Raw genomic sequence first — 115,343 nt, forward strand, 5'->3', positions numbered from 1 at the left:
ACGAAAGCTACAAATACGGCCTGCCGCTGAACTTGGCCATTGGCGATCGGATGTACTGGCTCTCTACTGGTGCCTACACCACCAGCTACAGCGCTATCGAATTCAACGGCTTCCCGCCTCTGGAAGCGTTCTACATCTGACGCGTTGCTTAGCGGCAAGCTTCAAGCTGCAAGCGACGAGCTGCTTGTGCAAAAGCCTGGCCCTGATATCAGGGCCGGGCTTTTTTATTGTCTGGCGAAAGTGGCACTTTGTTGGGCCTTAGTCTTACTTCACCAGAGATGCTTCCTGAGACCCCGCTGGTCAAGATGGAACTCGACATTCCCAATAAGCACCAACCCTGGGAACGTTCGAGTTTCACCTCACACCGGCCCCCGCCTCTGGGAACGTTCGAGTTCCACCTCGAACAAAGCCGGCCCCGCCGGCCAGAAACCAAAAAGCCCGTACTGCGAAACAGTACGGGCTCTTGATCCACCTAACCACAATCAGCTTAAAGCTTGCCGCTTGTAGCTTGAGGCTTTTATGGTCAGCTGAACTTCTGAATATTAGCCATCAGCTCACGCAGCGCCTCGATGTTGTCCTTCGGATGCACAGCGCCTTCGAAGTCGCACAGCTTCTCGAAGTTGGCAGCCACGTCTTCGGGCGTGAAGCCTTCATCGGGGTTGAAGCCAATACCCAGCGAACGCTCCCAGCGAACCTTACCCATCCAGCCGCCACCGACTTCAAACAAGCTGCCGGTCTCTTTGCTGTCTTCCGAGCAGAGGTATGCAACCAGCGGGCTGACCAGCTCAGGCTTGAGCTTGTCGAAAGCACCTTCCGGGAACAGACCTTCAGTCATGCGCGTGCCGCCAGTCGGCGCAATCGCGTTGACGAAGATGTTGTTCTTGCGGCCTTCGATCGCCAGGGTGCGGGTCAGACCGTACAGACCCAGCTTGGCCATGCCGTAGTTGGCCTGGCCAAAGTTACCGTAGATACCGGAAGTGGAAGCGGTAAATATGATGCGACCGAAATTGCTGTCCTTCATGTAGGGCCAGGCAGCGTGGGTTACCTTGTAGGCACCTTCGACGTGAACCTTGTAGACCAGATCCCAATCAGCGTCGGTCATCTTGGCAAAACTCTTGTCTCGCAGGATGCCCGCGTTGTTGACCACAACGTCCACACGACCGAAGTTATCCATCGCGCACTGCACGATTTTTTCACCGTCGATTACGTTGTCCGGGTTGGCAACGGCAGTACCGCCTGCAGCCTTGATTTCTTCAACAACCTTGAGGGCTGCTTCGCTGTTTGCGCCTTCGCCCTGGGTGCTGCCACCCAGATCGTTGACGACAACTTTGGCGCCGTGCTTGGCGAACAACAGCGCGTGGGCACGGCCAATGCCGCCGCCGGCACCGGTTACGATGACGACCTTGTCGTCAAAACGAATATCGCTCATGAAATGCTCCTGTCTATATGGGCGGTGAAAAAAGGTTTATCAGTGTTAAACACTTGTTTAAATTCAGCAAGGGGTACGGGCAAGGTGAATAGCCAAGCATAAGCCGCTGAGACACGCTTTGCGAAACAACGCTTGGTAACCAATTGCAAAGTGCAGACCGCGAAAAAGGGGTAGATCCCTCCCGAACCGTTCAACCCGCCGCGCAGGCGTGCATAAAACACAAGGGTCTTGTTGTGATTAAAAAGTGTTTATTAACGTTTTTGCTTGTATCAGTCGTGGCTGCTTGTGCTGACTCTGAAAAAGCGGCGCGAACGCTGTTGAATCAGGCGATTCAGCAGTGGGATCGCGGGGAGCTTGAGCTGGCATTGGGCACCTTTGATCGTATTGGTACGCAGTACCTGGATACTGTGGCGGCCACCGAGGCCATCAAGGAGCGCGCGGTGCGGCTCGATACTTATCGCGCTGCATCGAGCACCGAACGCAACCGGGCAATCAACAGCGGCGTAGTGTCACGTCATATATATCAACAGGTGGAGTCCTACTTTGATAGAACCGGGCATTATCCAGAGTTGCTGCACGGTGATGAGACGGTTTATCAGGGGCAGTTCGACGCATTTGTCAGTTACTGTACCTATCAGAAATCGATCCTTGAGTACGGTTACCAGCTTGACTGCACTCGGGCAGACAGCGTCTATGTCGAGGCCCGCAAGCAGCGTTTACGCGAGGCCGTGCAGAAACCACACAGTGTTAAATCAACGGCTTCTGTTGAGGACCGCAATGCCTCAGCGATAAAAACAGCAGCCGATCTGAGTCCTGCCCAATCCAGTTGGGGGGAGCACGCAAATCCCTCTGGCGCGCTGCCAGAGGATGGTTTTCAGGCGTTCTACATTAATACCAACCAGCCTCGCCAGGTGATTGCAACCGAGTCCGTCGGGGGCATAGCTATCAACTATATACGTGATGATTTTCACGGAATTGAATCGGGTGATTTTGGCGGTTACTGGGTGGGGATGCTCGAATTCAAGCAGCAGGAGGTCATGAGCTTTACTGTCAGCCAGAGCTGGTCGAAAACACGAATACTGATCAATGGCCGAGTGTTGTTCGAAGGTGGATCGGACCAGTCGATCCTGTACCGGTTTGAGCCCGGTGAGCACAAGATCGAGGTGGAATACGTCAATAATTGGCACACGACCGAGTTCAGCGTGGGCATACACTCCAGCGTCACTTATCTGGATATGGATCAGATCAAGATGCGCCTGCAGGCGAATCTGCTTGATGACTTTCAGGTGCTGTATGCGGGTCTGTACGAAAGTTCCGCCCGGGACATGACGACCATCGTCAATCTGGAGAAGACGGCTGACCCTGTGGTGTTGGTGCTCAGCTCCTATAGTCCCGTGAAATGGTATGTGTCCAATCCCTTCGGCGTCGAGATACGCGCCATTGTTTACGGCGCCTACAAGCCCGGGTCCACACTGGCCGGGGATATTCCCGGGTCGATACTCAGGCTGCCCGCCAAAACGCGAATCGGTTCCTATCATGTGAGCCCGGACTGTCGCTGTGTGGCCGGCAGTTTTCATTGCGAGGGCAAGGGCAAGATGCCGACCGTGACTGCGCTACAGACGCTGACCAACAAGACGTTATCGGGGTTTACTGGGCACTATTCTGCCGAGTCACTGACGGTGCCGGAGGTACGGGTAGATGCCTGTTTTCTTGAGGAGCTGACAGCCCGGATGAGCAGGATCGAGATGGACCGGGCCGCCTGCAAAGCAGAGAACAATCCTGATTTTGAGAGGATGTTCGAGGGCTAACCCTAGAGCACCAATGAGGTCGCCAGGAACAGCATCAAGCCCATACCGATAATGTCGGTGAAAGTGGTCAGGAAAATGCTGCTGGCCGTTGCCGGGTCTGCGCCGAAGCGTTTGAGCAGCAAGGGGACGGCAACCCCAAATATGCCGCTGGCCATGCAGGCGCCAATCATCGCGATAAAAATAACGAAGCCGAGCATGGCCGGATTGGCAGAATCGGTAAAAAGCGCATAGGCAAACATTGCAGTGCCGGCAATAACCCCGACCGCTGCGCCATTGAGGGCGCCTAGTAGTATCTCTTTGCGCAGCAACTGCCTGAGCGGGTAGTCCTGTATCTTGCCCAACGTTATGCCGCGCAGGGTAATTGCCAGTGCCTGGCAGCCGGTGTTGCCGCTCTGGCCGGCAAGCACCGGCAGAAAGGCGGCGAGGGCGACAATCTGTGAGATGGTGCCCTCGAACATCCCCACCACAAAAGCCGCTGCAAAGGCGGTAATCAGGTTGACCTGTAGCCACGGATGGCGCATCCGGAAGGCGGCCAGTACGGGCGTATTGATCTGCTCCTCCTTTGCCACACCGTATTGGGAGCCGGCCTGGGTGCTGAGCTCGGAGACAATGCGCTCATAGAGTTTCCAGCCGCGCACTTCGCCCACCACACATTGCTGGTCATCCACCACTGGATAGATGCGGTAGTGCCGGTAGAGCACTTCGCTGACTGCGCTCTTGATGGGTGTGCTCTGATGAAACGCGAATGGCTCAAGCACCATGATGCTGGACAGCGCTTCGGATGGCTTGGAGAGAATCAGATCGCGCATGCCCACGAGCCCGACCAGGCGGTTTTCCTCGACTACGAATATGTAGCTGATTTCGGCCACGTTTGCACTTTTCACCATGAACGCCAAGGCTTCGGCAACCGTATAGCTGGAGGGGAGCGTCGCTGTGGCGGGGGTCATCAGCTCGCCAATGGTTTCTTCGATTCCGGACAACACCACGCGCGTGGCGGTGTCCCCTGGAGCGGCGATTTCGCCCAAGTGGGAGGCCACCTGCATAGCCTGATCGGTTGGCAGGCGCGCGAGAATGAACTGGATATCGTCCGCCGGCAGCCCGACCAGCTCCTCGGCGGCATCCCGCGGGGGCAGTTTGCGGATATGTTCGATTCGCTCGGTCAATCCCATTGTCTGTGACATGTCTCGGCCTGCTGTCGCTGTTTGATTCAGACTATAGCAGGCGCTCCATCGGTTTTATTGAGCATCAATAACTTGTAGTTCCAGGCTCAGGGTCCATGCTGAGAGCTAACGCTTTTTCAGGAGCTCGCTTATGCGTGTTTTTTCCAATCCGGTTGGCGCCGGCTCTCTGTGGTTCGACAATCTTGCCACGGCGGAGGGTATGCCAGTCGCGTACGACCCGCAGGCGCGCGCATTTCTGCCCACACCACCTTTTTGTGCCAATCGCGACATCATCGGTTGTAACTGGATAGCACCTGCCGAAGGCGAATTTTGCCGGTCCTGCAGCATGACAGAGCTGGCTCCGGATACGTCGATTGCCAATGCTCTTCCCAACTGGGCACAAACCGAGGCTGCCAAGCGCTGGGCTCTGGATAATCTGGGGCGCTGGCACTGGTTCAGACCAGAGGATCCAGGAGCTCGCCCGGTGTTTCATTTGCTGGCTGAAGGTACAACACCCGTTCCCATGGGGCACGCTGGTGGTGTAGTGACGATCAGTGTGGCGGAGGTGGACCCTGTGCTGGTAACTACTCGCCGTGAGGCACTGGAAGAGCCCTACCGCACCATGATTGGCCATATGCGGCATGAGATTGCTCACATGCTCTGGTGGCGTTTGAGCCTGCGCGAGGACTTTCTGGAGGCCTTTCAGGGCATGTTCGGTGATGTGATGATCGACTACCCTGGCGCGCTGCAATATCACTATGCGAACGGCCCTCCTGAGAACTGGAAGGAGCATTACCTGACCAGCTACGCGTCGGCCCATCCCCACGAAGATTGGGCCGAGACGGCGGCGCATCTGCTCCACCTGACAGATATAGCAGACAGCTTTGTCGCCACCGGCCTTTCCTCGCCGCAGATTCCTGATGCTGGCTGGGACCCTTATTCGGAGCCGGATGCCGATCGACTTATTCACATTGCTGCGACACTGACCGTGGGCGTAAACCACGTCAATCGTGCCATGGGTCTGTCAGATATTTATCCCTTTGTGCTGTCTGACCACGCGCGTCAGAAGCTCGCCTTTGTGCACGACTGGTTGCGCCGAGGTGCCTTGGGTCTTTGACCTGCAGCAATATCCCCTGCACCAGCCTCCGGTAACATCGTTGCTGAAATTCCACGGGTCCGCTTCGGATCTCAGTGACGAGGTTGCCTGGTGACGCTCAAAGCCGTGTTCCAATCCATGCGGTTACCCTTTCTGGTGCTGACGCCAGGCTGTGTGTTCCTGGGCGTTGCAACAGCCTTTGCAGGAACTGAGCCGGTGCTCTGGGCCAACCTGTGGCTGGCAATGATCGGCGCGCTGGCTGCGCATATTGCAGTTAACACACTCAACGAGTATCAGGACTTCCGCAGCGGGCTGGATGCGCTTACTTCGCGCACGCCCTTTAGTGGTGGCAGTGGCGCGTTGATAAGGTGGCCGGATGCGGCAATGGCGGTGCGCTGGACTGCCGGCGGATGCCTGGCGGCAGTTGTTTTGATTGGTTTGTATTTTCTGGCGCAGTTTGGAGCAGCCATACTCCCGATTGGTATCCTGGGGCTGGTCATTATTGTGTTCTATACCCGGTGGGTGAACAGGCTTCCCTGGCTGTGTCTTGTAACTCCGGGTATCGCTTTTGGTCCGCTAGTGGTGATGGGTACCCATTTCGTGCTCACTGGGCAGTACAGCGGGAGTGCGGCTGTTGTGTCACTGGTGCCTTTTTTTCTGGCGAATAACCTGTTGTTGCTCAACCAGTTTCCAGATCTGGAGGCTGACCGCCAGGTCGGACGGCGGCATTTGCCGATTGCCTACGGTGTAGAGTTTGCAACCGGTGTATACGGTTTCATGGCGGCGGCGGCCATGCTTGTTATTGTGCTGAGTGTCGACTCAGGAATCCTGTCATCGCTAACCCTGCTGGCCTTGGTGCCTGCGGCGGCCGGGCTTGTAGCTTGGGAAGGTGCCCGCCGATACGCAGATGAGCTCGAGCGATTAAGCCCCTATCTGGGTTTGAATGTGCTCGCGGCTGTTGTTACACCCCTGGTTCTGTCCAGTACGCTAGTTCTTGGTCGTTAGCTCTGGAACATCTCCAGACTCAGAATCAGCTGCACCAGCGTGGCATTGGCGATGTCGATGAAAAAGGCGCCTAGCAGTGGTATGACCAGATAGGCCTTGGGACTGGGCCCGAATCGGTTGGTCAGTGCGTTCATGTTGGCGATACCGATTGGCGTCGCGCCCAGGCCCATGCCGATAAAGCCGGCGCTGATGCAGGCTGCGTCATAGTCGCGGCCCAGCAGCGGGAAGACTACAAAAATGGTCAGCAGAGTGATGACAGCGGCCTGCATCACCATGACCACGCTGATCATGCCAAGCGCGCCCTGCAGAGATAGCAGCGGCAGGCTGATCAGACTCATACCGAGAAATAGCTGCAGACTCAAGTCGCCCGCGAGCTGTATGGGTCTGTGATCGATGGTGACCTTGAACAACTCCAGGCCGTTGGTAAGTGCTATACCCAGGAACATGGCGGTAAGGAATGCCGGCAAGCGAACCCCAACACCCGATAGCCAGCCGTACATTGTCGCGCCCAGGGCGAAACACAGGGCGATCAACAACACAGCGGTGAGCACGCTGTTCAATTCGATGATGTAGGTAACCTTGTTGCCGGACTCGATATGCTGGATCTCGGCGTGCGCGGCGTCTGAATGCAGATTGTTGCGTCGAATAAGCCAGGCTCCCACCGGACCGCCAATCAACCCGCCCATGATCAGGCCGGCGGTGGCGAAGGTCATGCCCATGGAGCTGGCGTTGGTCAGACCAAAATGCTCTTCGAATAACTGACCCCAGGTGATGGCTGTACCGTGCCCGCCGGCAAGGGAAACGCTCCCGCCAATCAGGCCGAGGAGGGGGCTTTCGCCAGCCACAAGTGCCAAAAGGGTGCCGGTCAGGTTCTGGAATATCAGCAGAACGATTGCCAGCCCGAGCATGATTGCCAACGCCTTGCCGCCCTCCAGCATCTGCCGTAGATGCGCGGAAAGTCCAATGGTGGCGAAGAAGGTGATCAGCAGCAGATCTCGTAACTGAAGATCAAAACGTATGTCCCGGCTGGTAGTGGCTTCGATCACTGCGACCAGCGCACTGATCAGCAAGCCGCCGGTAACGGCGGGAGGGATATTGTAGGTATGCAGCAAGGCCACTCGCCGATTGATATGAAATCCAATCCATAGCGCTATGATCGCGATCGCCACGGTAACGGGCGTGTTTATTTCCATGGATCTGTCCTGGCTGGGCCTGGCGGTAAGACTAGCAGAGCCGCCGTGAAGATAAGTTGACGGGGGTCATCAAGCAGTACACCGCCCGTCTGCATCGGTACCTTTTTGACTGACAAAGCGCTAGAATGCCGGCCGCACGCAGCCAGAGTGGTTGTGGCAATGGGTTCCCTAACCCCATTACATCCCAAAAAGGACATCCCATGTCGTTGCTAGCATCTACGATCAGCCGCTCCGTTCTGGCCGGTCTTATCGCGTTTCACATCCTCATTATCATCGTCAGCAACTACCTGGTGCAGTTGCCGGTCACCCTGTTCGGCTGGCACACCACCTGGGGAGCGTTCAGTTTCCCGTTCATTTTTCTGGCGACTGATCTGACTGTCCGGCTTATGGGCAAGGGTGCCGCACGGCGGGTTATTGCCCGGGTGATGTTGCCCGCATTGGTAGCTTCATACGTGGTGTCGGTACTGTTCCAGGAGGCGCGTTTTGGTGAACTGGCGGCGCTGGGAGAATTCAATCTCTTTGTATTCCGCATCGCCGTTGCGAGCTTTCTTGCCTATGCGCTGGGCCAGTTGCTGGATGTGCAGGTATTCGATCGCCTGCGTCAGTTGCGCCAGTGGTGGATCGCCCCGGCAGCATCGACCGTGATCGGTAATCTGCTGGATACCTACCTGTTCTTCTCGGTGGCGTTCTGGCATAGCGACGATCCGTTCATGGCCGCCAACTGGGTCGAGATTGCCACGGTCGACTATGCGATCAAGCTGATTATCAGCCTGGTATTGTTCGTGCCGCTGTACGGGATGCTGCTGAGCTGGATTGTGCGGATGCTGCCGGCAAAGGCGCTCGGGCCAGGGCCTGTTCTCGGCAAGAATGGCTGAGGTGCCAGGCAAGGTCGCCCACGGGTGATCTGCGCGGGTCAGTGAAGCAGATCTATTCCTTCTTGCATCAGTGCCTCGGCAATATGCCGATACCCCTTCAGGCCGGGGTGATAACCGTCCGAGGCAAGCAGATCGGGGTCGGTTACCAGTGGGTAGCGCAGATGAATAAAGTCACCCGTTCTCTCGTGGGCCAACCGGGCGTATACGTCATCCAGCTGTCGGGCACGCCAGCCCATGACCTGGCGTAACGGTGAAGGCAGGGCGGTAAACGAATGCATGGGTGGCACGCCGAGTAGCACCAGGGGCGCCGAGTAGCGCGCTGCCAGCATCTGACGCAGGGCAATCAGCTGTTGGCGGAAACGATTTCGGGATGTGAATCCCGTAGCATCGTTGACCCCCATGCTCAGGAGCACGAGATCTGCGGGCGGAAGCTCCGCCTTTACCAGCGCGCCGTTGAGTGCTTGCAGGCGAATGCCATTTACCCCGAAGGTGTGCCAGGCGGTCGTGCTCGCTGAGTGCTGGTGGATCAGCCGAGCCAGCTGACTGGCCAGGCCCTGGTCATGAGTGGCGACACCGACGCTGGCCGCCGTGGACTCGCCCAGTACGAGTATGCGCCGCTCAGGCGTGCCCTCGCCGTACTGCCCGCCTGGAGTTCCGCTGCCGTCAGGTAAACGCGGGGTTATGCGCCGCGTCCGCCTGCCCTGGTAGAGCAGAACAGGCGCGAGCACTGCAGTGACCAACCAGAAGGGCAAATGCATCGGGTTTGGTCAGGCCAGCTCGACCGCTACTGCTGTTGCCTCACCACCACCAATGCACAGCGCTGCAACACCACGCTTGCCGCCGGTTTTCTGCAGGGCGTTGATCAGCGTGACGATGATCCGCGAGCCGGTGGAGCCAACCGGATGGCCCTGGGCGCAGGCGCCCCCAAAGATATTCACCTTGGCGTGGTCCAGATCGTGCTCGCGCATAGCCAACATGGTGACCATGGCGAAGGCTTCGTTGATCTCGAACAGATCCACTTCGTCTTTTTTCCAGCCGGTCTTGTCGAACAGGTTGCGCAGCGCGCCGACCGGGGCAGTGGTGAACTCGCTCGGGTCCTGGCTCTGGGTCGCATGGCCAACGATGCGGGCCAGTGGCTGCAAGCCACGCTTTTCAGCTTCGGCTGCAGTCATCAATACCAGGGCGCTGGCGCCGTCGGAAATCGAGCTGGCGTTGGCGGCGGTGATGGTGCCGTCCTTGCCGAAGGCGGCGCGCAGGCCGGGGATCTTGTCGATATTGGCGTTATGCGGCTGCTCGTCGTCCTTTACCACGGTTTCGCCTTTGCGGCTGGTGACCGTGACGGGTACGATTTCGCTATCCAGCGAGCCGTTGTCGATTGCCTTTTTTGCGCGGGTCAGTGACTCGATGGCGTAGGCGTCCATTTCCTCACGGGTAATGCCGTTCTTGTCTGCGGTTTCCTGCGCAAAAGAACCCATCAAGCGGCCGGTGCGGGCGTCTTCCAGGCCATCCATGAACATGTGATCCTTGATTTCGCCGTGGCCCATGCGCATGCCGCCGCGAGCCTTTTCAAGCAGGTAGGGGGCATTGGACATGCTTTCCATTCCGCCGGCGACCATGATCTTGTTGGTGCCTGCCTTGAGCAGATCGTGGGCCAGCATCACGGCTTTCATGCCCGAACCACACAGCTTGTTGATGGTAGTGCAGCCGGTCGCGGCGGGCAGGCCGGCATTCAGGCTTGCCTGACGGGCGGGGCCCTGCTTGAGGCCTGCGGGCAACACGCAGCCCATGATCACCTCTTCCACATCAGTGGGCTGGATGCCGGCGCGGCTGACGGCTTCACGAATCGCCAATGCACCCAGATCCACGGCAGCTACGCTGGCCAGGCTGCCCTGAAAGCCACCCATTGGGGTGCGCGCGCCACTGACGATGACAATGTGATTATCGGACATGCTGTGCTCCTGAAAAATAATGACTGACTTTGATGGCAGGGTCATCTATCGACCTGATTGCAACATTATACCTGCTAAGTATACTCGCTGGATAAGTGTGGCCAGGTTCATACTTAGGAGGGATAGGTAGCCGGGGACAAACTTGGCTATAGTAAAGGCATGCTTGGCCCAAGGCCGCATCCAGACCAGACAAGCCCAACAATACAGGTCATTACAATGCTCAATACCCGTGTCATCAAACCGACGGACGAGGCGCATGCTACGCCGTTGCTGATCAAGAATATTCTGCTATCCGGTCAGCGCTATGAGCGCACCCAGGAAATCGTCTACCGCGACATCAGCCGGTATGACTACGCCACTCTCAATCAGCGGGTCTGCAGGCTCGCCAATGCTCTGACCAATGCGGGCGTCAAGGCGGGCGACACCGTCGCAGTGATGGATTGGGACAGCAACCGTTACCTGGAATGCATGTTCGCTATCCCGATGATCGGCGCTGTATTGCACACCATCAATATCCGGTTGTCGCCCGATCAGATTCTGTACACCATGAATCATGCCGAAGACATTTTCGTGCTGGTCAATAGTGAATTTGTGCCTATTTATAAGGCCATTGAAGGTGATCTGACCACTGTCAAGAAAACCATTCTCTTGACCGATGGACAGGAAAAGACTGCCGAGCTCCCTGATCTGGTGGGCGAGTACGAAGAGTTGCTGGCTGCGGCCGAACCGACGTACGATTTCCCTGAATTCGACGAGAATTCTGTCGCAACGACCTTCTACACCACTGGCACTACAGGCAATCCGAAGGGCGTGTATTTCACCCACCGCCAACTGGTTTTGCACACCCTGACTCAGGCGTCGACCATGGGTGGACTGGATAGCGTGCGCCTGTTTGGCAACCGCGATGTGTACATGCCGATTACACCCATGTTCCACGTGCATGCATGGGGTATTCCTTACACTGCGACGCTGCTGGGCACCAAGCAGGTCTATCCGGGCCGTTATGAGCCGGAAATGCTCTGCAAGCTGATCCGCGAAGAAAAGGTGACCTTCTCCCATTGCGTACCGACCATTTTGCAGATGGTGCTTAACGCTGATGGTGCCAAGGATATGGATTTTGGCGGTATGCGCGTGATTATTGGTGGCAGCGCGCTGAACCGCAGCCTGTATGAGGCGGCCAAGAAGAAGGGCATGGTGTTGTCAGCAGCCTACGGCATGTCCGAGACCTGTCCCCTGATCTCCAGTGGCTACATCAACCTGGAGCTGGAGCAGGGTACTGAAGACGATCGCGCGGCCTACCGCATCAAGGCCGGTATCCCGGTACCCTTTGTTGAAGCGCGTTTGATGGACCCGCAGGGCGGTTTCCTGCCCCACGATGGCAAGACCCAGGGCGAGCTGGTTTTGCGCGCACCCTGGCTGACCCAAGGCTATTTCCGCGAGCCGGAAAAGAGCCAGGAACTGTGGTCCCATGGTTGGATGCATACCGGTGACGTGGCAGCCATTGATGCGATGGGCGCTATCGAGATTCGTGACCGTATCAAGGATGTGATCAAGACAGGTGGCGAGTGGATTTCCTCCCTTGAGCTGGAAGATCTGATTAGCCAGAGCCCTGCGGTGAAGGAAGTGGCCGTGGTGGGCGTGCCTGACCCCCAATGGGATGAGCGTCCCTTTGCGCTGATCGTGGCCCATGACGGTAAAGAGATGGACGCACGCATTTTGCGTGATCACCTCAAGCCCTATGCCGAGGAGGGCCGCATCAACAAGTGGGCCATTCCTAACCAGATTGCGTGTGTTACCGAAATACCCAAAACCAGTGTTGGCAAGCTCGACAAGAAACTGATTCGCGGCGAGATTGTCAAATGGCAAGAGGCTGAAGCCCCCTTCCTGTCTACGCTGTAAGCGTTTTCAGGGTTGCGGCTGGCCGGTAACATCGGTCTGGTCGTGGCGTCTTTGTCGGTCGGGGAGGCAGTCTTCAAGACTGCTTCTTCGGCATGAAGGGTGGGTTTCATGCCTATAAGCGGTGAGGTTCTGCGGTATGTCTGCCTGGCAGATTCATACTTTGGACGGTCTCACCACGGCACGCGCTCGGGTAGAGTGCGCGGCTGCATACGCTGTGCTTCACGGCGATGGCACCCTTCAACCGGTCGGGGTTAGATTCCTGGCCACAGGCAAGGCAGAACAACTATGAAACCTAATTTCAGACAATCCGCATTGGCGGTCTCCCTGCTGGCTTTCAGTTCAGCCGGTATGGCAGCCGCGACGCCCGAGCAGGTTGCATCGCTGGGCAATACACTGACGCCGGTTGGTGCAGAGAAAGCAGGAAACGCTGCAGGCACTATCCCGGAGTGGACTGGTGGCCTGGCAACTGATGCAGCTCCTGTAGGGGCCGACGGTTTTGCATCCAACCCCTTCACCGATGACCAGCCGCTGTTTGTCATTACTGCAGAGAACTATGAGCAGTATGCCGACAATCTTGCCCCTGGCCAGGTAGCGATGTTCAAGCGTTATCCCGAAACTTTCCGTATGCCGGTTTTTGAAAGCCGCCGCAGTGTTTCCATGCCTGATTCGGTCTACAGTGCAGCACGCGACAACGCTGCCAACACCAAGTTGGTTGCCGGTGGTGACGGCTTGGAAAATTACCGTCTGGCCATCGCTTTCCCGATTCCGACCAATGGTCTGGAAGCTGTTTGGAACCACATTACCCGTTTCCGTGGCGAGTCACTGCAGCGCATCATCGTGCAGGCGACCCCACAGACAAACGGCAGCTACACCATAGTACGTTTTAACGAAGACTATGTTATTCCGCAGGGCCTGAGTGATTTCACTCCGGGCACCATGGATAACATCCTTTATTACTTCAAACAGCAGGTGACCGACCCGAGCCGTCTCGCCGGTAACGTGCTGCTGGTCCACGAGACCATCAATCAGGTGGATACGCCCCGCACTGCGTGGATCTACAACGCCGGTCAGCGCCGTGTACGCCGCGCTCCTCAGGTTTCCTATGATGGCCCGGGTACTGCTGCCGATGGCATGCGTACCTCTGACAACCTGGACATGTATAACGGTGCACCTGACCGCTATAACTGGGAGCTCAAGGGCAAGAAGGAAATGTACATTGCCTATAACAGCTACAACCTGGGTTCGCCGGAGCATGAGTACAGCGACATCATCCAGGCCGGTCACCTGAACCCCGATCTGACCCGCTATGAGCTTCACCGCGTGTGGGAAGTCGAGGCAACGGTCAAGCCGGATCAACGCCACATCTATGCCAAGCGTCACATGTTTATTGACGAGGACTCCTGGCAGGCTGCGCATATCGACCATTATGACGGACGTGACACCATGTGGCGCGTAGCCGAAGCCCATGCTCTGCATCGCTACAAGGATCAGGTGCCGGGTTTTGCTGCCGAAACGCTGTATGACGTACTGGCTGGTCGCTATCTGGTCATGGGCCTGAATAACGAAGAAGCTCAGGATTATAATTATCAGCACAGCGCAAGCTCGTCAGACTTCACGCCGGCTGCTCTGCGTCAGGCTGGCGTTCGCTAGTAACCGCCCCGGGCTGTAGCCAAACGCTATGGCCCGGTTCGTTACAAATCGACAATATATCTCCAGGCACATCCCGCTAGACTTGGTGGCATGCACGTTGCCATTTCCTCCCCAGGCAAGATGTTCCGGCCCCCGTTGCCGGCTGACCATCTGCCCAGACCTGAACTTGTCCGCCTGATCCAGGACGCGGCCCAATGTCGTGTGGTGCTGATCTGCGCACCTGCCGGTGCCGGCAAGAGTACGCTCGCCGCTGAAGTGGCCGAACAACTCCCTGATCTCTGGTTATCTGCTTGGCTTGCGCTGGAGCGCCGTGATGCTGCGCCCGCACAAATGCTGCGCAGCCTGATAGAGGCCTTGCAGGCCCTGTTTCCCGGGGTGGGTGCGGCCGAGCTTGCGCTGCTGGCGCAGCAGCAGACGCATCAACCGCTGGCAATCGAGCCGCTGATAGCCTGCCTGGTAAGCGAACTGGAACGGCATAATCTGTCTCAACAGTCCGTGCTGTTGATTCTCGACGATTATCATCTTGCCCGCAACGCGGCCACCGACAGCCTGTGCGCGCTCCTTTTCGAGCGCCTGCCGGCCTCTTTCCAGGTCCTGATTACCAGCCGAGGTCGCCCTACTTGGCCTCTCGGGCGCATGCGCCTGGCCAATCAGGTCCTGGAGCTGGACGAGCGACAACTGCGGCTGCCGCCGGAGTGTGCCCGGATCTTTCTCGAGCGGGCAGGAGTCGACGTTGCCGATCGGCAGTGGCTCCGCCAGCGTATCGAACGTAATGAGGGTTGGTTTGCGGGGCTGCGGCTACTTGCGCTTACGGCCGGATCTGGAGAACCGCAGGCGACGGTGAGTGAAGAGCAGCTGGTACAGGAGTATCTGCTGGAGGAGGTGATCGGGGGGCAGCCCGTTCACGTGCAGGAGTTTCTGTCACAGATTATCTGGCTCGACCACTTCACTCCCGAGCTGTGCGATCAGGTGCGTAATGCCAGTGACAGCCGGGTAATCATTGACTGGCTGTTGGAACATCAGGTTTTTCTGGTGCCCCTGGACCGTCAGAGCACCTGGTATCGCTTTCATCATCTGTTCTGTGATGTGCTTCGACAGCGGGGTGCCGCGCAGGGGCTTCCTGCCCGTCAGGGGGTGCATTTGCGAGCTTGTGACTGGTTCCGCGAACATGGCCGTATTGCTGATGCGGTCGAGCAGGCGCTGGCCGCAGAACGTCCGGATGAGGCTGCGGCGCTGGCGCAGCACCTGCCTCTCGATCAACTGCTTGCCGAGCAGCATGTGAGTACGCTGCTGCGCTGGAAGGCAATCCTGCCGCGCGTCTTGCAAGGCAGTTCTGCCCGTCTGGTGCTGGTGCATGGCTGGACGCTGGCGCTGGCCTGTCAGTTGGAGGATGCTCGCGTCATGCTTGCCCGCCTGGCCTTTTTTCTGCCGCAACCCGACGCTGCAAGCCAGCGCAGGCTGCTGGGGCAGGCGCTGGCCCTGCAAAGTTATGTCGCCAGAGCTGCCGGGGATCTGGGCGAGGCATCCCAGTGTGCCCAGCACAGTCTGCAGTGTCTGAATAGCGAGGATGTCGGTAGTCAACTTATGTCGATGTTGACCCTCGCTGATATTGCGTTGTGCGAAGAAAATATCGACGCGTCCCGGGGCTGGGCCAGAACCGCGCTGGAGCTCGCTCAGCGTAGCGCGAATGTGTTGTTCGAGGCGCAGGTGGTACTGGTACGTGCGCGGTTGCTGCAAGCCCGTGGGCAAGTGGCCCGCGCTTGCCGGATGCTCGGTCAACAGCTTGAAGTGCTTAATAAGCTGGATTACCCCCAGGGCCTGGCGATTCGGGCACGGCTGACGATCCTGCATGGTTATTATGTCGGTCAGCTTGGCGACTCTGAAGCCGCTCGGCGTGAGGTTCGGCAGGGTATTGATGAGGCTAGGAGCTGTCGAGATATCCATGTTTTGCCAGGCTATTGTCTGTTGGCAGGCATTGAGGCGCGTCGGCGTGATGGTTTCAACCAGGCCTTCGAGCTGCTGGCTGAGGCTGAGCGTTTGATGCACCAGTGGGATGTTCCGCCGGTTTTCTATCTCGGCTGGGGCACGGCGCTGAAGAGCGATCTGTGGATCAGCGCCGGGCGGCAGGAGCTGGCCGAGCAGTGGCTGCCGCGGCTGCGCCAGACTTACTGTCTTGAAGAGCCGGCTGCACCGCCGAGCTTTTTCCATGTGCTGCCTGTGGTGATCGAGCGGGTATACGCTCGACTGTTGTGGGGCAGGGGTGAGCAGCGGCAGGCCGAGGCCCTGCTGTGGCAAGTCCTGGAGCGCCTGCAACTGCAGGGTGAGCGCTTGCAGGCGTTGTCTGTCATGACGCAGTTGGTGCAGATGCTGGGTCGTAGCCAGCGACGCGCCCAGGCTCAACAACTGTTGCTCAGGGCCATCGTCTGGGCTGCCGACGATACAATCGTGGGCCCATTCCTGCCCCTGATCTCGCACATGCCTGTGCTGGTCCAGCGCACCCTCCAGAACGCGCCCCCTTCCCGGTTGAAGTTACGGCTGCAGGAGAAACTGCCGATGGCCAGCCAGGCCCCGGAGTCTGGACTGGTCGAGCCTCTGAGCAGTCGGGAGCTCGCGGTGTTGGAGTGTATAGCGCGCGGGCACTCTAATCAGCAGATCAGTGAAGCCCTGTTTATTTCACTGCATACGGTAAAAAGTCATGCGCGGCGCATCAATCACAAACTCGGCGTGGCGCGTCGTACGCAGGCGGTAGCTCAGGGCAAGTTGCTGGGTCTGCTTGGGTAGGCCGACCCCGGATCAGGTAATTGTCTTGCAGTGCGCATCAGAGTGCGGTCTTATGGCTCAGCAATTGATACTCGTCACTACGGTGATACCCAGGTCACGTTTCTCCCACAGAGTTTGATTGGCAGCACAAAGCTTGCCGCGCACGCCAGTGTGTCTTTGAAGGCGTGTGCTAATCTGTCACCACGTGTTTTGAAGAAAAAGGAATCTATACATGAAGAAGCAAATGATGGTTGTTGCGGGTCTGAGCACGCTGCTGCTGGCGGGTTGTACTACCAATCCCTACACGGGTGAGCGTGAAAGCGGCAAATCTGCAATCTACGGCCTGGGTGGTGCGGCAGCCGGCGCTGCTATTGGTGCTGCGACTTCCGGTAGCGATGACCGCGCCAAGGGTGCCTTGATCGGTGCGACTGTTGGTGGCGCCGCGGGTGCTGGTTATGGCTACTACGTGGACCAGCAGGAAGCCCGTTTGCGTCAGGAATTGCGCGGTACCGGTGTGCAGGTTGTGCGCAATGGCGAGAACCTGCAGCTGGTCATGCCAGGCAACATCACCTTTGCCAGCGGTTCGTCTGACATTTCCAGCAGCTTCTATCCCACCCTTAATTCGCTGGTCAAGGTATTCCAGGAATTCGACAAGAATGGTGTCGAGATCGTTGGTCACACTGACAGCACCGGTAGCAATGACCTGAATATGCGTCTGTCCCGTGAACGCGCGCAGAGCGTTGCATCCTATCTCGCTAACAACGGTGTTGCCGGTGCGCGTATCAGTGCAACGGGCGTTGGCCCTAGCCAGCCGATCGCGAGCAACGACACTACTGATGGTCGTGCGCAGAACCGCCGTGTGGAAATCAACCTGCGGCCCCTGCAGCGGTAATTGACTTATGGCCTTATCTGTCTGCGCAAGCAGGTTGATAGAAGACCATGAAAAAAACGCAGCCATCTGGCTGCGTTTTTTTTGTGTGAATTCCCGGGCTACTGGTCAGCTGGATACTGGTCGTGCAGCCTCTCGAGCTGCTGGTCTTTCTCAGCCCACAGCTCGTTGACCCAGGCCTGGAAGGCTTCGCGGAAAGCACTATCGTTCTGATAGTCGCGACCCAGAAATTCCGGGGGTATGGGTTTCAGGTCGCAGCGCATCACGACCTTTCTGACTCGGCCGCTGAGCAGGTCCCAGAACGTCGGACTGCCATCGGGATAGTGGATGGTGACATCCACCAATGAGCGCAACTGCGAACCCATGGCATCAAGCACAAAGGCGATACCCCCCGACTTGGGGCGCAGCAGATAACGGAAAGGCGAGTTCTGTTCGGCGTGTTTGGCGGGGGTCAGACGGGTGCCTTCAAGAAAATTGAAGATAGCGACCGGAGTGGTTTTGAACTTCTCGCAGGCGCGGCGGGTGGTCGCCACATCCTGCCCGGCTTTTTCCGGGTGCCGGGCCAGATAGGCCTTGCTGTAGCGTTTCATGAAGGGAAAGTCGAGCGCCCACCAGCAGATACCGATTACCGGGACCCAGATCAGTTCCTGCTTGAGGAAGAACTTGAGCATAGGCATCTGGCGATTGAGATTGTGCTGCAGTACCAGGATGTCGACCCAGCTCTGGTGATTGCTGGTCACCAGATACCAGCCGTCATAGTCCAGCTGGGAGACGCCCTGTACGTCCCAATCAGTGTTGCCACTAAGCCGCATCCAGCCACTGTTGCACAGCATCCAGAATTCGGCGATCCGGATCAACGCCCGGGTGCAGAGCGCCTGCAGGGCAGGGAAGGGCAGCAGTTTCACCATGGCAATGGGAAACAGTACGCTGAAGCATAGCAGCGTGTTGATTATCAGCAACAGGGTTGCCAGGGCGCCGCGGAGGGCGTGAGGCAGAAAGCTCAGCATCAATGGGTGCTCATTCAGGGACCGCCGGCCAGATGAACCGGCGATCGAGTCATTTTTACTTGTCTGCCTGTATGGCCGTCAAGGCAATGGTATAGACAATGTCGTCCACCAGGGCGCCGCGGGACAGATCGTTTACCGGTTTGCGCAAGCCCTGCAGCATTGGGCCAACGCTGACCACGTTGGCACTGCGCTGCACCGCCTTGTATGTCGTGTTACCGGTATTCAGGTCTGGAAACACGAACACGGTTGCCTTGCCGGCCACCGGACTATCTGGTGCTTTCTGCAGGCCGACGCTGGCAATCGCGGCAGCATCATACTGGAGCGGACCGTCGATCAGAAGCCCGGGCTCGCGCTCGGACGCGATGCGGGTTGCCTCACGGACCTTTTCCACATCTTCCCCGGTACCGGATTTGCCCGTCGAATAGCTGATCATCGCCACCCGTGCTGGAATGCCGAAGGACTCGGCGGACCGGGCGCTCTGAATCGCGATTTCTGCCAGTTCTTCAGCGTTCGGATCCGGATTGACCGCGCAGTCTCCGTAAACCAGCACCTGCTCGGGCAGCAGCATGAAAAAGATCGAAGACACCAGATTGTACCCGGGGGCCGTCTTGATCAGCTGAAATGCCGGTCTGATGGTGTTGGCGGTGGTGTGAATGGCACCGGACACCAGTCCGTCGACCTCATCGAGTGCCAGCATCATGGTACCCAGCACCACGTTGTCTTCGAGCTGTTGCAGCGCCATGGGCGCGTTGAGACCCTTGCCGGCACGGAACTCGACCATCTTGTCGACATACCGCTCACGGACTTCCTCCGGATCGATGATCTCAAGGTCATCCGGCAGGGTGATGTGCTGAGCCCGGGCCACAGCTTCAACCGATTCGCGCTTGGCCAGCAAGACACAACGGGCAATGCCCCTGCGTTGACAAATGGCTGCAGCCTGCACGGTACGAGGCTCGTCGCCCTCCGGCAAAACAATGCGCTTGGCTGCTTTCTGGGCCCGGGTCATCAGTTGGTAACGGAATGCTGGCGGTGACATGCGGGCTTCCCGTGGCGCGTCGCAGCGCCGCTCCAGCCAGGCGTGGTCGATGTGGGAGGCGGCAAACTCGGTTACCTGTTCCGCGCGCTCGTGATCATCTACCGGAATTTCACGATTCATGCGGTCGAGCCGGGTCGCAGTCTCGAAGGTGTTGGTGGTTGTGGACAGTACCGGCAAACCTCCGGTCAGTGCGGGTTGGCACAGCTGCATGACCCGCTCATCGGGGGCGAAGCCACTGGTCAGCATCAGGCCTGCCAGGGGTGTGCCCGCCAGGGACGCCAGACTTGCGGCAATGATGATGTCATCGCGGTCGCCGGGCGTGACGATCAGCGTACCGGGTTTAAGGCGCTCGACGATATTGGGTACCGTCCGTGCACACAGGGCAATCTCCATGACGCGGCGGCTGTTGATCTGGCCTTCGTGCAATACGGTTGCATGCAGCAGTTCGGCCACGTCAGACGTGCGCGGCGCGTTCAGGGTCTCTTCCCAGGGAATGCAGCCGATCAGGCGGAAGTCCTCGGTATCCAGTACCTGGGACTCCTGTTTGAGGGCAATGGCGAACTCTTTCAGGGTACGTTTGAGTTCGCTGCGGTCGCTTGGCAGCCTGTCCGCCAGCTCGAGTCCGCGTACCTTGTTGACGATCACGCCGAGTACCTTGGGATGGCTCGGGCCGCCGAAACCCTGAGCGTGAATTTCGATACGGTCAGCCAGACTCGACATGTCGTCGTCATCCGGCGCGGTGACCAGGATTACATCCGCATCCAGGCTGCGAGCCAGGTGATGGTTGATGCGCGCGGCATAACTGGCCTGACGGGTTGGCACCATGCCTTCGACAATCACCACGTCGGCGTCTATCGCGGCGAGCTGATAACTGCTGACAATGTCTTCCAGAACCTCATCGAGCTGGCCGTTTGCCAGCCGGTGCTCCACATCGGCCAGTGCCAACGGCTTGGGCGGCTTGAGATCGAGCGTGCGGCTGATCAGTTCGGTCGAGCGCTCAGGACCCAGGTCGCCGGGGTGGGGTTGGGCGATGGGTTTGAGAAAATGCACGCGCAAGCCTGCGCGTTGCAGTGAGCGAATCAGGCCGAGGCTGATCGAGGTCAAGCCAACCCCGAAGCCGGTTGGAGCTATGAAAAAAGTGTGCATGCAGTCATACCGCCTGTGATGTAGGTGTCAGTGATCGAGCAGGGCCAGGCTTTCATCCGCTATCTGGCGCTCCTCGTCGGTGGGGATGACCCAGATGGTCGGGGAGCCTTTGGCATGTATAGCAACGGCTTCACCACGGGCATGGCCGTTGTTGGCTGCCTCATCGAGTTTGAGGCCCATTGCACCCATGTGTTCCACCGTGCGTGCGCGAATCTTCGCCGAATTTTCGCCAATACCGCCGGTAAACAGCAGCCCGTCCAGGCGCGGCAGTGCTGCGCACAGGCCGAGTAGAGATCTGGCTAGTCGGTAGCAGAACACCTCAATGGCCAGTTTCGCTCCTTCGTGGTCGTCGTCGGCGGCGGCCTCCAACTGACGCATGTCGTTGGTCAGCCCGGAAAGGCCCAGCAGTCCGCTTTCGCGGTTGAGAAGTTGTTCGATTCTTGGCAAGTCCCAGCCCAGCGTGCGGCCCAGATGAGCATGCAGGTTAGGGTCTACGTCGCCACTGCGGGTGCCCATTACCAGGCCCTCGAGGGGCGTCAACCCCATGCTGGTATCCAGGCTGCGTCCGTCCAGCACCGCACAGCTTGAACATCCGTTGCCCAGGTGGGCACTGAGCCAGGCGCCCCTGCCAGGCGCGTGGCCACTGAGCAGGCTCGCCCGATGGGTAACGTATTGATGGCTGGTTCCGTGAAAGCCATAACGGCGAATGGCGTGCTCCCGGTAAAGGGCTTCCGGTATTGCGTAGCGATAGGCGTACGCGGGCATGCTCTGGTGGAAAGCAGTATCGAATATAGCCACGTGGGGTATGTCGGGAAAAACGGCCATTGCGGCCTGAATACCGGTCAGGTTGGCGGGGTTGTGCAGGGGTGCCAGGTCGGCATTGGCACTGATGGCAGCTATTACTTTGTTGTCTATCAGCTGGGCTTGGGTGAAGTGTTCGCCGCCATGTACCACCCGGTGACCTACCGCGCTCAAGGGTTGGCCGGCGTGCTGTTCGATCAGGGGGAGCAGGGCGGCCATGGCTGATCCATGTTCGCCATCCTCAAGCAAGGTTTCTTCCAGCGCGCTGGCAGTCTTCCATTGGAGTGTGGCCTGATCGCTACCCAGCCGTTCCGCAAGGCCGCTCAGCAGTGCTGCACTGTCGCCCTCGCGGCGCAGTGCGAATTTGATGGAGGAGCTGCCGCAATTGATTACCAGAACCAGTCGCTGGGTCATCGTTACCTCGTCAGTGGTCGGCCAGATGGCGGTCGGAAATCTTTCCGGGTCATAGTCTATACCAGCCTTGCGTCGGTCAACCCGTGCGTTCAGCGGTCAAACGGCGTAAACTGCTCCGTTTTAAGCGAAAAGACAGGTGACGAATTATGCAGATTGCTGCGAACAAAGCCGTATCGATTGAATACACACTCACCGATGATGCCGGCGAAGTACTTGATTCGTCCGCTGGTGGTGGTCCGCTGGTGTATCTGCAAGGTGCGGGTAACATCATCCCCGGTCTTGAGCAGGAGCTGGAAGGCAAGCAGCCTGGCGACGAGCTGAAAGTGACCGTTGAGCCAGAGCATGCCTACGGCGAATTCAGCGCCGAACTGGTAGCCGTGCTGGGCCGCAACATGTTCGAAGGTGTCGATGAGCTTGAGCCGGGCATGCAGTTCCACGCCTCCGGTCCTGATGGCAGCATGCAGATTGTCACCATCACCGCAGTCGAGGGTGACGAAGTGACCGTTGACGGCAACCATCCGTTGGCTGGCCAACGCCTGACTTTTGAAGTCAAGGTGGTTGAAGTGCGTGATGCGACCGAAGACGAAATCGCCCATGGTCACATCCATGGTGAAGGTGGCGTTGAGCACTAAGGCTGGTTGAGGGTCCCGGCTGACGGCCGGGCCAAAGCCATGCAGTGAAAAAGGCTTCCCAAGGGGAGCCTTTTTTGTGAGCGCTGTTTGGCTATTCAGTGTTATCAGTAGAATCCATTATCCTGGGGTGCGCTATTAATAATAGGTGACCGGTCGTATATTAGTCGTCATGAACGCTATTCAAGATAAACGCGCACGCATTCTGGCCGCCGGCACTGAAGTGATGCTGCTCAAGGGTTATAACGGAACGGGTGTGCAGGAAATCACCCAGAGCGCCGGTGTGCCCAAGGGCTCCTTTTACCATTACTTCGAAAGCAAGGAAGACTTTGCCATTCAGGCCCTGCATTACTATTACTTGCCGAGGCTAGAGCGCTTTGGCAGTGCACTGCAGGCCGACGATGCAAGCCCCCGGGAGCGAATTCTGCGTTTTTATCGGGATCTGGTCGGGTATTTTGCCAATCAGCATGAGCCAACTCACCAGTGCTTCATTGGTAGCCTTTGCCATGAGAAGGCAGGCGACAGCCAACCTATAGGTTATGCCGCAAGTGCCATTCTCAATCGCTCTAGTGAGTTGCTGGCTAATTGTCTGGTTGAAGCCCGTGAGGCTGGCGAGTTGCCCTCTGATCAAGACCCCCATGCGTTGGGCGCCTTTATTGGCGCTGCATGGGAAGGTGCCTTGCTGCGCATGAAGGTAGACCGGCAAATAGGCCCGTTACGCGTTTTTATCAGCCAGCTGGAGCGCCTGCTGCGGCCCTGACGGAGCTGTCGGCCGGCTGATGCTATTACACTGACCCTATAACAAGACGACCGGTCCACTCGATAACCGATGAACCGCGGTTGCCAACCAACATTCAACTCACTACAGGAGTTCTATCCATGTCCGCTGACACCAGTTCACTGTTTTCCTCCTTCCAGTACGGTCCCCTCACGCTGAGCAATCGCATCGTGATGGCACCCATGACCCGTAACTTTTCACCCAATGGTGTGCCGACTGACCAGGTTGTCGAGTATTACCGTCGTCGCTCTGAATCCGGTGTGGGCCTGATCATCACCGAAGGCACCACTGTCAATCACGCGGCAGCCAGTGGCTACCCTGACGTACCCGCTTTCCATGGTGAAGAGTCTCTGGCCGGTTGGAAGAAAGTTGTCGACGCGGTCCATTCGGTTGGCGGCAAGATTGCACCCCAGCTGTGGCACGTGGGGAACACCCGTCGTCTGGGCGCGGAGCCGAACGCCGATGTGCCCGGTTACGGTCCCATGGAAAAGCTCAAGGACGGCAGAAAAATCGTCCATGGCATGACCCGTGACGACATCCGTGAAGTAGTTGAAGCCTTTGCCCAGGCTGCCCGCGATGCGAAGGAAATCGGTTGTGATGCGATCGAGCTGCACGGCGCCCATGGTTACCTGATCGACCAGTTCTTCTGGGAGGGTACCAACACCCGCGATGACGAGTACGGCGGCAGCATGGAAAATCGTGGACGCTTCGCGGTGGAAATCATCAGTGCCGTGCGTGCTGCTGTGGGCCCCGAGTATCCGATCATTTTCCGCTTCTCCCAGTGGAAGCAGCAGGACTACACCGCGCGCCTGGCGCCGACGCCTGAGCTGCTGGAAGCTTTCCTGGCACCGCTGGTTGAGGCCGGCGTGGATATCTTCCACTGCTCGCAGCGCCGCTTCTGGGAGCCTGAGTTTGAAGGCTCCGATCTGAACCTGGCTGGCTGGACCCGCAAGATCACTGGCAAGCCCTGCATCACTGTAGGCAGTGTGGGACTGGACGGCGAGTTCCTGGAATTCATGGTCAAGACCGACAAGGTGGCTCAGACTGCCAACATCGACGACCTGTTGGTGCGCCTGGCGGCCAATGAGTTTGACCTGGTGGCGGTAGGCCGTGCGCTGATCGTTGACCCCGAGTGGGCAGACAAGGTCCGCGAAGGTCGTTTCAGTGAAATCCTGCCCTTCAGCCGCGAGGCTCTGAAGACCCTGGCTTGAGCCTCGGGTCTCTGGCGTGGGTGGCGCGTGTCATCTTCGCCGGACCTGATGCAGCTCTGCTCAGGTAACCTTCGAACCGATCAATCACCGGGCCCCAGCCAAGCTGACAGGCCCGGTGTCTAGCATGTATCCGCACGCTTCGCCTTCCCTCAACGTCATCGATCAGCCATAGGAGGTTGCAGGTGAACTGCTTGGCATCTCCCACGGGGGCAAGGCAGCCACTGAAGCGGTCACGTATGTGCTGGTGCGCGGCAGCGGAGTCGAACGCATTGATTGCAAGGCCCGACGCCATTGCCTCGGTCACCACATTGCCAAAGGTTTCGACAATACTTGGAAATACGAATATATCGGCACTGGCGTAAGCGCTGGCCAGTTCTGCTCCGTTCAACCAGCCGGTAAAGAGGGCGTCGGGTAACTGCTTTTGCAATTCTGCCCGCATTGGGCCGTCACCTACTACGACCAGCCGTAATCGCTCCGGATGATCAGTTGTTTCAAGCGCTTCTTTCCAGGCTTGTATCAGAAGTAAAAGATTCTTTTCCGGGGCTAGTCTGCCCACGTGTAGTAGCACGATGTCATTTTCTCCCGCCTGCCATTGCTGGCGCAGGTTCGTGCTGCGATGGCTCGGGTGAAAGCGCTCACAATCCACTCCCCTACCAAGCAGAACAAGATTCTCCAGCCCTGCACGCATCAGCTCCTTCTGCTGAGTAGGGCAGGCGGTCAGGGTCAGCTGCGTACGATTATGAAACCAGCGCAGGTAACTCATGATCGGCTGCTGCAGCAGGCCTACGCCATAGTGGTCGGCATACTGCTGGAAGTGCGTGTGAAAGCCGCTGATGACTGGAATGCCCATTTTCCGCGCAACGCGCAGTGCAGACCAGCCAAGAGGGCCTTCAGTCGCAAGGTAGATGGCGTCTGGCCGCTGCCGTTTCCACATCGCACGCAGGCGGTTGCCGGCTGGCAGGCCCAGTTGCAATTCGGGGTAACGTGGAATGGCCATGCCGTTGACCCGTCGTTCCAGCAGTTCCGGGCCGTTGCTGATGCCTGGATGCTCGCCTGATTGGGCCGGTCGAATCAGTTGTATCTGATGACCGCGGTTCAGGAGCCCTCGGCACAAATGGCCGAGGGTATTGGCAACGCCGTTCACCTGGGGTGCATAGGTTTCGGTGACCAGGGCAAAGCACTTTTGCGGAACGGGATCTGTTTTCATGATCCCAGTATGGAGCGCCGCGATGATGCAAGTGTGACGTTTTGATAACGGTTTTATGTCTGCGCTGACCCCCGTTCGCGCACCCACAGTAATGTTGAACCCGCCACGGCGGAGGGCATCACCAACAGGTTGATCAGCGGAATCAGCATACCCACGTAGACCGGCAGGCCGAACCCCATCGAGAGCAGCCGTCTGCCCCGCATCCAGCGCAGCAGATCGATAAAGCTGACCTGATCGTTGTCGGCCTGCAAATCAATATACTGCACAGCCATCATCCAAACACCAAAGACAATCAACAGTGGTGAGCTGATCAGATTGACCACCGGTACGAAGCTGAGCAGTAACAATATGACCAGCCGTGGCAGGAAGTAAGCTATTTTGCGCAACTCCCGCCCCAGGGCGCGTGGCACCACCAGCATGACGTCCCGCAGGCCGGTAGGCGGGCTGACCTGCCCGCGTTCCTGCTCAGCTATCTTCTCCGCAAGAAAGCCATAAAAGGGCGAAGCAATAAGGTTGGCCAGGATGCTGAAACCGAAGAACAGGACCAGGAGGACCAGCAGCGCAAAGAGTGGCCAGAGCAGCCATTCTATGAAGCTCAGCCACTGCGGTATCGTTGCCATCAACTGTGCCATCCAGATATTGAACTGGCGTATACCCCAGCCGATCAGGGCGGCAAACACCGCCAGATTCAGCAGCAGCGGGATCACCACAAAGCGGCGCAACCCGGGCTGGCGCACGCGTTGCCAGCCTTGACGCAGGTAGTCGGGGCCGCTCAATGGGGCAGAAGTTTGCTTCATGAAACAGATCCTTGCTGAAAGAGGATAAAAGAGCGCTGTGATAGGGTTAAACTATCCGGCTTATACAGTGATTGGAATACCCAGTACCAGCATGCATGGCCTAACATGCAACGCTGCTCTGGTCCGCCGGGGATCCCCGGCCAAAATCGACCGTCCGCATATTAACCCCACCGCGATCGCGGTGCTCTGGAGGCAGCATGACCGATGTACGTCACACCCGTCTGATTATTCTCGGATCCGGCCCGGCAGGTTACAGCGCCGCCGTTTATGCCGCGCGAGCAAACCTCAAGCCCGTGTTGATCACAGGCATGCAGATGGGCGGCCAGCTGACCACTACCACTGACGTCGACAACTGGCCAGGCGACGTGGAAGGCTTGCAGGGACCTGCTTTGATGGAGCGGATGCGCGAGCATGCCGAGCGCTTTGAAACCGAGATTCTCTTCGACCACATCAACAAGGTCGATCTGACCAAGCGCCCCTTCACTCTTTGGGGTGATCAGGGTGAATATCAGTGTGACGCCCTCATCATCGCAACGGGCGCCTCCGCCCGTTACCTGGGCCTGCCTTCGGAAGAGGCCTTCATGGGCAAGGGCGTTTCTGCCTGCGCTACCTGTGATGGTTTTTTCTATCGTAACCAGGACGTGGCTGTGATCGGTGGCGGCAATACGGCAGTCGAGGAAGCCCTGTACCTGGCCAATATCGCTCGCAAGGTCACCGTTGTACACCGCCGCGAAATATTCCGCGCCGAGAAGATCCTGGTGGACAAGCTGTTGGCACGCGTCGCTGAAGGCAAGATCGAGCTCAAGCTCAATGCCACCCTTGATGAAGTGCTGGGTGATCAGACTGGTGTGACCGGTATGCGCATCGCCAAGACCACCGGTGAATCCGAAGATATCCAGCTCAGCGGCGTTTTCATTGCCATTGGCCACACCCCCAATACCAGCCTGTTTGAAGGCCAACTGGATATGAAGGACGGTTACCTGAAGATTCAGAGCGGCACGGAAGGGAACGCGACTGCGACCAATATACCGGGCGTATTTGCCGCCGGCGACGTCGCCGACCATGTCTATCGCCAGGCGATTACTTCCGCTGGTGCTGGGTGCATGGCGGCGCTAGACGCCGAACGGTATCTGGACGAGCTGTAAAGCCCTGCGTCATTGGCAGTCTGTAATCGTATTGGAAATGGCCTCCTTAACAGGAGGCTTTTTCGTTTCTACCAGTACCACCCTAGCGCAAGAGTCAGTTCGTCACCTCGATTGCGCTCGTACATTAGCCGCAGGTCCTGGCTGCTCCCCATGCTTCTTCTCGCTTCCAAGCGCAAGGCGTTGTAGGCGGACACCTTTGCGGCGACTGGGAGCCGATGCTCCACCTGCAATTGCGCCTCCCACAACGATCCGGTTGCGAGATTCAGCCGCGCCCCAATTCGGGCAAAACCATAACCTTCCTGAAGTCGACTTTCCTGTACTGCTGCACCTATATAAGTGGTGCTAAACAGGCTTTCATCAAAACGGTAGCCGTAACCTCTGTCCGCCTGTATGCGTGGTACCAGGCAGTGCTCGCAGTCGAGGCGCAAGGGTTCTACGCCAACCTTGAGGTTCCAAGCCGTGCCTGTGTCTCCCGGGAGCCCGGTTAGAGCAGGGCTAACGCTTGCTATGGAGATAAGGTCCAATTGGCGTAGCTTTATCCCCTGATCGGAAATATGCAGGCGTAGATCGCCCATGCTCAGTGCAGCTCTTTTTACATGGGCATGATCTGCATCCAGAGCGTCGTAATAGGCGGGTCTCAAACGCACCGACAGGGCATGGGAAGTGTCGGAATTGTGGGTAATGCCTAACTGAAACCAGCTTGGAGCCCTGCCCGTATGGGGGGATTCGGGCTTTTTGTTGGCAAATGACGGTAAGCCAGGTGGCAGTTGGTAACGCATTGCCAGCGCCTCGCGGTGCGCCAGGTTGGCAGGGTCCTCCGCGCCAGCTGCTCGATCGCGTATGAACTGATAGTAATCCAGCAGGGTGTCCAGGATGCGCTGGCGAGAAGGCAGGTCCGCGCCAGTGAATGAGGCATCCTCAAAATGGATATCTTCGAGGGCCAGTTGTTTGAACAGTTGCTGTTCGAACGAGCTGAGTGCTTGATATTTCGTGTATAGCCGAGACTGACGAGAGGGGTGGTAGCGCACCTCGGACAAAAGCGGTCTGCTCTGGTAACTGGCGTCGCCCAGGCTCTGGATCAGGCTTTGTGGGATGGTCCAGGGCCGACTATCGGGCACGATTTTCAGGCCCTCAACGATTTCGAGTATTTCGGCCATGCGGTATGCGCAGTTGCGCCGGAAAAAATAGTAGGTGTAACGCTTGCCGAGTACTTCCCAGGCGTGTGCGGTAACCAACTCGACGGCATCGGGGGGCAGATCTAGCTGGTATTCCCACATATCGCGTAGTTCATTTTCGCCATAGTTGTGATTGTGGAAATAGAAATTGATATGGCTGAAACCGCCGTCGTAACCCCCGAAGATACCTTTGAAGATATAGGTTACGGGATCGTCATCGTTTTCCACAATGGCGCCATAATTGAGGCTTGCGTCCATCAGCCCCCCCTCGCTGCCATCGCCTGTAAAATTGAATTTCAGCAAGGTATGGCCGTAATACGAGGCGGGATTGCCTAGATAGCCGGTGGCGAAGACCACGCTGACCGACGAAACGGTATTGTCCCGCGTCCATTTGTCGAGGTCAGTGCAGTTAATATTCTTGTGCAGTTCCAGATCAGTGCCGAGTTGGCTCTGCAGCCAGAGCGCCCGGGCCGGAAACCGGCAGACGGCATGGGATCCAGCCGCATCGTCCGTGGCGACACTCTGTTGCAGTGCTGCAAGGGTAGCCTGTAGTTCAGCGAGCGGGTTCTGATGGCCATCGGCAGCAAGAAAGAATTCAGGGCTCGAAATCGCGCTTTGCAAGCGAGGCTGAAGCAATCCGGCTTTTTCGTAGTGGAGCAGATTCAGCCAGACAGGGTGGCTGGACAACTCCTGAAGAGCGTCCGGTTGTTCGTCGCAGAATGCGTTCTGACTGCTGATCAATAACAGGCAGCCGAACAGGCGGAGCAAATGTCGCACTAGGGAATGGTGCACTTGGAAGTCTTATTGTTCTGGGATACCGCGGGAAGAGGGTCGCCAGTGCATGGCACCGACGACCCGGCGACTCAAGCCTGACAGCTCAGGCTTACAGCCTGATCCATGGCATCGTAAAGGCCAGCGGCTTTTTCGATGTGGCTCATGTTTTCAAAACCATCCGCGCCGACCTGGCCGGACAGAGTGGTACGGGCGCTGGTGATGGCTGCAGGCTGGCGTGCTGCATCGCACTCGAGAATATTCAGCAGGGTAGTCAGGTGCTCGCCTTCACCTTTGGCAGTCTCTTCAGCCAGACTTTCATAGGTGTCATTGATGAAAAGTGCTGCGGCCAGATTTTTGCCCGAGCAGGTTTCAGGGCTCATCGTTGCAGATGTTACCGCGGTGGTGCCGATATCCCAGATCACGTTGGAGGTAACTGCAGCCCAACCGGTGTTGGGGAAGAGAGCTGCGCCGATACCGCAATCCACGAATGGATTCGGGCCGGAGCCGGGAGCTTTGGATTGTGCGAAGGACGGTGCACTGACAGAGACACAAGCAACAATAGCGGCGGCAGCCAAGATTCTAATTTTCATGTTTTTCATTCTTCCTGAATTATTTTTTATTACCTCGGGTCATAAAAAACCGAGGAAACGCAATATATTTCAAGGTCCGAAAAACGGCAATAGCCTTTTGCTAGTATTGAAGACGCTTTGCAAGCGGTACTTGAAGAGAATGCTTTGGTGCGAAATCACCGGGATGGGTCTGTAATTTAATGACCATTTGCTGTGCAAATGGTGCCTCGAGGGAGAATCGAACTCCCACTCTGTCACCAGAAACGGATTTTGAATCCGCCGCGTCTACCAATTCCGCCATCGAGGCCTGTGCTTTAGTACAGACGGCGCGGAGTATACGAATCCCGCGGGTTGATGGTCAATGCCGAAAGCTGTAATAAATGCGCTTTCTTTGGCCCGGGGTTCGGGTTTCGGCTATTATGTGCGGCCATTTTCCTACGTCCGGAAGCGATCTCTGCATGCGTCTCAGTGACTTTCATTTCGATCTGCCAGACAGCCTGATTGCACACCACCCGCTAACGGAGCGGCGTAGTAGCCGTCTTTTGTGCCTGGACGGTCCAAGCGGCAAGGTGACCCACCGGCATTTCGTTGATCTGCTGGAATATCTGCAGCCTGGCGATCTGATGGTATTCAATAATACCCGAGTGATACCTGCGCGGCTCTTTGGTCGCAAGGAAACTGGAGGTCAGCTCGAGATACTTGTCGAGCGTGTGCTCGACGCGCGGCGTGTGCTGGCGCACGTGCGGGCCAGCAAGTCGCCCAAGGCAGGTGGGCGCATTATCGTCGACGGCGGTGCAGTCGCGGTCATGGTTGTGCGTCACGATGCGCTATTCGAGCTTGCCTTCGATGAAGATGTACTGCCATTGCTTGAGCGCGTCGGCCATATGCCTCTACCGCCCTACATCGACCGCGCCGACGAGCCGGCGGACCGTGAGCGCTATCAGACGGTATATGCACAGAAGGCTGGAGCGGTGGCGGCGCCGACCGCGGGCCTGCATTTTGACAATGAAATGCTCCAGGCGATTGCCGACAAGGGCGTGCAGCGCGCTGAGGTAACCCTGCATGTTGGGGCTGGCACCTTCCAGCCCGTGCGGGTCGAGCGTATCGAAGATCACCAGATGCATAGCGAATGGCTGGAAGTCGGCGCGGACGTGGTCAACGCGGTCAAGGCCTGCAAGGCAAGCGGGGGCAGGGTGATCGCAGTGGGCACCACCAGCGTGCGATCCCTTGAAACCGCGGCCCGAGATGGCGAGCTGAAGCCCTTTAGTGGCGATACCGATATATTTATCTACCCGGGGCGACCCTTCCATGTGGTTGACGCCCTGGTGACCAATTTCCATCTGCCGGAATCGACGCTCCTGATGCTGGTGTCGGCGTTTGCCGGTTATACGCAAACCATGGCGGCCTATCAGGCAGCAGTCGCGGAGCATTACCGCTTTTTCAGTTACGGTGATGCCATGTTCATCACCCGCAATCCGGCCGCGGCCGGACCCGAGGACCTAGCATGAGTCACATGAACTTCGAGTTGCTGGCCACCGACGGCAAGGCGCGTCGCGGCAGGCTGACTTTCCCCCGCGGTGCGGTGGAAACCCCCGCGTTCATGCCGGTGGGTACCTACGGCACGGTCAAGGGCATGTTGCCCCGCGATGTGGAAGCGATTGGCGCCCAAATCATTCTTGGCAATACCTTTCACCTGTGGCTGCGCCCTGGCACAGAGGTGATCAAGGCGCACGGGGATCTGCATGACTTCATGCAATGGCAAGGTCCGATTCTGACCGATTCCGGCGGTTTTCAGGTGTTCAGTCTTGGCGCCATGCGCAAAATCAAGGAGGAGGGCGTGTATTTCTCCTCCCCGGTTGATGGCGCCAAGGTATTCATGGGGCCGGAGGAGTCGATGCAGGTTCAACGGGACCTGGGCTCGGATATCGTAATGATCTTCGATGAGTGCACCCCCTATCCCGCGGACGTTGATACTGCTCGCCGCTCGATGGAGTTGTCCCTGCGCTGGGCGAAACGCTCCAAGGACGCTCACGGCGATAATCCCTCTGCGCTGTTCGGGATTGTGCAGGGCGGCATGCATGAAGAGCTACGTTTGCGTTCGCTGGAAGGCTTGAACGAAATCGGCTTCGACGGTCTGGCGATTGGCGGGCTGTCTGTCGGCGAGCCAAAGGAAGAGATGATCAAGGTCCTGGACTTCTTGCCCCAGCACATGCCGGCCGACAAGCCGCGCTATCTGATGGGTGTCGGCAAGCCCCAGGATCTGGTTGAAGGGGTACGCCGCGGGGTGGATATGTTCGATTGTGTGATGCCCACACGCAACGCGCGCAATGGCTACCTCTTTGTTGATGCGGGCGTGATCAAGATCCGCAACGCGGTGCACAAGCACGACTCTTCGACGCTGGATCCGACGTGCGACTGCTACACCTGCCAGAATTTTTCCCGCGGATATCTGCACCATCTGGACAAGTGCGATGAAATGCTCGGCAGTATGCTTAACACCATCCACAATCTGCGCTACTACCAGCGCCTGATGAGCGGTTTGCGCGGTGCCATCCAAACAGGTACATTGAGCGCCTTTGTGGACGACTTCTACGCTCGGATTGGCTTGCCGGTACCTCCCCTGGAGGCCTGAAAAGCGCTCTGGAAGCGCCCTTGATCTTTCTTTCGAGTAAATACTACAGGAGTGTCACATGAGCTTTTTCATACCTGCCGCCATGGCCCAGGAAGCTGGGGCTGCAGCCCCTATGGGTGGTGGTTTCGAGTGGATTTTTCTGGTCGGTTTTCTGGTTATCTTTTATCTGATGATCTGGCGTCCCCAGGCCAAGCGCGCCAAGGAACACAAGAATCTGATTGGCGGTCTGGGCGTAGGTGATGAGGTTGTCACCGGCGGCGGTATTCTTGGCAAGGTCAAGAAAGTTACCGACGAGTTCATCGTGCTGGAAGTGAGCGAAGGCCAGGAGCTGAAGTTCCAGAAGGGCGCTGTTGTAGCGGCGCTGCCCAAGGGCACATTGAAAGCCATCTGATCCGCACCAACCACCTTTCTTCGGGCGCCCTTTGGCGCCCGGATTGTTATCGGGCTCCGATATGCTCAACCGTTATCCCCTCTGGAAATACCTGCTGATCGTCGCCGTACTCGTGCTCGGCGTGATCTACGCATTGCCTAACCTTTATCCGGACGACCCGGCTATTCAGATTTCCGGCGCACAGACTGGTCAGACTATCGAGCAGCGTGAGTTGGATCGTATCGAGTCCGCGTTGCAGTCGGCCGGTATAGAGACCAAGGGCACTGATCTGGGCGATCTTGATCGCTCCGGGCTGGTGCGTCTGGTCAACCGGGCAGACCAGCTGGCAGCGCAGGATGTGGTGCGCCGCACCCTTGGCCAGGAATTCATCGTTGCCCAGAATCTGGCTCCAACCACGCCGCAGTGGCTGATGAACATTGGCGCCGGTCCCATGAAGCTGGGTCTCGATCTGTCTGGCGGTGTGCACTTCCTGCTGGAAGTGGACATGGACAAGGCCATTGAAGCGCGGGTCAATGTGTACGAAAGCGAAATCCGGAATCTGTTGCGCGGGGAGCGTGTGCGCTATCGCAGCATGCCCAATCAGGGCAATGTGCTGCAGTTCGGGTTTACTGATGAGGCGCAGTTGTCGGAAGCACAGCGTCTGATCGGTGCCGACTACAACCAGTTCCAGATGACTACCGTCAGCCGTGAAGAACTGGAAGTGCTGCGTCTGACCCTGACTGAAGCCGAAATGGCAGAAATTCGTGATTATTCGGTGCGTCAGAACCTGACTACGGTGCGTAATCGGGTGAACGAGCTGGGTGTTGCAGAGCCGCTGGTTCAGCGTCAGGGTGCCAATCGCATCGTGGTGGAGCTGCCAGGTGTGCAGGACACGGCCGAAGCCAAGCGTATTCTGGGCAAAACGGCGAACCTCGAGTTTCGCCTTGGTGCGGAGCCGGATGCGCCACGCGCCACTGTTGAGACCTTTGACTTTCGCGGTGACAAGCGGCCACCAGCTGACGTAGAGCGCAGCATCATTCTCACCGGTGACCAGGTCACCGATGCACAGTCCAACTATGACGAGAACGGTCAGCCCCAGGTCAATATTCGTCTGGATGGCCCTGGCGGCGACATGATGACCCGCGCCACGCGCAACAACGTGGGCCGCGGTATGGCGGTGATCTTCATCGAGCAACGGCAGATTTCCCGCAAGGTTCAGCAGGAAGTCGACGGTGAGATGGTCGAAGTGGATGTGCCGGCCTTTATCGAGGAAAAGAGCATCATCAGCCTGGCGACTATTCAGAGTACGCTGGGCAACCAGTTCCGGATTACCGGGCTGGATTCGCCTGCAGAATCTTCTGAACTGGCCTTGTTGCTTCGTGCCGGTGGTCTGGCAGCGCCGATGTACTTCGTTGAAGAGCGTACCGTAGGTCCGAGCCTGGGTGCGGAGAACATCGCCAAAGGCATATCGGCCACGCAAGCCGGTTTCGTGCTTGTGCTGATCTTCATGCTGATTCTGTACAAGGTTTTTGGGGTGTTCGCGGGGATTGCGTTGAGCTTCAACCTGGTGCTGCTACTGGCTCTGATGTCTCTGCTGGGCGCCACGCTGACGTTGCCGGGTATTGCGGGTATCGTGTTGACGCTGGGTATGGCGGTGGACGCCAACGTGCTGATCTTTTCCCGTATCAAGGAGGAAATTGCCGGTGGAGTATCAGCGCAACGGGCTATCCACGAAGGTTACGACAAGGCATTTTCTGCGATCATCGACGGCAGCCTTACAACCCTGCTGGTGGGTGTGATCCTGTTTGCCATGGGCTCCGGTCCGATCAAGGGCTTTGCGGTAACGCTCTCGCTGGGCATTCTTACATCGATGTTCAGTGCCATCATGGTCACCCGGGCGATGGTCAACCTGACCATTGGTGGGCGTGACATCAAGAAGCTGTGGCTGTGAGGAGCGCGTCATGATTACCAGTAAAAGCATCAACTTCATGGGGCTGCGCAAGTTCTTCTTCGCAGTCGCCGTTGTTCTCATGATCGGCTCCATCGCCAGCCTTGCGGTCAAGCAGCTCAATCTGGGCCTCGACTTCACAGGTGGCGCGCTGGTCGAGCTGCAATACGAGTCAGCAGCGGATCTGTCCGAGGTTAGAACCATCCTGCGCGCGGCGGGTTACGACGATGCGGTGGTACAGAACTTTGGTGCATCCACCGACGTGCTGATCCGGCTGGCCAGTGAAGATCCAGATCTGGGTAGCCGGATCGCGGAAATCGTCCAGAGTGAAGAAGGCGGTGAAGTCACCATCAAGCGTATCGAGTTCATCGGGCCGCAGGTAGGTGAAGAGCTGCGTGATCAGGGCGGCCTGGGCATGCTGCTGGCGATGGGCGGAATCCTGCTCTACGTCTCGCTGCGTTTTCAGATGAAGTTCGCCGTGGCCTCCATCGTGGCGCTGGTTCACGACGTGATTTTCACGCTGGGTATCTTCTCGTTCTTCGGCTTGTCCTTCGATCTGACGGTGCTGGCGGCATTGCTGGCGGTGATCGGTTATTCGCTGAACGATACTATCGTGGTGTTTGACCGGGTCCGGGAAAACCTGCGAGTGATGCGCAATGCCGATCTGGAAGAAGTGATCAACGTATCCACTACTCAGACGCTGGCGCGAACCTTGGCAACATCGGCATCGACCTTGCTGGTACTTTTCGCGCTGTACTTTTTCGGTGGCGAGAATATCCAGGGTTTTGCGCTGGCGCTGATCATCGGTGTGGGTATCGGTACCTATTCGTCTATCTATGTGGCCAACGGCCTGTTGATGACGATGAACCTGACCCGCGAAGATCTGATTCCGCCGCAGATTGAAGAAGAAGTGGACGACCGCCCCTAACGGCAGCACGCCGCCGAGCGGCAAGTTTCAAGCGGCAAGCGGCAAGCTAAAAGCTAGAAGCCTCAAGCCTCAAGCGACAAGCGGTAAGCTTCAAGCTGGCCGTGCAGACGTAAAAAAAGGTTCTTGGCTAAAGTCCGTTGCGATACGGACCAAAGCGAAGAACCTTTTTTGCTTCCAGCTTCGAGCCACTCCGGCCTGCTTGAAGCTTGCCGCTTGCCGCTGGAAGCTTGAAGCTTGCAGCTGGCTGAAGCGCCTTAGCGCTTCATGCCTGGCGCCAGGTGCGGCTGAATGGCAGTCAGTACCGCCTTGAAGCACTTGGGGTTGCCGGCCACGATATGGCCTTTCTCCAGGAAGTGGTGGTCACCGGTGAAGTCGCTGACCAGGCCGCCTGCTTCCTGAATCAGCAGTGTGCCAGCTGCCATGTCCCACTCGGCCAGGCCGGCCTCCCAGAAGGCGTCATAGCGGCCAGCTGCCACATAGGCCAAATCCAGGCTGGCTGCGCCGCAGCGGCGGATGCCGGCGGTCTGGCCAACCAGGCTGCGGAACATGCCCAGGTAGTTGTCCAGTGATTCCATCTGGTTCTGGCGGAACGGGAAGCCCGTGCCCAGGAGCGCACCGTCCAGTGTCTTGCGTGAGGTTACCCGCAAGCGCTTGCCGTTGAGGGACGCTCCGCGGCCGCGGCTGGCGGTGAATTCTTCCTGGCGAACCGGGTCCAGCACAACTGCGTGTTCAATTCTGCCCTTGATGCGGCAGGCGATGCTGACTGCATAGTGAGGAATACCGCGGATAAAGTTGGTAGTGCCGTCCAGCGGATCGATGATCCAGACAATGTCGGCGCCGTCACCCTGGCCAGGCTGAAAGCCGGATTCCTCGGCATGAATGCCGTGATTCGGGTAGGCCTTGCGCAGATGGGCGATGATGGTCTGTTCGGCAGCCCGGTCAACTTCGGTAACGTAATCGTTGGCCTCTTTCTCGTTGACGGTCAGAACGTCAAGCCGCTCTACGGAGCGATAGATCAGTTCTCCTGCGCTGCGTGCGGCGCGCAGGGCGATGTTCAACATGGGCTGCATACGGGTGTCTCTGATTAGGGGGTTTCGAAGAGCCAGAAATTGTAGCAGATAAGCCAGCCAACATGAATGCATCATGGCCTTTGTGTGCTGGCTTTTGTAAGATGTGCGGTTCCTCGCCAACCGGCGCAACCGTCGTGGAGTGCTTACGTGCTGGACAACGTTCGAGTGGTTCTGGTCAATACCAGTCATCCCGGCAATATCGGTGGCGCGGCCCGCGCAATGAAAAATATGGGGCTCACCCGCTTGGTACTGGTCGATCCGCAGCGTTTTCCGGATCCCAATGCCGCTGCACGCGGGGCCGGAGCCGACGATGTGCTCGAAGGCGCCTTGATTGTCCCCACCCTTGAGGAAGCTATCGCCGACTGCGTGCTGGTGATGGGTACAAGTGCGCGGGACAGGCGCATCCCCTGGCCGGTAGTAGACCCTCGCGAAGCGGCGGAAAAGGTGCTCGATCAGATAGCCGAGCTGCCGGGTGCACAGGTGGCGCTGGTATTCGGACGGGAAGATTCCGGCCTGACTAGCGAAGAGCTGCAGCGTTGCCAGTTCCATGTGCATATACCTTCGAATCCGGACTTCAGCTCTTTGAATCTGGCGGCCGCGGTACAGGTTCTGGCCTATGAACTGCGTATGCTGGTGCTCAAGCGTCAGGACCAGCCTACCCACATGCAAAAGATCGAAACCACGGCAACCCAGAACGAAATTCCCACTACTGCCGAGGAGATGGAGCAATATTTTGGCCATCTGCAGCAGGTGCTGGTTGAAATCGGCTTCCTCGACCCGCAGAAACCCAGACAATTGATGCCACGACTGCGCCGCCTGTATGGCCGGATCCGGATAAATCGGATGGAAATGAACATTCTGCGTGGCATCCTTACCGAAACACAGAAAGCCATCGGCGTGAAAGCGACCGGTGAGCGGAGACGTTAACCATGTTCAAGCGTATGAAGGAAGATATTGCCAGTGTGTTCCACCGGGATCCGGCAGCACGCAGCACCGTGGAGGTGCTGTTCTGCTATCCCGGGCTGCACGCCATCTGGTTGCATCGACTGGCCCATGCGCTGTGGGTGCGTAACGCCAGACTGGTAGCGCGCATGGTGTCGAACTTCGCCCGCTGGGCGACCGGTATCGAGATTCATCCCGGCGCGAAACTGGGTCGCCGTTTCTTTATTGACCACGGCATGGGGGTGGTCATCGGCGAGACGGCCGAGATCGGTAATGATGTAACGCTGTATCAGGGGGTCACTCTGGGTGGCACCAGTTGGGATAAGGGCAAGCGCCATCCAACCCTGGAAGACGGTGTGGTTGTGGGTGCCGGGGCCAAGGTGCTGGGGCCTTTCACGGTGGGTGCCGGTGCCAAGATCGGATCCAATGCGGTAGTCACCAAGGCTGTGCCTGCTGGTGCAACTGCGGTGGGTATACCTGGTCGTGTCATTCTCAAGGAGTCGGATAAGCGTGCCGACGAGCAATGCGCCAAGCGTCAGGCCATGGCCGAAAAGCTCGGTTTCGATGCCTATGGGGTCACCCGTGATACGCCTGACCCGGTAGCTCGGGCAATCGGTCAGATGCTTGACCATATGCAGGCGGTGGACAGTCGCCTGGAAGGTATGTGCCACGCCCTGGGCGAGCTTGGCAGTGATTACTGTGCCAAGGAGCTGCCAGTGCTGGGCGGCGAGGATTTCGATCTGCTCAAGGCTGAAGTCGATAGCGTTGAAGCCAAATCCGATGATGCCAGCGATGCTGGGCGTTTATAGGACACGATGCCGATGTTGCCGATCTATCTCGATTACGCCGCCACTACCCCGGTTGACCCTGCGGTTGCCGAAAAGATGATGGGTTGTCTGACGATGGACGGCAATTTTGCTAACCCGGCTTCACGCTCACACATCTACGGCTGGAAGGCCGAGGAGGCGGTAGAGCTTGCGCGGCGCCAGGTAGCTGACCTGGTGGGTGCCGACCCGCGGGAAATAGTCTGGACCTCTGGCGCGACCGAGTCCGATAATCTGGCGATCAAGGGTGCGGCGCGCTGTCGTGCCGAGCGTGGACGGCATATCATCACGTCGCAGATCGAGCACAAGGCGGTGCTCGATAGTTGTCATCAACTGGAGCGTGAGGGTTTCGAAGTGACCTGGCTCAAACCGGAAGCTTCGGGGATCATCGAGCCGCAGCAACTACAGCAGGCGATGCGCGAGGACACCATTCTTGTATCGCTTATGCACGTAAACAACGAGATTGGCACCATCAACGATATTGCGGCTCTGGGTCATATTGCCCGCTCAGGGGGGGCGTTGATGCATGTGGACGCGGCGCAGTCCACTGGAAAGCTGCCGATCGATCTGCATCAGTTACCGGTTGATCTCATGTCCTTCTGTGCCCACAAGACCTACGGGCCCAAGGGTGTTGGAGCGCTCTACGTGCGCCGTGATCCCTCCCTGCGGCTTGAGGCGCAGATTCACGGGGGTGGTCACGAGCGTGGCATGCGTTCAGGTACCCTGCCCACCCATCAGATTGTCGGTATGGGAGCCTGTTTTGCTCTGGCCGGGGAATTGATGGACCAGGAACATCAGCGCATTAGCGACCTGCGCGACCTGTTGCTGGCCGGTCTGGCCGAGTTGCCCGAGGTGTTTCTCAATGGTAGCCGTGAGCGTCGCATACCGCACAACCTCAATCTTGCCTTTGCCGGAGTGGACGGGGAGCTACTGCTTCTTGCCTTGAAAGATCTGGCTCTATCTTCGGGTTCGGCCTGTACTTCTGCCTCGGTTGAGCCATCCTATGTGCTGCGTGCACTGGGTATGTCCAATGCGCTTGCCCAGGGGTCGCTGCGTCTCTCGTTGGGTCGCTTTACCTCGGCCGACGAAGTGAAACGTGCTGCGCAGATACTCTGCACTGTGGTTCCCAGGTTGCGCCAGGGCGGCTGAACCGGTTGCCCCCTCGCGCTAGGCTGGTGAATCTGCTGGCCGGTATGTATTTCCCTCTAACCTGCGTATAATCCGCGGGTTAACAATTTCGTAAAATTTCTCACCTCACAATTATTTTCTGGAGAGTTTTCCATGGCCGTAGAACGTACCCTGTCCATCATCAAGCCCGACGCCGTTGCCAAGAATGTTGTTGGTCAGATCATCAGCCGTTTCGAGAAGGCGGGTCTGAGCGTTGTGGCTGCCAAGATGGTTCAGCTGTCCCAGTCCGATGCTGAAGGCTTCTATGCCGAGCACAGTGCACGTCCCTTCTTCAAGGATCTGGTTGGCTTCATGACCTCCGGTCCGGTTGTTGTGCAGGTGCTGGAAGGCGAAGGCGCCGTGCTGAAGAACCGTGAACTGATGGGCGCCACCAACCCCAAGGAAGCCGACGCAGGCACCATTCGCGCTGATTTCGCTGAATCCATCGATGCCAACGCTGTACATGGTTCGGATTCCACTACCTCAGCGGCTCGCGAAATCGGTTATTTTTTCGCAGAAACTGATCTTTGCCCGCGCGGCTGAGACGACTTTCAACACCAGGGTGATGATGTGACTGCTACAACCAATGCCAACGGCAAAGTTAATCTGCTGGGTCTGACCCAGCCGAAAATGGAAGCCTTCTTCGAGAGCCTCGGGGAAAAGCGCTTCCGTGCCGGACAGCTTATGAAGTGGATTCATCACCAGGGTGTCGGTAATTTCGACGAAATGACGAATGTCAGCAAGGCGCTGCGTGAAAAGCTCGCAGCCTGCGCCGAGATTCGTCCGCCGGAAGTGGTCAGCGAAGATATCTCCACCGACGGCACACGCAAGTGGGTCGTACGCGTTGCCTCTGGCAGCTGTGTGGAGACTGTCTACATCCCTCAGAATGGGCGGGGCACCTTGTGTGTGTCTTCCCAAGCGGGATGTGCGCTGGACTGCAGTTTCTGCTCTACCGGCAAGCAGGGTTTCAATAGTGATCTGAGCGTGGCTGAAATCATCGGCCAGGTCTGGATCGCCAACAAGTCGTTCGGCAGTATCCCGGCCAAGACGGACCGCGCCATTACCAACGTGGTGATGATGGGCATGGGTGAGCCACTACTGAACTTCGACAATGTGCTCGATGCCATGTTGTTGATGATGGATGATCTGGGTTATGGGATATCCAAGCGCAAGGTTACGCTGTCGACCTCCGGTGTCGTGCCGATGATCGAGAAGCTGGGCGAGGTGACTGACGTAGCATTGGCCTTGTCGCTGCATGCACCCAACAACGCCCTGCGTAACCAGCTGGTCCCGCTGAACAAGAAGTATCCGCTGGAAGTTCTACTGCCCGCCTGCAATCGATATATGGCCAGACTGGGCGAGAAGCGGGTGTTGACCATCGAGTACACCATGCTCAAGGACATCAATGATCAGCCGGAACATGCCGAAGAGATGATTGAGCTGCTCCGCGAAACGCCGTGCAAGATCAATCTCATCCCATTCAATCCCTTTCCCCATTCGGGTTACGAGCGGCCAAGTAACAACAGTATTCGCCGCTTTCAGGATATGCTGCACAAGGCGGGTTACAACGTTACCGTTCGGACCACCCGGGGTGAAGATATCGATGCCGCCTGTGGCCAACTGGTCGGGCAGGTCATGGATCGTACCCGACGCAGCGAACGCTACATCGCTCTAAGAGAATTACCGGTCGACGGGCAGCCTGTGGAGCAGCCCTCCAGCGCGGACCGGTAAGCCATCCAACCGAGGATCGATTGTGATGAACAGAATGATGATCGCGGTAACATTGTTAACGGCCATCGCCCTCAGCGGGTGTGTAACAACCAGCGACCAGCCGCAAAAAAACAAGCCTGATCCGGACGCCGGGCGTGATGCGTATATTCAGCTGGGCCTTGGCTATCTTCGCGAAGGCGAAACAGAAAGTGCCAAGGCGCCACTCAGCGAAGCACTGAAACTGGATCCTCGCTCGGCTGCTGCACACCTGGCGCTGGCGATGGTGTTTCAGCAGGAAGGTGAAACCGGTTCGGCTGACAAGCATTATCGGGATGCTCTGGCCAGTGAGCCGGCCAATCCGAGAATATTGAACAATTATGGGGTTTTCCTGCTCAGTGAAGAGCGCTATCAGGATGCTCTGGGTTACTTCGAGCAGGCAGCGCAGGACACTTTGTATGGTGAGCGCTCCAGGGTATTTGAGAATATCGGTCTGACTTATCAGCGCATGGACCAGCCGGAGGAAGCCAAGGCGAGCTTCGAGCGTGCCCTGCGATTGAATAGCCGGCAACCTCTGGCACTGCTGGAGATGGCAAAGATCGAGTTCTCTCAGCAGAATTATGTCCCGGCATGGGACTACTATCGCAATTTCACCCAGTTTTCCGGGCAGAATGCCGCCAGCCTCTGGCTAGGCATTCAGCTGGCACGGCGGTTTGAAGATCACAATCGCGCTGCAAGCTACGCGCTGCAGTTGCGTCGCCTGTATCCAACAAGCCCGGAAGCGCAAGCATTGAAGGCAGCAGATCAATCATGAGTACAGAGCAGCGAGATGCGATGCCGCCAAATGGTGAATTTCGGCCTGACGACGGACGGATGGCCCATCCCGGCGCCACCTTGCAGGCAGCGCGTGAAGCCAAGGGGCTGAGCACTGCCGAGGCGGCGACCAGTTTGCGGCTTCCGGAGAAAATACTGGTTCATCTTGAAGCCGGACGCTTCGATCAGTTACCTGGGGACACCTTCGCCCGTGGCTATGTGCGCAGCTATGCTCGCTTGTTGGGCCTGGACGCCAACCGGTTGGTGCTGGAATACGACCGGTCACGGGGTATTGAAGTGCGTGAGCGTCAGGTCAGCGGCATCGACAAGATGACCAAGCCGGGCAAGGCGGGCGGTATGCTGGTGACCTGGACAACGGTGATCGTCGCTCTGGCCATCCTGGCCTCCATTCTCCTTTGGTGGTACGACAGCCAGCCGACGCGTTCTGTCGAGGATGTGTCCAGTATCGCTGGTCAGGCCCTTGATGAGGTTGAGGTAGATGCGCTGGCGTTGCCCGAGAATTTTGCCTCGGAGCCCTCGCCGCCCGGTGAAGCTGCTATGTCGGTTCCCGATCCGGTGACTTCGGTGACAGACGCTGAGGGCCCGGCAGACGCCACTGGTAACCTCGCAGTGCCAGACGACGGAACAATGTCTGATGGTGCGGCCGAGATTCCTGTTGAGGAGCCACAGGCTGCGCTGGATCAGGTTGAACAGCCGCAGCCTACGGCGGTTGTCGAGCAAGAGCCTGTTGTGGAAAGTCAAGAGCAGCCGGCAGTGGCGGGTAGCGGGTTGCAGATGCAGTTCACCGGTGACTGTTGGGTGCAGGTCAGGACCCCAGGTGGCGACTCCTTGCACAGCGGCCTTATGCAGGCAGGTCAGTCGCTGTCAATCGATCATCAGGGGCCAATAGAGGTGGTAATCGGCGCGGTTGAGGCCGTTTCAACAATTGCCTTCAATGGCGAGCCGGTGGACACGCAAAGCGTCCGCGAATCGGGCGTTGTTCGCCTGCGCCTGGGCTGAAGGAGCTACGCGATGCATCACGAGTCACCCATCAAGCGCAGAGTGTCACGGCAGATCCGGGTTGGGTCGGTCCTGGTCGGCGGCGATGCGCCCATCTCCGTGCAGAGCATGACCAATACAGAAACCTGTGATGTGGCCGCCACAGTTGCCCAGATCAGGCAGCTGGAGGCTGTAGGTGCAGACATCGTCAGGGTTTCGGTGCCCAGCATGGAAGCTGCAGAAGCATTCGGCGAGATCCGCAAGCAGACTGCCATGCCGCTGGTTGCGGATATTCATTTTGACTACAAGATCGCGCTTCGAGTCGCCGAGTTGGGCGTTGATTGTTTGCGCATCAATCCGGGTAATATCGGGCGTGAAGACAGGGTTCGCGCGGTTGTTGACGCTGCGCGTCACAATGGTATCCCTATTCGCATAGGTGTGAACGCAGGCTCCCTGGAAAAAGACCTGCAGAAAAAATACGGAGAGCCGACGCCAGAGGCCCTGGTGGAGTCTGCGTTGCGTCACGTCGAGTATCTCGACAAGCTGGATTTTCAGGACTTCAAGGTTAGCGTTAAGGCATCAGACGTGTTCATGGCCGTGGGTGCCTACCGGTTGCTGGCTGCGCAGATCGATCAGCCATTGCATCTGGGTATTACCGAGGCGGGTGCGCTGCGTTCGGGCACGGTCAAATCTGCCGTGGGTCTGGGCATGCTGCTTGCCGAGGGGATCGGAGACACCATCCGAATTTCTCTGGCTGCCGATCCGGTGGAAGAGATCAAGGTAGGCTACGACCTGCTCAAGTCACTGCGCCTGCGCTCGCGGGGCATCAATTTTATCGCTTGTCCAAGCTGCTCGCGTCAGAACTTCGACGTGATCAAGACCATGAATGAGCTCGAGGCACGACTCGAGGATGTCGTGGTACCTCTGGATGTGGCAGTGATTGGTTGCGTGGTGAACGGGCCCGGCGAAGCCAAAGAGGCTGATATCGGTCTGACAGGTGGCTCTCCGAACAACCTGATTTACGTCGGCGGCACGCCGGACCAGAAAGTCGATAATGTTCACCTGGTCGACACGCTGGAAAAACTCATTCGAGACAAGATTGCTGCCAAACAGGCGCTGGAAGCCAATACCATCGCCCGTGGCTGATTAAGGAAAGATGCATTGAAGACCCTGCAAGCCGTGCGCGGCATGAACGACGTACTGCCCGCCGACAGCGCTTTATGGCAGTACTTTGAAAGAACAGTAGCTGATCTATTGACTGGTTACGGGTACCAGCAGGTGCGCATGCCGATCGTCGAGCCTACTGAGCTGTTCAAGCGCTCGATTGGTGAAGTAACTGATATCGTCGAGAAAGAGATGTACACCTTTGCTGATCGCAATGGCGACTCGCTGACATTGCGCCCGGAGGGCACCGCCGGTTGTGTGCGCGCCATGCTCGAGCACGGCCTGCTGGGTGGCGGCATAAGCCAGAAGGTCTGGTACGCCGGCCCGATGTTTCGTCACGAGCGCCCGCAGAAGGGTCGCTATCGTCAGTTCAATCAGATTGGCGTGGAAACCTTCAACATCAGCGGGCCGGATATTGATGCAGAACTGATTCTGTTGAGCTGGCGGCTCTGGAAGCAACTGGGCCTGCAGGACGCGGTCACTCTGGAGCTTAACAGCCTTGGCAGCAGCGACGATCGCGCCCGCTATCGTGATGAGCTGGTGGCTTATCTACGTGAACGTTTTGATCAGCTTGACGAGGACAGCCAGCGCCGTCTTGAGAGTAATCCGCTGCGCGTGCTCGACAGCAAGAACCCTACCACTCAGGCGCTGCTGGCTGATGCGCCGCGGCTGGCCGATTTTCTGAATCAAGACGCACGGCTGCACTTCGAAGGGTTGCTAGCGTTGCTTGATGCCGCAGGTGTGCCTTACGTGATCAATCCGCGCCTGGTACGCGGGCTGGACTATTACGGGCTGACAGTGTTCGAATGGGTCACCGACAAGCTGGGCGCTCAGGGAACGGTGTGTGCAGGTGGTCGCTACGATGGTCTGGTCGAGCAATTGGGCGGCAAGCCAGCCACAGCCGTTGGTTTTGCCATGGGCATTGAACGTTTGCTGCTGCTGATTCAGACATTGGATCGGGTGCCGGCCGAGCTGGCGCGACAGGTGGATGTCTACTTTGTCACTTTGGGAGACGCAGCGGCGGTTGCGAGTTTCAGGCTTGCAGAACAGCTACGTGACGCTTTGCCGGGCGTTCGTCTGGTCGTGCATTGTGGCGGCGGCAGCTTCAAGAGCCAATTCAAGAAGGCCGACAAGTCCGGTGCTCTCTTTGCACTGATTCTGGGCGAAGATGAAGCGGCGGCAGAACAGATCGGGATCAAACCGCTGCGCAGTGATGCGCAGCAGGAAAATATTGCCTGGCACGAGCTGCCGGCACGTCTTCAACAATTATTTTAAGCGCAAGCAGCCGCTTCGTTCAGGCAAGGAGTCTGGGGTGACGTACGAGACAGAAGAAGAACAGGTAGAAAAGATCAAGGAATTGTGGAACAAGCACGGCGTGCCTCTGCTGACCGGTGTTGTTATTGCCCTGGCTGGCGTATTTGGCTGGCAGGGCTGGAACAACTATCAGGATAACCAGGCTGCCAACGCCTCGGCGCTCTATCAGACAATGCTGGAGTCGGTGTTGGCAGATGGTGGTACCGAGGATCGAGCTCGCGGCGCAGAACTGGCCGAGCAGATACGTGACGAGTACAGCGGTACTCGTTATGCCCAGTTTGCTGCATTGATGCAGGCCAGACTGGCCGTGGAAGCAGAGGATCTGCCTGCAGCTGAAGAATTGCTGAATGAAATTGTTGGCGATGCGGGGGATCCGGTACTGGAAGAGGTCGCCCGCCAACGTCTTGCGCGCGTTCTTGCCGCCCAGGATCGCGCCGAAGAAGCACTTGAGGTGCTCATCGGTGACGTCACCGGTGCCTTGCTGGCCAGTCGTGAGGAAATACGCGGCGACCTGTTGCTTGATCTCGGTCGCGAAAACGATGCCCGTACTGCCTACCAGGCTGCCCTGGCGGCACTCGAAGATCCCCAGGCACGCCCGCAATTACAGTTGAAGCTTGATGATCTGGCGGAGGAAGCCTAGTGAAACTGAAGTTCCCGTATTTGGCCATAACCATGGCGGCTCTGCTGGTTGCAGGCTGCAGTGGTTCCGGCAAGAAAGAACTCGCCCCGGCAGAGCTGCAGGATTTCACCGCTGAAGTAGAGTTGGAGCGCAACTGGAAACGCAACATTGGTGCTGGCCAGGGCAAATTGTACAACCAGTTGATGCCATCGCTGGACGGTTTGACTCTCTATGCAGCCGACGCGAAGGGGCGTGTAGTTGCAATGGACCGCGATACCGGCGAGGTAATGTGGCAGGTCAAGCTTGATGAGCGTGTCTCGGGTGCTGTGGGCACCGGTGGCGGTCGTATCATGGTTGGTACGCTGGACGGCGAAGTGATCGTTCTGGATGAAGCGGATGGCTCGGAAATGTGGCGTACACGGGTCTCGAGCGAGGTCCTCGCCCCACCGCAGACCAACGGTGATGTCGTTGTGGTGCAGACCCTGGATGACAAGATCACTGCGCTGGATATTAGTGACGGCAGCCAGCGCTGGATCTATGAATCCAGTGTGCCGGTACTGACCCTTCGTGGACACAGCACTCCGTTGATTTCCCGCGGGCGAGTGTTTGCGGGCCTTTCCAGTGGTCGAGTGGTGGGTCTGGCGGCCGATACCGGCTTGCCGATCATGGAGGCACGAGTCGCGCAACCGCAGGGTCGTACCGAGCTCGAGCGGATGGTCGACGTTGATGGACAAATGCTGCTGATTGACGAGACCCTGTATGTGACCAGTTACCAGGGTGCTCTTGCCGCCGTTGACGTGGCGTCGGGCACTGTTCGCTGGCAGAAAGAAGCTTCGAGTCTGGTTGGACCCGGCGAAGGTTTCGGCAGTGTCTATGTCAGCCATGCGGACGGGCGGGTTGAAGCTCTGGACCGGTCTCGCGGCGAGTCTCTCTGGGTCAACGACAGCCTCATGCGTCGTAACCTCACTGCACCGGTAGCGTTCAGCAGCTACATCGCCGTAGCCGACTTTGACGGTTATGTGCATCTGCTTGCTCAGACCGATGGCCGTATGGTTGGCCGCGTGCGGGTGGATGGTGATGGCGTTCGGGCACCCGCTATAGTGCTCGGCGACACCCTGTATGTGTACGGCAATAGTGGTGATCTGGTGGCGTTGACGCTCCCTTAGATCCAAATAAAGCTATACTTTCCCGGCCGCTGCCCCCTGAAATGGCGCAGCGGCCGTTTTCGTTTATTGCACGGTAGTCCGTGCGCGGAGTAATCATGGTTCCTGTAATCGCCCTCGTGGGGCGGCCCAATGTCGGCAAGTCCACGTTATTCAATCGTCTGACCAAGAGTCGTGACGCAATTGTTGCCGATGTAGCCGGCCTTACCCGTGATCGCCAGTACGGCGAGGCGAGCTGGCAGGGCCAGCGGTATATCCTGGTCGATACCGGGGGCATCAGCGGTGATGAGCAGGGTCTCGACATGATTATGGCCGGGCAGTCCCTGCAGGCTATAGAAGAGGCCGATGCGGTCCTCTTTCTGGTCGATTCGCGCGCAGGTAGAACGGCGGCGGACGAGTTGATTGCCCAGCATCTGCGCAAGCGCAACAAGCATACCTACCTTATTGCCAACAAGATTGACGGTGCCGATCAGGATTCGATCCAGGGTGAATTTTCCAAGCTCGGCCTCGGCTCGCCAATCGGTATTGCCGCAGCCCATGGTCGCAACATCAATCCGATGCTCGAGATGGTGTTTGGTGAAAATGGTATTGGCAGTCTTGCCCAGGAGCCTTTGGCCGAAGGCGAGGAGGGTAAAGCGCCGCGTATCGTTGAGGCGATTGGTACAAAGATTGCGGTAATCGGCAGGCCCAATGTGGGCAAGTCGACCCTGGTCAACCGCATGCTCGGCGAAGACCGGGTGGTGGTATTCGACCAGGCCGGCACCACTCGCGACACCATCTATATTCCCTATGAGCGCTTTGAAAAGCCCTACACATTGATTGACACTGCGGGGGTGCGCAAGCGCGGCAGGGTATCGGAGGCGGTCGAAAAGTTCTCGGTGATCAAGACCCTGCAGGCGATCGAGGATTCCAACGTGGTCATCTTCGTCATTGATGCCCGCGAAGGCGTTGTGGAGCAGGATTTGCACCTGCTGGGCTTTGTGCTGGATGCCGGGCGCGCGCTGGTGATTGCTGTCAACAAATGGGACGGCATGGATGAGCGCGAGAAAGACTACGTGAAGATCGAGCTGCAACGCCGTCTGATTTTCGCCCAGTTCGCCGACCTGCACTTTATTTCGGCACTGCATGGCAGTGGCGTGGGGCTCCTCTACAAGTCAGTCGACAAGGCCTTTGCCAGCGCCATGACCAAGGTGCCGACCAATCGCATGACGCAGATCCTTGAAGATGCCGTAGCCAACCACCAGCCGCCGGTCGTCAACAGTCGCCGTATCAAGCTGCGCTATGCGCACCTGGGTGGTTCCAATCCGCCGATCATCATCATTCACGGCAATCAGGTGGAGAACGTTCCGCAGTCTTACACCAAGTATCTGGAAAATACCTTTCGCAAGGTGCTGGGCATGGCGGGTACGCCGATTCGGGTTGAGTACAAGGGCGGCGAGAATCCCTTTGCCGATCGCAAGACAGGGTTGACCGATCGCCAGGTGAACAAGAAGCGGCGCCTGATGAGCCATCACAAGAAAGAAGAAAAGAAGCGCAAGGACAAGAAGCGATAAGCCATTGGCTGTGCTGATTGAATCTGTGCAATAAAAAACCCGGCTCTCTGGCCGGGTTTTTTATTGGGCGCGACTCAGGATGCGGTCTGAACCATCGTCGGGTAATCGGTATAACCCACCTCGGCCCCACCATACAGAGTGGCCGGGTTGATCTCGTTCCAGGGCGCACGAGCCTTGATGCGCTGAACGAGGTCAGGATTGGCGATGTAGGGGCGTCCAAAGGCGATCACATCCGCCAGGCCGTCTTCCACTGCCTGTGCGCCGGACTCTGCGGTCATGCCACCAGCCAGAATCAGGCGGCCGTCATACAGCTCACGCAGGGTTTCAAGTAACGCGTCAAAACCTTCGTAGACACCGCCGACCCAATCAGGGCGATTGACATGCAAATAGGCCAGATTGCGTGTATTGAGTTCGCGCAGAAGATAACTGAACGTTTCCCTGGGGTTTGCATCGTCCACGCCGTTGAAGGTACCCATGGGGGAAATGCGAATGCCGACCCGGCCACTGTCCCCCGTGGCCTCAATTACCGCATCGACTACCTCCAGCACCAGACGCACGCGGTTCTCGAGGCTGCCGCCGTAACCGTCGGTCCGCTGATTGCTGTTGGAGCACAGAAACTGATCAAGCAAGTAGCCGTTCGCTGCGTGCACTTCCACACCATCGAAATCTGCATCCAGTGCGTTGCGAGTCGCTTTGGCATAGTCGGCAACTATCCGGGGAAGCTCCTCGGTTTCAAGCGCGCGAGGCATGGCGGTCGGTGCCTTGTGATGACTGCCGTCAGCCTCCTGAACGTAGCACTCGGCTTTGGCCTGAATGGCCGAGGGAGCGACAGGATCAGCGCCGTCGGGCTGCAGTAGCGGGTGGGAGATGCGGCCCACGTGCCACAGCTGCAGGAAAATACGACCATCGGCTTCATGTACGGCCTGGGTAATCTGTTTCCAGCCAGCAACCTGCTCGGCGCTGTGAATGCCTGGCGTCCAGGCGTAGCCCTGGCCTTCAGGGCTGATCTGTACAGCTTCGCTGATGATCAGGCCTGCGTTGGCGCGCTGGGCGTAATAGGTGGCGTTCAACTCATAGGGTATGTTGCCAGGCTGCTTGCTTCGCTGACGAGTTAGGGGTGCCATGATCACGCGGTTTGGCAGATCAAGGCTGCCCAGGCGAATGGGCGTGAGAAGCGGGGATCGAGACATCTGGTACGACTCCTTGTTGCCTGCATCAGTGGGTGCAGAATGTGGAGTGTATTATGGGGGCGACATTTCTTTTGACAAGCGCAGGGGATTTAACTGGATATGTCGGGGCGGCTGCAGCGAGCGAACCCGATATGACGCGCCGAGCTTTTATCCCGGCGCGTTGGTGTTGGGCACCGATCAGGCAGCTTGCGCTTCGGCCTGGCGCAGGGCGCGGTTGAGGGCGCTGAACAGCGCGCGGAAGCTGGCCGTGGTCAGGTTTTCGTCGATTCCAATGCCGTGTAAGGGGCGGCCGCTGTTAAGACGAATTTCCACATAGGCCGCTGCCTTGGCATTGGTGCCGGAGCCAATGGAATGCTCGTGGTAATCCATTATCTCGACCGATACGGGTAACCCTGCAACGAGTGCTTCGAGAGGCCCCTTGCCCAGCCCACGCCAGTGCAAGGTTTCGCCCTGGTTCAGGACCTCGACGTCGACGGCACTGGTGCCGTTTTCTTCCTGCAGTCTGTGTCGGATCAGCGCGTAGGGACTGGTTGCCTGCACGTATTCCCGATCCAGCAGCTCATGGATCTGCGCGCCACTCATCTCCAGGCCGAGCCGGTCAGTTTCGCCTTGCACAACCTGGCTGAATTCGATCTGCATACGGCGTGGCAGGCTGATGCCATAGCCTTGCTCGAGCAGGTAGCTGATACCACCCTTGCCTGACTGACTATTGACTCGAATGACCGCGTCATAGCTGCGGCCGATATCTTCGGGGTCGATCGGCAGGTAGGGCACTTCCCACAGGGAGTCGGGTTTGCGTTGGGCAAAGCCCTTGCGAATGGCGTCCTGGTGCGAACCCGAGAACGCGGTGTGCACCAGATCACCGACATAGGGATGTCTTGGGTGCACGGACAGCTGGTTGCACTCTTCGACTACCTTGCGCACGGCATCGATATCGGAAAAGTCCAGCTGCGGATGAATGCCCTGGGTATAGAAGTTCAGCGCCAGGGTAACCAGGTCGACGTTGCCTGTGCGCTCGCCATTACCGAACAGGCAGCCCTCGACCCTGTCAGCTCCCGCAAGAAGGCCGAGTTCTGTGGCGGCGACGCCGGTGCCGCGGTCGTTATGGGTATGCAAGCTGATCAGCACACTGTCACGGCGGCTGATGTGCCGGCCGAACCATTCGATCTGATCGGCATAATGATTGGGTGTGGCAATTTCGACCGTGGCGGGCAGATTGAGGATGACCTTGTTGTCGGGCGTCGGCTGCCATACGTCGAGTACGGCGTCACAGACCTCTACGGCAAACTCCAGTTCGGTGGAGGTGAAGATCTCCGGCGAGTACTGGAAGGTCCATTGGGTATCGGACTGTTCTGCGGCCAGCTGTTTGATCAGGGTGGCGGCGTTGATGGCGATGTCCACGACGCCTTTCTTGTCCTGGTTGAACACGATGCGGCGAAAGCTCGGCGCGGTGGCGTTGTACACGTGGATGATGGCTTTCTTGGCGCCACGCACGGATTCGAAGGTGCGTCTGATCAGATCTTCGCGCGCTTGGGTGAGCACCTGGATGGTTACGTCATCGGGGATGTGACCATCGTCGATCAGGCTGCGCACAAAGTCGAAGTCGGCCTTGGAGGCTGATGGAAAGGCTACTTCGATCTGCTTGACGCCAACCTTGACCAGGGTCTGGAAGAATTTCAGCTTGCGCGCAGGGTCCATGGGCTCGATCAGTGACTGATTGCCGTCGCGCAGGTCGGAGCTGCACCAGATCGGTACTTCGGTAAGCGTGCGCGATGGCCACTGGCGATCGGGAATATCTACCGGCTCGAATGCGCGATATTTGCTGGATGGGTCTTTGAGCATGCTCATGGTCTGCTTCCTTTTCGGCCCTTTACCTTGTGGGTCGGGCGGGTGCTGAATAGGGTGTTGTTGCAGTAAAAGTTAATAGGTGCTGGTTTTTATTGCAATGCGAGTTTTAAATTTGGCAGCAATCGCCAATAAAGAGCGTTTGGTGAGCTTTTTGGTATCTTTGGTGCGGTGTTTTGGAGGATTTTTGCGCGATCCTTGAATCGGTATGTGGTGTCGCTGCTGGGTGACCACCGCTCCCAGCCTGGCAGGATTCCGAAAGCCGCCGTGAATCCGTCCCTGGAGGCTTGGCGGCAGTCCCGACCGCCAGGGATGGCGGAAGTGTCGATTATGCAGGAGCAATCATCGACCTGTTTCAGACACTTTCTGCACCCCGCCAGGCCGTGCGCTCGCCAGGCAAAGGAGTGAGGTTGAGTTTGCTGTCCAAAAGTCAAAAGCAAAACTCCTAGTGTCTCACCCCACCTTCGTCATTCTCGCGAACGCGGGAATCCATTTTGACCTTCGCACAACCCCAGCGAATCATTGGATTTTTCAGGGCATGAATGCGCCAATAAAGATGGAGGGGTCTACGCGTGTATTGTTGAGGCTGACGTTCCAGTGCAGGTGTGGGCCTGTCGCTCTGCCGGTGGCGCCGACTTTGCCGACGTGTGCCCCGCGGCCGACTTCATCTCCTACCTGCACATCGATCGCCGACAGGTGACAGAACATGCTGATGAGCCCCTGGCCGTGGTCAACGAAGACGGTTTTTCCGTTGAAGAAATAATCACCCGTAAGAATCACCTGGCCGGCTGCGGGCGCTTTGATCGAAGTGCCTGTGGAGGCGGCGAAATCCAGGCCGGAGTGGGGGTTGCGCTCTTCGCCGTTGAAGAAGCGGCGCAGGCCGAAGGCACTGGATAGGCGGCCATCTACCGGACGGTCGAATAGCAGGTTGCTGGGCTGGCGGGCACTGAAAGTCTTGTAGGCGTTGATCTGTTCGTCCAGCTCGCGGTTGATGCGTTTGAGATGCTCGGGGTCGGGCGTTACGTGCTGCTGGTTTTTCAGCTTGATATGCTGCTCGGGATATTTGCGGTCGGAGACCTTGAACGCAATTTTTTGCCCGCCCTCTGTCTCGATATGCTCGGTACCGGGTTTCACCGCCAGCGGGATGCCGGCGATGGCGATCCAGCGTTGACCGTCTTCGCGTATTACCAGCAGTGGCTGGTTCTGATACTGCGCGCGGGGCGCTTCGGATTGCTCTGGGAGGGTAACGACGGCTACGCCGCCAGGGACCGGCTTGTTCAACAGCCGGGTAATAAAGCCTTCCGCCTGGGCTGGAAGCGCCGATACGGCCAGGCAGAACAGAATGATCAGGCGCTTGAGTGGCATGGTTAATCCAGTAAGGGGAGGGTGTGAGGGGCGTCGAGATTGTCCTCCACGCGCAGGGCCAATCGGCCGTCGCTGAGCTGCGCCTCGACGCGCTGGCCTGGTTTGGCGTCGGCCTGGCTGCGTAGCGGTTTGCCCTGTTGGTCGAACAGAATGCTGTAGCCGCGGCCGAGGGTGGCCAGAGGGCTGACCACATTCAGAGTTTGGGCGAGACCGTCCAGACGTTGGCGCCGGTGCTGCAGATTTTGTGTCATGGCGCGGGGCAGACGCTGGTCGAGTTGGTCGAGGCGTTGGCGCAACAGTGCCAGGTGCCTGCCGGGATGCTGAGCCTGCAGGCGCGCTTGCAAACGTTCGCTGCGCTGGCCTACCTGGTTCAGATGCTGGCGCATGCCGCGCTTGAGGCGCAACTCAAGTTCGTCCAGGCGCTGGGCTTGCTGGGCCAGGCGTTCGCCGGGATGACGCAGGCGGCGACGCAGGTTTTCCAGGCGCAGATGTTCCCGGGCCAAACGGTCACGCAGGCATTGGCGTAATTGCCGGTGGGCGCGCTCGACCTGTTGCAGCATGGCCTGTTGATCAGGGCTGAGCAGTTCTGCCGCCGCCGACGGGGTAGGGGCGCGCACGTCGGCGATGAAATCGCAGATTGAGACGTCGGTTTCGTGGCCAACCGCACTGACCGTGGGGGTTTGGCAGGCCGCCAGTGCGCGGGCGACCATCTCTTCATTGAATGGCCATAGATCCTCCAGCGAGCCACCGCCGCGGGCGACGATCAAGGCGTCGAAGCCTGACCGGTCGGCCAGTTGGAGTGCGCGGACAATCTGCGGTGCTGCGTCACGACCCTGGACTGGCGTGGGCACTACCACCAGTTCGATAAAGGGTGCGCGGCGACCAAAAACGCTGATGATATCTCTTACTGCGGCCCCGCTCGGTGAGGTAATAACGCCGATGCGTTTGGGATGCGTGGGGAGGGGGCGTTTGCGTTCAACGGCAAACAGGCCCTCTTCCTGCAATTTGGCCTTGAGTGCATCAAAAGCCATGCGCAGTGCCCCGTCACCGGCCGATTCCATGCTGTCGACTATCAGTTGATAATCGCCGCGGCCTTCATACAGACTGACACGTCCACGCACCCTTACCTGCAGGCCGTCACTCAGCGCCATGCGCACGCGGCTGGCGTGCTGACGGAAGAAGGCGCAGCGGATCTGCGCCTTGCTGTCCTTCAGGCTGAAATACAAGTGACCGGAGGAGGGGCGGGCGAGGTTGGACAGCTCACCCTCGACCCATATCTGCGGGAATACATCCTCGAGCAGGCTGCGCGCGCGGGCATTGAGCTGGCTGACGCTGAGCACGTCGCGTTCTTTGGTCAGGCGTTGGAACAGGGCATCATCATTCATGCGCCCATCTTAGCCTGCTGGCGCGCTGCAGAGAATAATCGAGTTGCAATGCGATACTCATTGAGCGTATTGGGCGTGGCGGGTATAATGCCCTGCTTCCATTTTCCCGCTCGGGAGCCCTGCTATGCTACGTGTAAGCCAAGAAGCCCTAACCTTTGACGATGTTCTGCTTGTGCCCGGTTATTCCGAGGTCATGCCGAAAGACGTCAGCCTCAAGTCCCGGCTCACCCGGCGCATCGAACTCAATATCCCTCTGCTGTCTGCTGCCATGGACACCGTCACCGAAGCCCGTCTGGCTATCGCCATGGCTCAGGAAGGCGGCATGGGTATTATCCACAAGAACATGACTGTTGATCAGCAGGCTGCCGAAGTACGCAAGGTGAAGAAATTCGAATCCGGCGTAGTGAAGGATCCGATCACCATCGATGCAGACGCTACGGTTGGCGAGCTGGTCGAGCTGACTCGCGTAAACAATATTTCCGGCGTTCCCGTGCTGTCCAACGGGGAACTGGTGGGGATTGTCACCGCCCGCGATGTGCGTTTTGAAATTCGCATGGAAGCCCTGGTCCGAGAAGTAATGACCGGCAAAGACAAGCTAGTTACCGTGAAGGAAGGTGTCAGCGCCGGCGCGGTGCGTGAGTTGCTGCACCGTCATCGGATCGAGAAGGTCCTGATAGTTGATGATGAATTCCGCCTCAAGGGCATGATGACCGTCAAGGACATCGAAAAAGCCCGCGCCTACCCCAACGCTACCAAGGACGACCAGGGTCGTTTGCTGGTCGGCGCGGCTGTGGGTACCGGTGCCGATACCCCTGATCGCGTTGCGGCGTTGGCAGCTGCCGGTGTTGACGTGGTGGTAGTTGATACGGCCCATGGACACTCCCGCGGCGTCCTTGATCGCGTACGTTGGGTCAAGGAAAACTACCCGGACATCCAGGTGGTTGGCGGTAACATCGCGACCGCCGAGGCCGCGCTGGCCCTGGTTGAGGCGGGCGCCGATGCGGTCAAGGTAGGCATCGGCCCGGGTTCGATCTGCACAACACGTATTGTCGCCGGTGTCGGCGTTCCCCAGATTTCTGCCATCGCTGATGTCGCCACCGCGCTCAAGGATCACGACGTTCCGGTTATCGCTGACGGCGGTATCCGTTTCTCCGGTGATCTGTCCAAGGCGATCGCCGCTGGTGCGTCGGTCGTCATGATGGGTTCGATGTTTGCTGGTACTGAAGAAGCGCCTGGCGAGGTCGAACTTTTCCAGGGCCGCTCCTACAAGGCTTACCGCGGCATGGGTTCCATGGGTGCAATGTCAGGCAGCCAGGGTTCTTCGGATCGCTATTTCCAGGACTCCAGTGCCGGCGCCGAGAAGCTGGTGCCAGAGGGTATCGAGGGCCGCGTGCCTTACAAGGGTTCGTTGGCTGCGATCATTCACCAGCTGATGGGTGGTTTGCGTGCATCAATGGGTTACACCGGCAGTCGCAATATGCTGGAGATGCGTACCAAGCCCCAGTTTGTACGTATCACCAACGCCGGTATGAGTGAGTCCCACGTTCACGATGTGCAGATCACCAAGGAAGCACCCAACTACCGAGTTAGTTGAGTAATCATTGTCTGTGCTGCTGGTGTGACAGCTGATCGAGCATGTCATGCCAGCCGGTATTTACGCCTCCGGCACTGCACAAGTACTGCTATCCTAATTTTTGCGTAACGTCCTTCAGAGAGCCTGCCCTATGGTCCATCAAGATATTCATGCCCACCGCATCCTGATTCTGGACTTCGGTTCTCAGTACACCCAGTTGATTGCTCGTCGCGTACGGGAGATAGGCGTGTATTGTGAGATTCGCGCCTGGGATATGGACGAGAACGAGATTCGTGATTTTGCCCCCAAGGGCATCATTCTGGCCGGTGGGCCGGAATCTGTTCCGCTGCCAGGTTCACCGCGAGCTCCTGAGATCGTGTTCACGCTCGGCGTGCCGGTGCTCGGCATCTGCTACGGCATGCAGACCATGGCCGAGCAACTGGGTGGCAAGGTTCAGGGTTCGGACAAGCACGAATTCGGTTACGCGCGGGTGGATATCGTCGGCAAGAGTGACTTCCTGGCCGGTATCGAGGATCACGTGGATGGTGATGGCCTGCTCAGTCTGGACGTCTGGATGAGTCATGGTGACAAGGTCATCGAGCTACCGACTGATTTCCATATCCTTGCCAGCACCCCGAGCTGCCCGATTGCCGCGATGGGCGACGAAAAGCGCCATTTCTACGGTCTGCAGTTCCATCCTGAGGTGACACACACCCGTCAGGGTCTGCGCATGCTGTCGCGCTTCATTCTCGAGCTGTGTGCATGTGAAGCCCTCTGGACCCCGTCCAATATCGTCGAAGACGCCATCAGCAACGTGCAGGCCCAGGTGGGCAAGGATAACGTGCTGCTGGGTCTGTCCGGTGGTGTGGACTCGTCTGTGGTTGCGGCCCTGCTGCACCAGGCGATTGGCGATCAATTGACCTGTGTGTTCGTGGATAACGGCCTGCTTCGCCTGCAAGAGGGTGAACAGGTAATGGCGATGTTTGCCGAGAACATGGGTGTGAAGGTGATCCGCGTCAACGCCGAGGAGAAGTTCCTCTCGCGTCTGCTGGGTGTGACCGACCCGGAGGAAAAGCGCAAGATCATCGGCCGCACCTTTATCGAAGTGTTCGATGATGAAGCGACCAAGCTTCAGGGCGTGAAGTACCTGGCCCAGGGCACTATCTATCCTGACGTGATCGAATCAGCCGGCTCGAAGAACGGTAAGGCCCATGTGATCAAGTCCCATCACAACGTCGGCGGGCTGCCCGACGATATGGCATTCGAGCTGGTCGAGCCACTGCGCGAGCTGTTCAAGGACGAGGTGCGCAAGATTGGTCTGGAATTGGGTCTGCCCTTCGACATGGTCTACCGTCATCCCTTCCCGGGCCCGGGCCTGGGAGTGCGGATCCTTGCTGAAGTGCGCAAGGAATACGCTGACATCTTGCGTCGTGCAGACCATATCTTTATCGAGGAGCTGCGTCGGGCCGACCTGTACCACAAGACCAGCCAGGCATTCGCTGTCTTCCTGCCCGTGCGCTCTGTCGGTGTTGTGGGCGATGCCCGCCGCTATGAGTGGGTAATTGCGCTGCGCGCTGTGGAAACCATCGACTTCATGACTGCGCGCTGGGCGCACCTGCCCTACGAGTTTCTGGAGACGGTCTCCAACCGTATCATCAACGAAATTACCGGCGTATCCCGGGTGACCTACGATATCTCCAGCAAGCCGCCTGCAACGATCGAGTGGGAATGATCGCGCTGCGGGACCTTGTGCGGCAAAACCGGGTCTCACCTGAACAATTGAGGGAGACTGGATATGCGTGACCAAGGCAATGAGAAAACCCGGAAGAAGCTCGAGCGCCTGGCGTGGTTTCTCGACAGCTCGATCAAGGTGCCAGGCTTCAATGCGCGATTTGGTCTGGATGGTCTGATTGGCCTGATTCCAGGCGTTGGCGACGTTATCTCGGCCCTGATTTCCAGCGTGGTCATCTCGGAGGCTGCGCGCATGGGTGCGCCCAAGACCCTGTTGCTGAAAATGGCTTTCAACGTGCTGGTTGATACTGTCGTAGGGGCAGTGCCCCTGGTTGGCGATCTGTTCGATTTTGCCTGGAAAGCCAATAATCGGAATGTAAGCCTGCTTAATCGCTATCTGGATAGCCCGCGGGAGACAGAGGTTACCAGTCGGGTTTTTGTCTGGGGCCTGAGTGCTGCGCTTCTGGGGTTGGTGGTTCTGGTTGGCTATCTGTTAGTGCTGTTACTTCAAGCCCTGTTCAATGCAGTGGGTGCCTGAGCCAGAGGGCGGTTCGTCCGGCTCAGGCGACTCGCTGTCCGTTTACTCCCCTGAGCTCATGAGCTGGCTGGAGAGCTTTTGTCCCGTCCATTCGATCAGCTGGACGGCAAGGGCATCCGAAGCTTGTTTGAAAGCATCTACCACCCCGGTAATAGCCTCAGAGGCCAATGGCTGTTGAGCGATGAATGTCCTGCTGGCGAGAATGTTTCTGCTGGAGGGGTCAATCAGTCGGGCGTTCAGCTCGATGACGACAAAAGGTCCGGCGTCTGCGTATATAACCTGGAAGCGGCGTAGGTCACTACTCATGTGAATATCGGCACTGAACGAGTTTTCGTCAGTGCTCACTGCCATGAGCGCGCCGCTTTGCTCGAAGGCCTGGGCCAGATGGTCGCGCAATAGCGCGGGTGCCGGGTCGGACCAGCGGGCGCCCTTGTAGTTCTGCAGTTCGTTACCCCGTGGGTTGACCACTATGCGTGGGCTGCTGAGTACGGAGCCAGCCCGAGGTGTGCCGATGCGAAGCGAAAGCGGTAGAACGGTGTTGGCCGAGGCGCTCATGCCCGGTGCCGGCAACTGGTAGACCTTCAGGGATTCTGCTTCCGGGAAGACGGTGCACGCGGTAAGCCAAAAGGTGCTCGACAAAACGGCGCCGGTAAGTAGTTTGCGGTGGCTCTGTTTCAAGGTTCGAACTCCTCCATGCTGTCGCGACCCAATATGAAGCGCGTGGGATTGTCTTCCAGGCGGCGCGTTATGGTGCGCAGGGAGCCAAGGGTAGCGCGCAGCTCGTTGATGGCCGGTTCCAGCTGAGAAAGCCCCTGCATGCCGGAGGTGAAAGCCTCGCTGTTGTCGTTCAGCAAGCTCTCCAGAGTGCCACTGGTACTGGCGATCGAGGTGAGTGCCTCCTCGGCCTGGTTCAGCGTGCGTGCGCCTTGCTGATTGAGAAGCTTGTCGGCACTTGCGACCAGCTCACTGCTACGTTGCAGCGTTTCATTAACCTGTTCGCTGGCTCTGGTCAGTTCATCGAGCAGTAGTGTGAGGCTCTCGCTCTGGGCTGCAATGCCACCTGTTGCGCGTTCGACGTTTGTCAGGGTGCGGCCAATACTGTCGGCATTCTCATCTGACAGAATGCTTCGGGCATTGGACATCAGTTGGTTGACGTTGGTCATCAGGTCTTCCCCGTCGGCCAGTAATGAAGATATAGGTGAGGGCGCGGCAACGATGACTGGAGGCCCTTTCTTGCTGGTCAGCAGCGGGCTGCCAGGGGTGCCATGGCTCAGCTCGATGACCGAGTTTCCGGTAATGCCGGTGAAGGACAGGCGCGCCCGCGTGTTTTCCTTGATAGGCACGTCCGTGCCTACCCGGATTCGCGCCAGAACGCGGCGCGGGTCTTCGGGGTCGAGTTGCAGCGAGTGGATGTCGCCGACCTTGATGCCGCTGTACTGCACAGCGCTGCCGCGTGACAGACCCGTAACAGCCTCGTTGAAGACGACAATATATTCCTTGTATTCGCGGCTGGTGGCCGCACTGCCAAGCCATAGCGCAAATATTATTGCCGCGCCGGCAGCGAGCAGCGTAAAGAGTCCAATCAGCACGTGGTGAGCGCGGGTTTCCATCAGCGGTCATGCTCCGGCTGGTGTCTGTTACGTTCGGTCGCATCGGCCGCGGCGCGGCCTCTGGGGCCATGGAAGTAATCCTGTATCCACGGATCGTCTACGGCAGCCACTCGTTCGAGGGTGTCGGCTACCAGTACTTTCTTCTGGGATAACACGGCAATCCTGTCGCAGATTGCGTAGAGCGTATCAAGGTCATGCGTCACCAGGAATACACTCAGACCCAGCGCATCGCGCAGAGTTCGAATAAGCTCATCAAACGCCGCTGCGCCAATGGGGTCCAGGCCGGCTGTGGGCTCATCCAGGAATAGTATATCCGGGTCCAGGGCAAGTGCGCGCGCCAGTGCTGCACGCTTGATCATGCCGCCTGATAATTCCGACGGATATTTGCCCGCAGCGGTTGCGGGTAGCCCGGTGAGGGCAATCTTCATTTGCGCCAGGTGTTCGGCATCAGCGCGACTCAGGCCGCCATGCTCAATCAGGGGGAGGGCAATATTCTCAGCCACGGTCATTGAAGAAAACAGCGCGCCTTGCTGAAACAGCACACCGAAGCGCCGCTCATGCTGAGATCGAGCCTCGTCATCAAGGGTCTGCAGGTCCTCGCCGAAGACCTCGACCCGGCCTCCGGTGGGGCGCCTCAGGCCCAGAATCGAGCGCAGTAGTACCGATTTGCCGCTGCCGGAGCCGCCAACAACGCCAAGAATTTCCCCGCGGTAAATGTCGAGGTCGAGATTCTCATGAATGGTCTGCGTGCCAAACTGATTGAGCAATCCGCGCACGCGGATCAGCGGTTCATTCCCAGTAATATCGCTCACCAGCCCATCTCCATGAAGAAGAGCGCGGCCAGGGCGTCTACCAGAATCACCACAAAAATGGATTGCACAACGCTGGACGTGGTGTGTTCGCCCACAGACTGTGCACTGCCCGTAACCTTGAAGCCTTCAAGACATCCGATGAGTGCTATCAAAAAGGCAAAAATCGGAGCCTTCACCATGCCTACATAAAAATGCTGAACATCCATGTTCTGCTGTAGCGTGCCCAGAAACATTGTGGGGGAGATGTCCAGGGAGAGCATGCATACCAGGGCGCCTCCGAGGAGTCCGGAAAACATCGCAACCAGGGTAAGAATGGGTAACGAAATCAGCATCGCCAGTACGCGGGGTAGTACCAACAGATCGATTGGGTTGAGGCCCAGGGCGCGAATGGCGTCAACTTCCTCATTGGCTTTCATCGAACCAATCTGGGCGGTAAAGGCGCTCGCTGTTCTGCCGGCCAGCAGAATTGCCGTGAGCAACACACCAAACTCACGCATAAACGAGAAGGCGACCAGATCCACGGTGTAGATGGTCGCGCCAAAGCTTTCCAGGATTGTGGCGCCCAGGAAAGCAACGACAGCACCGACCATGAAGGTGAGCAGCGCTACAATTGGTAGAGCGTTTAGTCCGGTGACTTCAATTTGCGCGACCAGCGAGGTTATTCGCCAGTTACTCGGACGCAGAATATTGCGGCTGAGGCTGGCCAGCACCAGGCCGGTAAATCCCAGCAAATCAACCAAGTGGTGCCAGAACGTCAGCGTGGCGTCGCCAATGCGGGCCAGCAGATCGACTATCAGGAACCCTTGAGTGGCAGATTGAGGCGGACTGGACTCTATGGTCTGGGCTACCCGTTGCAGCAGCATGCCCTGCTTGGGGTCTATGCCGTCATTGCGCTCGGCCAGGGTGGACAACAGCTCCGGTCCAAGCAGCTCGGCTAGTAGCTGGGCGCCGGCTGTATCGAGCTTGGCAAGATCGCTCAGGTCAGCACTCCGGGCGGTTGTGGTCCGGCCCTGCGACAGTCCGATCTGCTCGCGCAGTTCGGCGTAGTGAGCGAGCACCCAATCGCCCCTGATGATCAGATGCGCCGGATCCTGCTCACTGCGTTGGAAAAAACTTTGAGGGTCAGCGCCCGACATCTTTATCGGTATCCGCAATTGAAGGTGGTGGCCATCAGGTCACCCCGATATGCATCAGGACTTGCGTTCGAACCCGTAGTCTTCCGAGAGGGTGCCGGGACTATCACCCTTGGGTGCGTAGTCGCGCGGTGGTTCAAGGCTGTCGAACAATGGCTCGCCATTGGGTCTGCTGCGCGAGACCGGGGGCTCTTCCAGGGCTGCAAGAAGACGCTGGCGGGTCATCTCGTCGGGGGACAGGTCCATCGCACCCTGGGAAAGATGCTCCTGAATTTCCTGATGGTTGCGATTGAGTTGAGCAACCAGGTTGGCTGTGGTTTTGAAGTGGCTGGAAACTTCCTGCTGATATTCCTCGAATCGCAACTGCAGACTCTCCAGCTGGGATCGGGTGCCGGATGAATATGAGCCGCTGACGCGCCTGGCGATCTGTGTCAGCACGATGCCGATAATCACGCCTGCTGCCAGAGCAATAGTTACTGCAATCCACAGGTTTTCGCTTGCTTCCACTGTGCTTCCCCTATTGAACAATTGAGTGTCAGGCCCGCACGTAAGCGGCTGATCAGCTAATGTACTAACGGTAACGACATTTCTCTGCCAAGGCTAGTACCCTTTAGGCTAGCCTGCTTCCGGCGGTGTCTCCGGCGGTTCCTGCATAGCCTTGGACTGCCGCTGGTCGAGGTGGTTTCGTGGATTTGTTCAGGGGGTACAATGAGTAGCAAACTTGAAGAACGGATGTCCATCGCAGGGCCTGCCGGCTCCCTGGAGTTGCTTGTGACGCGCGCTGAGGATCCGGTGGCCCTGGCCGTCATTTGTCATCCCCATCCTCTGCATGGAGGCACAATGACCAATAAGGTGGTGCACACATTGATGCGCTCGGCTCGGGATGCTGGCGCCAATGTGGTCCGGTTCAACTTCCGCGGGGTGGGACGTAGCGATGGTGAGCATGATGAGGGTAAGGGCGAGATCGACGACTGCCTTGCCGTGATCGAATGGGCTCGGCGAGAGCTGCCGGCTCCCGCGCTCTGGGTGATGGGCTTTTCGTTCGGGGGCTATGTTGCCGCTGCAGCGGCCAATCGTCTGGACAGTCCGCCCCAGAAACTGGTTCTGGTAGCTCCTTCGGTAGAGCGCCTACCGTTTCCGGAGCTTTTGCCTCTGAGCACGCCTGCTACGGTGATGATGGGCGAAGCTGACGACGTGGTGGCATCTGCGTCGGTCTTCGGTCTGCTGGAGGGGCGTGATGATGTGGTCGTGGTACGCTTTGCCGACACCGGACACTTTTTTCACGGCCGCCTGCCGGAATTGAAGGATGCGGTTGAACAGGCGCTAACCTGAGAACGCTTTCCGGTACATCGTATAATTGCCAAACTTGATATCCAGGGGGTACAGTTCCGCCCCCTTTCACCTCCGATGGTCAGCATTATGACGCCTCTTGATCGGTACCAGGCGGACCTCAAGCGTCCGGATTTCGTTTACGACCCAGCGCAGGAAAATGCAGTACGTCACCTGCAGCGTCTGTTTGATGATCTGGTTGCCACTGACCAGTCTCGATCCGGTCTGTTCGACAGGTTTTTGCGGAAAAAGCCTGAATTGGTCAAGGGATTGTACTTCTGGGGCGGAGTGGGGCGGGGTAAGACATATCTGGTTGACACCTTTTTCGATGCCTTGCCGATCGAACGCAAGATGCGCACCCACTTTCACCGATTCATGCAGCGGGTGCACCTTGAGCTAAAGGGGCTCAAGGGCGAAAAGAATCCGCTAACCCTGATCGCCAGTCAGTTTGCCGAAGAGGCTCGGGTTATCTGTTTTGACGAGTTTTTCGTTTCGGATATTACCGACGCGATGATTCTTGGCACTCTTATGGAAGAGTTGTTCAAGAACGGCGTTACCCTGGTTGCAACCTCCAACATCGTACCCGATGGGTTGTACAAGGATGGGCTGCAGCGAGCCAGATTCCTGCCGGCAATAGCGCTGTTGAACAGCCACACTGAAGTGGTCAACGTGGATAATGGCGTGGATTATCGCCTGCGCGCTCTGGAGCAGGCGGAGTTGTACCATTGGCCCCTGGATGAGGGTGCGGATGAGAGTCTGCGCCAGAGTTTCGAGAGCCTGGTACCAGATATCGATGAAGTTGTAGAGGGCGATCTGTTGACCGTCGAGAATCGTCCGGTCCAATCGATTCGTGTCTGCGAGGACGTGGGCTGGTTCGAGTTTCGCGAGCTGTGCGACGGGCCGCGCAGCCAGAACGACTATATCGAATTGGCCAAGATCTTCCACGCGGTGTTGATTGCCAACGTGGAACAGATGAATGCGAGCAAGGACGATATGGCCCGCCGGTTCATCAATCTGGTCGATGAATTCTATGACCGCAACGTCAAGTTGATACTCTCAGCCGAAGTCGAACTCAAAGACCTGTATACCGGTGGGCGTCTGAGTTTCGAGTTCCAGCGCACCCTCAGCCGACTGCTCGAGATGCAGTCTCACGAGTTTCTGGCTCGGGCTCACAAGCCCTGATTCAAAAATCAGGAGCTACTGCAGGTTTTGCTGGAATTGGCGCCGGTACTGATTTGGTGACAGCTCGGTGTGCTGTCTGAACAGGCGGGCAAAAAAGCTCGCGTCGTCATAGCCCACATCGTAGCTGATGGTCTTGATGCTGCGGCGGGTAGTACTCAACAGGTTTTTCGCGGTTTCAATGCGCAAGCGCTGCAGGTAGTGCAGTGGCTTATCCCCGGTAGCGCTCTGGAAACGCCGCATGAAGTTGCGAATGCTCATGCCGTGCTGGCTCGCGACATCTTCAAAACGAAACTTGTCGGCAAAGTGCTCTTCGAGCCACTGCTGGATCTGCAGAATGGCAACATCCTGGTGCAGTTTCTGCCCACCAAAGCCAATGACGCCCGGAGTGTAGCTGCGCTGGACTTCATAGAGTGTGTCCCGTGCTACCGCCTGGGCCACCTGGCTGCCGCACAGTTTCTCGATAAGATGAATTGACAGGTCACAACCCGATGTTACGCCAGCCGCACAATAGATGTTGTCAGCATCGGTGATATGTTTGTCTCGACACAGCACCACCTGCGGGAAGCGCTGACTGAATTCATCGAAGAAGCGCCAGTAGGTGGTGGCTTCTCGTCCATCAAGTAGCCCGGCTGCCGCTACCCAGAACACACCGGTTGCTTCCGCGCTAATGAGCGTCCCGCGGGCATGCTCGTCCTGTAGCCAGGGAATCACGCCGGGATAGCGTTCGAGCATCTGATCGAAATCACCCCAGAATGCAGGCAGCATGATCAATTGTGGTCGAAGCGCGCTGAGGGTCGCATCGGTTGCTATGCGGTCCTGGCTGAAGCTGGTGACGGGCAGGCTGTCGGGAGCCACGATGGAGGTGCGAAATCCCGGGGTAAGCCCGTGGCCGCGCCTGCGGCCATCACGCAGGCTAGCCATGTGGAAGAAGTCCTTGGCCTGCATTAACGTGGAGGCAATTACTCCGTCGGTTGCGAGTATTGCCACCTGACGAAGCGGGGCGCGGGATTGGTCGGGCTGAATCATGGTTGTTATCGCTTTTATAAGTTGAATCGGCCAAGCGTTGACTAAAGCATCTTATACTCTGGCACAACTGCCGTGTTGAGTACGATAAAAAGCGCAAATGTCTGTTGATTGTCAGGGTCGGGGTCAATAAACACCAGGCTGCCATGTGCAGCCTGGTGTTCATATGCGCCGTGCTCTCAGGGCGCGGGGTTTGGCTGGCTTTGATGAATCTCGGCGATCGCTTCCAGTACGCCGTCGGGCAGCCCCATATTGATACTGCTCAGGTTCCGATTGAGTTGATCCATGTTGGTGGCACCAATGATGTTGCTGGTAACAAAGGGTTGCCGGGTAACGAATGCCAGCGCCATCTGAGCGGGATCGAGTCCGTGCTCACGGGCCAGCCTCACATACCTGGCGCAGGCTCTTTCGGCCTGCGGGTTGGTGTATCTGCTGAATCGGCTGAACAGCGTCAGGCGCCCTTTTTCCGGCTGGAGCCCGTTCAGGTATTTACCGGTAAGGGTGCCGAAGGCGAGTGGGGAGTAGGCCAGCAGTCCGGTTTGCTCGCGCATGGATATTTCAGCCATGCCCACCTCGTAGGTGCGGTTGAGCAGGTTGTACGGGTTCTGGATTGATGCGATGCGCGGCCAGCCGCGGCTTTCGGCTAGATGCAAAAACCTGCTTACGCCCCAGGGGGTTTCGTTGGACAGGCCGATGTGCCGGATCTTCCCTGCTTTGACGAAATCCTCAAGCACCTCAAGGGTGTCCTCGACAGGAGTGATGGTTTCATCCGGATTGTGCCGGTACCCCAGATTGCCAAAAAAGTTGGTACTGCGGTCAGGCCAATGTAATTGGTAGAGATCGATGTAATCGGTGCGCAGGCGCTTGAGGCTGGCGTCAAGTGCTGCAGTCAGGTGCTCGCGGTTGAACCGGGTCTTGCCTTCGCGGATGTGTGGAAGCCAGTCGCCCGGTCCGGCGACCTTGCTGGCGATGATCCAGTCCTCACGATTAGCGCGCTCTGCAAGATAATTGCCGAGAATCCGTTCGGTTTCCCCGTACGTGTCGCTCTTTGGTGGGACGGGATACATCTCTGCGGCGTCGATAAAATTGACTCCCGCGTCCTTCGCCCGGTCTATCTGGGCGAATGCATCTTTCTGTGTATTTTGCTCCCCCCAGGTCATGGTGCCGAGGCACAGTGCGCTGACCTTGAGCTTGGTGCGGCCAAGAGGGCGATATTGCATGGGTTGCTCCCTGAATAAGGTTGAGTCCGGTTAAAAGATCGTTAGGCTGAGCTAATATGGCATTGATTGTAAATAAGGGTTGTAATTTTTGGCTCCCTTGACATAATGCCCGCCACTTTCGACAGGATGCCTAGCCTGTCGTTGTTGTTTACAGCGCAGATGCCACCCAGACCCACGCAGCCCCCACTGAGTGTCTGTTCTAGGCTTTGTTGTCTTGTAAAAACACATTTCATTCTGTAAGATTCGCCCTCTTATTATTAGAGCGGCCTCTGAGGCTAGGATTAATGAAAACCTTCAGCGCCAAACCTGAAAGCGTAAAACGCGACTGGTACATAGTAGACGCAACTGGACTGACCCTGGGTCGTCTGGCTACCGAAGTTGCTACCCGTCTGCGCGGCAAGCATAAGCCAGAGTACACTCCGCACGTGGACACTGGCGATTACATCGTCATCGTCAATGCCGAGAAAGTACATGTGACCGGTAAAAAGGCACAGGACAAGATCTACTACAGCCACTCCGGTTTTCCGGGCGGTATCAAGTCGATCAGTTTCGACAAGCTCCTTGTTCGCGCTCCAGAGCGCATTATCGAGTCTGCCGTTAAAGGCATGTTGCCGAAAAACCCCTTGGGGCGTGCAATGTACCGCAAGATGAAAGTGTACAAAGGTGCAGTTCATCCCCATGCGGCCCAACAACCCCAAGAACTCAAGTTCTAACAGGAGCTCACTATGTCGGCGACACAAAACTACGGTACTGGCCGTCGTAAAACTGCCACCGCTCGCGTGTTCCTGCGTCCGGGCAATGGCAACATCCAGATCAACAGCCGCACCATCGAGAATTTCTTTGGTCGTGAAACAGCGCGCATGGTTGTACGCCAGCCGCTGGAGCTGACCGAAAACGTCTCCAAGTTTGACGTGTTTGTTACCGTCAAAGGCGGCGGCACTACAGGTCAGGCAGGCGCTATCCGTCACGGCATTACACGTGCACTGATGGAATATGACGAAACCCTGCGCGGTGTATTGCGCAAGGCGGGCTTTGTTACACGTGACGCCCGTGAAGTTGAGCGTAAGAAAGTGGGTCTGCGTAAAGCGCGTAAGCGTCCTCAGTACTCCAAGCGTTAAGTCGCAAGACTTATCCCGAAAACGCCCGGTATCCTCATGGAGCCGGGCGTTTTTGTTTGTGCGACAAAATGCCGCTAACTTGGTGCATGGTCCGCAACGCCCCGTTTTACGATGGTTTGAGCCGAGCAGGCAATGTTGTTTAGTGATAGTTCACCTTGTCAAAAAAGGGGTTTTTCATTACCATCGGATTCATTTTGTGCAAGCGGATTAAAACTCTTAAAAGGGCTCATAAAAGCCTGAATCAGCTGAGATGGGAGACGACTGGATGAGTAATGACGGCGTAAACAACGGCCGGCGTCGCTTCCTGGTGGCAGCCACAAGTGTTGTGGGTGCAGCCGGAGCCGTGGGGGTAGCAGTACCCTTCGTTGGATCGTGGTTCCCGAGTGCGAGGGCCAAAGCGGCTGGCGCACCGGTCAAGGTGAATGTGGGCAAGCTTGAGGCCGGTCAGCAGATCGTTGCCGAATGGCGCGGTCAGCCTGTGTTCGTCTCCAGGCGTACCGAGGAGGCGCTCAAGACGCTGGAAGAGATGACGGACCGTTTGGCTGACCCTGAGTCGGAGTCGGCGGATCAGCCTGATTACGTCGATGGTGTTGCCCGGTCAATCAAGCCGGAAATCCTGGTCGTAATGGGCATCTGCACCCACCTGGGTTGCTCGCCTCTGTTTCGCCCGGAAGTCGCATCGGCTGACATGGGTGAGGACTGGAAGGGTGGTTATTTCTGCCCTTGCCACAGTTCGCGCTACGACATGTCCGGTCGGGTTTTCCGTGGCCAGCCGGCGCCGCTGAACTTGCCGGTTCCCCCCCATAACTATGAGTCCGACGATGTCATCGTCATCGGCCTGGATCCGGAGACTGTCTGATGGGTAAGCTGAACAGCTGGATTAATGAGCGCATGTCGGTCAACAGGGTGGTTGAAGATCACCTGACCAAGTACTACGCGCCCAAGAACTTCAACTTTTTCTATTTCTTTGGCTCCCTGGCCATGCTGGTTCTGGTCAACCAGATCGTTACCGGTATCTGGCTGACCATGAGCTATGAGCCATCCGCTGAAGGCGCCTTCGCGTCGATCGAATACATCATGCGTGATGTTGAATACGGTTGGTTGTTGCGCTATCTGCACTCCACCGGTGCTTCGGCATTTTTTGCTGTGATCTACCTGCACATGTTGCGCGGGATCATGTACGGCTCCTACCAGAAGCCACGTGAACTGATCTGGCTTTTCGGTATGACTATCTACCTGGTACTGATGGGTGAAGCCTTCATGGGCTACCTGTTGCCCTGGGGCCAGATGTCCTATTGGGGCGCTCAGGTGATCATTTCACTCTTTGGTGCGATTCCCTTCATCGGACCGGACCTGGCTCAGTGGGTGCGTGGTGATTATCTGATTTCCGGCATTACACTGAACCGGTTCTTCGCGCTGCACGTGATCGCGTTGCCGATCGTGTTGTTGGGTCTGATTGTTTTGCACATCATTGCCCTGCACGAAGTTGGCTCTAACAACCCTGACGGTATCGATATCAAGAAGCATAAGGACGAGAACGGCAAGCCGCTCGATGGCATCGCCTTCCACCCTTACTACACAGTCAAGGATATTGTCGGTGTGGTGGTCTTCCTGTTTGTGTTCTGCATCGTGGTGTTCTTCTTCCCAGAGATGGGCGGTTTCTTCCTTGAACACCCCAACTTCGAAGTCGCTAACCAGTTGAAGACGCCGGATCACATTGCGCCTGTCTGGTACTTCACGCCTTTCTACGCCATCTTGCGCGCGGTACCGGCTATCGGCGGCTCTGCGTTCCCCGGTGTGCTCGCCATGGGTGCGGCCATTGCAGTGTTGTTTGTTCTGCCCTGGCTTGACCGTAGTCCGGTTCGCTCTATCCGCTACAAGGGTTGGATGAGCAAGTTGTGGCTGGTGATCTTCTGCGTATCCTTTGTGATTCTGGGTATTCTGGGCGCGATCCCGGGTAACGATACCCGCACACTGATCTCACAGATCTGTACCGTACTGTATTTCGCCTTCTTCCTGCTGATGCCCTTCTACACCCGCATGGAGAAGACCAAACCCGTTCCAGAGAGGGTTACTGGCTAATGAAAAAGCAATTGATTGCACTGGTATTTGCCCTTGTGCCCTCGGTCGTAATGGCGGCTGCCACGGGTGTTCCACTCGAGTCAGCGAACATTGATCTGCGCGACAAGGCGTCACTGCAGGACGGCGCACGGACCTTCGTCAACTACTGTATGGGTTGTCACTCTACCCAGTATCAGCGTTACGAGCGGGTAGCAGACGACCTGGGTATTCCGGACGAGCTGATGATGGAGAATCTGGTTTTCTCCGATTCGGCCGCGATCGGTGAGCACATGAAGATTGGTATGCGTCCGGAGGATTCCAAGCGCTGGTTTGGTGCTGCTCCCCCTGACCTGACCAACGTGACCCGTGTGCGTGGCGAAGATTGGGTTTATACCTATCTCAAGACCTTCTACGAAGATCCCTCGCGTCCGATGGGAGTCAACAACCAGGTATTTGCCAATGTGGGTATGCCTAACGTTCTGGAAGAGTTGCAAGGACGTCAGGTGATCGGTTGCAAGGCCATGCCTGTCGAGAAAGACGGCAAGGTGCAAAAAGATCCACTTACCGGCGATACGTTGATGGATGAGCGTTGTGATGTGCTCAAGGTAGTCGAGGGCACGGGCATCCAGAGCGAGGAGGAGTTTGATACCACGGTACGCAACCTGACTGCGTTCCTGGCTTACTCCGGTGATCCCATAAAGCTCGAGCGCCATCGCATCGGTACCTACGTACTGTTGTATCTGGCATTCTTCTTCATATTTGCCTACCTGCTCAAGCGCGAATACTGGAGAGATGTCCACTGATCAGCTGTTTCATTGATCAAATGCGCGCGCCCTTTGGGGCGCGCACTTGTTTCTGGGGTATAATCCCGATCTCGTAATAGACACAGACTGTTTTGAACCGTCTGTGGTTTTTCATGTTCACGCAATCGCGTGCTTTGTGGTTACCGCAATCCGCTACAGGATGAGGGTTGATTTATGGGCGTTACCGCCAACAAGCGTTCCTCGATGGCTTTTTTCTCCGATCCGAGTGATCACTACTGTCACCGCGTACGAATCGTTCTGGCAGAAAAGGGCGTCACCGTCGACGTGATCAACGTCGAGCCCGATAACCATCCGGAAGAGCTGGCGGAAAATAATCCATACAACAGCGTTCCGACGCTGCTTGACAGGGATCTCGTTCTTTACGAGCCCAACATCATGATGGAATATCTCGACGAGCGCTTTCCTCACCCGCCGTTGCTCCCGGTTTACCCGGTAGCCAGGGCTAATACACGACTGCTGATGTTTCGTGTACAGCGTGACTGGTGCGGGCTGGTTGATGCGATCACCAATCCCAAGACGCCTGCTGCGGCTGTTACCAAAGCGCGTAAGGAGTTGCGTGAGAGCTTGATTGGGGTTGCTCCGGTATTTGCCGAGATGCCGTATTTCATGAGCGAGGAGTTCAGCCTGGTCGATTGCTGTATCGCTCCGATTTTGTGGCGTTTGCCCGTCCTGGGTGTCGAACTACCCAAGCAAGCCAAGCCGCTGCAGGATTATATGGATCGGATTTTCCAGCGTGAGGGTTTCCTGGCCAGCCTGTCGGCTGCCGAAAAGGAAATGCATTAATCTTTTCTTGATCAACAGTGTCCCCCGAAGGAGGCCCGCATGGCTCAAATGAGCTCAAGCCGACCCTATCTGGTACGAGCGCTATACGAATGGATACTGGAAAATGACTGCACTCCTTATGTGCTCGTCAATGCCCAGTATCCCCAGACCAGCGTTCCGGATGCCTTTGTCGAAGCTGGTCAGATAGTACTCAATCTCTCGCCAAATGCGATACGGCATCTTGAGATGGATAACGACAGGATCACCTTTGACGGTCGTTTTGGCGGCGTAGCCCAACAGGTCTGGGTTCCTGCCCAGGCCGTGATGGCTATCTACGCACGCGAGAATGGTCAGGGCATGGTGTTCGAGGTCGAGCCTGCGCCGGTTCCGCCTTCCGATGACCCAGAAGCTGACAAGTCAGCTTCCGTCAGCTCTATCAAGGCGGAAAAGGCCAAGAGGCCATCGTTGAAAGTCGTCAAGTAGATTTGCTCTGCACAAAAAACCCGGGCCACGCTTGTAACGTGGTCCGGGTTTTTTGTGGCCGGTAAAGCGCGATTTCAGTCGATATATTCAAACAATTTAACGATTCGCTGTACCCCACCCACCTGCTGAACGGCCTGTACTGCCAGTTCGGCCTCTGCGCGGCGTACCAGACCCTGCAGGTAGACAATACCTGCCTCGGTAGTCACCTTGATGCGTCGACCGGGGATGGCGCTGTCAGCCAGTAGGCGCGCCTTTGCACTGGTGCTTATAAACCCGTCGCTGTTACGCGCCAGCAAGGGCAGTGGAGGGCCTACAGTGAGCTCGTTGTGCACCACCTTCACCCGTTGTACGCGTTGCGCAACTGAGCCGGCCAGATCCTTCAGATCTTGCCGGGGTACCTGACCGGTCAGCAGAACCACGCCGTTGAAACTGGTCACAGAGAACCGGGCGTCACGTTCAAGCTCGATGTTGGATTTGGCAATATTGACGTTGGCTTTGGTCTCAATCAGTTGATCATCAATCGTACTGCCAAAGGTGCGTGTGCCCTTGTTGCTCTCGATAGGCGTATCGCGCGTTGCGGTCAGCACGGAGCTGCAGCCTGCCAGTGAGGCAACCAGCAGCAGGCACAGGGCTATTTTCATTCTTCACTCCCGAAAAGTTGACGGTCGATCAGGTCGCATAGGCAATGGATGGCCAGCAGGTGTACTTCCTGGATGCGGGCTGTCGAGCGAGCCGGGACGCGGATTTCAGAGTCTTCGGGAAGCAATAGTGAGGCCATGGCACCACCATCACGCCCGGTAAGAGCAACCACTAACATGTCGCGATCATGTGCTGCCTGAATGGCCTGCAGCACGTTACCCGAGTTGCCACTGGTTGAAATGGCCAGCAATACGTCTCCGGGCTGACCCAAAGCGCGAATCTGCTTGGAAAAGATTTCGTCGTAGCTGTAGTCGTTGGCAATCGAGGTAATGGTCGAGCTGTCAGTGGTCAGGGCCAGGGCTGGCAGGCTGGGGCGTTCGCGTTCGAAACGGTTGAGCAGCTCCGAGGAGAAATGCTGTGCGTCGCCGGCAGAGCCGCCATTACCGCAGGTCAGGATCTTGCCTTCATTGAGTAGGCAATTGACCATCAGCTGGCTGGCTTGCTCGATGCTTGGCCCAAGTACTTCCATGGCACGGGTCTTGGTTTCGATGCTGTCGGTGAACAGTTGCCTGATACGGTGCTGCATATCCATAGAAAATGACTCGCTAGCAGGTGAATGCTTCACGGATCCAGTTGTAGGAGCCTGGGTCCGCGGGATTGCCGTGTGCGGTTACTACGTCGAAACGGCAGGGATTGTCAGCCAGGTGGGGATGCGTCAGCAGATAATGCTGTGCTGCGGCGATGACCCGCTTTTGCTTGCGCCAGTCAATACTCTCTACCGCGTCGCCCCAGCGGCTGCTGCGTCGGTAACGCACTTCGACGAATACTACTGTATCGGCGTGACGCATGACCAGATCAAGCTCGCCCATCTTGCAACGATAATTGCGGGCCAGCAGGCGCATGCCGGCGTCCAGGAGTAACTGTTCGGACTGACGCTCGGCCAGGTTGCCGAGCTTTTGCTTCTCCGTCAGTTCGCTCATTGCACCCGAGCGGCCGAGGTTGCGGACAGTTGCCCACGCTCCATCACGCCCCAGCTGAGTTGCCGCTGAATACGGCCATCCGGGGCGAGTGTGAGCTCGCCAGTAGCGCCGTTCACGCGGGTGCTGGCATGTTGCTGCATCTGAGGTAGACGCGAGAAGATTCGTTGGGCATCAATGCCCATCGCATAAAGACGCCCTAAAGGTCCTTGAGCCTGAGGCCAGTTGTCGGTTACCTGGCCGTAGAGTGTGTCATTGCGCGTCAGCAGCCATGGGATCTCTGCCACAACAATGCCATCCATATCGGCATTCTGTTGGCCGTCGAGTCCCACCTGGTAGACATGGGATGTCGCATAGACCGGGAGGTCAGCTGCGTACTGGAATGCCAGGGTAGGTTTGATCTGCCTTGCCTGTTGCGGATTGACAGCGATAAAGAGCGCGTCCAGGTCCTGGCGCGGGGTGGGCTGAACGACCACATTGCCATTCAGCGCTCTGGAAACGCGCTGACTCCGTTGCTCGCTCTGACGTATCTGCAAAAGATCGGCAATCTGGCCCGAGATGGCCGCAGGCTGATCAATCACGACGCGGCCAATCAGCACGCCACCCATTTCTTCCCAGCTGCGCCTAAACGACTGATAAGCACGCTCGCCCCAGTCGGTTGTGGTGTGCAAGGCGGCCATTTGTCGATGCCCCTGCTCCCACGCTTGCATGGCAGCGGAACGGGCTTCGTCCTCCGGTGCCAGTCCGAACTGGAACAGGTCCTGTGGATAGGGGCCTTCCTGCTCGGCGTAGTTCAGGGCCAGGGTAGGTATTGGCAGGGTAGCGCGCGTCGCGAGCCGCCCAACACGTGCGCGATCCAGTGGTCCTATCACCCATTCCACGCCATCAGCGCTGGCCTGAGCATAGAACTGATCCAGATCGGAATAGGCAGTGCTGTCATAAAGACTGACACGCGGCTGGTCGAGACCTTTGCTCTGAGCCTGATACTGGGCAGCGAGAAAGCCATCGCGTAACGCTTCTGCGGCGCTGGCCAGCGGTCCTTCAAAAGGCAGCAGCAAGGCTATGTGTTGGGGCCGGCTGGCATGTAGTTCCAGCAACTGTTGAATCGAATCCGGTAGTGGTTGCGCTGCCGGGTGGGCGCTGTTTTCATCGCGCCACGCCTTGATTGCCTGTACCTGTAGATCGATATTGCGAAATTCACGTTCGATCAGTGCCAGCTCAAGCCAGCTGCGTAATTCACCGTCAGCATTTTCAGTCGCTTGAGTGAGTTCTGGTGTTGGCACTTTCTGGAGGTTTTCCCAGATCGCCAGAAGGTTCGCGTTACGCTCGCCGCCGGACAGCACGCCATGCATGAACACGCGCTCGCGCGCCGCTTTCAATGGCTCTCCCGTAGCGCCCAAAGCCAAAACGCGTAATCGCTGGATGGCAACCTGGTCGGTCAATGGCAGATTGTCGATCTGATTCATGGAGGGGTGGCGAAGGGCGCGCAGAGCCATTTCCGGCTGTTTCAGTTCGAGCGCACTACGCGCCTGGAGCGTACTGAAGCGCACTTGCTGGTCCAGGGGCAACTCGCTTTGCGGTATGCGCTCGAGAATCGACAGGACCTGCTGAGCCTGACCGGCATCGCTGGCAGCCTGGGCCGCATAAAGCCGCAGAAGGTTAGCCTCTGCCCCCGAGTACTTGTCCGCATCGGCAAGGATTTTCTCGGCGGACGCCTGTGGCGTGCGCGGTAGCTCGCTCAGGCTCTGGGGAGGGCTGGCGCAGCCGACAAGCAGTACGGCGAGTGCCAACGACAGTATTGGCAGGCGTTTATTGCAGGGCATGCAGCGGTATCCTTACGCAAGGGACACAAAAGGCGTCCCGTTGGATTTCTTGCAGATGTCATCTGCGGCATTGTAACCAAGGGGCAGAGCGCGCGCCATGCACTGGATCACGTCCTGTACAATACGGCGTACACATCGATCGAGATTTGTCATGCTCACATCCACCGGTACTCTTTTCATTGTTGCCACGCCCATTGGTAACCTGCAGGACATGACTCCGCGGGCGCTGGAGGTGTTAGCCGATGTCGGACTGATAGCTGCAGAGGATACCCGCCACAGCGGTCGCTTGCTGCAACATTTCGGCATTTCAACACCTACCACGGCCTGCCACGATCATAATGAGCGCGACAAAAGCGCCAGACTGGTCGAGCGCATGCTTGCGGGTGAAGACATGGCCTTGATCTCTGACGCGGGTACGCCGTTGATTTCCGATCCCGGATACCACCTGGTACGCGCGGCACGGGAAGCTGGTGTGCGAGTCTGTCCCGTGCCGGGTCCCTGTGCGCTTGTTGCTGCGCTCAGCGCTGCAGGTTTGCCTTCTGACCGCTTTGCGTTCGAAGGGTTCCTGCCGGCCAAGGCCAGTGGTCGTCGTCAGCGGCTGCAGGCCCTGGCCAGTGAACCGCGGACCTGGATGCTCTACGAGGCGCCCCATCGCTTGCTCGAGTGCCTGGAAGACATGCTGGATATTCTTGGCCCTGATCGTCAGGTAGTTTTGGCCAGGGAGCTGACCAAAACCTTTGAAACCATTCGTGGCGCGCCGGTTGCCGAGCTGGTCGAATGGGTGCGCGCCGACAGCGATCAGCAGCGGGGCGAATGCGTACTCGTGGTCGAGGCCATGCCCCCGCGGGATGAGAATGAAGGGCTGGACCCGGAAGCCGAGCGGATACTGGATCTGCTACTTGAAGAGTTGCCGGTAAAACAGGCCGCCGCCCTGGCAGCAAAAATTACCGGCGAGAAGAAGAACCGGCTCTATCAGATTGCCCTAGGCAAGACCGCGAGCTGAGAGCCGCGGCCTGCCTGCGGGGGAGCTCTAATCGGCCTCCAGTACCATGACCCGTTGCCCGGCCTTTACCGGCGAGCCAGGCTGCACGTGCACCGCTGTGATCACGCCGTCGCAGGGCGCCAATAGCGGAATCTCCATTTTCATCGATTCCAGAATCACCAGAACGTCGCCGGCTTTTACCTGTGCTCCCTCGACAACCTGAACCTGCCACAGGTTGCCGGCTATGTGACTTTCGATTCCTTGCTGGCCGGCTTGGAGTGGCGCTTCTACACCCGCTTCCGCCTCCGGCTCTTCACTGGAGAAGTCTGCCTGCCCATTGGCAATCCAGCGATCGCGCTCGGCATTGAAAGCGGTTTTCTGGTGCGTCCGGAATGCCTGAATGCTGTCCGCTTCTTCGTCGAGAAAAGCCTGGTAGGCGTTCAGGTGCAGCTCGGTCTCCTCGATCTCAAGTGAATAGCGACCCAGCGGAAAGTCACGACGAATGCGCGTCAGCTCATCGGCAGCGACCGGGTAGAAGCGGATCTGATCAAAGAATCTCAGCAGCCAGGGCTGCCCCCCAAAGGCTTCGACTTCCCGGTAGCGATTCCACATCTGCAGTGTGCGTCCAACGAACTGATAACCGCCGGGCCCTTCCATCCCGTATACGCACATGTAGGCGCCGCCGATACCCACTGAATTTTCTGCTGTCCAGGTGCGCGCCGGATTGTACTTGGTGGTCACCAGGCGGTGGCGCGGGTCCAGCGGTGTGGCTACGGGCGCGCCAAGATAGACATCGCCCAGACCCATGACCAGATAGCTGGCTTCGAAAACGGTGCGGTAGACCTCGTCCAGGTTGGGTAGATCGTTGATCCGACGGATGAACTCCAGGTTGCTTGGGCACCATGGCGCGTCCTTGCGCACGGTGGTCATGTACTTTTCTATGGCCAGCTGGCAAGCAGGGTCGTCCCAGGACAGGGGCAGGTGCACAATGCGTGAAGGTACTTTCAGGTCACGGGCCTGGCATACGTCTTCCCAGACGTCTTCGATAATGCGTAGCAAGCGATCAATCGACAGGGTCTCCGGTTGGTAGTGCACCTGCAACGAGCGGATGCCGGGCGTCAGGTCATGCACGCCCGCCAGGTCCATTGCCTCCAGCGCCTGCATCAGGGCATGGCCACGGAAGCGCAGCACCAGATTCAGTTCCGGTTGGCCAATCTCCATAAGCAGGTGGGTATCGCCGGAGAGTCGCGCGACCAGCCGCGTGTCCTCTTCGCCGATGTCCAGAACGATGGGCGATTCGGGGGCCACAGCGGTAGTGGTTGCCGGGCAATCTGCAGTTAGTCGGGCGATGTCCCGTTGGCGACAGGTTGCCAGTTCACGCGCGGTCTCAAGACTGACCGGAATAAAGCGAATCCGGTCACCGGCCTTAAGCTGGCCCATCTGCCACAAATCCGCCTCGATAAGGGTTACCGGACAGACGAACCCTCCCAGACTGGGACCGTCGGGCCCGAGGATCACTGGCATGTCACCGGTGAAATCCACAGCCCCGATGGCATAGGGATTGTCATGGATGTTCGAGGGGTGCAGGCCGGCCTCACCGCCGTCTTCGCGCACCCATTCGGGTTTGGGACCAATCAGACGCACACCGGTGCGGCTGGAATTGAAGTGCACTTCCCAATCGGTTTCCAGAAAGCGCTGCATGTAAGCCTCGGTAAAGTACTCCGGGGCGGCATGTGGACCGTAGATGACGCGCACATTGCGCACCGCCGGCAGGTCAGTGTGCAAGGCGGTGGGCAGGGAGGTGCCGCTGCTGGTATCGGTCAGTTCCTGCAGATGTAAGACGTCACCGGCGCGCAGGGCACGACCGGCATGACCGCCAAACTGCCCAAGGGTAAAGGTGCTCTTGCTGCCCAGATAGTCTGGCAACTGGATGCCACCGCGAATGGTCAGATAGCTGCGCGCACCGGAGCCGGCGATGGTGCCGATTGCCAGTTGGCTGCCGGCCTTGATTAGCAGGCTGGTATGCATGGCTTGCGGCTTGCCATCCAGGTTCAGCGGAATCTCGGCGCCAGTCACGGCAACCACGGCGTTGGTGTTGAACGTTAGGGTGGGGCCGCTCATGGTAATTTCCAGACCGGCGGCGTTTTGCGGGTTGCCCAGCAGACGGTTACCCAGTTGCAGCGCCAGATTATCCATCGGCCCTGATGGGGGCACCCCCACCGACCAGTAGCCCAGGCGACCGGGCACATCCTGCACCGTGGTCTGGGTGCCGCCGCTGATGACCTCGAAGGTGCTGGCCTGGTAGGTCAGCTCATCCAGGCAGCGGGTCCAGGGTTCGCCAGAGGAAAAGGGCGCGTAGGTGAGGATCTGCCGCAGGTAATCACGGTTGGTCTCCACGCCATACAGCAGTGTGTCGCCCAGCGCCTGATGCAGTGCCTTGCTGGCTTGCTCGCGGGTTGGCTCCCAGCAGATGATCTTGGCGATCATCGGATCGAAATAGGGTGGGATTTCGCAACCAGCCTCTACCCAGCTGTCGATTCGCAGCGCCTCGCCGCCGGCAGCGGGAAAATTCACAGCGGTCAGCAGGCCCGGGCACGGCTGGAAGTCGCGGCCTGGGTCCTCGGCATAGACCCGCGCCTGGATCGCATGGCCACGGGCATCCAGGCCCACGCCCAGTTGGGCGAGTGGCGGCAGATCACCTGCGGCCAGTTGGATCATCCAGCTAACCAGATCCACGTCCCAGACTTGCTCAGTGACGCCATGCTCGACCTGCAACCGGGTGTTTACCTCGAGAAAATAGAATTTCGCAGCCTCGCTGTCATAGACAAACTCAACGGTGCCGGCGCTCCGGTAGCGCACGGCACTGGCCAGGCGGATGGCTGCTTCGCAGAGTGCTTCGGCCATGCCCTCGGGCAGGTTGGGCGCGGGCGTTTCCTCGATCACTTTCTGGTTGCGTCGTTGTACCGAGCAGTCACGCACGCCCAGTGCCAGCACCTCACCCTGTCCATCACCGAATACCTGTACTTCCAGGTGGCGGGCGCGCTGGATGTATTTCTCGATAAACACGCCAGCGTCGCTGAAGTTGTTCTGGCCCAGGCGTTTGACGGTTTCGAAGGCCTCGCTCAGTTCGGCTGCGCTGTAGCACACGCGCATACCGATACCGCCACCACCGGCAGTGCTCTTGAGCATGACCGGGTAGCCGACCTGCTCGGCTGCGATCAACGCGGATTCAAGACTGTCGAGCAGGTCCGTACCCTCGAGCATGGGTACGCCATGCTCCTTGGCCAGGGACCGGGCAGTATGCTTCAGGCCAAAGACGCGCAGTTGCTCAGGCGTTGGGCCGACGAAGGCAATGCCGGCTGCTTCGCAGGCCTCGGCGAAGGCGGCGTTTTCCGAAAGAAAACCGTAGCCAGGATGGATGGCCTTTGCGCCGCTGTGTTTTGCCGCCGCGAGAATCTTGTCCACATCCAGGTAGGTGCCCGTCGCCCCACCTTCACCCAGGGAGATCGCCTGGTCGGCCTGCTGGATATGCAGACTGGCCGCATCGGCCTCGGAGTAGACAGCAACACCCTTGACCTCAAGATCCTTCAGTGTGCGCAGGATCCGGCAGGCAATGGCACCGCGGTTGGCTATGAGTAATGTATCGAACATCGTGGATATTCCTCGGCCAGGTCGTCCTGGGTTACCTGTTCTGTGCTCCGCGGGTCGTCCCAGCTGAAGCTGCAAGCCGCCAGCGACAAGCTGCAAGCGGCTACATTCAAAATCGCATCAATCGATCGCTGCACGGCCAACTTGAAGCTTGCCGCTTGAAGCTTGTAGCTCACTCAGCCCCAAACCAACACCTCCGCGGGCGTCGGGTTATAGCCGTTGCAGGGGTTGTTGAGCTGCGGGCAGTTGGAGATCAGCACTATGATGTCCATGTGCGCGACCAGCTCGACGTACTTGCCGGCGCCGGAAATGCCGTCTTCGAATGTCAGGCCGCCCTCGGGGGTGACCGGGACGTTCATGAAGAAATTGATGTTGGCGCTGATATCTGCCTTGCCCAGCCGGCCATCGTGCAGACAGGTGCGCAGGAAGTTGTCGCGGCAGCTGTGCATGTAGCGGGTGTTGAGCGCGTAACGCACGGTGTTGCTTTCCTGGGCACAGGCGCCGCCCAGGGTGTCATGCCGGCCGCAGGTGTCGGCGGTGATGGTCAGCATCGGTTTGCCCAGATTGCTGAAAAGGACACTCCCGGTAGTCAGGTAGACGCTGTTCTGCTTGCGCAGGGTACGCTGTACGTCATAGCGCTCGCGGGGATTGCTGGCGCTGTAGAAAAGGGTATCTACCGCCTGGTTGCCTTCCAGGTCGTGCAGACGCAGGGTCTGGCCGGCCTTGATGTCGAGCATGAAGGGTTCGCCTGCGCCCACTGTGGCGCGGTGGCTGGCGGTCTCGGCGGTCTTGTCGCTGTGGGTCAATGTCATGGTGGCGGCCCTCAGAGGTGAATGCGGTCGGTGTTGTGCAGGCCGCGGGTATTTTCTTCGCGGGTCTTGCGGCACAGCACAGTGATGCCGTCGTCGGCGACCTGATGCCAATCCAGCTGTACCGGTTTGGGTGCATAGTCGGGCGCGGGGTCCAGCGGATGCTGCAGGGCGGTCAGTACCACCAGCGTGTCCATTGGTGCGTAGAGCTCTATGTAGTCTCCAGCAACCGAGTTGCCCGGATGGAAAACGAAGCGGTCCTGGGCATCCACGGCGACCTTGCTGAACAGATTCAGGGTCATCAGCAAATCCGCCAAACTCAGGTTCCACTTGCCCATTTCCACCAGCAGATTGTCCATGCCGTTACGGAAGAAACCGTTGCGTAGCTCCTGGTAGCTGCCTGCGCCGTATTTTTCCTTCACCTCTTCGGCGTCGAGTACCCCGCCGAAGCTGTCACTCCAGCCACAGGTGTCGGTGACGATGGCCGCGAGCACCCGACCCATGTCGGAGTAGAGGCAATGGCCGGCGGTGAGCTTAGCGGTGTGCTGGCACTTGAGGCTGTCGGGCAGGTTCAGACGCTCACTCTTTTCATGGGCGTTGAACAGCATCAGGCTGACATTGGCACCGCCCTCGAGGTCGGTGATTCGCAGCAGTTGACCGCGCTTGAGCACGAAAGAGGTATGGCCGCCGCCGGGCAGAATTTCGCTATAAAGGGTAGGGCGCAATGGCGCGGGTACACTCATTGGGTGGCTCCTTGCTGATCGGATGAAAGCGCTTTTGGGGCAACGTGATCGGGCAGCGCATCCAGTGCCTTGCGCGCCGCCAGACGATCGCTGTTGAGGGGAATGTCGTAGGTAATGCGAGCGCCATAGGCGCCGGGAGCCTGCGGGTCGGTGCGCACCTTGTCGAATACCAACAGGCGGGTGCCCAGGGTGAAGCCTTCGGTCAGGTCATGGGTGACCATAAATACCGTAAGGCCGGCCTTGCGCCACAGTGACAGCAACAGTTCATGCATGTCCTTGCGGGTTCCCGGGTCTAGTGCGCCGAAGGGTTCATCCAGCAGTAGGATGCGTGGCGCTTTAACCAGCGCCTGGGCGATGGCCAAGCGCTGCTGCATGCCGCCGGACAGGGCATGAGGGTACTTGTCGATGGCATCACCCAGGCCGACTGCCTCGAGCATTTCGATACTTTTCTTTCGGGCTTCCTGTCTGGCCTTGCCAAATAGCCGGCTGAGCAAAGGCGCTGCCTGCAACTCAAGACCAAGCATGACGTTGCCCAGCACGGTCAGGTGCGGAAAGACCGAATAGCGTTGGAACACCACGCCGCGCTCTGGGCCCGGTTCAGCCACCAGGGGCTGATCGTCCAGCAGTATGCTGCCCTTGCTGGGCGTTTCCTGCCCCAATAGAAGGCGCAGGAAGGTGGACTTCCCACAACCGGAGGCCCCTACCATGGTGATGAATTCACCGCTGGCGACTTCCAGGTTGAGATTTTCGAGCACTACGCTCTCATCATACTGCTGCCATACATGGCGGATAGATATGGCACTCATATCAGCGGCCTCCCTTTGGCTCGAACCAGGGGAACATCACCCTGCCTAGCCCCTTTAGTGAACGGTCCATGATGAACGCGAGCAGGGTGATCCACGCGACGTAGGGGAGTATCACGTCCATGGCCAGGTAACGGCGCACCAGAAAGATGCGATAGCCCAATCCGTCGGTGGAGGCGATCGCCTCGGCGGCTATCAGAAACAGCCAGGCCGGCCCGAGCGCCAGGCACAGGCCCTGGAGTAGACGCGGCAACAGTTGTGGCAGTACCACCCGGATAGTTACCTGCCAGGTGCTGGCGCCGAGCGTTTGAGCCTTGACCAGCAGTTCGGCGGGAATCTCGCTGACCCGTTGCTGCATATCGCGGATCAATACCGGCGTGATGCCGATGACTATCAACATGACCTTGGACAGTTCTCCCAGGCCCATCACGATGAACAGAATAGGCAGAATCGATAGCGGTGGAATCATCGAAATCACCGTTACCAGCGGGGAGAGCGGAGTGCGTACCAGGGGGATAAGCATCATCAGGCCCAGCCCCAGGCTAACTACTGCGGCAATGCCCAGGCCGGTAAACAGGCGCTTGAGGCTGGAGGCCGAATCCACCCACCAGAGGTATTCGCCGCTGCGCCGGTCCGGAGTGAACGCCATCCGATCAACCGCGTCGGCCATCTGCGTGAAGCTGGGTAATAGCTTGTCATTGGGGTTTTCAGCCAGGCGAGCCTGAGAGCTGTACAGATAAAGCAGAAGCAGCAACGCGAAGGGGAGCAATATCAGCCCGAGCTTTGATACTTTGCCAGGGGTGCGGTTCATCAATCGTGACATGGGCAGCTCCATGGGTTACAGGTAACGAGATCTCAGGTGTCTGAGGCTCTCCCGGGCTTTTGTCCCGCCGTGTAACCCCCTGCCGGAGGTCGACAACTCTCGGACCAGTCACCTGTCAAACAGGTCGGAACCCTAGTTGTCCATTGGTAGCAAGTTGTATCAGGCATGTGCCCGGCAACGCATCAGGGATCCTATGGACCCGAGTCTCGTATGCTCAATAGCCTAATGCAGGGCCTGTGCCACTTTGGGTCGTCGTCGATTTTTCGGGGCCTGCACCGCAATGGGGCAAAAATGGCAGATGGAATCGAAGCTATTCATGCGCGATTGTGGTGCAATCAATGCGCCAGTACGGTGCAAGGGCAAGCAACGCTTGCCGCGCTGGCCGAAGACGGATAATCTCCTTCCCAAGAGTTGGCTGGGCAGTCGCCGTATCGCTTGCGGTAGGGAGGAAAGTCCGGGCTCCATAGGGCAGAGTGCCAGGTAATGCCTGGGGGGCGTGAGCCTACGGAAAGTGCAGCAGAGAGTAGACCGCCGATGGCCCTGAAAGGGGATCAGGTAAGGGTGAAAGGGTGCGGTAAGAGCGCACCGCGCGACTGGTAACAGTTCGTGGCATGGTAAACCCCACTCGGAGCAAGACCAAATAGGAACCCATCGGTGTGGCCCGCACTGGGTTCGGGTAGGTTGCTAGAGGCAGTCAGTGATGGCTGTCGTAGAGGAATGACTGTTCACGACAGAACCCGGCTTACAGGCCAACTCTTATTTTTTTCAAGCGTCATATTCGATCGAACGGCGCGCAGTGAAAACCCTTCTTGTTAGACCAAAAAAATCTTACACCTAATGTATTACATTAAGTAATACGGCCATGTTCTTGTGATTGCTCAGCTTCGCCATCAAAAGTTGAAGCAGATTCTCTCTTGTACCCCCATTTTTTGTACTAACTCCCTGCCATATAAAGGATTTTCCGTGAAGTCCTTACTTGACGGTGCGTGCGTGCGGTTCCTATAGTGTGCCGAAGTGGTGTGAAGTGGGTGAAAGTGGATAATTTTGGTAATTCCCTTCCTCTCACAGACCAATTCGAAAAGGGGAAGCAGCAGCGTGTTTCGTGGAGCAAATGCTATCAATCTGGACGCCAAGGGGCGGCTTGCGATGCCGGCGCGTTATCGCGACCGTCTCGTGGAGCTGTGCGCCGGCCAGTTGGTAGCCACTATTGCGCTCGAAGAACGCTGCCTGTGGATCTACCCGATGCCTGCCTGGGAGGCGGTAGAGGCCCAGTTGCGCAAGGCCCCCAACCTCAATCCGGCAGTCAAGCGTCTGAATCGACTGTTGATCGGTAATGCCAACGAAATCGAGCTGGACAGCAATGGTCGCTTTGTTGTGCCACCGCTGCTGCGTGAGCATGCCGGACTGGACAAGAAAGTCATGCTCGTTGGGCAGCTGGACAAGTTCGAGCTGTGGAGCGAAGACGCCTGGGAAGCCACCACCGCTGGTTACCTGGACCAGGAACAGAGTCTGGGCGAGCTGCCGGACGTATTGCAGACCTTGAGCCTATGAACGTGCCAAACATCTTTTCCCACATCAGCGTACTGCTGAATGAGGCCATCGAGGGTCTCGCCATCAAGCCCGAGGGGCTTTATATAGATGGCACCTTCGGTCGCGGGGGACATAGCCGCGCGCTGCTTGCCCGGCTCTCTGCGCAGGGCCGGCTGCTCGGCTTCGACAAGGACCCGGAAGCTGTCCGGGTCGGTGCAGAGCTGGCGGCCGAAGACGGCCGCTTCGTCGTTATACAGAGGTCTTTTGCCGACATGGCCGAAGAGCTACGCCAGCGTGGGCTACATGGTCAGGTCGACGGCGTTCTGCTGGACCTGGGCGTGTCTTCTCCTCAATTGGACGACGCAGAGCGTGGCTTCAGCTTCATGCATGATGGTCCGTTGGACATGCGCATGGATCCGACTAGCGGCCAGAGTGCGGCCCAGTGGATCAACAGCGCCGCCGAAGCGGACATCGCGACCGTGCTCAAGGAGTACGGCGAAGAACGTTATGCCAAGCGCATCGCCCGAGCCATCGTCAACCGCCGCGCCGAGCAGCCCTTTACCCGTACAGCAGACCTCGCCGAAGTGGTGAAAGTGGCCAACCCTGCCTGGGAAAAACACAAGCACCCGGCAACCCGGGCGTTTCAGGGTATCCGCATCTTTATCAACCGCGAGTTGGACGATCTGGCGGATGGCCTCAAAGCCGCGCTCGACGTGCTGGCGCCGGGCGGACGTCTGGTAGTTATCAGTTTTCACTCGCTGGAGGATCGACTGGTAAAGCAGTTCATGCGCCGTGAAGCCAAAGGTGCGCCGCTGCCCCGTGATCTGCCGATTCGCGCTGCGGATATTGATGTCAGCATCAATCTGGTGGGCAAGGCAATCATGCCGTCAGCTGCGGAAACGGCGAATAACCCCCGTGCGCGCAGCGCCGTACTGCGCATCGCCGAGAAACGTCCGTGAGCACTCAGGCCGAGCTTTCACTGGAGACCCGGGAGCAGAAGGGGCTGCCGCGTAGCAGTGGCTGGCTGTTCATTGTCTGGGTGCTGGTGGTAATCAGCGCTCTCGCCGTGTCCTACAGCTCGCACTGGAGCCGCGTGTTACTGAACGAATTGGCCGCCGAGATGGACCAGCGTGAGAATGCCCAGGCCGAATGGGGCCGGTTGATACTCGAGCAAAGTACCTGGACGGCCCACAGCCGTGTCGAAGCACTGGCCACCAACGAGCTGAAAATGCGCGTGCCGGAAGCCAGTGAAGTGATACTGGTGAAACCATGATTGCGCTCAAGCCCAACGGTAGCCTGCATCCGTGGCGCTTTCGCGTGGTGATCGGCGTGCTCGCGGTATGCAGTGCCTTGATCAGTTGGCGGATTGTCGAACTGCAGGTAATGGACGGCGGCTTCCTGAAAAACCAGGGTGACAAGCGCAGCATGCGTCATACAGTCATACCCGCCCACCGTGGCCTGGTGACCGATCGGCATGGCGAGCCCCTGGCAGTCAGCACGCCGGTCCTGACCCTGTGGGCCAACCCGAGCATCCTGATCAACCATGAGTCTCGCTGGGATGAGCTGGCCAAATCACTGGGCACTGATCCCAAGACGTTTGCCGAACGGTTGCGGGCAAACGCCGGAAAGGAGTTCATCTACCTGCGCCGGCACATGACGCCCCAGGACGGTGAAGCGGTGACAGGACTCAAGGTTCCGGGTGTCCACAGTATCGAGGAATACCGCCGCTTCTATCCCACCGGTGAGGTTGCCGCGCATCTGGTCGGTTTTACCAATGTGGATGAAGCCGGTCAGGAAGGTCTCGAGCTCACGTACAACGATTGGTTGCAGGGTGTGCCCGGCAAGCGTCAGGTACTGCAGGATCGCCGTGGCCGTCTGATCAAGGATGTGCAGGTGGTCAGCAATGCCCGGCCGGGCAATGACCTGGCCATGTCCATCGACCTGCGCCTGCAATACATCGCCCACCGCGAGCTGCGTGAAGCCCTGAAGAATTTTGGTGCCAAGGCCGGCTCCGCTGTGCTGGTTGATATTCGTACCGGCGAGGTTCTCGCCATGGCCAACCACCCGAGCTACAACCCGAACAACCGCTCCAACCTGAAGCCGGACATGATGCGCAACCGCGCATTGATTGATGTTTTCGAGCCGGGCTCGCCGATCAAGACCTTTACCGTTGCTGCTGGCCTGATGAGCGGCCGTTATCAGCCAACCACGGTGATGGATACCCGTCCAGGTACCATGCGTGTCTCGACCCTGACTGTCAGGGATTTTCGCAATTACGGCATGCTCGATCTGTCCGGCGTGATCATGAAGTCGAGCAACGTCGGCGTGGTCAAGATCGCCCTGGATATTGGTGCGGAGCAGATTTTCACGCTGCTGCAGGATCTTGGCTTGGGCGAGTACACCGGGCTTGGCTTTCCCGGCGAAAGTACCGGCCATATGCCTAATCATCGCAAATGGCCGCAGATCGAGACGGCCACACTGTCCTACGGCTACGGTCTGTCGGTTACTGCAACGCAGTTGGCTCAGGCCTACGCAACCCTGGCCAATGGCGGCAAGCGTCTACCGCTCTCATTGCTCAAGGTCAATGAGCTGCCCCAGGGTGAACAGGTGATACCCGAGGATGTCAGCAGACAGTTGCTGACCATGCTGCGCGGCACGGTAGATGGTGAGGGCGGCACCGGCTCACGGGCTCGGGTGCCCGGTTATCAGGTAGGTGGCAAGACCGGCACCGTGCACAAGACTGAGAATGGCGGCTACGCCGAAGATCGTTATCGGTCGGTATTTGCCGGTATCGCTCCAATTAGTAATCCACGCTTCGCCGCAGTGGTAGTGATAGATGAGCCAAGCAAGGGCGAATATTACGGTGGCCTGGTGGCGGCGCCCGTGTTTGCTGAAATCATGTCCGGCGCGTTGCGTCTTCTGAATGTGACGCCCGATGACCTGCCGGCACTGCAGCAGGTCGAATTGCCGCCCCTTCAGGTCGAGGAGGGTTCGCGCGGATGATGACTCTCCAGCAGTTACTTCCTGAATGGCAGGGCCATTCCTGCAGCATTGAGCACCTGACCCTGGACAGTCGCCAGGTACGACCCGGGAGCCTCTTTATTGCGGTGCCGGGCTCGCGTCAGGATGGCCGAGACCATATTGCACAGGCTGTGAAGGCTGGCGCGAGCGCGGTTGCCTATGAAAGCGCCGATGGCTTCAAACCTGAACCCGTGCTGAATGATAACGGCCATACGCTGATGGTGCCGGTGAGCGGTCTGGCCGTTGAGATTTCAGCTATTGCCGGGCGCTTTTACCAGGAACCCAGCCGGGATTTGGGTCTGGTCGGTATTACCGGAACCAACGGCAAGACCAGCGTCAGTCAGATGCTGGCCCAGGCGCTGAGCGCGCTGGGCAAGCCCTGCGGCGTAATCGGCACCCTGGGCAGTGGTCTGCTGGACCAGCTCGTCGATCACGGCATGACCACGCCGGATGCCATCAGCGTGCAGCGTCAGCTCGCGCAGATGCGGGATCAGGGTGCCGGCTGGGTATGCATGGAGGTGTCTTCCCATGCGCTGGATCAGGGGCGTGTCGCGGATCTGGAATTTGACTTGGCCGTATTTACCAATCTCAGCCGTGATCATCTGGATTACCACGGCGACATGGCGAGTTACGGCGCAGCCAAGGCCAAACTGTTCGACCGTCCTTTACAGGCTGCGATCATCAACCTCGATGATCCCTTCGGTCTGGAGCTGATCGAGCGCAGCCCCTCGCGTTGCTTTACCTACAGCCTGAAAAACGCTGATGCGGACCTGTATTGCAGCGATATTGAGTACACCAGCGAGGGCATCCGCGCTGCGCTGCACACCACGCGACGCCATTCAACGCTGCAGAGCCCGCTGTTGGGCGAGTTCAATCTGGCGAATCTGCTGGCGGTGATTGCGACACTACTGGCTCTCGAGGTGCGACTTGATCGGGCGACTGCGTTGGCCGCCGAGCTGGCGCCCCCTGCCGGTCGCATGCAGCGCCTGGGCGGCGGTAATCGGCCGCTGATTGTTATTGATTATGCCCATACGCCCGATGCCCTGGAAAAGGCGCTTGCTGCGGTCCGCGCCCACGCCCAGGGAACCTTGACCTGTGTGTTTGGTTGCGGCGGGGATCGAGATAACGGTAAGCGGCCTTTGATGGGCGAGGTGGTCGAACGTCACGCTGATCATCTGATCGTTACCGATGACAACCCTCGCACCGAATCCTCGCATAACATTATCCAGCAGATACTCGCCGGTATGCAGCGCCCTGACTCGGCCATTGTGATTGCTGACCGCAGCGCCGCCATCCGCAACAGCATTCTGCAAGCCCAGGCTGGAGATTTGATTCTCCTGGCCGGCAAGGGCCACGAAACCTATCAGGAGATTGACGGCGTGCGTCACCCTTTCAGCGATATCGAACAGGCTACCAAAGCCCTGCAGGAATGGGAGGCAGCCCGTGCTTGAAGCCATGCGTCTCTCTCAGCTGCTGAAACCCCTTGGCAGCAGCCTGGTCGGCCAGGATGCAACCTTCGACAGTGTCACTATTGACGCGCGTGCCGTAGCCCCTGGTGGTTTGTTTGTTGCGCTGGCTGGTGATCACGTCGATGGCCATGACTTTGTGACCCAGGCCCGTGAGAATGGCGCCGCCGCTGCAATGGTCGCTTATGCGGTAGACGATCCATTGCCCCAACTGCTGGTGCATGACTGTCGGTATGCGCTTGGCCAACTTGCGGCTCTGGCGCGCAACGCCTTTTCTGCACCGGTGATTGCCATCACCGGCTCAAGCGGGAAGACCAGCGTAAAGGAAATGCTCGCTGCCATACTCCGCGAGCGCGGTCCCGTACTGGCTACCCGTGGCAACCTGAATAACGAGCTGGGTGTGCCCCTGACGCTGCTTGCGCTTGAATCAACGCATGAGTTTGCGGTGATCGAGATGGGTGCAGCAGTACAGGGCGATATCGAATACAGCATGAACCTGGCAAAGCCGCAGATCAGCGTTCTGACCAATGCCGGGATGGCCCACGTCGGGCGCTTCGGCAGCCCGGAGAAAATTGCCCTGGCCAAGGGCGAGATACTCACGGGCCTGCCTGCCGACGGCAAGGCTGTCATCAATCTGGACAGCCCCTGGTTCGAAGACTGGTACCAGTCCCTGGGCCGCCGTACGTCGCTGGCCTTCAGTCTCACCAATCCGACCGCACAATTGCGCGCCGAGTCGGTGGAGCTGGACGAGCGTGGCTGCCCCGGTTTCCTGCTGGTCACGCCCAAGGGTTCGATCACCGTCCAGTTGAACTTGCTGGGCGCTCACAATATTGCCAATGCGCTCGCAGCAGCTGGCGCCGCGTTGCATCTGGAAACCGAGCTTGAAGTGATTCGCCGCGGCCTGGGTAGGGTGCTGCCGGTTGCCGGTCGGGCCAATCCGCTTGCCGGACGCAATGGTGCTTTGGTGATTGATGACAGTTACAACGCCAACCCCGCATCGGTCAAAGCCGCAATCGACATCCTTGCCAGCCTCGATGGTCGCCGCATTCTGGTACTAGGTGATATGGGGGAACTGGGCGAATGGGAACAACAGAGTCATCGCGATGTGGGTATCTATGCCCGGGAAAAGGGGCTTGATGCCTTGTTTGCGGTCGGCAGCCTGTCTGCACTTGCAACTGAGGAGTTCGGCGCTGGCGGTCATCTGTTTGGCACCCGGGAAGAGCTGGTGGCGGCACTTGCAGCGCAGCTCGATGCCAATACCCGAGTACTGGTAAAGGGTTCGCGTAGTGCGGCCATGGAAAGCGTGGTTGCAGCCCTGACTACCACTGGTGCGTCCGGCGGTACTGACAACAATAACGACAAGGCCAACTGATATGTTGTTGCTTCTGACTCAATATCTGCAGCAGTTCTACACCGGTTTTGCGGTGTTTCAGTACCTGACCCTGCGCGGTATTCTGGGCGTTCTCACGGCCCTGGGTCTGGCCCTGTTCCTGGGTCCATGGATGATCCGCACGCTGAGTTTTCGTCAGATTGGACAGTCTGTGCGCAACGATGGGCCCCAATCGCATTTATCCAAGGCGGGTACACCGACCATGGGCGGCGCGCTGATTCTGGTCGCGATCGGCATCAGCACGTTGCTCTGGGCTGATTTGAGCAACCTGTACGTGTGGGTTGTGCTGGGAGTGACCTTCTCCTTCGGTGCAGTTGGCTGGGTGGATGATTACCGCAAGGTAGTGGAAAAGAACTCCAAAGGCCTGCCATCGCGCTGGAAGTATTTCTGGCAGTCGGTGTTTGGTCTGACCGCAGCAATCGTACTCTTCATGACCGCGACCAACCCGGTAGAGACCACGTTGATTCTGCCGTTTTTCAAGCAGGTCGAATTTCAGCTCGGGATCTTCTTTGTTGTATTGACCTACTTCGTGATCGTCGGCTCGAGTAACGCCGTCAACCTGACCGACGGTCTGGATGGTTTGGCGATTCTGCCAACGGTCATGGTCGGTGGCGCGCTGGGTATCTTTGCCTATCTTTCCGGCAACGTGCGCTTTGCCGAGTATCTGTTGATTCCCTATGTGCCAGGCGCAGGCGAGCTGATCGTATTCTGCGGCGCATTGGTTGGGGCCGGGCTGGGGTTTCTCTGGTTCAACACCTATCCCGCTCAGGTGTTCATGGGCGATGTGGGTGCGCTGGCGCTGGGCGCTGCGCTTGGAGTCATTGCGGTGATCGTTCGGCAGGAGATCGTGCTGTTCATCATGGGCGGTATCTTTGTCGTGGAAACCCTGTCGGTCATCGTCCAGGTTGCCTCGTTCAAGCTCACCGGTCGCCGCGTATTTCGCATGGCGCCAATTCACCATCATTTTGAATTGAAGGGCTGGCCCGAGCCGCGGGTAATAGTGCGGTTCTGGATCATCACCGTCGTACTGGTGCTGGTCGGTCTGTCCACATTGAAACTGCGTTGAGGAAAGTGTTGTGTCACTGATTACCACGGACAAGCAGCGGATCATCGTCGGCCTCGGGAAGACCGGGCTGTCGGTTGCGCGCTATTTGGCTGGCCGCGGCCTGTCATTTGCTGTGGTGGATACACGCGAGAATGCGCCGGGTCTGGATCAGCTCAAGCGTTTTGCGCCGATGGCTGATCTGTACCTGGGCGAACTGGACCCGGCTATCCTCAATCGTGCCTCGGAGCTGATTGTCAGCCCAGGTATCGCGCTGGCTGAACCGGCCTTGCAGGCGGCCAAAGCTGCTGGAGTCAACCTTGTTGGCGATGTGGAGCTGTTTGCCCGTGAGGCAAAGGCGCCAGTCATTGCCATCACTGGCTCCAACGCCAAGAGCACTGTCACAACGCTGGTGGGCGACATGGCAGCGGCAGCCGGCAAGCGGGTGGCCGTGGGCGGCAATCTGGGAACGCCGGCATTGGACCTGCTGGATGAGAAGGCTGAGCTGTATGTGTTGGAGTTGTCGAGTTTTCAGCTGGAAACAACCGACAACCTGAACGCTGAAGTGGCTACGGTTCTGAACATGAGCGCCGACCACATGGACCGTTACCCCGGCATGGTTGCCTATCATCAGGCCAAACATCGGATCTTTCGTGGTGCGCGTCAGGTGGTGGTGAACCGGGACGACAGTCTGTCTCGGCCGTTGCTCAACGAACAGCTACCCTGCTGGACCTTTGGCTTGTCGCGGCCGGACTTCAAAGGCTTCGGGCTGATCAAGGAAGAGGGCGAGCAGTATCTGGCATTTGAATTCAAGCCGCTGATCGCAATCTCAGAACTCAGAATGCGTGGCGCGCACAATCATGCCAATGCGCTGGCTGCTCTGGCTCTGGGGCATGCTGTTGGGTTGCCCATGGACGCCATGCTGCAGACGCTGCGTGAATTCACCGGTTTGCCACATCGCTGCCAGTGGGTCGCCGAGCTCTCGGGCGTGGATTATTACGACGATTCCAAGGCAACCAACGTGGGCGCCGCCCTGGCAGCGATAAAGGGTTTTGCTGCCGATTGCAGCGGCAAACTGGTACTGATTGCCGGCGGAGACGGCAAGGGTGCTGATTTTGCTCCGCTCAGCAAGGCGGTTCGCGAGCATTGCCGGGCGGTGGTGCTGTTAGGTCGGGATGCGCCCTTACTGGCAGACGCCCTGGACGGTTGCACCCGGCTGGTCCGCGTCAACACCCTGGAAGAGGCTGTACAGGCAGCAGCCGAAGCCGCGCAGATGGGTGATATCGTGTTGCTGTCGCCTGCCTGCGCCAGTCTGGATATGTTTCGCAACTTTGAAGAACGTGGTCGGCTATTTGCCGAGGCTGTAGGGAGGTTGCCGCAATGATCGGTATCGCTACCCTCAAGGAGTCAGCCGCGCCCCTGTTAGGGCCCCGCCGTTTCGATATGGACATGCCGTTGCTGGTGGCCGCCCTCTGCCTTTTGGGGCTTGGACTGGTCATGGTTTCTTCTGCTTCCATGGAAGTGGCTGCGGGTCAGTTGGGTAATCCCCTGTTCTATATGATCAGGCAGCTGATTTACGTGCTTATCGGATTCGCTGCACTGGTCTTTGTGATTTCGGTGCCAATCCGCCTGTGGGAACAGTTCCGGTTTCCCTTGCTGTTCATTGGTATCGCTCTGCTGGTGGCCGTACTGATCCCCGGCATCGGCCGCGAGGTTAACGGCAGCTGGCGCTGGATCGCCGTAGGGCCTATCAATATTCAGCCCTCGGAGCTTGCCAAGCTCTTCGCCGTAGTGTTTCTTGCCGGCTATCTGGTGCACAGGCAGGAAGAGGTGAAGGAAGGCTGGTTCGGTTTTATCAAGCCGTTCATGGTGCTCTTCCCGATGGCTCTGTTGTTGATCGCCGAGCCGGACTTTGGTGCCACAGTCGTTCTGATGGGCGCAGCCGTGGGCATGCTGTTTCTTGGCGGTGTAGGCCTGTTCCGATTCATCCTTCTGTTCGGTTCGATTGCGATTCTTGGTGGGCTGCTGATCGTCATCGAGCCCTACCGGCTGCAGCGCCTGACCGGTTTCCTGAATCCCTGGGAAGATCCCTTTGGTACCGGTTATCAGCTTACCCAGGCGCTGATCGCGTTCGGCCGTGGCGAGTGGCTGGGCATCGGTCTGGGCAACAGCATTCAAAAGCAGTTCTATCTGCCCGAGGCGCATACCGACTTCGTTTTCGCGGTTCTGGCCGAGGAGTTGGGCCTGGTCGGCGCACTTTCGGCATTTGGGCTGCTGGTTTTTCTGGCCGTGCGCAGCCTGTATATCGGTCTCTGGGCCGAGCGCGCCGGCCGGCTGTTTGCGGCCTACCTGGCTTACGGTCTGGCCATCATGTGGATAGGCCAGATATTGATCAACGTGGGTGTGAACGTCGGTCTGCTGCCCACCAAGGGTCTGACCCTGCCGTTCCTCAGTTACGGTGGCAGCTCGCTTGTGGTCTGTTGCATCAGCCTGGGCATATTGCTGCGTATCGACTGGGAGCGCCGCCAGGCGCTGCGGGAGGTGGCCGATGAGTGATCGCGTGCTGATCATGGCCGGCGGTACCGGTGGCCACGTTTTTCCAGCTCTGGCCTGCGCACGCCTGTTTGCCGAGCAGGGCTATGAAGTGCACTGGCTGGGTACCCGTCGGGGCATCGAGGCCGAGTTGATACCCGCGGCTGGTATTCCGATTCACTACATTGATGTCCAGGGCCTGCGTGGCAAGGGCCGTCTGGGCTTGCTCAAGGCGCCGTTCCAGCTAATGCGCGCACTGTTCCAGTCGCTGCGTCTGCTGGCAGTGCTCGACCCGGTGTGCGTGCTGGGTGCTGGCGGCTACGTAACCGGCCCGGGTGGGCTGGCTGGCTGGTGCAAGCGCATCCCGCTGGTGATCCATGAGCAAAATGCCGTGGTGGGTACCTCCAATAGATTGCTCAGCCGCCTGGCCAAACGCCATTGTGAAGGCTTCCCTGGCAGCTTTGCCGATACGCCCAAGCGGCTGACAACCGGTAACCCGGTGCGTGAAGAGATATTTCAGGTGGCTCCCATGAACTGGCAGGCCGATCGCCAGCCGCGGCTGCTGATTCTCGGTGGCAGCCTGGGTGCATTGCCGCTGAACAAACTACTGCCACCGGCGGTGGCACTGCTGGGTGAAGCTGCCAGACCGGACGTGTGGCACCAGTGCGGACGCCAGCACGTGGAACTGACCACGCAAGGGTATGCACAGGCGGGTGTGAATGCGCGCGTAGAGCCCTTCATCGCTGACATGGCCGCAGCTTACGCCTGGGCCGATCTGGTGGTTTGCCGGGCTGGCGCCTTGACCATCAGCGAGCTGGCTGCAGCTGGCCGCCCCGCATTGCTGATTCCGTTGCCCCATGCCATTGACGACCACCAGAGTGCCAACGCGCATTTTCTGGCAAGCCAGCAGGCAGCGCTGCTGTTGCCGCAACACAGCCTCAGCAGTGAATCACTGGCTGAGCAGCTCAATTCCCTTTTTACCCAGCCGGAGACTTTGCAAGCGATGGCCGATAATGCCCGCCGCCAGGCCACACCCAACGCGACTGCGGATGTTGTCCGCGCCTGTCAGGAGGTGATCCATGGCTGAACCACGCCAGAAGGCCACATTCTTTCTGCCGGAGATGCGCAGGATCCGTCGTATCCATTTTGTCGGGATCGGCGGCGCCGGTATGTGCGGTATTGCCGAAGTACTGCTGAACCTGGGTTATGAAGTGTCCGGCTCGGACCTCAAGCGCTCTGCCGTCACCGACCGCCTGGAGAGCTTTGGTGCCCGGGTGGATATTGGTCATCGCCCGGAAAATGTGCAAAAAGCTGATGTGCTGGTGGTATCCAGCGCCATCAATACCAGCAACCCGGAAGTTGCTGCGGCGATGGAGAGACGGATTCCTGTCGTGCCCCGCGCCGAAATGCTGGCCGAACTGATGCGCTACCGCCACGGCATAGCCGTTGCCGGTACCCACGGCAAGACCACCACCACTAGCCTGATTGCATCGGTCCTGGCGGCGGCAGGTCTGAGTCCGACATTTGTCATTGGTGGCCGTCTGACCAGCGCTGGTACCAACGCGCAGCTGGGTGAAAGTCGTTACCTGGTAGCTGAAGCCGACGAAAGCGATGCGTCTTTCCTGCACCTGCAGCCGATGACGTCGATTGTCACCAACATCGATTCCGACCATATGGATACCTATGGCGGGGATTTCAACAAGCTCAAGCGGACCTTCGTCGAGTTTCTCCACAACCTGCCTTTCTACGGTCTGGCAGTGGTATGTATTGATGATCCGGTGGTGCGCGAGATCATGCCGCAGATCAACCGCCAGGTAGTCACCTACGGGCAGTCCGAAGACGCCGACATCCGCGCCATAGATATTCATCAGCATGGGATGCAGACCCATTTCACCGTGGTGCGTCACGGCCATGAGAATCTGGATGTGTCGGTCAATATGCCCGGCGTGCACAACGTACTGAACTCACTGGCGACCATTGCGGTAGCCACTGATGAGGGTATTGACGATGCGGCGATCATCCAGGGCCTCAGGGGTTTCGAGGGCGTTGGCCGGCGCTTCCAGGTGTATGGCGAATACCCCTTTGCCGACGGCGAGGTCATGGTGGTTGACGACTACGGCCATCACCCTCGTGAGGTCGCGGCAGTCATCAAGGCTGTTCGCGCCGGCTGGCCGGAACGCCGTCTGGTTATGATCTATCAACCGCACCGCTTTACCCGTACCCGGGATCTGTACGAAGACTTTGTGCAGGTGCTGGGCGAAAACAATGCACTGCTGCTGATGGAGGTCTATCCCGCCGGTGAAGAGGCCATTCCCGGTGCGGATAGCCGCAATCTGTGCCGCAGCATCCGTCAGCGCGGGCAGCTGGATCCCATCTATGTCGAGCGCGATGCAGATGTCTTCCCGCTTGTTGAAGCCGTACTCAAGCCCGGCGATATCCTGCTGACTCAGGGCGCAGGTGATATCGGTGGGTTGGCGTCTCAACTGGTAGATGGCCTGCAGAAATTGGCCGTCCGTGATGTGGAGGGCCAGGCATGAGCAACGTCACAGATTTTGGGCGAGTGGCAGTGCTCTATGGCGGTCGTTCTGCTGAACGCGCCGTATCGCTTAAATCCGGCGCCGCCGTGCTCGCCGCGCTTCAGTCGGCGGGTGTGGATGCCTATGGCATTGATGCGGGGCAGGATCTGGCCAACCAATTGATCGCAGATCGCCCGGATCGTGTGTTTATTGCCCTGCATGGTCGTGGTGGCGAAGACGGCAGCCTGCAGGGTCTGCTTGAGAGTTTGCAGCTGCCATATACCGGAAGCGGCGTAATGGCGTCCGCGCTGGGTATGGATAAGCTGCGTACCAAGTTGATCTGGCAGAGCCTGGGACTCACCACCCCTGCCTATGCGGTCCTGCGCGATCAGGCTGACTGTGGCGAAATAGTCTCGACCCTGGGTACGCCGCTGATCGTCAAGCCGATCCATGAAGGTTCCAGTATTGGCATGGCCAAGGTCCAGGATGTGGACGGGCTGGAGCTCGCCTGGCAGTCAGCACGCCAGTATGACGACGTGGCGTTGGTGGAAAAGTGGATTACCGGCGCCGAGTTCACCGTAGCCATTCTTGACGGTCGCGCGCTGCCGGCAATACGCCTGCGCACGCCGCACACCTTCTACGACTACGAAGCCAAATATCTGACCAATGACACACAGTATATATGCCCATGCGGGCTGTCACCGGAGCGCGAAGCCGAGCTGGGCGAGCTGTGTCTAGAGGCATTCAACGCCGTAGGTTGCCGGGGTTGGGGCCGAGTGGATGTGATGCAGGATGAAGCAGGTCAGTTCTACCTGCTGGAAGTCAACACTGTGCCCGGCATGACCGATCACAGTCTGGTGCCCATGGCTGCAGCTGCAGCGGGCATGTCATTTACCGAGCTGGTGCTGGCGATTCTCGCCAGTGCCCGCTACTGAGGGAACGGTATGTTGCGGCAGATGGTCAGAGACCCGCGGGCAGGCAAAACCCGGAGTCGGCGTGTAGCGCCGGGCCAGGGCGCCGTGCGTGTGGCTCCGGTCGCTGCGCGCAGCTGGCCGAAGCTGTCACTGAGCCGGCCATCGTTTGACGGCGCTTTGACGCGGATCAAGCAGGTGATCTGGCCGCTGTTACTGATCGGTCTGGGAGTGGGGCTGTACGAGCTTGGCAGCCGCATTCTGCCGCTGGCGGACCAGCCGATTGAATTGATCAGCGTGCAGGGCGAATTGCAGTACATCGATCCGGTAGCGGTGCAGGCCGTTATTCAGCCGTACCTGAACGAGAGTTTTCTGGGCATTGATCTGAATGCAATGCGCGGTGATCTGGCGGAGATGCCCTGGGTCGCCAGTGCTGCGGTAACGCGGGTATGGCCCAGTCAGCTGATCATCCATCTGGATGAGCAGTTGCCAGTCGCTCGCTGGGGTGATGCCGCTCTGCTGAACAACGCGGGCAAGGCTTTCACCCCGCAAGATATCAGCCAGTTTGCGGAGCTGCCGCAGCTGGATGGCCCACAGCGGGCCAAGCAGCGCGTCATGCAGTACTACCAGCAGTTCAATCGGCTGCTACGGCCTTATGGCCAGGGTGTTGCGAAGCTCGAACTGCGTGAGCGGGGCAGCTGGTTTCTGACCACCCAGGATGGCATCCAGGTGCTTCTGGGTCGTGATGCTCTGGTGGACAAGGTGCAACGTTTTTTGACCATCGATCAGCTCATGCTGGCCGAATACAGACCACAGATAGCGCGGGTTGACCTGCGCTACAACAATGCGATGGCAGTGGCCTGGCGCGAGCCGGTCGCGCAGCAATTAATCAAAGAGTGACAGGATCTTATGGCGAGCAAGCAGGGTAGCAGAATGATTGTCGGGCTTGATATCGGGACCTCCAAGGTGGTCGCGCTGGTCGGTGAGATCGGTGTGGACGGCACTCTGGAGATCGTGGGTATCGGCTCGCACCCCTCGCGCGGCCTGAAGAAAGGGGTGGTGGTCAATATCGAATCCACTGTGCAATCAATTCAGCGGGCAATCGAGGAAGCGGAGTTGATGGCCGGCTGCGAAATTCACTCGGTATTTGCCGGGATTGCCGGTAATCACATTCGTAGTCTCAATTCCCACGGCATTGTGGCAATTCGTGATCGTGAAGTGGCACAGGCAGACATTGAGCGGGTGCTCGACGCAGGCCAGGCGGTGGCCATTCCCGCTGACCAGAAGGTGTTGCACATCCTGCCCCAGGAATATGTGATCGATAACCAGGAAGGTGTGCGCGAGCCGCTGGGCATGTCCGGCGTGCGCTTGGAAGCCAAGGTGCATCTGGTGACCTGCGCACTGAATGCCGTGCAGAACATTGAAAAATGCATCCGCCGCTGTGGGCTGGAAGTCGAAGATGTGATTCTCGAGCAACTGGCCTCCAGCTACGCAGTGCTGACCGATGATGAGAAGGAACTGGGCGTGTGCATGGTTGATATCGGTGGCGGCACCACGGATATCGCGATCTTCACCGAAGGCGCGATTCGCCACACGGCCGTAATTCCGATTGCCGGAGATCAGGTTACCAACGACATCGCCATGGCGTTGCGTACCCCGACCCAGTACGCAGAGGAAATCAAGATCCGCTACGCCTGTGCGCTGGCCAAACTGGCCGGCCCGGAAGAAACCATCAAGGTGCCCAGCGTGGGCGAGCGTCCCCCGCGCGATCTGTCCCGTCAGGCCCTGGCCGAAGTGGTCGAGCCGCGGTATGACGAGCTGTTCACGCTGATTCAGGCCGAGCTGCGACGCTCCGGCTTCGAAGACATGATTCCGGCCGGCATCGTGCTGACCGGTGGTACATCGAAGATGGAAGGTGCTGTGGAGCTGGCCGAAGAGATTTTCCACATGCCGGTACGCCTGGGCGTACCACAGGAATTCAAGGGGCTGACGGATGTGGTGCGCAACCCCATCTATGCCACCAGTGTAGGGCTGTTGCACTACGGCAACCGGCATAACGCCGCGGCTGCAAGCAGTTCGGAAACGAGCAAGGAATCAGCGCTGGTACGTGTCAAGCGATGGTTCAAGGGCAATTTTTAAGAGCCGCACAAAAGCGGTCTGGCGCTCGCGCAAGCGAGCAATGCAGTAAACGAAACGAAAACGAAACGAGTTAGTACTCGAGGAGATGGAACCATGTTTGAATTAATTGATAACGTTCCGCAAAACGCAGTAATCAAGGTTGTTGGTGTCGGTGGCGGCGGTGGTAACGCCCTGCAGCACATGGTTGTCAACAACGTCGAGGGCGTCGAGTTCATCTGTGCCAACACCGATGCACAGGCACTGAAGAACGTCAGCGCCCGCACCATCCTGCAGTTGGGCCCGAATGTGACCAAGGGTCTTGGGGCTGGCGCCAATCCGCTGATCGGCCGTGAAGCGGCGATGGAAGACCGCGAACGCATCGCTGAAGTGCTGCGTGGCGCAGACATGGTGTTTATCACCGCCGGCATGGGTGGTGGTACAGGTACAGGTGCGGCGCCAATCGTTGCCGAAGTGGCTCGTGAAATGGGTATCCTCACAGTCGCAGTCGTCACCAAGCCGTTCCCGTTCGAAGGCCGCAAGCGCATGCAGATCGCCGAAGAGGGCATCCGTGAACTGAGCGAGCATGTGGATTCGCTGATCACCATTCCCAACGAGAAACTACTGACCGTGCTGGGCAAAGACGCCAGCCTGCTTGCCGCGTTCAGCAAGGCCAACGACGTGCTGCTTGGCGCCGTTCAGGGCATTGCTGACCTCATCATGCGTCCGGGTATGATCAACGTCGACTTTGCCGACGTGAAAACCGTAATGAGCGAAATGGGCATGGCGATGATGGGTACTGGCCACGCCAGTGGTCCGAATCGTGCACGTGAAGCAGCAGAGGCGGCAATTCGCAGTCCGTTGCTGGAAGACGTGAACCTGATGGGCGCAAGGGGTATTCTGGTGAATATCACAGCTGGACCAGATCTGTCCCTGGGTGAATTTTCCGAAGTCGGTAGCACCGTTGAAGAGTTTGCCTCCGAGACTGCTACAGTGGTGGTGGGTACCGTTATCGATCCAGAGCTGCGTGACGAGCTGCGCGTGACTGTTGTCGCCACAGGCCTGGGCGCGCGGATGGACAAGCCCGTGAAAGTTGTCGATAACACGAGCGCCCCGGCACCTGCGGCTCGTCAGCCACAGGAAAGTACCGCGCCTAACTACCGTGATCTGGATCGTCCGACGGTTATGCGTAACACGGGTGGACAGGGCAGCAACGCGGCAGCCGCACGTTTGAGTCAGGCACCAGAAGATCTGGACTACCTGGACATTCCGGCATTTCTGCGGCGCCAGGCAGATTGATCAGACTTGATAGGTCTAGTCAATCACGCGAATAGGGCTGATTGGTGTTCAATAAAGGTGGACTTTGCTATGATACGCGCCACTTTACCGAAAATCGTTGGCCATTTTCGCGACTTTTTCGCCACTACAGCGGAAGTATAAAAGCATGATCAGACAGCGCACACTGAAGAACATCATCCGGGCCACTGGTGTTGGTCTGCATTCGGGTGAGAAGGTTTATCTCACGCTGAAACCAGCGCCAGTGGGGACTGGAATAGTGTTCGTCAGGACGGATCTGGACCCTGCGGTCGAGATACCGGCCCGGGCAGAATTTGTGGGCGAGACGACGATGTCAACGACGCTGGTCAATAACGGCGCCAAGGTAGACACCGTCGAGCACCTGTTGTCAGCGATGGCTGGCCTGGGCATTGATAATGCTTATGTCGAGCTCAGCGCCTCTGAGGTGCCGATCATGGACGGCAGCGCCGGTCCTTTTGTGTTCCTGATCCAGTCCGCTGGTATCGAAGAGCAGGACGCCGCCAAGCAGTTTATCCGTATCAAGCGTGAAATTACCGTAGAAGAAGATGGCAAGACTGCCAGCTTTTTGCCTTTCGAAGGGTTCAAGGTCTCTTTCGGGATCGACTTTGACCACCCGGTGTTTCGCGGTCGCAGCCAGTTTGCCAGTGTGGATTTCTCCAGCACTTCTTTCGTCAAGGAAGTCAGTCGTGCCAGAACCTTTGGGTTTATGCGCGACATAGAACATCTTCGCTCGCAGAATCTGGCGTTGGGCGGCAGTGTGGATAACGCCATTGTGGTTGATGAGTACCGTGTATTGAACGAAGACGGCTTGCGCTACGAGGACGAATTCGTCAAACACAAGATACTTGACGCAATCGGCGATCTTTATCTGCTTGGCAAGAGTCTGGTGGGTGAGTTCCGCGGACATAAATCAGGCCACGGCCTGAACAACATGTTGCTACGCGCCCTTCTTGCCAATAAGGAAGCGTGGGAGATAGTGACATTCGAAGATGCAGGTACTGCGCCTATTTCCTTCATGCGCCCGGCTGCGGCAGTCTGAAGTTTCGTTTCGTGTAATCTCGTTTCGTTTCGTATGGCCACTTCGGTGGCCATTTTTTTTGCTCGAATTTTGTTCAGGCATCCTTGTGATGGTAAGCCAGTCTCTCCAGTGCAGCCTTCAAACTCGGATCATTGACTTGATCTGCCGTATCTTTCAGTGCCCGCGCTGCCACCGCTGAGCGGCGCATCGGATTCAGTGCTGGTGGTTTTTTGACCACTACAGGCTGTACCTTGCAGTGAATTTTCGTTAGAGTTGCGAACTCATTGAAGGCCTGAAGCTGTCGAATCAGGCGTTTTTGCTGGTAACGCATCCGGGTAGCCCAGTGGCTGTCAGATACGGTCAGGCGAAGAACGCCCTCACGCAGCGAGGCTACGCGACAATGTTCCCTTGCAGCAGGCTCCAGCAACGTATCCAGCAGAACTTGCAGCCGCTCTATATTTCTGGCTCTGGCGTATAGACCCTTGAGGGTTGAATTAGTTCGAATCAAATCGCCGGGCCGGCGGGCATCGAGGGGATGAAAAGACATGGCATTTGCCGATTGGAGTTATTGAGCAGCGGTCATCGTATCAGAACCGCATAACTCGTAGTTTGGGGATTTTTAATTGAACATCATTATTCTGACTGACCGGCAAGGCGCGGCCAGGGCGATCAGCCTCAGCTTGCCAGTCCTTCTGGCTGCACTAGTCGCATTGATCGCGATGCCGGTTAGCGCCGTAGTGCTGACCTGGTCCCTGTTGAGCGACCCGGCTGCTGAAATCCAGCCCTCGCAGGTAGATGCCGACGCTGTCTGGGAGCAGACATTGGCTGATCTGGCCAGCAGTGAAGCTGATGAAGAGGGCTCGCACGCGCAATTGACGCACATGACCCAGCAATTGGCCCGCTTGCAGACCCGGCTAAGTCGCCTTGATGCGCTTGGCGAACGCTTGACCGAATTGGCCGAGCTGTCCGACGGCGAATTTGATTTCAATTCCGAACCGGGTGTGGGTGGTCCTGAGCTACACAAAAACAGTGTCAGTCAGGAATCCGATGTGCAGTCAGTCATCGATCGCCTCGCCGATCGAATCGATAACCGGACTCAGCAGATGAAACTGCTCGAGCAGTTGATCATGAACCGGTCGGCTGACAGCAACGCCATGCTCGATTTCATGCCGGTGCAGGATGGGTATGTTTCCTCCTCCTTCGGGCGGCGCAGTGACCCCATGACTGGCCGAATCGCCATGCATACAGGCACCGACTTTTCGGCACCCCGTGGCACTGCCATTTTTGCCGTGGGTGCCGGCGTGGTGACTTTCTCGGGCCGTAATGGCGCTTATGGCAACATGGTCGAGATCTCACATGGTGATGGCTACAAGACCCGCTATGCCCATGCCCACGAATTGAAGGTGGAGAAGGGTGATCTGGTCAGCAAGGGCCAGGAGATCGCGACTGTCGGTTCCACTGGCAGGTCAACCGGGCCGCATCTGCACTTCGAAGTTTACCGCAACGGCATGGCTGTCAACCCGGCCCGCTACATCGCCTTGAAGTGATTCTGCCCTGAAGTGATCTCACCTGGAACAATCCGAAAACGTCCACAGACCTGTGGACGTTTTCGTTTCTGCCTTACACTCCAAGGTTCTGCTCTGTTTACAGCCAGCAATACTGGCGTAATGCCGTCTCTCAGTCGTAGCGCTCATTGCCCCCGACTTGTGCAGGTTTATTGTGCAGCGCGATTCAGAGTAGAATGCTTGTTTACGGTTTGGCCCGGTATGTATCGGCCGCGCCGCCCACCCTCAAACGGATATCAAAGTCGACTATGTTTGCGCCTTTATTGAAGAAACTGTTTGGAAGCAAAAACGAGCGTGAGTTAAAGCGCATGGGCCGGGTCGTCAACGCGATCAACGCCCAGGAAGAGAAGCTGAACGCCCTGAGCGATGAGCAGTTGAAGGCCAAGACAGCCGAGTACAAGGAAAGGGTAGGCAAGGGCGAAAGCCTCGACGCGATAATGCCCGAAGCCTTCGCCCTGGTGCGTGAAGCGAGCAAGCGGGTAATGGGCATGCGGCATTTTGATGCCCAGATGATTGGCGGCATGACTCTTCACGAAGGCCACATTGCCGAGATGAAGACCGGTGAGGGTAAAACCCTGGTAGCCACATTGCCGGCTTACCTGAACGCGCTGTCCGGCAAGGGCGTACACGCGGTTACGGTCAACGATTACCTGGCCCGCCGTGACGCCAACTGGATGCGTCCGCTTTACGAATTTCTGGGTCTGACCGTGGGTGTCGTTGTTCCTTTTCAGGATCCCGAGGACAAGAAAGCCGCCTACCGCTGTGACATTACCTACGGCACCAACAACGAGTTCGGTTTCGATTACCTGCGCGACAACATGGCATTCCGGCTGGAAGACAAATTCCAGCGCGAGCTGAATTTCGCCATTGTCGACGAGGTCGATTCGATCCTGATTGACGAAGCCCGTACCCCGCTGATTATTTCCGGCCCTGCCGAAGACAGCTCGCGCATGTACGCCGCGATCAATAAGCTGATCCCCACACTCAAGCGCGGCTACCTTGCCGAAGAGGGCGTGGAAGAAGTCGAAGGTCATTACTACATCGACGAAAAAACCCGTCAGGTAGAGCTCAACGAGTCGGGCCACCAGTTCGTTGAAAGCCTGCTGGTCAAGGAGGGGTTGCTCCCGGAAGGCGACAGCCTTTACGCCGCGCAGAATCTCAACCTGCTGCACCACGTGCATTCAGGCTTGCGTGCGCACACGCTGTTCCATCGCAACGTCGAGTACATCGTACAGAACGAACAGGTGGTGCTGGTGGATGAGCACACCGGTCGTACCATGCCGGGTCGCCGTCTCTCCGAGGGCCTGCACCAGGCCATCGAAGCGAAGGAAGGTTTGAAGATTCAGGCCGAGAGCCAGACCCTGGCCTCGACGACCTTCCAGAATTACTTCCGTCTGTATAACAAGCTGTCCGGTATGACCGGTACAGCTGACACCGAAGCATTCGAGTTCCGCCAGATCTACGGCCTGGACGTGGTGGTTATTCCGACCAACAAGCCCATGGCGCGCAAGGACTACAACGATCTGGTCTACCTGACCATCGATGAGAAATTCGCTGCCATCACCGCTGATATCAAGCACAGCATGGGTGAAGGTCGCCCGATTCTGGTGGGTACTGCGTCGATCGAATCATCCGAGGCGGTGTCCCGTCTGCTGGACGCGGAAAAGATCCCGCACAAGGTGCTGAACGCCAAGCACCACGAGAAAGAAGCCGAAATTATCGCCCAGGCCGGTCGCCCTGGCGCGGTAACCATCGCCACCAACATGGCGGGCCGTGGTACCGACATTATTCTCGGCGGTAGCTGGGAAGCGGAAGTAGCCAGTCTGGAGAATCCGACTGACGAGAAGATCGCCCAGATCAAAGCCGAATGGCAGCAGCGGCATCAGCAGGTGCTCGAATCCGGCGGTCTGCACATCATCGCCTGTGAGCGGCATGAATCACGCCGTATCGACAACCAGCTCCGTGGCCGTGCCGGCCGCCAGGGGGATCCGGGTTCCAGCCGCTTCTATCTGTCGCTGGAAGATAACCTCATGCGCATCTTTGCCTCTGACCGGGTGAAGAACTTCATGAAGGCGCTCGGCATGGAGAAGGGTGAGGCGATCGAGCACCGCATGGTCACCAATGCCATCGAAAAGGCTCAGCGCAAGGTTGAAGGTCGCAACTTCGATATCCGTAAGCAATTGCTTGAGTACGATGACGTCGCCAACGAACAGCGCAAGGTTATCTACGGCCAGCGCAATGCGATCCTGGCGTCGGAAAACGTCTCTGACACCATCCAGGCCATTCGTGAAGACGTAGTGGCTGGTGCCATCAGTCAGTACATTCCGCCCCAGAGCGTGCCGGAGCAGTGGGATGTCGCGGGTCTGGAGCAGCACCTGAGTGCCGAGCTGGCGCTCAAGGTGCCGTTGCAGCAGTGGCTGGATGAAGACGACACCCTGCACGAAGAAGGGTTGCGTCAGCGCATTCTGGACGAGCTGGTGAGGGCCTATGCCGAGAAGGAAGAGCTGACCGGCGCCGATGCGCTGCGCACCTTCGAGAAGCAGATGTTGCTGCGTGTGCTGGACGATTTGTGGAAAGAGCATCTGGCGACCATGGATCACCTGCGCCAGGGTATTCACCTGCGCGGCTACGCCCAGAAGAATCCCAAGCAGGAATACAAGCGCGAAGCCTTCAACCTGTTCGAGGAAATGCTCGAGTCGGTCAAGCACGACACCATTCGTATCCTCAGCCACGTGCAGGTACGCCGTGAAGACGCTGCCGAAGAAGAAGCGCGTCAGCGCCGCCAGGCAGAAGAAATGGCCAAGCGCATGCAGTTCAAGCATGAGCAGGTAGAGCCGCCTACAAGCGCAGGCAGCGAAGAAGGTGAGAGTGAGCAAAACGAAGCTGCATCCGCCGCCCCGGTCACCCGCGAAGGACCCAAGGTCGGCCGCAACGATCCTTGCCCCTGCGGATCCGGCAAAAAATACAAGCAGTGCCACGGCAAGATAGCCTGAGCTAGCGCCATCGCCCGAGCCAGTGCTCCGCCTTACCCGGGAGGGCCTTCGTCATTCCCGCGAAGGCGGGAATCCACCCCGACCATTGGCGTTCTAGCCACCACCGTCGGTCGAGATGGAACTCGACCTCCCCGGATGGGCACGCCGCCCCTGGGAGTGGCCGAGTTCCACCTCGGCAAGGTTGTTGCCGCCACACCGCCGGCCGAGATGGAACTCGACCCTCCCGGGCGGCTACAATATCCCTCTTATTTCATCCGGAGATTGCACCATGCCCGTCGGACTTGGCCCCCTACCTGTTTTGCATCCCGTTCCAGGCTTTCGCCTGGGCATCGCCTCCGCGGGCATCAAGCGTGCGGGCCGTAAGGACGTGGTTATCATGGAAGCCGCTGAGGGCTCCAGCATCGCGGGTGTGTTCACCCTCAACGCCTTTTGTGCTGCACCGGTAACGCTCTGCCGTCAGCATCTGGGCCAGTCTCCACGTTACCTGCTGGTCAATACCGGCAACGCCAACGCAGGCACCGGCAATCCCGGTATGCAGGCAGCCCTGAAAACTTGCGCGGCTCTGGCGGAGCTGGTCGGCGTCGACAGCAAACAGGTGCTTCCCTTCAGTACGGGTGTGATTGGCGAGTTGTTACCCGCTGATAAGGTAATAGGCGCCTTGCCGGCTGCCCTGGAAAACCTTGACGAGAACAACTGGGCCCAGGCCGCGGAGGGGATCATGACCACCGACACCCTGCCAAAGGGTGTCAGCCGTCAGATCACCCTCGCAGGTGAAACCGTGACAGTAACGGGCATATCCAAGGGCGCGGGTATGATCAAGCCAAACATGGCCACCATGCTTGGCTATATCGCCACTGATGCAAAGGTAGCGCAGCCTGTGTTGCAGGGTTTGTTGCGCGAAGCGGCCGATCTCTCCTTCAACCGCATCACCATCGACGGCGACACCTCCACCAATGATTGCTGCATGTTGATCGCCACGGGTCAGACGCAGGCGGTTGAGATAACAGAGGCCGCAGGCGAGGACTACACGCTGCTGGCCGATACAATCAAGGCCGTCATGCTTGAACTGGCGCAGGCAATCGTCCGTGACGGGGAAGGGGCTACCAAATTCGTTACCGTGCAGGTGAATGGTGGGAATAACCGGGATGAGTGTCTGGATGTGGGCTACGCCATATCGCACTCTCCCCTGATCAAGACCGCACTTTTCGCCTCCGATCCCAACTGGGGTCGTATTCTTGCCGCGGTGGGTCGTGCAGGTGTGCCGGACCTGGATGTGGAGAAGATCGATGTATATCTCGATCAGGCCTGTATTACCCGCAACGGAGGCCGTGCCGAGGAATATACAGAAGCGCAGGGCGCAGCGATCATGGCCCAGGCGGAGATCACCATCCGCATTGAGCTTGGCCGAGGCGAGCATTCAGAAACGCTATGGACAACCGACCTGTCCCACGAATACGTGCGTATCAACGCCGAATACCGAACCTGAAGCGCCGGAGTGACGGGCCCAGCCCCGTCACTCCGGTCCCAGTACCTCTTAATCGCGTCAGTCCTCCCGTCACTCCCGCCAGTCTTCCCGTCACTCCCGCCAGTATCCCCGTCACTCCCGCGAACGCGGGAGCCCATTTTGACCTACCGCTTTACCAGCAAAAACATCAAGGCCCACAATACTTCGCAGCTATCACTGTGCGCTCGACCCGCCACCGCCCCACCTGATTGATTACCAATTTCCGCCCCTCTGCGCCCGACTTGGAAGGGCAAAACCGAAAGGTACCGGCCTGAAAGCCACCATTGAGAAGCTCGGTCTGACCATGGGCATTGAACCGCACATACCTGGAAACCGGCTTGTTTGCGTGTACGCGCAGTTGGGTATCCGGAGGCAGATGGCGTAAAACCTTTTCTCCCCCATCGGGCACCCCGTCGTTATTGGTGTCGACAAAGATCACCCAGCCCTCGTTCCAGTCCCCGCTGATAGGGGCGAGGGTCAAAGTGCGGTTCATTCGCACGGCCTCATCCCTGGTCATTGTCAGACCCAAACCCAGATTATTGAGTCCTGTGCTCATTCGCTGCTGGTCTATCATGCTGCCGAAACCGGGGACCGCAATGCCGATCAGCAGCGCGAACACTGCCAGCGCCACCATAAGCTCAATCAAAGTAAAACCACGGGAACGCATGGGGTATCCTCCCTGAAATGTGAAACAGGCCTACTGCCGTGTATGCCTTGAAAATGACGTCTCGACCTGTCATCACCTCGATCTTACCGGTTATCGAAACGAACGCGACCGCTTGCGGCGGGCTTTCTATAGTGTCAGCACGTGATAAAGGGGATTTTGATGAAAAGTGTGAAGGGTTTCACTCTTATTGAGTTGATGATCGCAATAGCGGTGCTGGCTCTGGTCACCGTTATTGGTTTTCCCGCGTTTAGCGGGATCTTCGAACGCTCACGCGCTGACTCTGATCTCAGCGATTTGCTCCGTGCATTCAGTTTGGCGAGGCTTGAGGCTATCAATCACAGCGAGGATGTAAATGTTAGCGCCCTCACTGATGATGATTGGACTCAGGACCTGGAAATTGTTCGCGATGGGACAGTCATACGGCGTTATGCAGGGCTTCCCTCTGGAGCGACTATTACAGCCACAGGTGATGTTGACACGATTGTGTTCGACAGCCTGGGCGGCCTGAAAACGCCGGCCAATTCTGTCGTATTCAATTACACCCGGGGCGACTCTACCAAAAGTATGGTGGTGTGCCCGACCGGGAGAATTCTCACGGGAGCGTCCTGCATATGAGAAGTAAACTCGGATTGGTACGCAGCAAACGTCAGCGCGGGGTTTCGTTGCTTGAAGTCATGATTGCCGTTTTTGTAACGGCTATTGGTGTGCTCGGAGCTGCAGCAATGCAGCTTAATGCGTTGAAATACACCGACAGCTCGCGACTCAGCTCACAGGCGAGCTTTATCGTGTATGACGTAATAGATCGCATCAGGGCGAATGCCGACCCGGTGCAACTGGATCAATATGATATTGCGAACATAGAGGCCGTGCCCGGCTCAGCAAACAGTGTATTGGCCACTGACCTGATCGATTTCGCCAATGCAGTCAGTGCTTTGCCTGATGGGGCTGGCTCGATAGACGTTAACGGCTCGCAAGTCAGTGTGGAAGTGAGCTGGTCGGAAGGTCGTGCTGGCGGATTAGACGCTGAGGGTAATGTCCAGCGAGGCGAACTGGCGATCACGACCAACGTGGCAGTCAATGCAGTGGGAGCGGCCCCATGAAGTTCAAGAATAGCAGCAAGGGTTTCGGTCTTATCGAGATCATGATTGCGCTGGTGCTGGGCTTGGTGCTGGTGCTGGGCATAACCCAGATTTTTGCCAGCAGTCGTCAGACCGCGTTAGTTCAGGATGCCTCCGCCACCTTGCAGGAAGATGCACGTTACGTGCTGACTCGTATGACGCAGGAGTTGCGCATGGCCGGCATGTTTGGGTGCCTCTCACTTGCGTCGGGCTCCATTACAAATGTACCGGCTGCCTTTGACAATCCGATTGCCTGGGATGGTCCCAACGCTACGCTGCGGATTATCACCTCCAACGCGACACAGGCGGTGGGTCAGAGTTCCAACGCCGACTGGACGCTGGTGACAGACTGCCGGACTGGTGGAAGTGTGGAGGTGGGGTCGGCTACCCCACCGGCTGGTGAGATCGCACTGCCCATCCGCCAGATCGAATATCAACTCGACGCTGCTGAGAATGTCCTCCAAGTACGTTATGGCGGCGGCGCGGGTTTCGAACCACTGATAGGTAACGTCAAGTCCCTGGATATCCAGTTTGGTGTTGCAGCTAACGCTGGTGATACCTACGTGACTGGTAACTATGTTGCTCCAGGGTTAGTCCCCAATCCGGCCGTTATTCGCAGCGTACGAATTGCACTCGTGCTTGAAGACGAAAATCAACGAACCGCCGAGCAGGAATACACGGTGGTTGCAGCCTTGCGGAATCGGTTGTTATGAGGAAGCCCTTTATGTTCAATACCACACCGAAAAAGGCCCAGGGTGGCGTGGCTTTGTTCGTTAGCCTGATTTTCCTGCTCCTGCTGACCATTGTTGGTGTGTCAGCAATGAAGAGTGCGACCTTGCAGGAAAAGATGTCGGGTAATACCCGATTCAAAACTATCACCTTCCAGTATGCGGAAGCTGGTTTGCGCGAAGGTGAGGGCTTTATTGCCAACCTCAACAGCGCGGCCGCGCTGGCAGCTTGTGCGCAATGTAATGGTAATGGGTGCCGAACACCCGACTTCGATAACGCAGCTGCCCAGAACGGTAACAGCGCTTGCGGTATATGGAGAGCAGCGACTGATGGCAATAGTCTCTATCAGATTCAGAAACTGGGTACTTCCAGCGCAGCCATTAATGTCGACCCAGGCGAAAGTGTGATGTTGTATCGCGTCACCTCAGTGGCAACTGTGGGCAATACCACTACCGCGCTGGAGAGTATTTATGCAAAGAATTAATCAGTTTGTCTCCGCGCGATTACCAAGCCAGCCGACACCGGTTACGGCAGGGAGAACTACAATGAAAAAGTTAATCAGCTTTGCCTCGGGTGTCCTGTTGAGCGGATTCGTCACCGCTCCAGTTTACGCCTTCTCTCCCGTGCAAGCGCCGATTCTGAGTGCCTCAGCTGTGACGCCGAACGTACTTGTTCTGCTGGATAATTCGGGGAGTATGCGGAACGCGATAGCTCCTTCAGGAGTAGCAGCTAGCAACTACGATAATGTGGCTTATGCTACAAGCAGGGTTGAAAGGCGATGTAATTTCTTTGGCTGTCGTAATGTGACCGTCGAATTATACCTTGAAGCGGACAACGATAATATAACACTCGGAAATTTGAGCAGAGGTATCGGGTCATTATGTAGTACAGGCCGTGTTGCCTTGTACCTTTTGAGTGGTAATAACGTAAGCGACCGTCGCTGTTTTATGCTTCCAGATCCAGTTGGGAATGGACTTACTCGATATACCAGAAAATATTTATCCTATATTTATAACACTTGGCCTTCTACCTCGAACAACGGGGTCGACTTGAGGAACGTTTTGCCTGACGATTATCGTATGAACGTTGCACGGGAGGTGACCAATCAAATCGTTTCTGATAACCGAGGTTTAAGATATGGGCTTTTTACTTTCAACCCACCTGCTGATGGTAATCGCGGACCGGGTGGGTCTTTACAAATCGAGGTCAAGGATTTTTCTGAAACCGTTTCTCCTGCCGGTTCAGTGATCACTAGTGCGTCTCAGGCTCAAACCAATTTCGAGGACTTTGTAGACGAGGTGAATGATGTAGATGCCTCGACCAATACTCCACTGGCTGAAAGTTATTATGAGATGACGCGATATCTCAGGGGGCTGGCTCCCGATCAAGGATTGCAGACTCTATCGGGCAGCAGTACTTACGAGAGTCCTATTGAGTACCGTTGTCAGCGAACTTTCAGTATCGTGGTAACTGATGGTCTGCCGACCTTTGACCGAAGTTTCCCTAATGACGACCCCAAGCGCAATAATCCCAGTGTGACCGGCAATAACAACCTGCCTAACTGGGATGGTGATAGTGGAAATGACGGTAATGATTCATCGGGCGACGCCGAGGGTGACACGCTCTTTCTAGACGATATAGCCAAATTTGCTTACGATATTGACTTGCGCGATACGACCGCACCTGACTTGGCTGGCAAAAGCTTTAACGCGGCAGGCTTTGCTAAACAGAACATGCAGACATACACCGTCGGCTTTGCTACCAGCAACGACATGCTTGAAGATGCTGCTGATTACGGCAATGGCGAATATTACACTGCCAATGATGCTAGCGAGTTAAATGATAGTCTGTCTAAAGCAATCAACGCCATCACTGCTCAGGCAGGTTCCGGTGGGGCAGGTGCTTCGAGTTCCGCGACTTTAACCGCCGATACGGTCTATTACAAAACCCTTTATGAGCCCTCCTCATGGAGTGGCACGATTGAAGCATATCGTCTCAACTCCGTTACAGGGCGCGCCGATACGTTGCTTTGGACTACGGATAACACCTTCACACCAAGCCTCAATCCCGCGAGTTATCAGGGCTATAACACCGCTACTAACGCGCCGGTAACTCTCGCTTACGGTAATCTTTCCCCTGCGCAGCAGGCACAGTTGAATGGTTCGGTAAGTTCGCCTATTACGGGTGCTGATTTGTTGTCCTGGAGCAAAGGCGCATCGATTAGCGGATTACGCAGTCGTTCAGTTTTGCTGGGCGATGTCGTCAACTCTTCCCTTGAGCGAGTAGCTCCCGAAACGCAAAGCGTGTCTGCGATTGTTGGAGATTTAAGTTACGATAGTTACTTGGCTTACAAGACTTCTGAGCTCGAGACCAGTCTGATCGTTAATGCCAATGACGGTTTTTTCCATATTCTAAACGCGGACAATGGTCAGCACCGTTATGGCTACATGCCCTCAAGTGTGCTCCCTTCCCTGAATATCGTAGCTGAACCTGATTATGCCGAGTCCGGCACTCACCGGTTCCTGGTAGATGGGCAGATATCGGTATCAGATGCCCAGCTTGGCTCTACCTGGTCAACTGTTGCCGTCTCTGGAATGGGCGCAGGCGGCAAGAGCATGTTTGCTGTCAGGTTATTCCAACAAACCGCTACCAATCCAAATACGCCATCTGCGCTCTGGGAGCTCTCTCCTCCGGCTGCCAATACGCCGTCCAACCAGTGGAATGACCTTGGCTACACATACTCCCGTGCTGCGATTGCTAGAACCAAGGATAACCAGTGGGTCGCAGTTTTCGGCAATGGATATGGTAGTCATACTGGCAAGGCAGCTCTTTACATTGTCGACCTGGCAACGGGCGCCCTGGTTCGCAAGATTGTTGTAGATGAGAACACCTCCGGGACAGCAGCTGAGCAGGCGAGGGGCTCGGGGCTGGCCTCTCCACAGATCGTGGTAAACGCGCAGCACCAGATCGAGAAGATCTATGCCGGTGACCTGCGCGGCAATCTCTGGAAGTTTGATACCTCTTCGACATTGGAAAGCGACTGGTCTGCAAGCAAATTGTTTGCTGCTGGTTCAACACAGCCGATTACAACGTATCCGCTGATTACCGAACATCCCCAAGGGGGGCACCTGGTATCGTTCGGCACGGGTAAGTTGGCCGAAGCCCCAGACAAGCTGACAAAGACTCAGCAGGCGTTTTACTCGATCTGGGACTCTCCGACAAACACCGGGGAGGTTGTGCTGGCAAATCTGCAGCCTCAGTCCATTACTGATGAGGTTACGATCGGTGGTCAGGACTACTTCCGCACCAGCGCCAACCCGGTCGACTTCAACACGCAGAAAGGGTGGTATCTGCCTTTGATTTATAACGGTGTCGCCGAGGGTGAGCGGGTGATCTTCCCGGCTCAGACAACAGAGGGCCGGGTAGTCTTTGTAACGGCGATCATTGATGCTGAGGACCCTTGTGTTAGCTCGGGTAGTGGTCGACTTGTTGAGCTCGATCTACTCACAGGCGGTATGCTCAATTATGAGGTGCTGGATACCAACAGGGATGGCAGGATCGACGATAATGACTCGATTGTTGCGGGCATCGATATCAATGAGGGGCTACCTGGTTTGCCTGTCATTATCGATCGAGGTGATGACAAGCCGACGCAAACCAAAGCTGTCTTGCTGTCCACAGGTCAGACTCTATTCCTTGATGAAAGAGCTGCCGCTTCTGGGCTATCCCGTCGTATCATGTGGCGACAGCTGCAATAAGGAAGTGCTATGAGAAGCAAGGGATTTACTTTGATCGAGGTCATGATTGTGGTCGCCATTGTAGGCATTCTGGCGGCCATCGCGTACCCGAGTTATGTTGAGTAC

Annotated in this window: 101 protein-coding genes, 1 tRNA gene, 1 other RNA gene, 3 pseudogenes and 1 riboswitch (1 of these 107 running past the window's edge); of the genes and pseudogenes, 70 read left to right on the forward strand and 36 right to left on the reverse strand. The window is 57.9% G+C overall.

The features are described 5' to 3' along the window. Positions 1-140: pseudogene (locus FZF01_RS19575) on the forward strand (type III PLP-dependent enzyme); the annotation flags it as partial. Between the two features lie 383 nt (positions 141-523). Here the strand turns inward: FZF01_RS19575 and FZF01_RS10185 are convergent. Next, positions 524-1,429, reverse strand: a complete 906-nt coding sequence (locus FZF01_RS10185) for an SDR family oxidoreductase (protein WP_150278058.1) — start codon at positions 1,427-1,429, stop codon at positions 524-526. Between the two features lie 275 nt (positions 1,430-1,704). Between FZF01_RS10185 and FZF01_RS10190 the strand changes: the two genes are divergently transcribed. After that, the gene (locus FZF01_RS10190; RefSeq protein WP_190325446.1) at positions 1,705-3,237 is read left to right on the forward strand and encodes a hypothetical protein; all 1,533 of its coding nucleotides are present in this window, start codon (positions 1,705-1,707) and stop codon (positions 3,235-3,237) included. A 2-nt stretch (positions 3,238-3,239) separates the two neighbouring features. Here the strand turns inward: FZF01_RS10190 and FZF01_RS10195 are convergent, their stop codons facing one another. Further along, positions 3,240-4,418 carry a magnesium transporter gene (locus FZF01_RS10195; RefSeq protein ID WP_150278060.1) on the reverse strand — a complete coding sequence of 393 codons (1,179 nt, stop codon included), beginning with the start codon at positions 4,416-4,418 and terminating at the stop codon, positions 3,240-3,242. Positions 4,419-4,548: 130 nt separating this feature from the next. Between FZF01_RS10195 and FZF01_RS10200 the strand changes: the two genes are divergently transcribed. Continuing rightward, positions 4,549-5,514, forward strand: a complete 966-nt coding sequence (locus FZF01_RS10200; RefSeq protein WP_150278061.1) for a zinc-binding metallopeptidase family protein — start codon at positions 4,549-4,551, stop codon at positions 5,512-5,514. Positions 5,515-5,604: 90 nt separating this feature from the next. Continuing rightward, positions 5,605-6,498 (forward strand): prenyltransferase, encoded by an 894-nt coding sequence (locus tag FZF01_RS10205; RefSeq protein ID WP_150278062.1) that lies wholly within the window; start codon positions 5,605-5,607, stop codon positions 6,496-6,498. On the opposite strand, the gene gltS is transcribed toward FZF01_RS10205, so the two are convergent. Continuing rightward, positions 6,495-7,691, reverse strand: coding sequence for a sodium/glutamate symporter (gene gltS, locus FZF01_RS10210; RefSeq protein ID WP_150278063.1), 1,197 nt, complete (start codon positions 7,689-7,691; stop codon positions 6,495-6,497). The genes FZF01_RS10205 and gltS overlap by 4 nt on opposite strands. Before the next feature lie 200 nt (positions 7,692-7,891). Between gltS and FZF01_RS10215 the strand changes: the two genes are divergently transcribed. Further along, entirely contained in the window at positions 7,892-8,566 is a 675-nt protein-coding gene (locus tag FZF01_RS10215) for a 7-cyano-7-deazaguanine/7-aminomethyl-7-deazaguanine transporter (protein WP_150278064.1), read from the forward strand. A gap of 38 nt (positions 8,567-8,604) precedes the next feature. On the opposite strand, the gene FZF01_RS10220 is transcribed toward FZF01_RS10215, so the two are convergent. Further along, the gene (locus FZF01_RS10220; protein ID WP_150278065.1) at positions 8,605-9,324 is read right to left on the reverse strand and encodes an SGNH/GDSL hydrolase family protein; all 720 of its coding nucleotides are present in this window, start codon (positions 9,322-9,324) and stop codon (positions 8,605-8,607) included. Between the two features lie 9 nt (positions 9,325-9,333). Further along, entirely contained in the window at positions 9,334-10,515 is a 1,182-nt protein-coding gene (locus tag FZF01_RS10225) for an acetyl-CoA C-acyltransferase (protein ID WP_150278066.1), read from the reverse strand. Positions 10,516-10,731: 216 nt separating this feature from the next. Here FZF01_RS10225 and FZF01_RS10230 point away from each other — a divergent pair, with 216 nt between their 5' ends. The 5 genes and pseudogenes from FZF01_RS10230 (at position 10,732) to FZF01_RS10245 (ending at position 17,716) form a co-directional block, all read left to right on the forward strand. Further along, positions 10,732-12,414 carry a fatty acid--CoA ligase gene (locus tag FZF01_RS10230; RefSeq protein WP_150278067.1) on the forward strand — a complete coding sequence of 561 codons (1,683 nt, stop codon included), beginning with the start codon at positions 10,732-10,734 and terminating at the stop codon, positions 12,412-12,414. 285 nt (positions 12,415-12,699) lie between these two features. Continuing rightward, positions 12,700-14,064, forward strand: a complete 1,365-nt coding sequence (locus FZF01_RS10235) for a DUF1329 domain-containing protein (RefSeq protein WP_150278068.1) — start codon at positions 12,700-12,702, stop codon at positions 14,062-14,064. A gap of 120 nt (positions 14,065-14,184) precedes the next feature. After that, positions 14,185-16,497 (forward strand): annotated as a pseudogene (locus tag FZF01_RS10240) (AAA family ATPase); the annotation flags it as partial. A 153-nt stretch (positions 16,498-16,650) separates the two neighbouring features. Next, positions 16,651-16,845, forward strand: a pseudogene (locus FZF01_RS19800) (response regulator transcription factor); the annotation flags it as partial. Between the two features lie 211 nt (positions 16,846-17,056). Next, the gene (locus FZF01_RS10245) at positions 17,057-17,716 is read left to right on the forward strand and encodes an OmpA family protein (RefSeq protein ID WP_150278070.1); all 660 of its coding nucleotides are present in this window, start codon (positions 17,057-17,059) and stop codon (positions 17,714-17,716) included. 98 nt (positions 17,717-17,814) lie between these two features. Here the strand turns inward: FZF01_RS10245 and FZF01_RS10250 are convergent, their stop codons facing one another. From FZF01_RS10250 to FZF01_RS10260, 3 genes are read right to left on the reverse strand one after another with little or no spacing between them, the layout of a single operon-like run. Further along, on the reverse strand, positions 17,815-18,720 hold the full coding sequence (locus tag FZF01_RS10250; RefSeq protein WP_150278071.1) for an acyltransferase: 906 nt from the start codon (positions 18,718-18,720) through the stop codon (positions 17,815-17,817). A gap of 55 nt (positions 18,721-18,775) precedes the next feature. Continuing rightward, positions 18,776-20,902: a phosphate acetyltransferase gene (gene pta, locus FZF01_RS10255; protein WP_150278072.1), complete on the reverse strand. Its 2,127-nt coding sequence runs from the start codon at positions 20,900-20,902 to the stop codon at positions 18,776-18,778. 27 nt (positions 20,903-20,929) lie between these two features. Next, positions 20,930-22,117 carry an acetate/propionate family kinase gene (locus FZF01_RS10260; protein ID WP_150278073.1) on the reverse strand — a complete coding sequence of 396 codons (1,188 nt, stop codon included), beginning with the start codon at positions 22,115-22,117 and terminating at the stop codon, positions 20,930-20,932. 146 nt (positions 22,118-22,263) lie between these two features. Between FZF01_RS10260 and FZF01_RS10265 the strand changes: the two genes are divergently transcribed. From FZF01_RS10265 to FZF01_RS10275, 3 genes are all read left to right on the forward strand, one after another. Further along, positions 22,264-22,749: an FKBP-type peptidyl-prolyl cis-trans isomerase gene (locus tag FZF01_RS10265; RefSeq protein ID WP_150278074.1), complete on the forward strand. Its 486-nt coding sequence runs from the start codon at positions 22,264-22,266 to the stop codon at positions 22,747-22,749. A gap of 169 nt (positions 22,750-22,918) precedes the next feature. Next, positions 22,919-23,506: a TetR/AcrR family transcriptional regulator gene (locus tag FZF01_RS10270; RefSeq protein WP_150278075.1), complete on the forward strand. Its 588-nt coding sequence runs from the start codon at positions 22,919-22,921 to the stop codon at positions 23,504-23,506. A 119-nt stretch (positions 23,507-23,625) separates the two neighbouring features. After that, positions 23,626-24,735 carry an NADH:flavin oxidoreductase gene (locus tag FZF01_RS10275; protein WP_150278076.1) on the forward strand — a complete coding sequence of 370 codons (1,110 nt, stop codon included), beginning with the start codon at positions 23,626-23,628 and terminating at the stop codon, positions 24,733-24,735. Here the strand turns inward: FZF01_RS10275 and FZF01_RS10280 are convergent. Both FZF01_RS10280 and cysZ read right to left on the reverse strand, forming a co-directional pair. Then, positions 24,704-25,942, reverse strand: a complete 1,239-nt coding sequence (locus FZF01_RS10280) for a glycosyltransferase family 4 protein (protein WP_150278077.1) — start codon at positions 25,940-25,942, stop codon at positions 24,704-24,706. The two genes, FZF01_RS10275 and FZF01_RS10280, sit on opposite strands and share 32 nt — an antisense overlap. Before the next feature lie 53 nt (positions 25,943-25,995). Further along, complete coding sequence (gene cysZ / locus FZF01_RS10285; RefSeq protein WP_150278078.1) at positions 25,996-26,739, reverse strand: sulfate transporter CysZ; 744 nt, start codon at positions 26,737-26,739, stop codon at positions 25,996-25,998. Positions 26,740-26,936: 197 nt separating this feature from the next. Here cysZ and trxB point away from each other — a divergent pair, with 197 nt between their 5' ends. Beyond that, positions 26,937-27,884 (forward strand): thioredoxin-disulfide reductase, encoded by a 948-nt coding sequence (trxB, locus tag FZF01_RS10290; protein ID WP_150278079.1) that lies wholly within the window; start codon positions 26,937-26,939, stop codon positions 27,882-27,884. A gap of 68 nt (positions 27,885-27,952) precedes the next feature. Here trxB and FZF01_RS10295 read toward each other — a convergent pair whose 3' ends face one another. From FZF01_RS10295 to FZF01_RS10305, 3 genes are all read right to left on the reverse strand, one after another. Then, a complete protein-coding gene (locus FZF01_RS10295; RefSeq protein ID WP_188434456.1) occupies positions 27,953-29,836 on the reverse strand; it encodes an Lnb N-terminal periplasmic domain-containing protein in 1,884 nt (627 codons plus the stop codon). A gap of 86 nt (positions 29,837-29,922) precedes the next feature. Next, positions 29,923-30,423 (reverse strand): DUF3015 family protein, encoded by a 501-nt coding sequence (locus FZF01_RS10300; RefSeq protein ID WP_223825470.1) that lies wholly within the window; start codon positions 30,421-30,423, stop codon positions 29,923-29,925. Between the two features lie 199 nt (positions 30,424-30,622). Next, positions 30,623-30,709, reverse strand: a tRNA-Leu gene (locus tag FZF01_RS10305). 151 nt (positions 30,710-30,860) lie between these two features. Here FZF01_RS10305 and queA point away from each other — a divergent pair. The 5 genes from queA to secF all read left to right on the forward strand — a co-directional run bounded on the left by queA (position 30,861) and on the right by secF (position 36,280). Continuing rightward, positions 30,861-31,910, forward strand: coding sequence for a tRNA preQ1(34) S-adenosylmethionine ribosyltransferase-isomerase QueA (gene queA, locus FZF01_RS10310; protein ID WP_150278081.1), 1,050 nt, complete (start codon positions 30,861-30,863; stop codon positions 31,908-31,910). A 5-nt stretch (positions 31,911-31,915) separates the two neighbouring features. Beyond that, complete coding sequence (tgt, locus tag FZF01_RS10315; protein ID WP_150278202.1) at positions 31,916-33,034, forward strand: tRNA guanosine(34) transglycosylase Tgt; 1,119 nt, start codon at positions 31,916-31,918, stop codon at positions 33,032-33,034. A gap of 58 nt (positions 33,035-33,092) precedes the next feature. Further along, positions 33,093-33,425, forward strand: a complete 333-nt coding sequence (gene yajC / locus FZF01_RS10320; RefSeq protein ID WP_150278082.1) for a preprotein translocase subunit YajC — start codon at positions 33,093-33,095, stop codon at positions 33,423-33,425. 61 nt (positions 33,426-33,486) lie between these two features. Further along, the gene (secD, locus tag FZF01_RS10325) at positions 33,487-35,355 is read left to right on the forward strand and encodes a protein translocase subunit SecD (RefSeq protein WP_150278083.1); all 1,869 of its coding nucleotides are present in this window, start codon (positions 33,487-33,489) and stop codon (positions 35,353-35,355) included. A 10-nt stretch (positions 35,356-35,365) separates the two neighbouring features. Continuing rightward, the gene (secF, locus tag FZF01_RS10330) at positions 35,366-36,280 is read left to right on the forward strand and encodes a protein translocase subunit SecF (RefSeq protein WP_150278084.1); all 915 of its coding nucleotides are present in this window, start codon (positions 35,366-35,368) and stop codon (positions 36,278-36,280) included. 254 nt (positions 36,281-36,534) lie between these two features. Here the strand turns inward: secF and suhB are convergent, their stop codons facing one another. Then, positions 36,535-37,350, reverse strand: coding sequence for a type III secretion system regulator SuhB (gene suhB, locus FZF01_RS10335; RefSeq protein WP_150278085.1), 816 nt, complete (start codon positions 37,348-37,350; stop codon positions 36,535-36,537). A gap of 147 nt (positions 37,351-37,497) precedes the next feature. On the opposite strand from suhB, the gene trmJ reads away from it, so the two are divergent. The 12 genes from trmJ (at position 37,498) to der (ending at position 49,615) form a co-directional block, all read left to right on the forward strand. Continuing rightward, positions 37,498-38,277, forward strand: a complete 780-nt coding sequence (trmJ, locus tag FZF01_RS10340; RefSeq protein WP_223825471.1) for a tRNA (cytosine(32)/uridine(32)-2'-O)-methyltransferase TrmJ — start codon at positions 37,498-37,500, stop codon at positions 38,275-38,277. A 2-nt stretch (positions 38,278-38,279) separates the two neighbouring features. Next, complete coding sequence (gene cysE / locus FZF01_RS10345; protein WP_150278087.1) at positions 38,280-39,101, forward strand: serine O-acetyltransferase; 822 nt, start codon at positions 38,280-38,282, stop codon at positions 39,099-39,101. Between the two features lie 12 nt (positions 39,102-39,113). Then, the gene (locus FZF01_RS10350) at positions 39,114-40,265 is read left to right on the forward strand and encodes an IscS subfamily cysteine desulfurase (protein ID WP_229734567.1); all 1,152 of its coding nucleotides are present in this window, start codon (positions 39,114-39,116) and stop codon (positions 40,263-40,265) included. 132 nt (positions 40,266-40,397) lie between these two features. Further along, positions 40,398-40,826 carry a nucleoside-diphosphate kinase gene (gene ndk, locus FZF01_RS10355; protein WP_150278089.1) on the forward strand — a complete coding sequence of 143 codons (429 nt, stop codon included), beginning with the start codon at positions 40,398-40,400 and terminating at the stop codon, positions 40,824-40,826. 27 nt (positions 40,827-40,853) lie between these two features. Next, positions 40,854-42,014 carry a 23S rRNA (adenine(2503)-C(2))-methyltransferase RlmN gene (gene rlmN / locus FZF01_RS10360; protein WP_150278090.1) on the forward strand — a complete coding sequence of 387 codons (1,161 nt, stop codon included), beginning with the start codon at positions 40,854-40,856 and terminating at the stop codon, positions 42,012-42,014. Between the two features lie 25 nt (positions 42,015-42,039). Then, positions 42,040-42,804 carry a type IV pilus biogenesis/stability protein PilW gene (pilW, locus tag FZF01_RS10365; protein WP_373286449.1) on the forward strand — a complete coding sequence of 255 codons (765 nt, stop codon included), beginning with the start codon at positions 42,040-42,042 and terminating at the stop codon, positions 42,802-42,804. Next, positions 42,801-43,823 (forward strand): RodZ domain-containing protein, encoded by a 1,023-nt coding sequence (locus FZF01_RS10370; protein WP_150278091.1) that lies wholly within the window; start codon positions 42,801-42,803, stop codon positions 43,821-43,823. Before pilW ends, FZF01_RS10370 begins: the two co-directional genes overlap by 4 nt. A 12-nt stretch (positions 43,824-43,835) precedes the next feature. Continuing rightward, positions 43,836-44,948, forward strand: a complete 1,113-nt coding sequence (gene ispG, locus FZF01_RS10375; protein WP_150278092.1) for a flavodoxin-dependent (E)-4-hydroxy-3-methylbut-2-enyl-diphosphate synthase — start codon at positions 43,836-43,838, stop codon at positions 44,946-44,948. Positions 44,949-44,963: 15 nt separating this feature from the next. Continuing rightward, positions 44,964-46,241 carry a histidine--tRNA ligase gene (gene hisS / locus FZF01_RS10380; RefSeq protein WP_263363770.1) on the forward strand — a complete coding sequence of 426 codons (1,278 nt, stop codon included), beginning with the start codon at positions 44,964-44,966 and terminating at the stop codon, positions 46,239-46,241. Positions 46,242-46,278: 37 nt separating this feature from the next. Beyond that, positions 46,279-46,920: a YfgM family protein gene (locus FZF01_RS10385; RefSeq protein WP_223825472.1), complete on the forward strand. Its 642-nt coding sequence runs from the start codon at positions 46,279-46,281 to the stop codon at positions 46,918-46,920. A 32-nt stretch (positions 46,921-46,952) separates the two neighbouring features. Further along, positions 46,953-48,065, forward strand: a complete 1,113-nt coding sequence (bamB, locus tag FZF01_RS10390) for an outer membrane protein assembly factor BamB (RefSeq protein WP_150278205.1) — start codon at positions 46,953-46,955, stop codon at positions 48,063-48,065. A 95-nt stretch (positions 48,066-48,160) separates the two neighbouring features. Next, positions 48,161-49,615: a ribosome biogenesis GTPase Der gene (der, locus tag FZF01_RS10395; protein WP_150278094.1), complete on the forward strand. Its 1,455-nt coding sequence runs from the start codon at positions 48,161-48,163 to the stop codon at positions 49,613-49,615. Between the two features lie 74 nt (positions 49,616-49,689). On the opposite strand, the gene FZF01_RS10400 is transcribed toward der, so the two are convergent. The 4 genes from FZF01_RS10400 to xseA all read right to left on the reverse strand — a co-directional run bounded on the left by FZF01_RS10400 (position 49,690) and on the right by xseA (position 55,400). Beyond that, on the reverse strand, positions 49,690-50,805 hold the full coding sequence (locus tag FZF01_RS10400; RefSeq protein WP_150278095.1) for an alkene reductase: 1,116 nt from the start codon (positions 50,803-50,805) through the stop codon (positions 49,690-49,692). 177 nt (positions 50,806-50,982) lie between these two features. Then, a complete protein-coding gene (gene leuA, locus FZF01_RS10405; protein WP_150278096.1) occupies positions 50,983-52,653 on the reverse strand; it encodes a 2-isopropylmalate synthase in 1,671 nt (556 codons plus the stop codon). A gap of 528 nt (positions 52,654-53,181) precedes the next feature. Further along, entirely contained in the window at positions 53,182-54,015 is an 834-nt protein-coding gene (locus FZF01_RS10410; protein WP_150278097.1) for a peptidoglycan DD-metalloendopeptidase family protein, read from the reverse strand. 2 nt (positions 54,016-54,017) lie between these two features. Continuing rightward, a complete protein-coding gene (xseA, locus tag FZF01_RS10415; protein WP_150278098.1) occupies positions 54,018-55,400 on the reverse strand; it encodes an exodeoxyribonuclease VII large subunit in 1,383 nt (460 codons plus the stop codon). A 124-nt stretch (positions 55,401-55,524) separates the two neighbouring features. On the opposite strand from xseA, the gene guaB reads away from it, so the two are divergent. From guaB to FZF01_RS10430, 3 genes are all read left to right on the forward strand, one after another. Further along, a complete protein-coding gene (gene guaB, locus FZF01_RS10420) occupies positions 55,525-56,994 on the forward strand; it encodes an IMP dehydrogenase (protein ID WP_150278099.1) in 1,470 nt (489 codons plus the stop codon). A gap of 130 nt (positions 56,995-57,124) precedes the next feature. Next, positions 57,125-58,705 carry a glutamine-hydrolyzing GMP synthase gene (gene guaA, locus FZF01_RS10425; RefSeq protein WP_150278100.1) on the forward strand — a complete coding sequence of 527 codons (1,581 nt, stop codon included), beginning with the start codon at positions 57,125-57,127 and terminating at the stop codon, positions 58,703-58,705. 63 nt (positions 58,706-58,768) lie between these two features. Beyond that, the gene (locus tag FZF01_RS10430) at positions 58,769-59,242 is read left to right on the forward strand and encodes a DUF4112 domain-containing protein (protein WP_150278101.1); all 474 of its coding nucleotides are present in this window, start codon (positions 58,769-58,771) and stop codon (positions 59,240-59,242) included. A gap of 42 nt (positions 59,243-59,284) precedes the next feature. Here the strand turns inward: FZF01_RS10430 and FZF01_RS10435 are convergent, their stop codons facing one another. From FZF01_RS10435 to FZF01_RS10455, 5 genes are read right to left on the reverse strand one after another with little or no spacing between them, the layout of a single operon-like run. Then, entirely contained in the window at positions 59,285-59,920 is a 636-nt protein-coding gene (locus FZF01_RS10435) for an ABC-type transport auxiliary lipoprotein family protein (protein WP_150278102.1), read from the reverse strand. Further along, positions 59,917-60,852, reverse strand: a complete 936-nt coding sequence (locus FZF01_RS10440; RefSeq protein WP_150278103.1) for an MlaD family protein — start codon at positions 60,850-60,852, stop codon at positions 59,917-59,919. Before FZF01_RS10440 ends, FZF01_RS10435 begins: the two co-directional genes overlap by 4 nt. Next, positions 60,852-61,655 (reverse strand): ABC transporter ATP-binding protein, encoded by an 804-nt coding sequence (locus tag FZF01_RS10445; protein ID WP_150278206.1) that lies wholly within the window; start codon positions 61,653-61,655, stop codon positions 60,852-60,854. The genes FZF01_RS10440 and FZF01_RS10445 overlap by 1 nt, the downstream gene beginning before the upstream one ends. Positions 61,656-61,660: 5 nt before the next feature. Next, entirely contained in the window at positions 61,661-62,800 is a 1,140-nt protein-coding gene (locus FZF01_RS10450; RefSeq protein ID WP_150278104.1) for an MlaE family ABC transporter permease, read from the reverse strand. Between the two features lie 54 nt (positions 62,801-62,854). Then, a complete protein-coding gene (locus FZF01_RS10455; protein ID WP_150278105.1) occupies positions 62,855-63,304 on the reverse strand; it encodes a YhcB family protein in 450 nt (149 codons plus the stop codon). A 201-nt stretch (positions 63,305-63,505) separates the two neighbouring features. Here FZF01_RS10455 and FZF01_RS10460 point away from each other — a divergent pair, with 201 nt between their 5' ends. Together FZF01_RS10460 and zapE are read left to right on the forward strand one after the other, a co-directional pair. Beyond that, positions 63,506-64,129: an alpha/beta hydrolase gene (locus FZF01_RS10460; RefSeq protein ID WP_150278106.1), complete on the forward strand. Its 624-nt coding sequence runs from the start codon at positions 63,506-63,508 to the stop codon at positions 64,127-64,129. 87 nt (positions 64,130-64,216) lie between these two features. After that, positions 64,217-65,308, forward strand: coding sequence for a cell division protein ZapE (gene zapE / locus FZF01_RS10465; RefSeq protein ID WP_150278107.1), 1,092 nt, complete (start codon positions 64,217-64,219; stop codon positions 65,306-65,308). A gap of 15 nt (positions 65,309-65,323) precedes the next feature. Here zapE and FZF01_RS10470 read toward each other — a convergent pair whose 3' ends face one another. Together FZF01_RS10470 and FZF01_RS10475 are read right to left on the reverse strand one after the other, a co-directional pair. Beyond that, complete coding sequence (locus FZF01_RS10470; protein ID WP_150278108.1) at positions 65,324-66,334, reverse strand: GlxA family transcriptional regulator; 1,011 nt, start codon at positions 66,332-66,334, stop codon at positions 65,324-65,326. Between the two features lie 176 nt (positions 66,335-66,510). Next, positions 66,511-67,551: an NADP(H)-dependent aldo-keto reductase gene (locus FZF01_RS10475; protein WP_150278109.1), complete on the reverse strand. Its 1,041-nt coding sequence runs from the start codon at positions 67,549-67,551 to the stop codon at positions 66,511-66,513. A gap of 284 nt (positions 67,552-67,835) precedes the next feature. Between FZF01_RS10475 and rplM the strand changes: the two genes are divergently transcribed. From rplM to FZF01_RS10510, 7 genes are all read left to right on the forward strand, one after another. Then, positions 67,836-68,264 (forward strand): 50S ribosomal protein L13, encoded by a 429-nt coding sequence (gene rplM, locus FZF01_RS10480; RefSeq protein ID WP_150278110.1) that lies wholly within the window; start codon positions 67,836-67,838, stop codon positions 68,262-68,264. Between the two features lie 12 nt (positions 68,265-68,276). Continuing rightward, positions 68,277-68,669, forward strand: coding sequence for a 30S ribosomal protein S9 (rpsI, locus tag FZF01_RS10485; protein ID WP_150278111.1), 393 nt, complete (start codon positions 68,277-68,279; stop codon positions 68,667-68,669). A gap of 265 nt (positions 68,670-68,934) precedes the next feature. Beyond that, positions 68,935-69,528 carry a ubiquinol-cytochrome c reductase iron-sulfur subunit gene (petA, locus tag FZF01_RS10490; protein ID WP_150278112.1) on the forward strand — a complete coding sequence of 198 codons (594 nt, stop codon included), beginning with the start codon at positions 68,935-68,937 and terminating at the stop codon, positions 69,526-69,528. After that, positions 69,528-70,751, forward strand: coding sequence for a cytochrome b (locus FZF01_RS10495; RefSeq protein WP_150278113.1), 1,224 nt, complete (start codon positions 69,528-69,530; stop codon positions 70,749-70,751). Before petA ends, FZF01_RS10495 begins: the two co-directional genes overlap by 1 nt. Continuing rightward, positions 70,751-71,533, forward strand: coding sequence for a cytochrome c1 (locus tag FZF01_RS10500; RefSeq protein ID WP_150278114.1), 783 nt, complete (start codon positions 70,751-70,753; stop codon positions 71,531-71,533). Before FZF01_RS10495 ends, FZF01_RS10500 begins: the two co-directional genes overlap by 1 nt. A gap of 174 nt (positions 71,534-71,707) precedes the next feature. Continuing rightward, positions 71,708-72,337 (forward strand): glutathione S-transferase N-terminal domain-containing protein, encoded by a 630-nt coding sequence (locus FZF01_RS10505; RefSeq protein ID WP_150278115.1) that lies wholly within the window; start codon positions 71,708-71,710, stop codon positions 72,335-72,337. A 48-nt stretch (positions 72,338-72,385) separates the two neighbouring features. Beyond that, entirely contained in the window at positions 72,386-72,799 is a 414-nt protein-coding gene (locus tag FZF01_RS10510) for a ClpXP protease specificity-enhancing factor (RefSeq protein WP_150278207.1), read from the forward strand. A gap of 74 nt (positions 72,800-72,873) precedes the next feature. Here the strand turns inward: FZF01_RS10510 and FZF01_RS10515 are convergent, their stop codons facing one another. Genes FZF01_RS10515 through FZF01_RS10530 form a run of 4 tightly spaced genes read right to left on the reverse strand, consistent with a single transcriptional unit; the run spans position 72,874 to position 76,238 of the window. Further along, positions 72,874-73,440 (reverse strand): BON domain-containing protein, encoded by a 567-nt coding sequence (locus FZF01_RS10515; RefSeq protein ID WP_150278116.1) that lies wholly within the window; start codon positions 73,438-73,440, stop codon positions 72,874-72,876. Then, complete coding sequence (locus FZF01_RS10520) at positions 73,437-74,030, reverse strand: phosphoheptose isomerase (RefSeq protein ID WP_150278117.1); 594 nt, start codon at positions 74,028-74,030, stop codon at positions 73,437-73,439. The genes FZF01_RS10515 and FZF01_RS10520 overlap by 4 nt, the downstream gene beginning before the upstream one ends. Positions 74,031-74,043: 13 nt before the next feature. After that, the gene (locus FZF01_RS10525; protein WP_150278208.1) at positions 74,044-74,409 is read right to left on the reverse strand and encodes a YraN family protein; all 366 of its coding nucleotides are present in this window, start codon (positions 74,407-74,409) and stop codon (positions 74,044-74,046) included. 5 nt (positions 74,410-74,414) lie between these two features. Further along, complete coding sequence (locus tag FZF01_RS10530; RefSeq protein WP_150278118.1) at positions 74,415-76,238, reverse strand: penicillin-binding protein activator; 1,824 nt, start codon at positions 76,236-76,238, stop codon at positions 74,415-74,417. 151 nt (positions 76,239-76,389) lie between these two features. Between FZF01_RS10530 and rsmI the strand changes: the two genes are divergently transcribed. Further along, positions 76,390-77,241: a 16S rRNA (cytidine(1402)-2'-O)-methyltransferase gene (rsmI, locus tag FZF01_RS10535; protein ID WP_150278119.1), complete on the forward strand. Its 852-nt coding sequence runs from the start codon at positions 76,390-76,392 to the stop codon at positions 77,239-77,241. Between the two features lie 27 nt (positions 77,242-77,268). On the opposite strand, the gene uca is transcribed toward rsmI, so the two are convergent. The 5 genes from uca to FZF01_RS10560 all read right to left on the reverse strand — a co-directional run bounded on the left by uca (position 77,269) and on the right by FZF01_RS10560 (position 84,046). After that, complete coding sequence (gene uca, locus FZF01_RS10540; protein WP_150278120.1) at positions 77,269-80,871, reverse strand: urea carboxylase; 3,603 nt, start codon at positions 80,869-80,871, stop codon at positions 77,269-77,271. A gap of 173 nt (positions 80,872-81,044) precedes the next feature. After that, the gene (locus tag FZF01_RS10545) at positions 81,045-81,680 is read right to left on the reverse strand and encodes an urea amidolyase associated protein UAAP2 (protein ID WP_150278121.1); all 636 of its coding nucleotides are present in this window, start codon (positions 81,678-81,680) and stop codon (positions 81,045-81,047) included. Between the two features lie 11 nt (positions 81,681-81,691). Continuing rightward, positions 81,692-82,420, reverse strand: coding sequence for an urea amidolyase associated protein UAAP1 (locus FZF01_RS10550; RefSeq protein WP_150278122.1), 729 nt, complete (start codon positions 82,418-82,420; stop codon positions 81,692-81,694). Next, positions 82,417-83,226, reverse strand: a complete 810-nt coding sequence (locus FZF01_RS10555) for an ABC transporter ATP-binding protein (RefSeq protein WP_150278123.1) — start codon at positions 83,224-83,226, stop codon at positions 82,417-82,419. Before FZF01_RS10555 ends, FZF01_RS10550 begins: the two co-directional genes overlap by 4 nt. Before the next feature lies 1 nt (position 83,227). Beyond that, positions 83,228-84,046: an ABC transporter permease gene (locus FZF01_RS10560; RefSeq protein ID WP_150278124.1), complete on the reverse strand. Its 819-nt coding sequence runs from the start codon at positions 84,044-84,046 to the stop codon at positions 83,228-83,230. A gap of 46 nt (positions 84,047-84,092) precedes the next feature. After that, positions 84,093-84,193, reverse strand: a riboswitch (guanidine-I (ykkC/yxkD leader). A 260-nt stretch (positions 84,194-84,453) separates the two neighbouring features. On the opposite strand from FZF01_RS10560, the gene rnpB reads away from it, so the two are divergent. The 17 genes from rnpB to lpxC all read left to right on the forward strand — a co-directional run bounded on the left by rnpB (position 84,454) and on the right by lpxC (position 102,925). Beyond that, positions 84,454-84,807, forward strand: an RNA gene (rnpB, locus tag FZF01_RS10565) — RNase P RNA component class A. Between the two features lie 334 nt (positions 84,808-85,141). Further along, positions 85,142-85,597, forward strand: coding sequence for a division/cell wall cluster transcriptional repressor MraZ (gene mraZ, locus FZF01_RS10570; protein WP_150278125.1), 456 nt, complete (start codon positions 85,142-85,144; stop codon positions 85,595-85,597). Continuing rightward, positions 85,594-86,535, forward strand: a complete 942-nt coding sequence (gene rsmH / locus FZF01_RS10575; RefSeq protein ID WP_150278126.1) for a 16S rRNA (cytosine(1402)-N(4))-methyltransferase RsmH — start codon at positions 85,594-85,596, stop codon at positions 86,533-86,535. Before mraZ ends, rsmH begins: the two co-directional genes overlap by 4 nt. A gap of 20 nt (positions 86,536-86,555) precedes the next feature. Further along, complete coding sequence (gene ftsL / locus FZF01_RS10580; RefSeq protein WP_150278209.1) at positions 86,556-86,849, forward strand: cell division protein FtsL; 294 nt, start codon at positions 86,556-86,558, stop codon at positions 86,847-86,849. After that, complete coding sequence (locus tag FZF01_RS10585) at positions 86,846-88,579, forward strand: peptidoglycan D,D-transpeptidase FtsI family protein (protein WP_150278127.1); 1,734 nt, start codon at positions 86,846-86,848, stop codon at positions 88,577-88,579. Before ftsL ends, FZF01_RS10585 begins: the two co-directional genes overlap by 4 nt. Continuing rightward, on the forward strand, positions 88,576-90,048 hold the full coding sequence (locus tag FZF01_RS10590; RefSeq protein ID WP_150278128.1) for a UDP-N-acetylmuramoyl-L-alanyl-D-glutamate--2,6-diaminopimelate ligase: 1,473 nt from the start codon (positions 88,576-88,578) through the stop codon (positions 90,046-90,048). Before FZF01_RS10585 ends, FZF01_RS10590 begins: the two co-directional genes overlap by 4 nt. Further along, positions 90,041-91,435, forward strand: coding sequence for a UDP-N-acetylmuramoyl-tripeptide--D-alanyl-D-alanine ligase (locus tag FZF01_RS10595; protein WP_150278129.1), 1,395 nt, complete (start codon positions 90,041-90,043; stop codon positions 91,433-91,435). Before FZF01_RS10590 ends, FZF01_RS10595 begins: the two co-directional genes overlap by 8 nt. A gap of 1 nt (position 91,436) precedes the next feature. After that, positions 91,437-92,519 (forward strand): phospho-N-acetylmuramoyl-pentapeptide-transferase, encoded by a 1,083-nt coding sequence (mraY, locus tag FZF01_RS10600; RefSeq protein ID WP_150278130.1) that lies wholly within the window; start codon positions 91,437-91,439, stop codon positions 92,517-92,519. A gap of 10 nt (positions 92,520-92,529) precedes the next feature. Then, positions 92,530-93,879 carry a UDP-N-acetylmuramoyl-L-alanine--D-glutamate ligase gene (gene murD, locus FZF01_RS10605; protein ID WP_150278131.1) on the forward strand — a complete coding sequence of 450 codons (1,350 nt, stop codon included), beginning with the start codon at positions 92,530-92,532 and terminating at the stop codon, positions 93,877-93,879. Further along, positions 93,876-95,051 carry a putative lipid II flippase FtsW gene (gene ftsW / locus FZF01_RS10610; protein WP_150278132.1) on the forward strand — a complete coding sequence of 392 codons (1,176 nt, stop codon included), beginning with the start codon at positions 93,876-93,878 and terminating at the stop codon, positions 95,049-95,051. The genes murD and ftsW overlap by 4 nt, the downstream gene beginning before the upstream one ends. After that, positions 95,044-96,114 carry an undecaprenyldiphospho-muramoylpentapeptide beta-N-acetylglucosaminyltransferase gene (gene murG / locus FZF01_RS10615; protein WP_150278133.1) on the forward strand — a complete coding sequence of 357 codons (1,071 nt, stop codon included), beginning with the start codon at positions 95,044-95,046 and terminating at the stop codon, positions 96,112-96,114. Before ftsW ends, murG begins: the two co-directional genes overlap by 8 nt. 34 nt (positions 96,115-96,148) lie before the next feature. Then, positions 96,149-97,564 (forward strand): UDP-N-acetylmuramate--L-alanine ligase, encoded by a 1,416-nt coding sequence (gene murC, locus FZF01_RS10620; RefSeq protein ID WP_223825481.1) that lies wholly within the window; start codon positions 96,149-96,151, stop codon positions 97,562-97,564. Continuing rightward, positions 97,561-98,478 carry a D-alanine--D-alanine ligase gene (locus FZF01_RS10625; RefSeq protein WP_150278135.1) on the forward strand — a complete coding sequence of 306 codons (918 nt, stop codon included), beginning with the start codon at positions 97,561-97,563 and terminating at the stop codon, positions 98,476-98,478. The genes murC and FZF01_RS10625 overlap by 4 nt, the downstream gene beginning before the upstream one ends. A gap of 9 nt (positions 98,479-98,487) precedes the next feature. Continuing rightward, positions 98,488-99,354: a cell division protein FtsQ/DivIB gene (locus FZF01_RS10630; RefSeq protein WP_150278136.1), complete on the forward strand. Its 867-nt coding sequence runs from the start codon at positions 98,488-98,490 to the stop codon at positions 99,352-99,354. A gap of 9 nt (positions 99,355-99,363) precedes the next feature. Then, positions 99,364-100,593 (forward strand): cell division protein FtsA, encoded by a 1,230-nt coding sequence (gene ftsA / locus FZF01_RS10635; RefSeq protein ID WP_150278137.1) that lies wholly within the window; start codon positions 99,364-99,366, stop codon positions 100,591-100,593. 93 nt (positions 100,594-100,686) lie between these two features. Continuing rightward, complete coding sequence (gene ftsZ / locus FZF01_RS10640; protein ID WP_150278138.1) at positions 100,687-101,868, forward strand: cell division protein FtsZ; 1,182 nt, start codon at positions 100,687-100,689, stop codon at positions 101,866-101,868. 145 nt (positions 101,869-102,013) lie between these two features. Next, positions 102,014-102,925 (forward strand): UDP-3-O-acyl-N-acetylglucosamine deacetylase, encoded by a 912-nt coding sequence (lpxC, locus tag FZF01_RS10645; RefSeq protein ID WP_150278139.1) that lies wholly within the window; start codon positions 102,014-102,016, stop codon positions 102,923-102,925. Between the two features lie 73 nt (positions 102,926-102,998). Here the strand turns inward: lpxC and FZF01_RS10650 are convergent, their stop codons facing one another. Beyond that, positions 102,999-103,451: a DUF721 domain-containing protein gene (locus tag FZF01_RS10650; RefSeq protein ID WP_150278140.1), complete on the reverse strand. Its 453-nt coding sequence runs from the start codon at positions 103,449-103,451 to the stop codon at positions 102,999-103,001. Between the two features lie 76 nt (positions 103,452-103,527). On the opposite strand from FZF01_RS10650, the gene FZF01_RS10655 reads away from it, so the two are divergent. The 3 genes from FZF01_RS10655 (at position 103,528) to argJ (ending at position 108,948) form a co-directional block, all read left to right on the forward strand. Next, a complete protein-coding gene (locus tag FZF01_RS10655; RefSeq protein WP_150278141.1) occupies positions 103,528-104,451 on the forward strand; it encodes a M23 family metallopeptidase in 924 nt (307 codons plus the stop codon). A 266-nt stretch (positions 104,452-104,717) separates the two neighbouring features. Continuing rightward, a complete protein-coding gene (gene secA / locus FZF01_RS10660) occupies positions 104,718-107,462 on the forward strand; it encodes a preprotein translocase subunit SecA (RefSeq protein WP_150278142.1) in 2,745 nt (914 codons plus the stop codon). Positions 107,463-107,730: 268 nt separating this feature from the next. Continuing rightward, positions 107,731-108,948 carry a bifunctional glutamate N-acetyltransferase/amino-acid acetyltransferase ArgJ gene (argJ, locus tag FZF01_RS10665; RefSeq protein ID WP_150278143.1) on the forward strand — a complete coding sequence of 406 codons (1,218 nt, stop codon included), beginning with the start codon at positions 107,731-107,733 and terminating at the stop codon, positions 108,946-108,948. Between the two features lie 166 nt (positions 108,949-109,114). Here argJ and FZF01_RS10670 read toward each other — a convergent pair whose 3' ends face one another. Further along, positions 109,115-109,633, reverse strand: coding sequence for a GspH/FimT family pseudopilin (locus tag FZF01_RS10670; protein WP_150278144.1), 519 nt, complete (start codon positions 109,631-109,633; stop codon positions 109,115-109,117). A gap of 159 nt (positions 109,634-109,792) precedes the next feature. On the opposite strand from FZF01_RS10670, the gene FZF01_RS10675 reads away from it, so the two are divergent. From FZF01_RS10675 to FZF01_RS10700, 6 genes are all read left to right on the forward strand, one after another. Further along, positions 109,793-110,248, forward strand: coding sequence for a GspH/FimT family pseudopilin (locus FZF01_RS10675; RefSeq protein ID WP_150278210.1), 456 nt, complete (start codon positions 109,793-109,795; stop codon positions 110,246-110,248). Beyond that, positions 110,245-110,733: a type IV pilus modification protein PilV gene (gene pilV, locus FZF01_RS10680; protein WP_150278145.1), complete on the forward strand. Its 489-nt coding sequence runs from the start codon at positions 110,245-110,247 to the stop codon at positions 110,731-110,733. The genes FZF01_RS10675 and pilV overlap by 4 nt, the downstream gene beginning before the upstream one ends. Continuing rightward, positions 110,730-111,464: a prepilin-type N-terminal cleavage/methylation domain-containing protein gene (locus FZF01_RS10685; RefSeq protein WP_150278146.1), complete on the forward strand. Its 735-nt coding sequence runs from the start codon at positions 110,730-110,732 to the stop codon at positions 111,462-111,464. The genes pilV and FZF01_RS10685 overlap by 4 nt, the downstream gene beginning before the upstream one ends. An 11-nt stretch (positions 111,465-111,475) precedes the next feature. Next, complete coding sequence (locus FZF01_RS10690; RefSeq protein ID WP_223825473.1) at positions 111,476-111,964, forward strand: pilus assembly PilX family protein; 489 nt, start codon at positions 111,476-111,478, stop codon at positions 111,962-111,964. A 61-nt stretch (positions 111,965-112,025) separates the two neighbouring features. After that, positions 112,026-115,238 (forward strand): pilus assembly protein, encoded by a 3,213-nt coding sequence (locus FZF01_RS10695; protein WP_150278147.1) that lies wholly within the window; start codon positions 112,026-112,028, stop codon positions 115,236-115,238. A gap of 9 nt (positions 115,239-115,247) precedes the next feature. After that, on the forward strand, positions 115,248-115,343 hold the beginning of the coding sequence (locus FZF01_RS10700; RefSeq protein WP_150278148.1) for a type IV pilin protein. 300 nt of this gene lie beyond the right edge of the window; only the first 96 of its 396 coding nucleotides appear in the window; its start codon is at positions 115,248-115,250; the stop codon falls past the right edge of the window.

The sequence above is a fragment of the Halopseudomonas salina genome, from assembly GCF_008641105.1.

Coding starts and splice junctions, on each gene's coding strand:
- cysE (WP_150278087.1), top strand. CDS start 38,280: ATGTTCAAGCGTATGAAGGAAGATATTGCCAGTGTGTTCCACCGGGAT.
- cysZ (WP_150278078.1), bottom strand. CDS start 26,739: ATGAAGCAAACTTCTGCCCCATTGAGCGGCCCCGACTACCTGCGTCAA.
- bamB (WP_150278205.1), top strand. CDS start 46,953: ATGGCGGCTCTGCTGGTTGCAGGCTGCAGTGGTTCCGGCAAGAAAGAA.
- secF (WP_150278084.1), top strand. CDS start 35,366: ATGATTACCAGTAAAAGCATCAACTTCATGGGGCTGCGCAAGTTCTTC.
- FZF01_RS10460 (WP_150278106.1), top strand. CDS start 63,506: ATGAGTAGCAAACTTGAAGAACGGATGTCCATCGCAGGGCCTGCCGGC.
- ndk (WP_150278089.1), top strand. CDS start 40,398: ATGGCCGTAGAACGTACCCTGTCCATCATCAAGCCCGACGCCGTTGCC.
- zapE (WP_150278107.1), top strand. CDS start 64,217: ATGACGCCTCTTGATCGGTACCAGGCGGACCTCAAGCGTCCGGATTTC.
- FZF01_RS10250 (WP_150278071.1), bottom strand. CDS start 18,720: ATGCTGAGCTTTCTGCCTCACGCCCTCCGCGGCGCCCTGGCAACCCTG.
- FZF01_RS10280 (WP_150278077.1), bottom strand. CDS start 25,942: ATGAAAACAGATCCCGTTCCGCAAAAGTGCTTTGCCCTGGTCACCGAA.
- rpsI (WP_150278111.1), top strand. CDS start 68,277: ATGTCGGCGACACAAAACTACGGTACTGGCCGTCGTAAAACTGCCACC.
- queA (WP_150278081.1), top strand. CDS start 30,861: ATGCGTCTCAGTGACTTTCATTTCGATCTGCCAGACAGCCTGATTGCA.
- secD (WP_150278083.1), top strand. CDS start 33,487: ATGCTCAACCGTTATCCCCTCTGGAAATACCTGCTGATCGTCGCCGTA.
- FZF01_RS10590 (WP_150278128.1), top strand. CDS start 88,576: ATGATGACTCTCCAGCAGTTACTTCCTGAATGGCAGGGCCATTCCTGC.
- der (WP_150278094.1), top strand. CDS start 48,161: ATGGTTCCTGTAATCGCCCTCGTGGGGCGGCCCAATGTCGGCAAGTCC.
- FZF01_RS10370 (WP_150278091.1), top strand. CDS start 42,801: ATGAGTACAGAGCAGCGAGATGCGATGCCGCCAAATGGTGAATTTCGG.
- FZF01_RS10505 (WP_150278115.1), top strand. CDS start 71,708: ATGGGCGTTACCGCCAACAAGCGTTCCTCGATGGCTTTTTTCTCCGAT.
- guaB (WP_150278099.1), top strand. CDS start 55,525: ATGCTACGTGTAAGCCAAGAAGCCCTAACCTTTGACGATGTTCTGCTT.
- FZF01_RS10560 (WP_150278124.1), bottom strand. CDS start 84,046: ATGTCACGATTGATGAACCGCACCCCTGGCAAAGTATCAAAGCTCGGG.
- xseA (WP_150278098.1), bottom strand. CDS start 55,400: ATGAATGATGATGCCCTGTTCCAACGCCTGACCAAAGAACGCGACGTG.
- FZF01_RS10500 (WP_150278114.1), top strand. CDS start 70,751: ATGAAAAAGCAATTGATTGCACTGGTATTTGCCCTTGTGCCCTCGGTC.
- ftsA (WP_150278137.1), top strand. CDS start 99,364: ATGGCGAGCAAGCAGGGTAGCAGAATGATTGTCGGGCTTGATATCGGG.
- FZF01_RS10510 (WP_150278207.1), top strand. CDS start 72,386: ATGAGCTCAAGCCGACCCTATCTGGTACGAGCGCTATACGAATGGATA.
- FZF01_RS10215 (WP_150278064.1), top strand. CDS start 7,892: ATGTCGTTGCTAGCATCTACGATCAGCCGCTCCGTTCTGGCCGGTCTT.
- murC (WP_223825481.1), top strand. CDS start 96,149: ATGCGCAGGATCCGTCGTATCCATTTTGTCGGGATCGGCGGCGCCGGT.
- mraY (WP_150278130.1), top strand. CDS start 91,437: ATGTTGTTGCTTCTGACTCAATATCTGCAGCAGTTCTACACCGGTTTT.
- ftsZ (WP_150278138.1), top strand. CDS start 100,687: ATGTTTGAATTAATTGATAACGTTCCGCAAAACGCAGTAATCAAGGTT.
- murG (WP_150278133.1), top strand. CDS start 95,044: ATGAGTGATCGCGTGCTGATCATGGCCGGCGGTACCGGTGGCCACGTT.
- rsmH (WP_150278126.1), top strand. CDS start 85,594: ATGAACGTGCCAAACATCTTTTCCCACATCAGCGTACTGCTGAATGAG.
- FZF01_RS10430 (WP_150278101.1), top strand. CDS start 58,769: ATGCGTGACCAAGGCAATGAGAAAACCCGGAAGAAGCTCGAGCGCCTG.
- FZF01_RS10410 (WP_150278097.1), bottom strand. CDS start 54,015: ATGCCACTCAAGCGCCTGATCATTCTGTTCTGCCTGGCCGTATCGGCG.
- FZF01_RS10230 (WP_150278067.1), top strand. CDS start 10,732: ATGCTCAATACCCGTGTCATCAAACCGACGGACGAGGCGCATGCTACG.
- FZF01_RS10300 (WP_223825470.1), bottom strand. CDS start 30,423: ATGAAAATTAGAATCTTGGCTGCCGCCGCTATTGTTGCTTGTGTCTCT.
- FZF01_RS10440 (WP_150278103.1), bottom strand. CDS start 60,852: ATGGAAACCCGCGCTCACCACGTGCTGATTGGACTCTTTACGCTGCTC.
- FZF01_RS10625 (WP_150278135.1), top strand. CDS start 97,561: ATGAGCAACGTCACAGATTTTGGGCGAGTGGCAGTGCTCTATGGCGGT.
- uca (WP_150278120.1), bottom strand. CDS start 80,871: ATGTTCGATACATTACTCATAGCCAACCGCGGTGCCATTGCCTGCCGG.
- FZF01_RS10225 (WP_150278066.1), bottom strand. CDS start 10,515: ATGTCCGATAATCACATTGTCATCGTCAGTGGCGCGCGCACCCCAATG.
- rplM (WP_150278110.1), top strand. CDS start 67,836: ATGAAAACCTTCAGCGCCAAACCTGAAAGCGTAAAACGCGACTGGTAC.
- FZF01_RS10650 (WP_150278140.1), bottom strand. CDS start 103,451: ATGTCTTTTCATCCCCTCGATGCCCGCCGGCCCGGCGATTTGATTCGA.
- petA (WP_150278112.1), top strand. CDS start 68,935: ATGAGTAATGACGGCGTAAACAACGGCCGGCGTCGCTTCCTGGTGGCA.
- FZF01_RS10695 (WP_150278147.1), top strand. CDS start 112,026: ATGAAAAAGTTAATCAGCTTTGCCTCGGGTGTCCTGTTGAGCGGATTC.
- ftsW (WP_150278132.1), top strand. CDS start 93,876: ATGATCGGTATCGCTACCCTCAAGGAGTCAGCCGCGCCCCTGTTAGGG.
- FZF01_RS10245 (WP_150278070.1), top strand. CDS start 17,057: ATGAAGAAGCAAATGATGGTTGTTGCGGGTCTGAGCACGCTGCTGCTG.
- FZF01_RS10515 (WP_150278116.1), bottom strand. CDS start 73,440: ATGAAAATAGCCCTGTGCCTGCTGCTGGTTGCCTCACTGGCAGGCTGC.
- FZF01_RS10475 (WP_150278109.1), bottom strand. CDS start 67,551: ATGCAATATCGCCCTCTTGGCCGCACCAAGCTCAAGGTCAGCGCACTG.
- FZF01_RS10690 (WP_223825473.1), top strand. CDS start 111,476: ATGTTCAATACCACACCGAAAAAGGCCCAGGGTGGCGTGGCTTTGTTC.
- FZF01_RS10545 (WP_150278121.1), bottom strand. CDS start 81,680: ATGACATTGACCCACAGCGACAAGACCGCCGAGACCGCCAGCCACCGC.
- FZF01_RS10260 (WP_150278073.1), bottom strand. CDS start 22,117: ATGACCCAGCGACTGGTTCTGGTAATCAATTGCGGCAGCTCCTCCATC.
- gltS (WP_150278063.1), bottom strand. CDS start 7,691: ATGGAAATAAACACGCCCGTTACCGTGGCGATCGCGATCATAGCGCTA.
- trxB (WP_150278079.1), top strand. CDS start 26,937: ATGACCGATGTACGTCACACCCGTCTGATTATTCTCGGATCCGGCCCG.
- secA (WP_150278142.1), top strand. CDS start 104,718: ATGTTTGCGCCTTTATTGAAGAAACTGTTTGGAAGCAAAAACGAGCGT.
- FZF01_RS10220 (WP_150278065.1), bottom strand. CDS start 9,324: ATGCATTTGCCCTTCTGGTTGGTCACTGCAGTGCTCGCGCCTGTTCTG.
- suhB (WP_150278085.1), bottom strand. CDS start 37,350: ATGCAGCCCATGTTGAACATCGCCCTGCGCGCCGCACGCAGCGCAGGA.
- FZF01_RS10520 (WP_150278117.1), bottom strand. CDS start 74,030: ATGGATATGCAGCACCGTATCAGGCAACTGTTCACCGACAGCATCGAA.
- rsmI (WP_150278119.1), top strand. CDS start 76,390: ATGCTCACATCCACCGGTACTCTTTTCATTGTTGCCACGCCCATTGGT.
- pilV (WP_150278145.1), top strand. CDS start 110,245: ATGAGAAGTAAACTCGGATTGGTACGCAGCAAACGTCAGCGCGGGGTT.
- FZF01_RS10530 (WP_150278118.1), bottom strand. CDS start 76,238: ATGCCCTGCAATAAACGCCTGCCAATACTGTCGTTGGCACTCGCCGTA.
- FZF01_RS10675 (WP_150278210.1), top strand. CDS start 109,793: ATGAAAAGTGTGAAGGGTTTCACTCTTATTGAGTTGATGATCGCAATA.
- argJ (WP_150278143.1), top strand. CDS start 107,731: ATGCCCGTCGGACTTGGCCCCCTACCTGTTTTGCATCCCGTTCCAGGC.
- FZF01_RS10265 (WP_150278074.1), top strand. CDS start 22,264: ATGCAGATTGCTGCGAACAAAGCCGTATCGATTGAATACACACTCACC.
- guaA (WP_150278100.1), top strand. CDS start 57,125: ATGGTCCATCAAGATATTCATGCCCACCGCATCCTGATTCTGGACTTC.
- leuA (WP_150278096.1), bottom strand. CDS start 52,653: ATGAGCATGCTCAAAGACCCATCCAGCAAATATCGCGCATTCGAGCCG.
- FZF01_RS10685 (WP_150278146.1), top strand. CDS start 110,730: ATGAAGTTCAAGAATAGCAGCAAGGGTTTCGGTCTTATCGAGATCATG.
- lpxC (WP_150278139.1), top strand. CDS start 102,014: ATGATCAGACAGCGCACACTGAAGAACATCATCCGGGCCACTGGTGTT.
- FZF01_RS10400 (WP_150278095.1), bottom strand. CDS start 50,805: ATGTCTCGATCCCCGCTTCTCACGCCCATTCGCCTGGGCAGCCTTGAT.
- FZF01_RS10470 (WP_150278108.1), bottom strand. CDS start 66,334: ATGATTCAGCCCGACCAATCCCGCGCCCCGCTTCGTCAGGTGGCAATA.
- FZF01_RS10555 (WP_150278123.1), bottom strand. CDS start 83,226: ATGAGTGCCATATCTATCCGCCATGTATGGCAGCAGTATGATGAGAGC.
- yajC (WP_150278082.1), top strand. CDS start 33,093: ATGAGCTTTTTCATACCTGCCGCCATGGCCCAGGAAGCTGGGGCTGCA.
- FZF01_RS10670 (WP_150278144.1), bottom strand. CDS start 109,633: ATGCGTTCCCGTGGTTTTACTTTGATTGAGCTTATGGTGGCGCTGGCA.
- ispG (WP_150278092.1), top strand. CDS start 43,836: ATGCATCACGAGTCACCCATCAAGCGCAGAGTGTCACGGCAGATCCGG.
- FZF01_RS10350 (WP_229734567.1), top strand. CDS start 39,114: ATGTTGCCGATCTATCTCGATTACGCCGCCACTACCCCGGTTGACCCT.
- FZF01_RS10200 (WP_150278061.1), top strand. CDS start 4,549: ATGCGTGTTTTTTCCAATCCGGTTGGCGCCGGCTCTCTGTGGTTCGAC.
- FZF01_RS10270 (WP_150278075.1), top strand. CDS start 22,919: ATGAACGCTATTCAAGATAAACGCGCACGCATTCTGGCCGCCGGCACT.
- FZF01_RS10275 (WP_150278076.1), top strand. CDS start 23,626: ATGTCCGCTGACACCAGTTCACTGTTTTCCTCCTTCCAGTACGGTCCC.
- FZF01_RS10185 (WP_150278058.1), bottom strand. CDS start 1,429: ATGAGCGATATTCGTTTTGACGACAAGGTCGTCATCGTAACCGGTGCC.
- pilW (WP_373286449.1), top strand. CDS start 42,040: ATGAACAGAATGATGATCGCGGTAACATTGTTAACGGCCATCGCCCTC.
- tgt (WP_150278202.1), top strand. CDS start 31,916: ATGAACTTCGAGTTGCTGGCCACCGACGGCAAGGCGCGTCGCGGCAGG.
- FZF01_RS10235 (WP_150278068.1), top strand. CDS start 12,700: ATGAAACCTAATTTCAGACAATCCGCATTGGCGGTCTCCCTGCTGGCT.
- pta (WP_150278072.1), bottom strand. CDS start 20,902: ATGCACACTTTTTTCATAGCTCCAACCGGCTTCGGGGTTGGCTTGACC.
- FZF01_RS10550 (WP_150278122.1), bottom strand. CDS start 82,420: ATGAGTGTACCCGCGCCATTGCGCCCTACCCTTTATAGCGAAATTCTG.
- FZF01_RS10630 (WP_150278136.1), top strand. CDS start 98,488: ATGTTGCGGCAGATGGTCAGAGACCCGCGGGCAGGCAAAACCCGGAGT.
- FZF01_RS10195 (WP_150278060.1), bottom strand. CDS start 4,418: ATGTCACAGACAATGGGATTGACCGAGCGAATCGAACATATCCGCAAA.
- FZF01_RS10495 (WP_150278113.1), top strand. CDS start 69,528: ATGGGTAAGCTGAACAGCTGGATTAATGAGCGCATGTCGGTCAACAGG.
- FZF01_RS10450 (WP_150278104.1), bottom strand. CDS start 62,800: ATGTCGGGCGCTGACCCTCAAAGTTTTTTCCAACGCAGTGAGCAGGAT.
- FZF01_RS10585 (WP_150278127.1), top strand. CDS start 86,846: ATGATTGCGCTCAAGCCCAACGGTAGCCTGCATCCGTGGCGCTTTCGC.